Source organism: Paraburkholderia sp. BL27I4N3, assembly GCF_003386115.1.
GTDB lineage: Bacteria > Pseudomonadota > Gammaproteobacteria > Burkholderiales > Burkholderiaceae > Paraburkholderia.
The window spans coordinates 1,035,316-1,150,658 of the sequence record NZ_QREJ01000001.1 but is presented as its reverse complement, the minus strand read 5'-3'; the positions used below and the strand labels follow the sequence as shown (position 1 = coordinate 1,150,658).

The 115,343-nt window shown below is 63.5% G+C and carries 96 protein-coding genes and 1 tRNA gene (2 of these 97 only partly in view); 25 read left to right on the top strand and 72 right to left on the bottom strand.

Annotated elements, in window-relative coordinates; all coding sequences use genetic code 11:
* From B0G71_RS05225 to ndk, 16 genes are all read right to left on the bottom strand, one after another.
* Window positions 1-427: the 5' portion of a phosphoribosyltransferase gene (locus tag B0G71_RS05225; RefSeq protein ID WP_012433519.1), read on the bottom strand. Its footprint begins 164 nt before the window's first position; 427 of the gene's 591 nt are visible here — the first part of the coding sequence; it begins with the start codon at window positions 425-427; the stop codon falls past the left edge of the window.
* Between the two features lie 3 nt (window positions 428-430).
* Window positions 431-1,777, bottom strand: a complete 1,347-nt coding sequence (locus tag B0G71_RS05220; protein WP_116140163.1) for an adenylosuccinate synthase — start codon at window positions 1,775-1,777, stop codon at window positions 431-433.
* Between the two features lie 202 nt (window positions 1,778-1,979).
* On the bottom strand, window positions 1,980-3,131 hold the full coding sequence (locus B0G71_RS05215) for an ATP phosphoribosyltransferase regulatory subunit (protein WP_116140161.1): 1,152 nt from the start codon (window positions 3,129-3,131) through the stop codon (window positions 1,980-1,982).
* 272 nt (window positions 3,132-3,403) lie between these two features.
* A complete protein-coding gene (locus B0G71_RS05210; RefSeq protein ID WP_106313426.1) occupies window positions 3,404-3,595 on the bottom strand; it encodes a DUF2065 domain-containing protein in 192 nt (63 codons plus the stop codon).
* A gap of 44 nt (window positions 3,596-3,639) precedes the next feature.
* Window positions 3,640-4,542, bottom strand: coding sequence for a protease modulator HflC (gene hflC, locus B0G71_RS05205; RefSeq protein ID WP_116140159.1), 903 nt, complete (start codon window positions 4,540-4,542; stop codon window positions 3,640-3,642).
* 12 nt (window positions 4,543-4,554) lie between these two features.
* Complete coding sequence (hflK, locus tag B0G71_RS05200) at window positions 4,555-5,955, bottom strand: FtsH protease activity modulator HflK (RefSeq protein ID WP_116140157.1); 1,401 nt, start codon at window positions 5,953-5,955, stop codon at window positions 4,555-4,557.
* 49 nt (window positions 5,956-6,004) lie between these two features.
* Window positions 6,005-7,219, bottom strand: coding sequence for a GTPase HflX (gene hflX / locus B0G71_RS05195; RefSeq protein ID WP_181916715.1), 1,215 nt, complete (start codon window positions 7,217-7,219; stop codon window positions 6,005-6,007).
* A 30-nt stretch (window positions 7,220-7,249) separates the two neighbouring features.
* Complete coding sequence (gene hfq, locus B0G71_RS05190; RefSeq protein ID WP_006051315.1) at window positions 7,250-7,486, bottom strand: RNA chaperone Hfq; 237 nt, start codon at window positions 7,484-7,486, stop codon at window positions 7,250-7,252.
* A 153-nt stretch (window positions 7,487-7,639) separates the two neighbouring features.
* Window positions 7,640-8,977, bottom strand: a complete 1,338-nt coding sequence (der, locus tag B0G71_RS05185; RefSeq protein WP_116117689.1) for a ribosome biogenesis GTPase Der — start codon at window positions 8,975-8,977, stop codon at window positions 7,640-7,642.
* Window positions 8,978-9,434: 457 nt separating this feature from the next.
* Window positions 9,435-10,580 carry an outer membrane protein assembly factor BamB gene (gene bamB / locus B0G71_RS05180; protein WP_116117690.1) on the bottom strand — a complete coding sequence of 382 codons (1,146 nt, stop codon included), beginning with the start codon at window positions 10,578-10,580 and terminating at the stop codon, window positions 9,435-9,437.
* Window positions 10,581-10,666: 86 nt separating this feature from the next.
* Window positions 10,667-11,296 (bottom strand): tetratricopeptide repeat protein, encoded by a 630-nt coding sequence (locus B0G71_RS05175; protein ID WP_116140153.1) that lies wholly within the window; start codon window positions 11,294-11,296, stop codon window positions 10,667-10,669.
* A 79-nt stretch (window positions 11,297-11,375) separates the two neighbouring features.
* Window positions 11,376-12,716 carry a histidine--tRNA ligase gene (gene hisS, locus B0G71_RS05170; RefSeq protein WP_116140151.1) on the bottom strand — a complete coding sequence of 447 codons (1,341 nt, stop codon included), beginning with the start codon at window positions 12,714-12,716 and terminating at the stop codon, window positions 11,376-11,378.
* Window positions 12,717-12,737: 21 nt separating this feature from the next.
* Window positions 12,738-14,054, bottom strand: a complete 1,317-nt coding sequence (gene ispG / locus B0G71_RS05165; RefSeq protein ID WP_116140149.1) for a flavodoxin-dependent (E)-4-hydroxy-3-methylbut-2-enyl-diphosphate synthase — start codon at window positions 14,052-14,054, stop codon at window positions 12,738-12,740.
* Window positions 14,055-14,140: 86 nt separating this feature from the next.
* Window positions 14,141-15,232 (bottom strand): helix-turn-helix domain-containing protein, encoded by a 1,092-nt coding sequence (locus tag B0G71_RS05160; protein WP_116140147.1) that lies wholly within the window; start codon window positions 15,230-15,232, stop codon window positions 14,141-14,143.
* 173 nt (window positions 15,233-15,405) lie between these two features.
* Window positions 15,406-16,557 carry a 23S rRNA (adenine(2503)-C(2))-methyltransferase RlmN gene (rlmN, locus tag B0G71_RS05155; protein WP_116117694.1) on the bottom strand — a complete coding sequence of 384 codons (1,152 nt, stop codon included), beginning with the start codon at window positions 16,555-16,557 and terminating at the stop codon, window positions 15,406-15,408.
* A 160-nt stretch (window positions 16,558-16,717) separates the two neighbouring features.
* Entirely contained in the window at window positions 16,718-17,143 is a 426-nt protein-coding gene (gene ndk / locus B0G71_RS05150; RefSeq protein ID WP_012433533.1) for a nucleoside-diphosphate kinase, read from the bottom strand.
* Window positions 17,144-17,435: 292 nt separating this feature from the next.
* On the opposite strand from ndk, the gene B0G71_RS05145 reads away from it, so the two are divergent.
* Window positions 17,436-18,134 carry a Bax inhibitor-1/YccA family protein gene (locus B0G71_RS05145; protein WP_106279488.1) on the top strand — a complete coding sequence of 233 codons (699 nt, stop codon included), beginning with the start codon at window positions 17,436-17,438 and terminating at the stop codon, window positions 18,132-18,134.
* Between the two features lie 130 nt (window positions 18,135-18,264).
* Here B0G71_RS05145 and B0G71_RS05140 read toward each other — a convergent pair whose 3' ends face one another.
* The 9 genes from B0G71_RS05140 to B0G71_RS05100 form a co-directional block, all read right to left on the bottom strand.
* Window positions 18,265-19,038, bottom strand: coding sequence for an MBL fold metallo-hydrolase (locus B0G71_RS05140; protein WP_116140145.1), 774 nt, complete (start codon window positions 19,036-19,038; stop codon window positions 18,265-18,267).
* Window positions 19,039-19,045: 7 nt separating this feature from the next.
* Complete coding sequence (gene bamC, locus B0G71_RS05135; protein WP_116117696.1) at window positions 19,046-20,185, bottom strand: outer membrane protein assembly factor BamC; 1,140 nt, start codon at window positions 20,183-20,185, stop codon at window positions 19,046-19,048.
* Window positions 20,186-20,318: 133 nt separating this feature from the next.
* Window positions 20,319-21,245 (bottom strand): 4-hydroxy-tetrahydrodipicolinate synthase, encoded by a 927-nt coding sequence (gene dapA / locus B0G71_RS05130; protein ID WP_116117697.1) that lies wholly within the window; start codon window positions 21,243-21,245, stop codon window positions 20,319-20,321.
* A 43-nt stretch (window positions 21,246-21,288) separates the two neighbouring features.
* Window positions 21,289-21,891 carry a bifunctional 2-polyprenyl-6-hydroxyphenol methylase/3-demethylubiquinol 3-O-methyltransferase UbiG gene (locus B0G71_RS05125; protein WP_116140143.1) on the bottom strand — a complete coding sequence of 201 codons (603 nt, stop codon included), beginning with the start codon at window positions 21,889-21,891 and terminating at the stop codon, window positions 21,289-21,291.
* A gap of 17 nt (window positions 21,892-21,908) precedes the next feature.
* On the bottom strand, window positions 21,909-23,111 hold the full coding sequence (locus B0G71_RS05120; RefSeq protein ID WP_106279479.1) for a tryptophan--tRNA ligase: 1,203 nt from the start codon (window positions 23,109-23,111) through the stop codon (window positions 21,909-21,911).
* A 6-nt stretch (window positions 23,112-23,117) separates the two neighbouring features.
* Window positions 23,118-23,780: a site-2 protease family protein gene (locus B0G71_RS05115; protein ID WP_106279477.1), complete on the bottom strand. Its 663-nt coding sequence runs from the start codon at window positions 23,778-23,780 to the stop codon at window positions 23,118-23,120.
* A 47-nt stretch (window positions 23,781-23,827) separates the two neighbouring features.
* Window positions 23,828-24,463: an L-threonylcarbamoyladenylate synthase gene (locus B0G71_RS05110; protein ID WP_106279782.1), complete on the bottom strand. Its 636-nt coding sequence runs from the start codon at window positions 24,461-24,463 to the stop codon at window positions 23,828-23,830.
* 130 nt (window positions 24,464-24,593) lie between these two features.
* Window positions 24,594-25,424 carry a 3',5'-nucleoside bisphosphate phosphatase gene (locus B0G71_RS05105; RefSeq protein WP_116117699.1) on the bottom strand — a complete coding sequence of 277 codons (831 nt, stop codon included), beginning with the start codon at window positions 25,422-25,424 and terminating at the stop codon, window positions 24,594-24,596.
* Window positions 25,425-25,542: 118 nt separating this feature from the next.
* A complete protein-coding gene (locus B0G71_RS05100; RefSeq protein WP_116148340.1) occupies window positions 25,543-26,427 on the bottom strand; it encodes an alpha/beta fold hydrolase in 885 nt (294 codons plus the stop codon).
* A 333-nt stretch (window positions 26,428-26,760) separates the two neighbouring features.
* Here B0G71_RS05100 and B0G71_RS05095 point away from each other — a divergent pair, with 333 nt between their 5' ends.
* The 3 genes from B0G71_RS05095 (at window position 26,761) to B0G71_RS05085 (ending at window position 28,876) form a co-directional block, all read left to right on the top strand.
* Window positions 26,761-27,285 (top strand): gamma carbonic anhydrase family protein, encoded by a 525-nt coding sequence (locus B0G71_RS05095; RefSeq protein ID WP_106279473.1) that lies wholly within the window; start codon window positions 26,761-26,763, stop codon window positions 27,283-27,285.
* A gap of 55 nt (window positions 27,286-27,340) precedes the next feature.
* Entirely contained in the window at window positions 27,341-28,291 is a 951-nt protein-coding gene (gene hslO, locus B0G71_RS05090; protein WP_012433546.1) for an Hsp33 family molecular chaperone HslO, read from the top strand.
* 195 nt (window positions 28,292-28,486) lie between these two features.
* On the top strand, window positions 28,487-28,876 hold the full coding sequence (locus B0G71_RS05085; RefSeq protein WP_116140142.1) for a hypothetical protein: 390 nt from the start codon (window positions 28,487-28,489) through the stop codon (window positions 28,874-28,876).
* A 136-nt stretch (window positions 28,877-29,012) separates the two neighbouring features.
* On the opposite strand, the gene ftsB is transcribed toward B0G71_RS05085, so the two are convergent.
* The 10 genes from ftsB to B0G71_RS05035 all read right to left on the bottom strand — a co-directional run bounded on the left by ftsB (window position 29,013) and on the right by B0G71_RS05035 (window position 40,907).
* A complete protein-coding gene (ftsB, locus tag B0G71_RS05080; RefSeq protein ID WP_106279469.1) occupies window positions 29,013-29,450 on the bottom strand; it encodes a cell division protein FtsB in 438 nt (145 codons plus the stop codon).
* 107 nt (window positions 29,451-29,557) lie between these two features.
* A complete protein-coding gene (gene eno / locus B0G71_RS05075; protein WP_012433549.1) occupies window positions 29,558-30,841 on the bottom strand; it encodes a phosphopyruvate hydratase in 1,284 nt (427 codons plus the stop codon).
* 216 nt (window positions 30,842-31,057) lie between these two features.
* Window positions 31,058-31,912 carry a 3-deoxy-8-phosphooctulonate synthase gene (kdsA, locus tag B0G71_RS05070; RefSeq protein WP_116140140.1) on the bottom strand — a complete coding sequence of 285 codons (855 nt, stop codon included), beginning with the start codon at window positions 31,910-31,912 and terminating at the stop codon, window positions 31,058-31,060.
* Complete coding sequence (locus B0G71_RS05065; RefSeq protein WP_116140138.1) at window positions 31,909-33,582, bottom strand: CTP synthase; 1,674 nt, start codon at window positions 33,580-33,582, stop codon at window positions 31,909-31,911. The genes kdsA and B0G71_RS05065 overlap by 4 nt, the downstream gene beginning before the upstream one ends.
* Window positions 33,583-33,814: 232 nt before the next feature.
* Window positions 33,815-34,618 (bottom strand): alpha/beta fold hydrolase, encoded by an 804-nt coding sequence (locus B0G71_RS05060; RefSeq protein WP_116140136.1) that lies wholly within the window; start codon window positions 34,616-34,618, stop codon window positions 33,815-33,817.
* A gap of 117 nt (window positions 34,619-34,735) precedes the next feature.
* Complete coding sequence (locus tag B0G71_RS05055) at window positions 34,736-37,348, bottom strand: DNA internalization-related competence protein ComEC/Rec2 (protein ID WP_116140134.1); 2,613 nt, start codon at window positions 37,346-37,348, stop codon at window positions 34,736-34,738.
* 111 nt (window positions 37,349-37,459) lie between these two features.
* On the bottom strand, window positions 37,460-38,248 hold the full coding sequence (locus B0G71_RS05050; RefSeq protein ID WP_116140132.1) for a TatD family hydrolase: 789 nt from the start codon (window positions 38,246-38,248) through the stop codon (window positions 37,460-37,462).
* Between the two features lie 47 nt (window positions 38,249-38,295).
* The gene (gene lolD / locus B0G71_RS05045) at window positions 38,296-39,039 is read right to left on the bottom strand and encodes a lipoprotein-releasing ABC transporter ATP-binding protein LolD (RefSeq protein ID WP_106279458.1); all 744 of its coding nucleotides are present in this window, start codon (window positions 39,037-39,039) and stop codon (window positions 38,296-38,298) included.
* On the bottom strand, window positions 39,032-40,285 hold the full coding sequence (locus tag B0G71_RS05040) for a lipoprotein-releasing ABC transporter permease subunit (RefSeq protein WP_106279456.1): 1,254 nt from the start codon (window positions 40,283-40,285) through the stop codon (window positions 39,032-39,034). Before B0G71_RS05040 ends, lolD begins: the two co-directional genes overlap by 8 nt.
* Window positions 40,286-40,661: 376 nt before the next feature.
* Window positions 40,662-40,907, bottom strand: coding sequence for a hypothetical protein (locus B0G71_RS05035; RefSeq protein ID WP_106279454.1), 246 nt, complete (start codon window positions 40,905-40,907; stop codon window positions 40,662-40,664).
* 145 nt (window positions 40,908-41,052) lie between these two features.
* Here B0G71_RS05035 and B0G71_RS05030 point away from each other — a divergent pair, with 145 nt between their 5' ends.
* The 5 genes from B0G71_RS05030 (at window position 41,053) to B0G71_RS05010 (ending at window position 48,087) form a co-directional block, all read left to right on the top strand.
* Window positions 41,053-42,171 (top strand): regulator, encoded by a 1,119-nt coding sequence (locus B0G71_RS05030; RefSeq protein ID WP_116140131.1) that lies wholly within the window; start codon window positions 41,053-41,055, stop codon window positions 42,169-42,171.
* Between the two features lie 64 nt (window positions 42,172-42,235).
* Window positions 42,236-43,942, top strand: a complete 1,707-nt coding sequence (gene recJ, locus B0G71_RS05025) for a single-stranded-DNA-specific exonuclease RecJ (protein WP_116140129.1) — start codon at window positions 42,236-42,238, stop codon at window positions 43,940-43,942.
* A gap of 260 nt (window positions 43,943-44,202) precedes the next feature.
* Window positions 44,203-45,307 (top strand): peptide chain release factor 2 gene (gene prfB, locus B0G71_RS05020; RefSeq protein WP_116140127.1). Its coding sequence is split into 2 segments (ribosomal slippage): window positions 44,203-44,283 and window positions 44,285-45,307, totalling 1,104 coding nucleotides; the frame shifts between segments, so codons are not numbered across the junction.
* A gap of 159 nt (window positions 45,308-45,466) precedes the next feature.
* Window positions 45,467-47,023: a lysine--tRNA ligase gene (gene lysS, locus B0G71_RS05015; RefSeq protein WP_116148338.1), complete on the top strand. Its 1,557-nt coding sequence runs from the start codon at window positions 45,467-45,469 to the stop codon at window positions 47,021-47,023.
* A 311-nt stretch (window positions 47,024-47,334) separates the two neighbouring features.
* Entirely contained in the window at window positions 47,335-48,087 is a 753-nt protein-coding gene (locus B0G71_RS05010; protein ID WP_116140125.1) for a glycine zipper 2TM domain-containing protein, read from the top strand.
* 125 nt (window positions 48,088-48,212) lie between these two features.
* On the opposite strand, the gene iscX is transcribed toward B0G71_RS05010, so the two are convergent.
* The 10 genes from iscX to B0G71_RS04960 all read right to left on the bottom strand — a co-directional run bounded on the left by iscX (window position 48,213) and on the right by B0G71_RS04960 (window position 55,427).
* The gene (gene iscX, locus B0G71_RS05005) at window positions 48,213-48,410 is read right to left on the bottom strand and encodes a Fe-S cluster assembly protein IscX (RefSeq protein ID WP_007181290.1); all 198 of its coding nucleotides are present in this window, start codon (window positions 48,408-48,410) and stop codon (window positions 48,213-48,215) included.
* Between the two features lie 15 nt (window positions 48,411-48,425).
* Window positions 48,426-48,767, bottom strand: coding sequence for an ISC system 2Fe-2S type ferredoxin (gene fdx, locus B0G71_RS05000; RefSeq protein ID WP_116117710.1), 342 nt, complete (start codon window positions 48,765-48,767; stop codon window positions 48,426-48,428).
* Window positions 48,768-48,918: 151 nt separating this feature from the next.
* Window positions 48,919-50,790 (bottom strand): Fe-S protein assembly chaperone HscA, encoded by a 1,872-nt coding sequence (gene hscA, locus B0G71_RS04995; protein WP_116140123.1) that lies wholly within the window; start codon window positions 50,788-50,790, stop codon window positions 48,919-48,921.
* 103 nt (window positions 50,791-50,893) lie between these two features.
* Complete coding sequence (gene hscB / locus B0G71_RS04990) at window positions 50,894-51,421, bottom strand: Fe-S protein assembly co-chaperone HscB (protein ID WP_116140122.1); 528 nt, start codon at window positions 51,419-51,421, stop codon at window positions 50,894-50,896.
* A 168-nt stretch (window positions 51,422-51,589) separates the two neighbouring features.
* Window positions 51,590-51,913 (bottom strand): iron-sulfur cluster assembly protein IscA, encoded by a 324-nt coding sequence (iscA, locus tag B0G71_RS04985; protein WP_035546490.1) that lies wholly within the window; start codon window positions 51,911-51,913, stop codon window positions 51,590-51,592.
* Window positions 51,914-52,071: 158 nt separating this feature from the next.
* Window positions 52,072-52,485: a Fe-S cluster assembly scaffold IscU gene (gene iscU / locus B0G71_RS04980; protein ID WP_007181285.1), complete on the bottom strand. Its 414-nt coding sequence runs from the start codon at window positions 52,483-52,485 to the stop codon at window positions 52,072-52,074.
* Window positions 52,486-52,565: 80 nt separating this feature from the next.
* Window positions 52,566-53,789, bottom strand: coding sequence for an IscS subfamily cysteine desulfurase (locus B0G71_RS04975; protein WP_106279439.1), 1,224 nt, complete (start codon window positions 53,787-53,789; stop codon window positions 52,566-52,568).
* A gap of 75 nt (window positions 53,790-53,864) precedes the next feature.
* A complete protein-coding gene (gene iscR / locus B0G71_RS04970; protein WP_012433568.1) occupies window positions 53,865-54,395 on the bottom strand; it encodes a Fe-S cluster assembly transcriptional regulator IscR in 531 nt (176 codons plus the stop codon).
* A 134-nt stretch (window positions 54,396-54,529) separates the two neighbouring features.
* A complete protein-coding gene (locus tag B0G71_RS04965) occupies window positions 54,530-55,027 on the bottom strand; it encodes a low molecular weight protein-tyrosine-phosphatase (RefSeq protein WP_116140120.1) in 498 nt (165 codons plus the stop codon).
* Window positions 55,028-55,187: 160 nt separating this feature from the next.
* On the bottom strand, window positions 55,188-55,427 hold the full coding sequence (locus B0G71_RS04960) for a hypothetical protein (RefSeq protein WP_116140118.1): 240 nt from the start codon (window positions 55,425-55,427) through the stop codon (window positions 55,188-55,190).
* 267 nt (window positions 55,428-55,694) lie between these two features.
* Between B0G71_RS04960 and B0G71_RS04955 the strand changes: the two genes are divergently transcribed.
* Window positions 55,695-56,264, top strand: coding sequence for a hypothetical protein (locus B0G71_RS04955; RefSeq protein WP_116117715.1), 570 nt, complete (start codon window positions 55,695-55,697; stop codon window positions 56,262-56,264).
* A 227-nt stretch (window positions 56,265-56,491) separates the two neighbouring features.
* Here B0G71_RS04955 and B0G71_RS04950 read toward each other — a convergent pair whose 3' ends face one another.
* The gene (locus tag B0G71_RS04950) at window positions 56,492-57,907 is read right to left on the bottom strand and encodes a lactate utilization protein B (RefSeq protein ID WP_116117716.1); all 1,416 of its coding nucleotides are present in this window, start codon (window positions 57,905-57,907) and stop codon (window positions 56,492-56,494) included.
* 103 nt (window positions 57,908-58,010) lie between these two features.
* Complete coding sequence (locus B0G71_RS04945) at window positions 58,011-58,733, bottom strand: (Fe-S)-binding protein (protein ID WP_106279429.1); 723 nt, start codon at window positions 58,731-58,733, stop codon at window positions 58,011-58,013.
* 178 nt (window positions 58,734-58,911) lie between these two features.
* Between B0G71_RS04945 and B0G71_RS04940 the strand changes: the two genes are divergently transcribed.
* Window positions 58,912-59,718: an IclR family transcriptional regulator gene (locus B0G71_RS04940; RefSeq protein ID WP_106279427.1), complete on the top strand. Its 807-nt coding sequence runs from the start codon at window positions 58,912-58,914 to the stop codon at window positions 59,716-59,718.
* Window positions 59,719-59,821: 103 nt separating this feature from the next.
* On the opposite strand, the gene pbpG is transcribed toward B0G71_RS04940, so the two are convergent.
* A complete protein-coding gene (pbpG, locus tag B0G71_RS04935; protein ID WP_116140116.1) occupies window positions 59,822-61,015 on the bottom strand; it encodes a D-alanyl-D-alanine endopeptidase in 1,194 nt (397 codons plus the stop codon).
* Window positions 61,016-61,786: 771 nt separating this feature from the next.
* On the opposite strand from pbpG, the gene B0G71_RS04930 reads away from it, so the two are divergent.
* Window positions 61,787-62,359: a phasin family protein gene (locus tag B0G71_RS04930; RefSeq protein WP_012433576.1), complete on the top strand. Its 573-nt coding sequence runs from the start codon at window positions 61,787-61,789 to the stop codon at window positions 62,357-62,359.
* 87 nt (window positions 62,360-62,446) lie between these two features.
* Here B0G71_RS04930 and B0G71_RS40885 read toward each other — a convergent pair whose 3' ends face one another.
* From B0G71_RS40885 to aceE, 4 genes are all read right to left on the bottom strand, one after another.
* Entirely contained in the window at window positions 62,447-62,659 is a 213-nt protein-coding gene (locus B0G71_RS40885; protein WP_147308649.1) for a hypothetical protein, read from the bottom strand.
* Window positions 62,660-62,697: 38 nt separating this feature from the next.
* The gene (gene lpdA / locus B0G71_RS04925) at window positions 62,698-64,503 is read right to left on the bottom strand and encodes a dihydrolipoyl dehydrogenase (RefSeq protein ID WP_116140114.1); all 1,806 of its coding nucleotides are present in this window, start codon (window positions 64,501-64,503) and stop codon (window positions 62,698-62,700) included.
* Window positions 64,504-64,766: 263 nt separating this feature from the next.
* Window positions 64,767-66,437 (bottom strand): dihydrolipoyllysine-residue acetyltransferase, encoded by a 1,671-nt coding sequence (aceF, locus tag B0G71_RS04920; protein ID WP_116140112.1) that lies wholly within the window; start codon window positions 66,435-66,437, stop codon window positions 64,767-64,769.
* Window positions 66,438-66,524: 87 nt separating this feature from the next.
* Complete coding sequence (aceE, locus tag B0G71_RS04915; RefSeq protein WP_116140110.1) at window positions 66,525-69,221, bottom strand: pyruvate dehydrogenase (acetyl-transferring), homodimeric type; 2,697 nt, start codon at window positions 69,219-69,221, stop codon at window positions 66,525-66,527.
* Between the two features lie 275 nt (window positions 69,222-69,496).
* On the opposite strand from aceE, the gene fixL reads away from it, so the two are divergent.
* The 5 genes from fixL (at window position 69,497) to folD (ending at window position 76,820) form a co-directional block, all read left to right on the top strand.
* Window positions 69,497-72,013, top strand: coding sequence for an oxygen sensor histidine kinase FixL (gene fixL / locus B0G71_RS04910; protein WP_116148336.1), 2,517 nt, complete (start codon window positions 69,497-69,499; stop codon window positions 72,011-72,013).
* Window positions 72,010-72,654: an oxygen response regulator transcription factor FixJ gene (fixJ, locus tag B0G71_RS04905; protein ID WP_006051254.1), complete on the top strand. Its 645-nt coding sequence runs from the start codon at window positions 72,010-72,012 to the stop codon at window positions 72,652-72,654. Before fixL ends, fixJ begins: the two co-directional genes overlap by 4 nt.
* Before the next feature lie 563 nt (window positions 72,655-73,217).
* Entirely contained in the window at window positions 73,218-74,606 is a 1,389-nt protein-coding gene (locus B0G71_RS04900) for a DUF3300 domain-containing protein (RefSeq protein WP_116140108.1), read from the top strand.
* A 19-nt stretch (window positions 74,607-74,625) separates the two neighbouring features.
* The gene (locus tag B0G71_RS04895) at window positions 74,626-75,567 is read left to right on the top strand and encodes a DUF2950 domain-containing protein (protein WP_116148334.1); all 942 of its coding nucleotides are present in this window, start codon (window positions 74,626-74,628) and stop codon (window positions 75,565-75,567) included.
* 392 nt (window positions 75,568-75,959) lie between these two features.
* Entirely contained in the window at window positions 75,960-76,820 is an 861-nt protein-coding gene (folD, locus tag B0G71_RS04890; RefSeq protein ID WP_106309215.1) for a bifunctional methylenetetrahydrofolate dehydrogenase/methenyltetrahydrofolate cyclohydrolase FolD, read from the top strand.
* 249 nt (window positions 76,821-77,069) lie between these two features.
* Here folD and B0G71_RS04885 read toward each other — a convergent pair whose 3' ends face one another.
* Window positions 77,070-78,185, bottom strand: a complete 1,116-nt coding sequence (locus tag B0G71_RS04885; protein ID WP_116148332.1) for an acyltransferase — start codon at window positions 78,183-78,185, stop codon at window positions 77,070-77,072.
* 324 nt (window positions 78,186-78,509) lie between these two features.
* On the opposite strand from B0G71_RS04885, the gene B0G71_RS04880 reads away from it, so the two are divergent.
* Entirely contained in the window at window positions 78,510-80,618 is a 2,109-nt protein-coding gene (locus tag B0G71_RS04880; protein ID WP_116140106.1) for a M3 family metallopeptidase, read from the top strand.
* 110 nt (window positions 80,619-80,728) lie between these two features.
* Here the strand turns inward: B0G71_RS04880 and B0G71_RS04875 are convergent, their stop codons facing one another.
* A complete protein-coding gene (locus B0G71_RS04875) occupies window positions 80,729-82,021 on the bottom strand; it encodes an amidohydrolase family protein (protein ID WP_116140104.1) in 1,293 nt (430 codons plus the stop codon).
* A 205-nt stretch (window positions 82,022-82,226) separates the two neighbouring features.
* On the opposite strand from B0G71_RS04875, the gene B0G71_RS04870 reads away from it, so the two are divergent.
* On the top strand, window positions 82,227-82,925 hold the full coding sequence (locus B0G71_RS04870) for an aspartate/glutamate racemase family protein (protein ID WP_116140102.1): 699 nt from the start codon (window positions 82,227-82,229) through the stop codon (window positions 82,923-82,925).
* A 91-nt stretch (window positions 82,926-83,016) separates the two neighbouring features.
* Here the strand turns inward: B0G71_RS04870 and B0G71_RS04865 are convergent.
* Both B0G71_RS04865 and B0G71_RS04860 read right to left on the bottom strand, forming a co-directional pair.
* Window positions 83,017-83,093 (bottom strand) — tRNA-Met (locus B0G71_RS04865).
* An 89-nt stretch (window positions 83,094-83,182) separates the two neighbouring features.
* Window positions 83,183-83,470, bottom strand: coding sequence for a hypothetical protein (locus B0G71_RS04860; protein ID WP_106279408.1), 288 nt, complete (start codon window positions 83,468-83,470; stop codon window positions 83,183-83,185).
* A 170-nt stretch (window positions 83,471-83,640) separates the two neighbouring features.
* Here B0G71_RS04860 and xth point away from each other — a divergent pair, with 170 nt between their 5' ends.
* Complete coding sequence (gene xth, locus B0G71_RS04855) at window positions 83,641-84,417, top strand: exodeoxyribonuclease III (RefSeq protein WP_116140100.1); 777 nt, start codon at window positions 83,641-83,643, stop codon at window positions 84,415-84,417.
* Window positions 84,418-84,432: 15 nt separating this feature from the next.
* On the opposite strand, the gene B0G71_RS04850 is transcribed toward xth, so the two are convergent.
* The 4 genes from B0G71_RS04850 to glnA form a co-directional block, all read right to left on the bottom strand.
* On the bottom strand, window positions 84,433-86,538 hold the full coding sequence (locus B0G71_RS04850; protein WP_116140098.1) for a prolyl oligopeptidase family protein: 2,106 nt from the start codon (window positions 86,536-86,538) through the stop codon (window positions 84,433-84,435).
* A 113-nt stretch (window positions 86,539-86,651) separates the two neighbouring features.
* Window positions 86,652-88,169, bottom strand: coding sequence for a nitrogen regulation protein NR(I) (gene ntrC, locus B0G71_RS04845; protein ID WP_116140096.1), 1,518 nt, complete (start codon window positions 88,167-88,169; stop codon window positions 86,652-86,654).
* Window positions 88,170-88,213: 44 nt separating this feature from the next.
* Window positions 88,214-89,356: a nitrogen regulation protein NR(II) gene (glnL, locus tag B0G71_RS04840; protein WP_106279401.1), complete on the bottom strand. Its 1,143-nt coding sequence runs from the start codon at window positions 89,354-89,356 to the stop codon at window positions 88,214-88,216.
* Window positions 89,357-89,555: 199 nt separating this feature from the next.
* Window positions 89,556-90,971: a type I glutamate--ammonia ligase gene (gene glnA, locus B0G71_RS04835; RefSeq protein ID WP_073427532.1), complete on the bottom strand. Its 1,416-nt coding sequence runs from the start codon at window positions 90,969-90,971 to the stop codon at window positions 89,556-89,558.
* Between the two features lie 439 nt (window positions 90,972-91,410).
* On the opposite strand from glnA, the gene B0G71_RS04830 reads away from it, so the two are divergent.
* Entirely contained in the window at window positions 91,411-91,875 is a 465-nt protein-coding gene (locus tag B0G71_RS04830) for a rhodanese-like domain-containing protein (RefSeq protein WP_106279399.1), read from the top strand.
* 288 nt (window positions 91,876-92,163) lie between these two features.
* On the opposite strand, the gene B0G71_RS04825 is transcribed toward B0G71_RS04830, so the two are convergent.
* From B0G71_RS04825 to B0G71_RS04810, 4 genes are all read right to left on the bottom strand, one after another.
* Window positions 92,164-93,000: a molybdopterin-binding protein gene (locus B0G71_RS04825; RefSeq protein WP_106279397.1), complete on the bottom strand. Its 837-nt coding sequence runs from the start codon at window positions 92,998-93,000 to the stop codon at window positions 92,164-92,166.
* A 32-nt stretch (window positions 93,001-93,032) separates the two neighbouring features.
* Window positions 93,033-93,866, bottom strand: a complete 834-nt coding sequence (locus tag B0G71_RS04820; RefSeq protein WP_116140094.1) for an EI24 domain-containing protein — start codon at window positions 93,864-93,866, stop codon at window positions 93,033-93,035.
* A 147-nt stretch (window positions 93,867-94,013) separates the two neighbouring features.
* On the bottom strand, window positions 94,014-95,012 hold the full coding sequence (locus B0G71_RS04815) for a sterol desaturase family protein (protein WP_116140092.1): 999 nt from the start codon (window positions 95,010-95,012) through the stop codon (window positions 94,014-94,016).
* 60 nt (window positions 95,013-95,072) lie between these two features.
* Window positions 95,073-96,092 carry a beta-propeller fold lactonase family protein gene (locus tag B0G71_RS04810; RefSeq protein WP_106279391.1) on the bottom strand — a complete coding sequence of 340 codons (1,020 nt, stop codon included), beginning with the start codon at window positions 96,090-96,092 and terminating at the stop codon, window positions 95,073-95,075.
* A 696-nt stretch (window positions 96,093-96,788) separates the two neighbouring features.
* Here B0G71_RS04810 and B0G71_RS04805 point away from each other — a divergent pair.
* Window positions 96,789-100,112 (top strand): YadA-like family protein, encoded by a 3,324-nt coding sequence (locus tag B0G71_RS04805; protein WP_404935320.1) that lies wholly within the window; start codon window positions 96,789-96,791, stop codon window positions 100,110-100,112.
* A gap of 233 nt (window positions 100,113-100,345) precedes the next feature.
* Here B0G71_RS04805 and hrpA read toward each other — a convergent pair whose 3' ends face one another.
* On the bottom strand, window positions 100,346-104,641 hold the full coding sequence (gene hrpA / locus B0G71_RS04800; RefSeq protein WP_116140088.1) for an ATP-dependent RNA helicase HrpA: 4,296 nt from the start codon (window positions 104,639-104,641) through the stop codon (window positions 100,346-100,348).
* Window positions 104,642-104,664: 23 nt separating this feature from the next.
* Here hrpA and argA point away from each other — a divergent pair, with 23 nt between their 5' ends.
* The 3 genes from argA (at window position 104,665) to proP (ending at window position 108,592) form a co-directional block, all read left to right on the top strand.
* Window positions 104,665-106,053, top strand: coding sequence for an amino-acid N-acetyltransferase (gene argA, locus B0G71_RS04795; RefSeq protein ID WP_106279386.1), 1,389 nt, complete (start codon window positions 104,665-104,667; stop codon window positions 106,051-106,053).
* A gap of 54 nt (window positions 106,054-106,107) precedes the next feature.
* On the top strand, window positions 106,108-106,383 hold the full coding sequence (locus tag B0G71_RS04790; RefSeq protein WP_012433611.1) for an oxidative damage protection protein: 276 nt from the start codon (window positions 106,108-106,110) through the stop codon (window positions 106,381-106,383).
* A 706-nt stretch (window positions 106,384-107,089) separates the two neighbouring features.
* Entirely contained in the window at window positions 107,090-108,592 is a 1,503-nt protein-coding gene (proP, locus tag B0G71_RS04785; RefSeq protein WP_258875745.1) for a glycine betaine/L-proline transporter ProP, read from the top strand.
* 81 nt (window positions 108,593-108,673) lie between these two features.
* On the opposite strand, the gene B0G71_RS04780 is transcribed toward proP, so the two are convergent.
* From B0G71_RS04780 to B0G71_RS04750, 7 genes are all read right to left on the bottom strand, one after another.
* A complete protein-coding gene (locus tag B0G71_RS04780; protein WP_116140086.1) occupies window positions 108,674-109,162 on the bottom strand; it encodes a metallophosphoesterase family protein in 489 nt (162 codons plus the stop codon).
* 186 nt (window positions 109,163-109,348) lie between these two features.
* Window positions 109,349-110,155 (bottom strand): hypothetical protein, encoded by an 807-nt coding sequence (locus B0G71_RS04775; RefSeq protein WP_116148328.1) that lies wholly within the window; start codon window positions 110,153-110,155, stop codon window positions 109,349-109,351.
* Window positions 110,156-110,160: 5 nt separating this feature from the next.
* Window positions 110,161-110,736 (bottom strand): TMEM175 family protein, encoded by a 576-nt coding sequence (locus B0G71_RS04770; protein ID WP_116117734.1) that lies wholly within the window; start codon window positions 110,734-110,736, stop codon window positions 110,161-110,163.
* 136 nt (window positions 110,737-110,872) lie between these two features.
* On the bottom strand, window positions 110,873-111,226 hold the full coding sequence (locus B0G71_RS04765) for a cupin domain-containing protein (protein ID WP_116140084.1): 354 nt from the start codon (window positions 111,224-111,226) through the stop codon (window positions 110,873-110,875).
* A gap of 27 nt (window positions 111,227-111,253) precedes the next feature.
* The gene (locus B0G71_RS04760; protein ID WP_116140082.1) at window positions 111,254-112,654 is read right to left on the bottom strand and encodes an FAD-containing oxidoreductase; all 1,401 of its coding nucleotides are present in this window, start codon (window positions 112,652-112,654) and stop codon (window positions 111,254-111,256) included.
* Window positions 112,655-112,780: 126 nt separating this feature from the next.
* Window positions 112,781-112,969, bottom strand: a complete 189-nt coding sequence (locus tag B0G71_RS04755) for a hypothetical protein (protein WP_116140081.1) — start codon at window positions 112,967-112,969, stop codon at window positions 112,781-112,783.
* A 222-nt stretch (window positions 112,970-113,191) separates the two neighbouring features.
* A protein-coding gene (locus B0G71_RS04750; protein ID WP_116140079.1) for a bifunctional diguanylate cyclase/phosphodiesterase crosses the window boundary here: on the bottom strand, window positions 113,192-115,343 show its 3' portion. Its footprint extends 152 nt past the window's final position; only the last 2,152 of its 2,304 coding nucleotides appear in the window; its start codon lies beyond the right edge, outside the window; its stop codon occupies window positions 113,192-113,194.

Genomic DNA, 115,343 nt, shown 5'->3' with positions numbered 1-115,343 from the left:
ACCAGAGCACCGCCGAACGCACGGCGGTGATCGCCGGATAACGCTCTTTCAGATGCTGCTGAACGCGCGCGAGCGTCACGCCCGAATCGACCAGGTCGTCGACCAGCAGCACGTTGCCGTGCAGTTCGCCGCGCGTCATGGTGATGTATTGCGCGATGTCGAGTTCGCCCTGCTCCGTGCCGGCCGCTTCACGATACGAACTCGTGGCGAGAATCGCCAGCGGCAGATCGTAAATGCGCGAGAGCTGATCGCCGACGCGCAGACCGCCGCGCGCGAGGCACAGGATCTTGTCGAACTTCCAGCCCGACTCATGCACCTGCAATGCCAGCATTTCGATCAGCCGGTGATACTCGTCCCAGCCGACCCACAGGTTCTTGTCGTCGTTGCGCGGATCTTTCATCGCAATCATGGGTACACCTTGAACCATGGCTTAAACCTTGAACGGATGACGAAGCAGAATGGTTTCGTCGCGATCCGGACCGGTCGACACCATGTCGATCGGAATGCCCGCGACCTCCTGCACACGCGACAGATAAGCGCGCGCGTTCGCGGGCAGCTTGTCCCATTCCTTGATGCCGACGGTGCTTTCCTTCCAGCCCGCGAAGGTTTCATACACCGGCTCGCAACGCGCGACTTCCGACGAACCACGCGGCAGCAGGTCGAGATGCTTGCCGTCGACCGTGTAGCCGACGCACAGCTTCACTTCGTCGAGACCGTCGAGCACGTCGAGCTTGGTCATGCACAGACCCGATACACCGTTGATCTGGATCGAGCGGCGCAGCGCGGCGACGTCGAGCCAGCCGGTGCGGCGCGGACGGCCGGTGACCGAGCCGAATTCCTTGCCGACGGTAGCCAGTTCCAGACCAATCGCTTCCTGACGGGCGGCGTTATCCGCGTCGTACAGTTCGCTCGGGAACGGGCCCGAACCGACGCGCGTGCAATATGCCTTGGTGATGCCGAGAATGTAGTTCAGCTTTTGCGGACCGACGCCCGCGCCCGCCGTGGCCGCACCCGCCACGCAATTGCTCGACGTGACGTACGGATACGTGCCGTGGTCGATGTCGAGCAGCGTGCCTTGCGCGCCTTCGAACAGCAGGTTGCTGCCGGCCGCGTTCGCGTCGTAGAGACGACGCGACACGTCGGTGACCATGGGCTTCAGACGATCGGCATAGCTGAGCATCGTGTCGAGCGTTTGCTGGAAGTCGACAGCGTCAACGCCCAGGTATTGCGTCAACACGAAGTTGTGGTAATCGAGATTTTCACGCAGACGTTCGGCGAAGGTTTCCGGCTCGAACAGGTCCTGCACGCGCAAGCCGCGGCGCGCCACCTTGTCTTCGTAAGCCGGGCCGATGCCGCGGCCGGTGGTGCCGATCTTGGCCGCGCCACGGCGCTTTTCGCGGCCCTGGTCGATAGCGATGTGATACGGCAGGATCAGGGTGGTGGCTTCGGAAATGAAGAGGCGATTCTGAACGTCGACCCCGGCGGCTTCGAGCTCGCCGATTTCCTTGAACAGCGCTTCCGGCGACAACACGACGCCATTGCCGATGTAGCACGCGACGCCGGGATGCATGATGCCCGACGGAATCAGACGCAAGATGGTTTTCTTGCCGCCGATGATAAGCGTGTGACCGGCATTGTGACCGCCCTGGAAGCGAACGACGCCTTGAGCGTGGTCCGTCAGCCAGTCGACGATCTTGCCCTTGCCTTCATCACCCCACTGGGTTCCCACGACGACGACGTTACGTCCGGGGTTCACATTCACTGCGCTGGCAGACATGTTGTTTCGTAAGCTGGTTAAAAACGTATTCTACCTATGTTCGCGGAACCTTCCGAATTTTTCCGTTTCCGCTCAACGGTATGCACGTTATGTTGGGTATTGCGAAAGTAGCGCGGCCGATGGCCGCGCCGCGTTTTAACGGCACGTTCGAAGCCGTCTGAGATGCCCTGAGGATCACCCTCGGGCGGGTCTGCCGGAACGCTCAGGCGCGCGCTTCGACGACCCAGTTGCCGTTGCGCTCGACCAACACGCGGTCGAAAGCGAATTCGTCCAGATCGTGTTCATGGCCGGGCAGCGCCTGAATAACGACCTCGCCGGCATCGCGCAACGCGGCGACGCTCACGCGCAGTGCTTCGTCGTGCTGCCACGGCGCGAGAATTGCGCTGCTGCGCGCTTCGACCGGCGAAATCCGCGCCACTTCGCGCAGGTCGAGCGAAAAGCCGGTGGCCGCCCGCGCGCGGCCATACGCCTGGCCCACGTGGTCGTAACGGCCGCCGCGCGCTACCGCATTCGGCACGCCGTCCACATACGCCGAGAACATCACGCCGCTGTGGTAAGCATAGCCGCGCAGATCGGCGAGATCGATCATCACTTCGGCGCCGTCCACCTGGCTTGCGAGGAACGCCAGGTCGTCGAGCGCGCGGGCGATGGCCGGCGCATTCGGCAAGCGCGCGCGGGCTTCGTCGAGCACCGAGGCGTCGCCGTAGAGCGTGGGCAGCGCGCGCAAGGCGTCGCGGATCACCGGCGTGAGGCTGGCTGTCAGTTCGACGAGGCGCGGCACGTCCTTGCCCGCCAAGGCGTCGTAAAGCGACTGCCCGAGTTCGGCCGCGGCCGGCTCGGCTTCGATCAGCGCCGCGAGCACGCCCGCGTGGCACAAATCGAGGCGCACTTTCGCGAGACCGGCCAGACGCAGCGCGTCGAGCATCAGTTGCTGGATTTCCAGATCCGCTTCGAGGCCCGCGTGACCGTAGATTTCCGCGCCGATCTGGATCTGCTCACGCGTGGCATGCAGGCCGCGCGGACGCGTGTGCGCGACATTGCCCGCATAACAAAGACGCGTCACGCCCTGGCGATTTAGCAGATGCGCGTCGATGCGCGCGACTTGCGGCGTGATGTCCGCGCGCAGACCGAGCGTGCGCCCGGACAGCTGATCGACCAGTTTGAAGGTCCGCAGATTCAGATCGTGGCCGCCGCCGGTCAGCAGCGACTCGATGTATTCGAGCAACGGCGGCATGACCATCTCGTAGCCGTACGAACGGAAACGGTCCAGCAAATGGCGCCGCAATTCTTCGATCTTGCGGGCTTCCGACGGCAGCACGTCGGCAATGTTTTCGGGAAGTAACCAGGTCGACATCGATACAGTCCTACGACGTTGAACACGGCGGCTGGGTGCGCCGGTAAGTGAGAGTGAATGGCGGGCGGCGGCTCGATTTTGGCGGCCATCGCAGGCGTCTGGATTGGCTGCAGCGACCCCATCCGGCTTTTGGCCGCGGGGCGTTGCACGATGCGGCGTTCAGAGCACCGCGGGCAATGGCGGCCGGTCGCACCTGGCCGCGGGTAATTACGGTGATCGCGGATGATCGCACGCACCGTCGGGCCGCGAGGCCACCGGCAAAACAAGCGCCTTCAGGTCACGACAAACAGCAGGATCAGTCCGAGCACCATCACGATCAGGCCACCCACCCGGATCTGATGCGGCGGCCGTTCCGCTATTTTACGGAACGTGTCGCGCCAGGCGCTCGGAAAAACGAAGGGAAACATTCCCTCGATAATCAGCATCAACGCGATCGCGAGCAGTAACGAGCCGGCTATATCCATGCGAGTTAAAGCGCCGCGATGCGGGTGCCGCGGCGTTCCGGTTATCAGGGTTTGCGCGGGACCGCGGGAGCGTCCGGGGCGGCGCCACCGGTCGGGCTACGCATGAAGCGGAAGAACTCGTTGCTCGGATCGACCACGATCACGTCGCCCGGCTTGAAGGTGTTCTTGTACGCCTGCATGCTTTGATAGAACTGGTAGAACTGCGGGTCACTGCCGTAAGCGTCGGCGGCGATCTGCGCTGCCTTGGCATCGCCTTCGCCCTTGATGGTCTGCGCCTGACGATAACCGTCCGCGAGAATCGCCTGTTGCTGGCCGATCGCGTCCTGCCTGATCTTGTCGGCTTCGGCCGTGCCCTTCGCGCGTTCGTCGGCCGCGACCTGCTGGCGCGCGGCGATCATGCGCTTGTAGACCGAGTCCGCCATCGACGCGGGAAAATCGACGCGCGTCAATTGCACGTCGACCACCGACACGCCGAGCGATGCCGCCGCCTTGTCCATCGCAGCGCGCGCCTCGTCGGCGACGGCCTGTTGCCGCGCGAGCGCGTCGGACAGCGTGACCTTCGCGAACGCATCGCCGAGCGCGCCGCGCGACAGCAACGCGAGCCGGTCCGGCAGGCTCTGCGCATCGCCGCGGGTTTCGGCGAACAGCTTGAGCGGATCGGTCACGCGATATTTGAGAACCGGGTTCGCCAGCAGATCGATTTTGTCGGACGTCACGTAACGGTCTTCGTCCGGCGCGTCGAGCGACTGGATGCGGTTATCGACCAGCGTGACCACTTGCAACGGCGGCGGCAATTTCACATGCAGACCGGGGCCGAGCAGGCTCGGCGCTTCGTCGCCGTGCGAGGACAGCACGGCCATATGGCGCTGATCGACGACGAACACCATCGACGAAGCGGCGAACAGCACGATGACGACAGCCACGACGAGCGCAATGATCTTGTTCATGATGTGCGCTCCTTATTGAACGTCGTCTTCGCGCATACGGCTGCGGAAGGAGTCGCGTGAACGCAGCGGGTCGCTGCCGGATGCGGCCTGGCTGGCCGGTGCGGCGGAGGCGGCAGGCGCCGAGGCCGCGGAGCCGGTTGCGGAGGCGGACGGTGTAGCCAAAGGCGACGCGGCATTGCTCGCCGCTTGCGGCGCGGCAGCGGCGCTGGCGCCTGCTGCAGCACCTGAAGCGGCGGCAGCGTCGGCGACCCGCTGGCGAGTCTGCTCGACCAGCTTGTCGAGCGGCAGATACAGCACGTTGTTGCCGCTCTTGCTGTCGACGTACACCTTGGTCGTATTCGAATAGATCTGCTGCATGGTGTCCAGGTACATGCGCTCGCGAATCACCGCGGGCGCTTTCGAGTACTGCGCGTAGACCTGCTTGAAGCGCTCGGCGTCGCCTTGTGCCTCGGCCACGGTCTTCTCGCTATAGGTTTTCGCTGCGTCGATCTGGCGCGCCACGTCGGCTTGCGCGCGCGGCAGAAGATCCGCGGCGTAGGCCTCGGCATCGCGTTTCGCGCGGTCGTTTTCCTGACGGACTTTCGCGGCGTCGTCGAATGCGGCCTGCACGCGGTCGGGCACCTGCACGCCCTGGATCGTCACGCCGGTCACGGCGAGGCCGGACTGATATTCATCCAGGGATTGCTGGATCGCCGCCATGAGTTGCTGGCGAATTGTTTCGCGATCCTGATAGAGAATGTCATTGGTGCTGCGCGCGCCGACGATGTTGCGCACCGCCGCCTGGGCAGCCTGCATCACGCCCTGATCGGGATCGACGCTGCGAAACAGATAATCGGTCGGCTTCTTCACCTGGTATTGCACGGCGAAGCGCACGTCGACAATATCCGCGTCGTGCGTAAGCATCGACGCGTCTTTCACATTCGCGAGACGCACTACGTTGTTGCGGCCCACTTCCACCTGGCGGATCTGGCCGATATTGACGAGCTCATGTGCTTCGAACGGATACGGCAGACGCCAGTGCACGCCCTGTCCCGCCGTGTAGCGATACTTGCCGAACTGCATCACCACACCGGCCTGGCCGTCCTGCACGACGAACACGCCGCTGCCGAGATAAATGGCCAGCAGCACGCCGATCACGATGCCCACGCCGATCCGCGCGCTACGACCGTTGTCGGGACGCCCGCCACCCGCACCGCCGCCCTTGCGGCCGAACACCCGGCTCAAACGACGGTTGAAATCGCGCCACATCTCGTCGAGATCGGGCGGTCCCTCGCCGTCTTTGTTCGGCGGACGCTTCGGCTCGTTGGGACGTTGCCGGTCGCCATTGGCGTCTCCCCGGCCCCAGCGCGGATCGTTCAGTGACAGCATGGCGCGCATGCGCACCCAGATACTCCGCTCGTTGTAATCGTTCACCTGTGTTCGTTCACCAGAGTAGACAGCGGGTCAGTGCAATTGGAACGGGTCAGTGCCCGAGTTCTGGGACCTTGCGGTCGTCGCGTGGTGCTGCCGACCGGTCCTCTTCCGAGAGATCGACCAGCGTTTCGGGAAGAGGTTCGGCAGTTGCGATTTCAGCGATGGCTGCGCGCAATGTGTCCAACCCTTGCCCCGTGCGCGCGCTCAAAAAGACGCGCGAAATATTACCATACTCGTCCCTTTCAACCGCTTCCCCACGGGCCGCCAACTCCGGCACCGCGTCGATCTTGTTGAAGACCAGCACCTGCCGGATCGTGTCTGCACCGATTGCGTGCAATACCTCGTTCACCTGATCGATCTGGTCGAGCCGCACCGCGCTCGACGCATCGACCACGTGCAGCAGCAGGTCGGCGTGAATGGTCTCCTCGAGCGTGGCGCGAAACGCGGCCACCAGCTGGTGAGGCAGTTCGCGGATGAAACCGACCGTATCCGACACCACCACCTGCCCCGCTTCGTCGCCGAGATAGACGCGCCGCGAGGTGGTATCCAGGGTCGCGAACAACTGGTCGGCGGCGTACGCCTGAGCCTTGGTGAGCGCGTTGAAGAGCGTGGACTTGCCCGCGTTCGTGTAGCCGACCAGCGACACCGACATGGTCTGATTGCGGCTGCGCGCGCGGCGCTGCGTGCCGTGCTGACGACGCAGCTTTTCGAGTCGCGTCTTGAGCGCCTTGATGCGCTCGCCGATCAAACGACGGTCGGTTTCGAGCTGCGTTTCGCCAGGGCCGCGCAAACCGATACCGCCTTTTTGCCGCTCCAGGTGAGTCCATGCGCGGATTAGCCGCGTCGACAGATACTGCAGTTGCGCGAGCTCCACCTGCAGCTTGCCTTCATGGCTGCGGGCGCGTTGCGCAAAAATGTCGAGGATCAGACTGGTGCGATCGATCACGCGCCGATTAAGCGCCTGCTCCAGATTGCGTTGCTGCGCAGGCGCCAGAGCGTGATTGAAAATGACGAGTTCAATGTCGTTCGCCTCACACGCAAGACGCAGTTCTTCGGCCTTGCCGCTGCCGACAAACATCTTGGCATCGGGACTGGACCGGCGGCCGGTGAGGGTGACTAAGGGATTCGCGCCCGCGCTTTGCGCGAGCAAGCTGAGTTCTTCCAGACTGGCTTCGAAATCGATCTTACCGAAGTCGATGCCGACAAGCGCTGCATTGATCAAATTGGAGGGTATCAAAGTGAGGCGGCCGGAAGTAATCGCCAACGGGCGACGCTACGCCGGCCGCGACGGGGGTTAGGACTGTTCAGAATCCGGGTGGAAATTCACCGGACGGGCTGGCACGACTGTCGAGATTGCGTGCTTGTAGACCATCTGGGTGACCGTATTCCGGAGCAACACGACGTACTGGTCGAACGATTCGATGTTCCCTTGAAGCTTGATGCCGTTGACCAGATAGATCGACACCGGCACATGCTCTTTACGCAGTGCGTTCAAAAACGGGTCTTGTAACAATTGCCCTTTGTTGCTCATAGCAAACTCCGTATTTTTTTGCAGGTTGACTGAATTGACGCGGAAGAAAAAGAGATCCAGCGTCAACCGCTACACTATAGCCGATTTTCATTTTTGCGCGGGAGGCCTGGCCAGGCGGCCAAAGCCAGCACACACGCGGGTTTCAGCCTAGGTCTAGCCTTTATCCGCGTAAGGGTTCGTCGACGATCTGAACTCTATGCGCAATGGAGTCCCAGTCAGCTTGAAAGTTTCCCTGAAGCGGTTTTCCAGATAGCGTTTGTACGTTTCGGTGATCGCGTCGAGCGCATTACCGTGAATCACGATGATCGGCGGATTCTGTCCGCCCTGGTGCGCGTAACGCAGTTTCGGGCGCACCGGACCGCGTCGGCGCGGCTGCTGGAATTCGACGGCATCGATCAACGCGCGCGTGAGCTTCGGCGTCGGCAGCTTGGCCATGGCGGCTGCGTAGGCGTCGTCGACCGAGCGCATCAACGGGCCGATCCCGGTTTTTTCCGCGGCGGAAATGAAATGGAATTTGGCGAAGTCGAGAAATTTTAGTTTGCGCTCGAGGTCCGCTTTGGTGCGGTCGCGCACATGCGGATCGAGACCGTCCCACTTGTTCACGCCCACCACCAGCGCACGGCCCTGCTCCACCACGAAGCCGGCAATGTGCGCGTCCTGCTCCGAAATGTCCTGGCGCGCGTCGAGCAGCAGGATCACGACGTTGGCGTCGGAGATCGACTGCAGCGTCTTTACCACCGAGAATTTCTCGATCGCTTCGAACACTTTGCCGCGGCGGCGCAAACCGGCGGTGTCGATCAGCGTGTACGGCTTGCCGCCGCGTTCAAAATCGACATAGATCGAATCACGCGTGGTGCCCGGCATGTCGAACGCGATCACGCGCTCTTCGCCCACCAGTGCATTGATCAACGTCGACTTGCCGACATTCGGACGGCCGACGATCGCGATCTTCACGCCGCGCGTCTGCTTCTCTTCGTCGCTTTCTTCCGGCTGGCCGGCGTAGGCGACTTCGAGCGCCTCGTTGATCATTTCGGTGACGCCGTCGCCATGCGCCGCGGAAATCGCGCGCGGGTCGCCGAGGCCGAGTTCGTAGAAGTCTGCGGCGACGTTGCTGTACTTCATGCCCTCCGCCTTGTTGACGACCAGGAAAATCGGCCGGCCGACCTTGCGCAGATAGTCTGCGATCGACTTGTCCTGCGGCGCGAGGCCATTGCGACCGTCGACGATGAACACGACGATGTCCGATTCCTCGACCGCCTGGCGGGTTTGACGCGCCATTTCATGCAGGATGCCTTCTTTCGCGACCGGCTCGAAGCCGCCGGTGTCGACGACCAGATACGGCCGGTCGCCGGCGCGCCCCTCGCCGTAATGGCGATCGCGGGTGAGACCGGGCAGGTCGGCAACCAGCGCGTCACGCGTGCGCGTGAGCCGGTTGAACAGCGTGGATTTCCCCACATTGGGGCGCCCGACGAGGGCAATAACGGGTTTCATCAGATGTTGTTCACGGTGAAACGCGGGATCGAAATCGACCGGCCGCGTAGCGACGCCATGCGGCCGCTACACGGCAGCGTTTGACGAAAATTATCACGAATTCGGCCAGCCCCGGATGTGCTGTCAATATGCACGTCCGGGCGGACGGGGGTTTGGCTGTATGGGCGACGCCAGCGGGCCGCCAGATTCAGTCTTGATTGCTCGACGGCTCGCACGCCGGTTCGAAACCGATTCTGTGCGGTATTGGCGAACCTGCCGTCGAAGGTGATGCCGCAAGCACTCACCGATGGCCACGTGGGCCCGTGCGCCATATCTGATCCGACTTGCCGGACCAGCCAGTCCGGCGGAATTCTTTTACTTACTCTGCCCTGCCACTACAACTCGAACTGCACCTCGGTAAAAACGCGCGCGGCCGGCGAAGCCGGCCTGCGCGCCAGACAGCGATTGCTGCGCGCGATCAGCGCGGGCGGTAGCCGTACAAATCGCCGTCGTGCGTCAGCACCACCAGCGTTTCGCCGGCGAGCACCGGCGCTGCGGTGATCGGGCTGCCGTCGGTCTTCACGCGCGCGACCAGCGTGCCGTCGTCGCGGGACAGGAAATGCACGTAGCCCTGATAGTCGCCGAGCACCGCGGCGTGACCCAGAATGAACGGCACGCTCAAGTCGCGGTTCTTCAGCTTGTCGTTCTTCCACAGCGGCGCGCCGCTGTTGGTATCGAACGCCGACACCACCGACCAGTCATCCGCCGCGACCACGGCGCGCTCATCCTGCGCCAGCCCGCTCGTGCTCGAAAACGCCTTTTCCCACACGGCGCGGCCCGAGTTCGCGTCGAAGCAGCCAATCTGGCCCTGGAACGTCACGGCGCAGGTTTCCGAACCGACCAGCGTGGGCGGACCGGTCACGTCGTTGATGCGCTCCACTTCCGTCACGCCCTTCGGATAGGACACCGGCGTTTGCCAGTAGTTGTCGCCCGTTTGCAGGTTGATCGCCGCGAACGCGCCGCCGGGGAAACCGGCCAGCACGGCCGCGTCGCCCGCGAATGTCATGCCCGACGATACGCGCAGATTGAGCGGCACCGCGCGATTGCGGTAGTTCCACTTCTGCTCGCCGGTTTGCGCGTTGAACGCGGTGATCTGACCGTCGACCGTACGCACCACCACGAGGCCGTTGCCGACGAGCGGCGGCGAGATGATTTCGCCCGGCGCCTTGGCGGTCCAGAGTTGCTTGCCGTCCGCGCCGAGCACGTAGACGTCGCCCTTCAGGCCGCCGACCGCGGTGAGTGTGCCGTCGCTGCCAACACCTGCCGACAGGTCGTCGTGCAGTTTGACGCGCCAGACGTCCTGACCGGTCTGCGCGTCGATCTTCGCCACCGAACCGTTCGCGCCGGCCGCGTACACCGCGTTGCCCACCGCAACTGGCGAGAACAGGTAACGGCCTGCCTTACCGACGCTCGCCTTCCATGCCTGCTGCACGTCGAGCACGGGTTTGAACTCGGTGAGCGGCGTGGGCACGCGGCGCTCGTCTTTCGTGGATGAGCAAGCCGCCATGGTGAGCACGGTCATCGCACAGGCAACGGGCACAGCGTAACGTTTCAGCAGATTCATCGGTGGACGAAGCATTCAGGAAATTAGTTAAAAGAGACCGGTTGGTCGTTGCACGCGGCGCTGATTGGCGCGCTCATCTGCGGCGATCAGCCGCCCAGCGCGTCCAGCTTGAACTGAATCAACTGGCGTGCCGAGCTATCGTTTTTCGACAGCGAGTCGAGCGCGAGCTTATAGGCCGCGCGTGCATCGTCACGCTTGCCTTGGGCGGCGAGCAGATCGCCGCGGCCGTTCGCCACGATGCCTTTGAACGCGTCGGACTGCGGTTCGGCGAGCAAGGCGAGGCCCTGATCGTAAGCCTTGTCGTCGAGCAGCAATGAAGCGAGACGCAACTTGGCGATCTGCTTGAACTCGTCATCTTTCGCGTGATCGATGGTCCATTGCAGTTGCGCCTTCGCGGCGGATTCGTCGCCCGCGGCGTACAGCGCCTTGGCGGCGCCCAGCGCGGTCATTTGCGCATACGCGGTGCGGCTGAACTTGTCTTCCATGTCGGTGGCGACGCGCGTGATCTTCGCCTTGTCGCCCGATACCACGGCTTGCTGCACCTGGTCATACAGCACGGCGGCTTCAGCCGCCTGGCGCCGTTGCCAGAAATTCCAGCCGTTCCAGCCGGCGGCGGCCACCAGTGCCACCAGTACAATCCATGTGGTTGCATTGCCCCACTGCGTCCACCATGCCTTCAGACTTTCAATCGATTCTTGTTCGTCGTGGTAACTCATTGCCCGGCGATTTCCTCTTTCTTGCTACGTGTGCGTGTCGAATCCGATTGAAAAACCAACCGGCTCGACGACATCGCGATCAGTCGTCGCCGTCTTCGGCGGTTGCAACCATCGCATTGATTAGAAATTCGGTCAAGTCTTCGGCCGGCACGTTTTGTTGCTCGTTTTTACCGCCGTTAGCATTTGTATCGCGCAGCGGTTTGACACCGACCGTGCCGTTGGTGATCTCGTCTTCGCCGAGCACCACGGCGAAGGCCGCGCCGCTTGCGTCGGCACGCTTCATCTGCGATTTGAAGCTGGCCGGTTGACCGTCGGCGCTGCAATGCAGGATCACGTCGAGACCGGTGTCGCGCAAACGCTCGGCGATGATAAAGGCTTGCTCGCGTGCCGCGTCGCCCTGATGGACCACGTACACGTCGCAACCTTCGTCTTCCGGCACGAGTTGCTCTTCCTTCAGCAGTTCGAGGATGCGCTCAATGCCCATTGCCCAACCGCATGCCGCCGTCGGCTTGCCGCCAAGCTGCTCGATCAGCGGATCGTAACGGCCGCCCGCCGCGACGGTACCTTGCGCGCCGAGCTTGTCGGTCACCCATTCGAACACGGTCAGATTGTAGTAATCGAGACCGCGCACGAGACGCGGATTGATCTTGAACGGGATATTGTTCGCCTTCAGAATGCGCTGCAAACCTTCGAAGTGCGCGCGCGATTCTTCGCCGAGAAAATCGATCAGCTTGGGCGCGTTCTGCGCAACGTCCTGCATGGCCGGATTCTTCGTGTCCAGCACGCGCAGCGGGTTCGTGTAGAGACGGCGCTTCGCTTCTTCGTCGAGCACGTCCATGTGCTTTTCGAGGTACGCGATCAATTCCACACGATGCGCCGCGCGTTCATCCGCGAGGCCCAGCGAGTTGATTTCGAGCTTGATGCCCATTAGCCCGAGGTCGTCCCACAAACGCTGGCACATCATGATGATTTCAGCGTCGGCATCCGGACCGGCAAAGCCGAGCGCTTCCACGCCGACCTGATGGAACTGGCGATAACGGCCGCGCTGCGGACGCTCGTGACGGAACATCGGACCGATGTACCACAGACGCTTCGGGCCGTCGTACAGCAAGTTGTGTTCGATCGCCGCGCGCACCACCGCTGCCGTGTTTTCCGGGCGCATGGTCAGATTTTCACCGTTCAGTGCGTCGGTAAAGCTGTACATCTCTTTCTCGACGATGTCGGTCACTTCACCGATACCGCGCTTGAACAGTTGCGTATGCTCGATGATCGGCGTACGAATATTCTGGTATCCGTACGAACGCAGCATGGACTTGACGGTCGTTTCGAAAAATTCCCACAGCCCGGCTTCCTGCGGAAGGATGTCGTTCATGCCCTTCACGCCGGAGAGCTTTTCGAGCTTTTTCTTCTGTTCAGTCATCTGTATTCGAGAGCCGATATTTTAGTTGGCTACCGTGGCGCGGCCATAGCTGCGCTCGACGTAGTCACTCACGATTTGCTGGAATTCTTGCGCAATGTTATCCCCGCGCAGCGTCTTCACCTTTTCGCCGTCGATGAACACCGGCGCGGCCGGGTTCTCGCCCGAGCCCGGCAGGCTGATGCCGATATTCGCCTGCTTCGACTCGCCGGGACCGTTGACGATGCAGCCCATCACCGCGACGTGCATCTTTTCGACGCCAGGATACTGATCGCGCCAAACCGGCATCTGCGTACGCAAATAGGTCTGGATTTGCGACGCCAGTTCCTGGAACAGCGTGCTGGTGGTACGGCCGCAACCCGGACACGCGATCACCATCGGCGTGAACGAGCGCAGACCCATGGTCTGCAAAATTTCCTGGCCGACGATCACTTCGCCGGTGCGCGAGGCGCCCGGTTCCGGCGTGAGCGAGATGCGGATCGTGTCGCCGATACCTTGCTGCAGCAACACGGACAACGCCGCGGTCGAGGCAACGATGCCCTTCGAACCCATGCCCGCCTCGGTCAAGCCGAGATGCAGCGCGAAGTCGCAACGGCGCGCGAGTTCGCGGTACACGGCGATCAGATCCTGCACGCCGCTGACCTTGCACGACAGAATGATCTGGTTGCGCGACAGACCGAGTTCGACCGCCCGCTCCGCCGAGCCGATCGCCGACTGGATGAGCGCTTCGTACATCACGCTTTGCGCTTCCCACGGCGTGGAACGCGCGGCGTTCTCGTCCATCATCTTCGCGAGCAGATCCTGATCGAGGCTGCCCCAGTTGACGCCGATACGCACCGGCTTATCGTACCTGGCCGCGGCTTCGATCATCTGCGCGAACTGCGTGTCGCGTTTCGCGCCGTGACCCACGTTGCCCGGATTGATCCGGTACTTGGACAACGACTCCGCGCACGCGGGGTAATCGCGCAACAGCAAATGGCCGTTGTAATGGAAGTCGCCCACCAGCGGCACCGACACGCCCATGCGGTCGAGCTGCTCGCGCACGGCTGGCACGGCCGCGGCCGCTTCCGGCGTGTTCACCGTGATACGCACCAGTTCCGAGCCGGCTTGCGCCAGTTCCTTGATCTGGATGGCGGTGCCGATCGCGTCCGCGGTGTCCGTATTGGTCATCGACTGGATGCGCACTGGCGCGTCGCCGCCGATGGTAACGAGCTGGCCGCCCCAACGGACGTCCACCGCGTGCGACTTGCGCCGCGGTGCCTGGCCGCCGAACACCGGCTCGTTGGAAACGATCTTGCTACTGGATTGGGATTGAGCTTCGGATTGCATCGAAAAACCCATTTACGCCGCATGCGCCACACAAAAGACGTCGCGCCTGAATTGAAAAAGCGCCGCGGACCGGTTGGCCGCGGCGCATACCGTATCTGTCAAGGCAGCGCGAAACGCGCCACGTTGCCCTTGGCCGCCGCATATTTCGCGGGATCGACCGGCTGGCCGTCGAGCGTCAGCGAGTCGAGGCCGGCCCTGTTGCCGAGCGTGACCTTGAAAGGCGCTTCGCCCGTTACTGCCTTGGTATCGCCTGCGTGCACGAGGCCGGAGAACACTTCCTTGCCATCTTTGCCACGCACGCTGAACCAGCTATCCTGCTTCACGCTCAACGCGACGGTCGACTGACCCGCAGCCGGCGTCACCGTAGCCGCCGGTGCGCTCGCGCCCGGCGCCGTTGTTACAACCGGCGCTTGCGAGCCCGTCTTGGGCGCAGCCGTCATCGCGGTTACTGCTGGCGCCGACGACGGTGCCGCACCCGTGGCGAGCGGCGCGGGCATCGGCGTAGCCGACGCTGCATTCTCCGCTGCCGCCTGCGTATCCGGCGCTGAAGCAGCCTCTTCCGCAGCCGCTTCCGAACCTGCCGATTGGCCCTGCGCCACCGCGCCCGATGCGCCGGTTGCGCCGCCAGCGGCACCGTTCGCGCTCGCTTTCAAGCGCGCCAGCCAGGCCGACGAATCGCCGCCATTGGTGTGCCACATGCCGAGCGCGATCACCGCGACGATCACCGCCGCCACGCCCCACAGCCACGAGCGGCTCTTTTGCCCACTGCCGCCCAGCGACAGCGACACCTTGCCCCGCGGCAAATCCCGACCCGACGACGCCGGCATCGACAGATCCGGCGCGGGCACTCCCTTTTCGCGGCGCAGTGCCGCCGTGAACGGCGTGGGATCCGCACCGAGCATTTTCGCGTAGCTGCGCACCACGCCCAGCGCGAAGGTCGTATCCGGCAAGTGGCTGATGTCGCCCGATTCGAGCGCGCGCAACTTGGTGACGGACACTTTCAACCGCGCCGACACGTCGTCGATCGTCCAGCCTTTCGATTCACGCAATTGGGTCAAGCGCGCGCCAACCGCCGCCAACGAATCCATGCCCGGCTGCACAACAGGCTGCACCGCCGCCCGTGCGATCGCCGCCGGATGGCTTTCGTTCGTGTCTGTGTCCTGCGGCTGCGGGTGCTGCGGCTCACTCATCCCAAATCCTTTCGCGTCGATTCTTTTTCAGACCGTTTATAACAAAATGTGCGGCCTTGTGCGCCGCTTCCGATCGCTTCTGCAAACTTTCTTTTCAATCGACGCCGGCACGGCAGGTTGTCGCGCGTTCGCGGAGCTTCTCCGAACGCGGGCGCCCTGCCTTCTCCGCGCGATTACACGGCGCGAACCTCGATCACCCTGGCTGCCTTCCCGGTGCGCTCAGCGAGGCGGGTGCGGTCTTTCACCGCGCCGGCCAACTGACCGCAGGCAGCATCGATATCATCGCCGCGTGTCTTGCGCACCGTAGTGACGACGCCCGCGTCCATCAATACTTGTGCAAACCGCTTGATCTGTTCCGGTTTCGAGCGGATGAGGCCCGATTCGGGGAACGGATTGAACGGAATCAGGTTGAATTTGCACGGCACGTCGCGCGTGACCGCGAGCAATTCGCGCGCTTGCGCTTCGCTGTCGTTCACGCCGTCGAGCATGCAATATTCAAATGTAATGAAATCGCGCGGCGCGACCTTCAGATAGCGCTGGCAAGCCGCCATCAGTTCGCGCAGCGGGTACTTCTTGTTCAGCGGCACGAGCATGTCGCGCAGCGGATCGCTAGGCGCATGCAAGGAGACCGCGAGCGCGACCGGCAGATCGGCGCCGAGCCGGTCCATCATGGGCACGACGCCCGAGGTGGACAGCGTGACACGGCGGCGCGACAGGCCGTAGGCGTTGTCGTCGAGCATCAGGCGCATGGCCGGCACGACCGCGTCGTAATTGAGCAGCGGCTCGCCCATGCCCATCATCACGACGTTCGTGACGACCCGCTCGCCCTTGCCGTCGCCACCCGTGGCGCGCCCGCCGTCCACGCCGCGCGACGCGCGCAGTGCGAACTCGGCCATGCGCAACTGGCCGATGATTTCAGCGGTGGTGAGATTGCGGGAAAAACCCTGCTTGCCGGTCGAACAGAAACGGCAGTTGACCGCGCACCCGGCCTGCGACGACACACACAGCGTGCCGCGCGTTTCTTCGGGAATGTAGACGGTTTCAACCGCGTTGCTGTTGCCGACGTCGATCAGCCACTTGCGTGTGCCGTCGGTCGAAATATTGTCGCTGACGATGCCCGGCATCGAGATCGTGGCGCGCCCCTTGAGCTTTTCGCGCAAGGACTTCGCGAGATCGGTCATGCCGTCGAAGTCGGCAGCGTTGTACTGGTGAATCCAGCGCTGCAATTGCTTGGCGCGAAACGGCTTCTCGCCCAGGCTGTCGCAATAGGCGACGAGCCCTTGGGCGTCGAGGTCGAGAAGGTTGACGGTGGGACTGCTCGTCATATCGAATCCTGCCATTTCAGTGCGAGACTGCGTTCATGCAACAAGCTGCATGAACGCAATGCCGTTCGCGCCCATTCCTGCTGCTTTTACCTTACTACTTTGCCGGGCGATTCGTGCGATAAATCCGGTCGGCTGCACGAATCGCGCACGGGAGTTCTGCTTAGCGCGAGTACACGTTCACTTGCGGGAAGAAGAACGCGATTTCAACGGCAGCCGTTTCAGCGGCGTCCGAACCGTGCACTGCGTTCGCGTCGATGCTGTCGGCGAAGTCGGCGCGGATCGTGCCCTTTTCCGCCTTCTTCGGGTCCGTTGCACCCATCAGGTCACGGTGCTTCAGGATGGCGTTCTCGCCTTCCAGCGCTTGCACGACGACCGGGCCCGAGATCATGAAATCGACGAGGTCCTTGAAGAACGGACGTGCAGCGTGCACAGCGTAGAACTTCTCCGCGTCGGCGCGCGACAGGTGAACCATGCGCGAAGCCACGATCTTCAGACCAGCGTTTTCGAAACGGCTGTAGATCTGGCCGATCACATTCTTGGCCACTGCGTCCGGCTTGATAATCGACAGGGTGCGTTCGATCGCCATAAAAACTCCAAAAAATTAAGAGGTTACAGATTCAAATGAATCCGCTATTGTAGCATGTTCCCGTGTATGATTGCGATTGAACCCTTACAGCATTGAAAGACTCCAAGCAGGAGTTTCCGAATACTGGTAGCGTAGGCAGTGCGGTATTTTCAGGGTATTGAAACTCCCCGCTCGCGCGCCAATCTTAGGGATGAGAGCGCTGCTGGCGGCGGGGAGTCCTACCGGCGCCGCACCACTTGCTACAACCCGCTTCACAACCATACGCATCACGCTTCTGAGGTAAGGAGAGACCATGAACGAACATCCGTATAGCTTTGGCCGCAATGGCGCGGTCAGCACGGTCGAAACGCGTAACCGCGTGCTACGGAACACCTACTGGCTGCTCGCGCTGTCCATGATTCCGACAGTGCTGGGCGCGTGGGTGGGCCTCACCACCGGTTTCTCGCTGTTCGCCGCCACGAGTCCCGCCATGAGCATGCTGGCGTTCTTCGCGATCGCCTTCGGCTTCATGTTCGCCATTCAGAAGACCAAAGACAGCGCGGCCGGCGTGTTCGTGCTGCTCGGCTTCACGTTCTTCATGGGCCTGATGCTCTCGCGCATCCTGAGCTTCGTGCTCGGTTTTTCGAACGGCCCGTCGCTGATCATGCTCGCCTTCGGTGGCACTGGTGTGATCTTCGCGTCCATGGCGACCATCGCCACGGTCAGCAAGCGCGACTTCTCGGGTCTCGGCAAGTGGCTGTTCATGGGCGTGATCGTGTTGCTACTCGCGTCGGTCGCGAACGTGTTCCTGCATCTGCCGGCGCTGATGCTCACGGTGTCGGTCATGGCCATCGTGATCTTCTCGGCCTACATGCTGTTCGACGTGCAGCGCGTCGTGAATGGCGGTGAAACGAATTACATCACCGCCACGCTCGCGATCTACCTGGATCTGTACAACGTATTCGTCAACCTGTTGGCGCTGCTCGGCATCTTCGGCGGCAATCGCAACTAAGCCTGATTCGGGGCGCGGCGTTCGAAACGCCACCGCCCTGAAAGACAAAAGCCCATAACGAGCAATCGTTATGGGCTTTTTTCATGGCGCCGCGGCGTCTGCCGCGCGCAAATCCAGCGTCAGACGCGCGTCACACGCTCAGCCACGCAAACCCCTCATCTTGGGACGCCACCACCACTTCCGTCGGCGCCGCGCCCAGCACACTGGCCATCGCCGCCTGCGCCAGTTCCGGCAGATTGTTCTGCTGGCTCAAATGCGCGGCAACCAGATGGCGCAATCGGGAACGATCGAGCGAGACGAGAATTTCAGCCGCCGCGTCGTTGTTCAAATGCCCATGATTCCCGCCGATGCGCGCCTTCAGCGACTGCGGATAGCGGCTGCCCGCCAGCATCCTCACGTCGTGATTGCATTCGAGCACCAGCGCGTCGCAGCCACTCAGCACCGAGCTGATATGCGGCGTGGAGGTGCCGACATCCGTTAGCACGCCAAGCCGGCTCGCGCCGTTCGACAGCACGTATTGCAGCGGCTCGCGCGCGTCATGCGGAACGGTGTAGGGAAGAATGCTGAGGTCGCCGATCGCCACCGTTTCGTCGCCCCACAGCACCTGCAGGTCGATATCGGCCTCGTCGGCGCCCACCGCGCGGGCGGTGCCCCAGCTCATGTACAACGGAATCGACCACTTGCGCGCCAGCGTCAGCGCGCTGCCAATGTGGTCGCTATGTTCATGCGTGACCAGTATCGCGTCGAGACCCTCGACGCTCGCGCCGAGCCGCGTTAGACGCCGCTCGACTTCCTTGGCCGAAAACCCGCAGTCGAGCAACACACGGGTGGTGGTCGCCCCGCTTTGCGCTTCCACCAGCAACGCATTGCCTTCACTGCCGCTACCGAGACTCGCGAACCTCACAGTCCGCTTAGTTCAGTTGCGCGTGGAGAAGCGTCACGATGCGCTGCGCGTCGGACGAATTGTCGACCTGCCCGTTCGCCGTCAGCACCGCCACCTGCGTCACCGTGTCGCCCTTCGAACGCACGTTGACGAGGAATTCCTGACTCGGCTTCTTCGACGAATTGCCGCTGTAGAACAGCTTGCCGAGCAGCCCTTCCTTCTTCAGCTCCTGCATCGAGTCCGCATAGCGCACGTAGTAGATGCCCTTCGCGCGATCGCGGTTGTCGACGGTAAAGTTGGTGCGGTCGAGCGCGAGGCCCACGCGCAGCCACGCGCGGTCGAACGACTCCGGCAGGTCGAGCGTGGATGCGCCCGCGCTCTGGTCGATCGTGGCCGGCGCAACCGCTGTGCGCGCGTCGGTCAGTAGTTGTTTCGATTGCGCTTCGGTCAGGCCGAACTTCTGCATCAGCTTGGTGAGGAACAGGGCCTCGAGCGCCGGATCGCGCGGCCGCTCTTCCCAACGCGACGACGTCTTGTCCTGCCCCGTCAACACTTCCTCCATGGCGCTGTGCGTAATGGAGATGTCGGTCGTGTCGCCCGGCGCACGCGACACGAGTGTGCGGAAGCTGTCACGCGTGCCCGACGAATACGCGAAATCGATGACCTTGCCCACCGTGCGGCGGAACCAGTCGTCCGGAATGTTGGCGCGGTTTTCCGCCCAGTCGGTCGTCATGATGCCGGTGGCCGGCGCGTCGGTCTTCAGTGCGAAGCCGTTTTCCTGCCAGAACTCCTGCAACTGCGGCCAGAGCTGATCCGGCGAGCGGCCGTCGACGACCAGCCAGCGGCGATCGCCATCACGTTCGATATGCATGCCGAGCGGATCCTGCGCGTTCGGCTGGCCTTCGGTCGTATTGCCGGCAGCCGTCACCGCGCGCTTCTGCGCGCCGCCCAATGCAAGATTGGCCGGCGGTGCGACATACCGCTCGTCGGTCTTGGTGGTGCTCAAATCGTTTGGAACGGCGAGCGGCGGCGCGCTGCCCGCACCCTTGTAATTGACGCGGTCGGAAGCAAACCAGTCGTTCAGCGTGTCACAGCCGGCGAGCGTCGTGAGGGCAAGCGCCAGCGCCGCCATGCGGGTTGCGTGGAGGGAAAGTGCGGAACGTTTCATGAGGTCCTTCGTGATGCTGGAACGCGGTGCCTTGGTTCTGTGTGCCGGGAACGTGGGCTGGATCGACGTCGGTTAAGGGAGTGCCGGTGGCAGGCTTTCGTTAGCGCTACTGGGTACCGCGGACGCTATCCGCCTAGCCCAGCAGGCCCGCTTCGCGCAGCGCGGCGCGCACCACTTCGTGGTATTGCGCGTCGAGCGGCGTGAGCGGCAGGCGGATTCCGCCCTGCACACGACCCAGTTGCTGCAGTGCCCATTTGGCCGGAATCGGATTCGATTCGATGAACAGGTTCTTATGCAGCGACAGGAGTTTCAGATGAATTTCACGCGCGGTCTTCGCATCCGCAGCCAGGGCGGCCTTGCAGAGCTCGCTCATCGCGCGCGGCGCGACGTTGGCGGTGACCGAAATATTGCCGTGGCCGCCGAGCAGCATCAGCGCGATTGCAGTGGGATCGTCGCCGCTGTAGATGCCGAAGTGCGACGGCGCGGACTTGATCAGATGCGCGGCGCGATCGATATTGCCGGTCGCCTCCTTCACACCGATGATGCCCGGCACCTGCGCGCAACGCAGAATGGTTTCGTTGCTCATGTCCGCAACGGTGCGGCCCGGCACGTTGTACAGAATCACCGGCAGATCGACGGTTTCGGCGATCTTCGCGAAGTGGCGATAGATGCCTTCCTGCGTCGGCTTGTTGTAGTACGGCACGACCTGAAGCGTGGCGTCGGCGCCGACTTCCTTGGCCTGCCGGGTAAGTTCGATGGCTTCCGTCGTGGAGTTGCCGCCCGAGCCCGCGATCACCGGAATCCGGCCCGCTGTATGCTCGACTGCGGTCTTGACCATCAGCACGTGTTCTTCGACCGACAGCGTGGCCGACTCGCCGCTCGTGCCGACCACCACGAGAGCGTTCGTGCCCTCCGCGACGTGCCAGTCGATCAGTTTGCGAAACGCCGGCAGATCGAGGCCGCCGTCTTCGAGCATCGGGGTGATGATGGCAGGAATGCTGCCGCGAATCTGAACGCCGGTGTTACTGCCTTGGTTGCCGCTGTGGTTGCCGTTAGTCATGAAACGCCATGAATTTGATCAGGTAAACCGCGATTGTAGCGGATTAGCCAGCCAACTCGTAACAAGGCGGGGGTGCCGCCTGCGCGGGGTCGACTGAGCGCTCCGCCTCCAGAATTGCGCAGATCCGCTGGACGTAGGCCGGGCGCGGCTGCGCGAGAAAACCGTCCTGAAAAGCGACGACCCGGAGCCGGCCGCGCACGCGGTCGAGGAGCTCGCCCGGCGCCAGCAGAAACGCCGGATTAGAGGGTTTGCCGACGCTTTCGTTTCCTTGCGCGAAGGTCTCGTAAACCAGTACGCCGCCGGGCGCGAGCGCGTCCAGAAGCTGCGGAAAGAGCGGCCGGTGCAGGTAATTCGTCACCACGACGGCGGCGAATTTTGCGCCGGCCGGCAGAGGCCACGCGGCGCCTTCGAGATCGGCCTGGAGCGGAGTGATGAGCGGCTCGTCGCGCAGCGCGTCGAGCGCCGCCGCGTCGCGGTCGATGGCGGTTACCGTATGCCCAAGCGACGCGAAGAAACGCGCATGCCGCCCCGCTCCGGACGCGACGTCGAGCACAGCGCCGCCCTTCGCGACCAGATGCGCCCAATCGCGCACCCACGGCGACGGCTCGCCCAATCCATGCACGGCGGCAGCAGCGGAAATACTCATGAGATCAGCGCCGCTCGTCAGTTGTACGAGAGCCCCATGGCTTCGCGTACGTCGCGCATCGTTTCCGTGGCGAACCGGCGGGCCTTGTCGCAACCGTCGGCAACGATCGCGCGCAACAGCGACGGATCGTCCATGTACTTCTGCGCGCGCTCGAGCATGGGCTGCTGCTCGCGCAGGATGCCTTCGATCACCGGCTGCTTGCACTCGAGGCAACCAATGCCGGCCGTGCGGCAACCCTTCTGCACCCATTCGTGGGTGGCTTCGTCCGTGTAGACCTGGTGAAGCTGCCACACCGGGCATTTGTCGGGGTCGCCCGGATCGGTGCGGCGCACGCGAGCCGGATCGGTCGGCATGGTGCGGACTTTTTTCGTGATGGTCTCCGCATCTTCACGCAGGCCGATCGTATTGCCGTACGACTTCGACATTTTCTGGCCATCGAGACCCGGCATGCGCGACGCTTCCGTCAACATCGCTTGCGGCTCGACCAGAATGATCTTGCGCGAACCTTCGAGGTAGCCGAACAGGCGCTCGCGGTCGTTCATCGACAGGCTCTGCGACTCCTGCAACATGGCGCGCGCCTGTTCGAGCGCTTCGTCGTCGCCTTCCTGCTGGTAAGCGTTGCGCAGCTCGTGGTACAGCTTGGCGCGCTTGCCGCCGAGCTTTTTCGCGGCGTCGTTGGCCTTCTCTTCGAAACCCGGTTCGCGGCCGTACAGATAGTTGAAACGGCGCGCGATTTCGCGCGTCATTTCAACGTGCGGCACCTGGTCTTCGCCAACTGGCACGAGCGAGCCGCGATACAGCAGAATGTCCGCCGCCATCAGCACCGGATAGCCGAGGAAGCCGTAAGTGGACAGATCCTTGTCCTTCAGCTTCTCCTGCTGTTCCTTGTAGGTCGGCACGCGTTCGAGCCAGCCGAGCGGCGTGCTCATGCCGAGCAGCAGCGCCAGTTCGGCATGCTCGGGCACTTTGCTCTGAATGAACAGCGTGGCCTGCGCCGGATCGATGCCGGAGGCCAGCCAGTCGATCAGCACGTCCCAGACATTCTTTTCGATCACTTCGGGCGTTTCGTAGTGCGTGGTCAGCGCATGCCAGTCGACCACACAAAAAAAGCACGGGTACTCGGACTGCAGCCGCACCCAGTTTTTCAGCACGCCGTGATAGTGGCCGAGGTGCAACGACCCGGTGGGCCGCATGCCGGAGAAGATACGGTCTGGGAACATGGTTATCTAGAAAAGCGAAACAAGGGGAGTCAGAATGGCGGTGATCGCGCTATAGCCGATCGTGACCAGCGGGTTCAGCCAGTATCGCGTGAGCGTGCCCGTCATGACCAGCGCCATCACGATGAAAAACCCGTACGGTTCGAGGCGCGACAGCGTGATGGACTGCCGCGGCGGCAACAGCGCCATCAGCACACGGCCGCCGTCGAGCGGCGGCAGCGGAAACAGGTTGAGCACGCCGAGCACGAGGTTCACGCCGACGCCCGCGCCTGCCATGCGCGTGAAGAACGGCTCGTCCACGTTCATGACCGCGAGCGCGACGCCGAACAGCCCCCAGATCACCGCCTGCACGAAGTTGCAGGCCGGGCCCGCGGCTGCGACCCACAGGCTGCCCCAACGCGGATTGCGCAGGTTGCCGAAGGCGACCGGCACCGGTTTGGCGTAGCCGAACATGAACGCGCCGCTCGTGGCGAAGTACAGCAGCAAGGGAATCGCGATCGTGCCGAGCGGATCGATGTGCCGCATCGGATTGACGGAGACGCGGCCGAGCACATACGCGGTATTGTCGCCGAGCCAGCGCGCGACGTAACCATGGGCGGCTTCGTGCAGCGTGATGGCGAAAATCACCGGCAGCGCGTACACCGCAATGGTCTGTATCAGGGAAGAATCCATAACTCGTTATTGTAACAACGCGATTGCGTGCGTCTGTCCGCTTTCACTCATGCCGTTTCTTCGAGGCCGAACGGCGCCAGCGAGCCACGCCCCGGCCGCACCAGCACCGGTTCCGCGCCGGTCAGATCGATCACCGTGGACGGCTCGCACGCGCACGGACCGCCGTCGATCACCAGATCCAGTTGCTTCTCGAGGCGCTCGCGGATTTCTTCGGGGTCATTCAACGGCTGGGTTTCGCCCGGCATGATCAGTGTCGAGCCGAGCAGCGGCTGGCCGAGTTCTTCGAGAATTGCCAGCGTGATCGCGTGATCCGGCACGCGCAGCCCGATGGTCTTGCGCGACGGATGCGACAGGCGCCGCGGCACTTCCTTGGTGGCTTGCAGGACGAACACGTACGGACCCGGCGTCACCGATTTGATCAGCCGGTATTGGCGGTTGTCCACCATCGCGAAATTGGCGAGTTCCGACAGGTCGCGCACCAGCAGCGACAGCAACTGCTTCTCGTCGAGTCCGCGAATGCGCCGCAGACGCTCGACCGCGTCCTTGTCGTCCAGATGGCAGGCGAGCGCGTAGCTCGAATCCGTCGGCAACGCGACCACGCCGCCATCGTTGATGATCTGCACGGCCTGCTTGACGAGGCGCGGCTGCGGGTTATCGGGATGAAGCCGGAAGTATTGGGACATGGCGGCTAACGTTGGCTCACGGATGGAAAGCGGACGGTCGGCAAAGCGGGCTGCCGCTGAGCGTCGGCCGAAAATATGCGCCTTGCCCGGCCGCTTTTCGTCGACGACGTGCCGCGACGGCACGGCGCGCTCACAGCCAGCGTTCCCAGACGGGCTTCAGATCGGCGGGCAGCGGCGGCAGCGTGCCGAGATCGACGCGGCCTTCGCCCGGGGCATGGAAGTCGGACCCGCGCGACGCCTCGAAACCGAAACGGCGCGCGACATCGGCGTATTCACGGTACTGGTCCGGCGTGTGGCTGCCCGTCACCACCTCGATCGCCTTGCCGCCGAGATCGATGAACTCGGCAAAAAATGCGTCGAATTCGACCGGCGAATAAGCGTAGCGACCCGGATGCGCAATGATCGCTTCGCCGCCGGCGGCCTGAATCCAGCCCACCGCGTCGGCCAGCTTGGCCCAGCGGTGCGCCACGTAGCCCGGTTTGCCGTCGCCGAGAAAGCGGCTGAACACGTCCTGCGTGGAACTGGCGTAGCCGCTTTCCACCATGAAACGCGCGAAATGCGTGCGCGAAATCATGTCCGGATTGGACACGTATTTGAGCGCGCCCTGATAGGCGTCCGGAATACCGAGCGTGGCGAGTTGCTCGCCGATCGCCTCCGCCCGCGCGGCGCGGCCGTTGCGCGTACGCGCGAGGCCGTCGATCAGGATCGAACTGGTCGGATCGATCCCCAGCCCGACGATGTGAACCGTGCGCGACGCCCACGTGACCGAAATCTCGACGCCGCTCAGATAGTCCATGCCAAGCGCCTCGGCGGTGCTTCGCGCTTCGTGCTGGCCGCCCAGCTCATCGTGATCGGTCAGCGCCCACAACGTCACGCCGCCCGCATGCGCGCGGCGCGCGACGTCGGCCGGCGCGAACTGGCCGTCGGAAACGGTGGAGTGACAGTGGAGGTCGGCGTTCATCGTCGTCTTGAAAAGGTTCTGCGCTCATTTTACTGCAACGCAGTAAGCGGACGCAGAGCTATCTCACAACGGACGCCCCGAAGCGGCCGCCTCGGAACCCGAGGACTTCTCGAAAGCGCTACGCGCAGAATCCCTCGATCAACGCGGCCACCTGCTCCGGCTGGTCGTGATGCACCATGTGCCCCGCTCCGTCGATGATTTTCTCGCGCCAGTCGGGGAACGCCTGAAAACGCGCCTTGAATTCGTCGAGTGGAATCTCGCCGGCAATCTGCGCGAGGGTCGGCGAATTGGCGGCTTCCACGTGCAGCACCTTCGCGCTTACCTTACGCCAGGTCGCCATCACTTCGTCGAGACGGTACAGCGCCGGGCCGCGCAGCTTGTGCGCGGGATCCGCGAGCAGCATGAAGCGCCCTTCGCCGTCCGGCTTCGACCAATGCTGCGCGAGAAACTGCGCGCGCTGCGGATCGAGGCGCGGATTGGTCTTGATCAGGCGCGCGGCGACGTCGTCGAGCGACGCGTAGCGCTTCAGTTGCGGCGGATCGCGCAACTCGTCGAGCCAGTTGCGCAGGCGCCTGGGCGCTTGCGCCGAATGCGACGGCGCAAGACCGAAGCCTTCCAGATCGACCACCCGCCGCACCCGCTCCGGCCGCACGCCCGCATACACGCAGGCGATGTTCGCCCCCATGCTGTGGCCGACCAGATTCACTTCGCCGGCCGGCGCGTAGTGATCGAGCAACGCGTCGAGATCGGCCAGATAGTCCTGAATCCAGTAGTTGCCGCCGCCGTGCTCCGCCACCGGCCAGTCCGACAGGCCAAAACCGCGCATATCCGGCGCCAGCACCTGCCAGTCGCCGCCCAGCGCATCCACGACGAACTGGAACGACGCGGCCACGTCCATCCAGCCGTGCAGCATGAAGAGCATCGGCGCATCCGGATTGCCCCAACGCCGCACATGCAGGCGGATACCGCGCACGGCGACGAATTCAGACTGGGAAGTGTTCATGAACGGCACGTCCAAAAAACGAATGGTCGTTCGATTATAACGAGATAGCCCGCCTATGCGCGGGCCGGATGGTGAAGTAAATCTCAATCGCCGGACAAGAGCGGCGCCAGGACGCTGTCCGCATCGCATCCGCGCGGACCTTGCCGCGAGCCGCGAAGCGAGCACCTCGTGGCCGGGCCAAGCGGCTCAACCACACAACCGTTTACAATACCCGATTCGACCATCCAACGCGCCCGATGCGCCAGCGAGGCCGGACAGCCCGCTGAGACCAACCGTTCCGGGCAATCCGGCGCCCTGTCCAGCGCGCGCAGCGACCGATCAAGAGGAGACACCGTGACCATTTACAAGCTTGGCGAAGCCGCCCCAACCATCCATGAAAGCGTCTTTGTCGCGGATTCGGCGAGCATTATCGGCAACGTGACACTCGGGGAGAACGCCAGCGTCTGGTTCGGCGCGACGATTCGCGGCGACAACGAGCCGATCACCATCGGCGCCGCCAGCAACGTGCAGGAAAACGCCGTGCTGCACACGGACCCCGGTTTTCCGCTCACGATCGAGCCGAACGTGACCGTCGGCCATCAGGTCATGCTGCATGGCTGCACGATCAAGGAAGGTTCGCTGATCGGAATTCAGGCCGTGGTCTTGAATGGAGCGGTAATCGGCCGCAACTGTCTGGTCGGAGCGGGCGCCATTGTCACCGAGGGCAAGGTGTTTCCCGACAATTCGCTGATTCTCGGCGCGCCCGCCAAGGTGGTGCGCGAACTGACCGAGGCGGATATCGCCAACATGCAGCGCGGCGCGGCAGTTTATGCCGAGCGCCGCGAATACTACAAGGCGCAGCTCGTGCGCATCGGCTAACCAGCCGGCGCGCGCGGCGCGGCATCACGCTGCGTCATTTGACCGAGGAAAAGTTGTGAGCGACCAGTTGCAAAAATTCATGTTCAGCGCGGCGCCAGTGCGCGGCGAGATCGTTTCCCTGCGCAATACGTGGCAGGAAGTGCTGACGCGCCGCGACTATCCGGCGCCGGTGCGGACGGTTCTGGGCGAAATGATGGCGGCGTGCGCGCTGCTGTCGGCGAATCTCAAGTTCGACGGCACGCTCATCATGCAGATTTTCGGCGACGGCCCGGTCAAGATGCTAGTGGTGCAATGCGGCTCCGACCTGTCGATGCGCGCCACCGCCAAGCTGTCCGGCGAGGCGGCCAACGTGATCGGCGAGACGGCCAGCATGGTCGACCTGCTCAACGCAAGCGGCCACGGCCGCTGCGTGATCACGCTCGACCCGGCCAGCAAGCAACCCGGTCAGCAGCCGTATCAAAGTATCGTGCCGTTGTCGGGCGTGGATGGCCCGCTCAACTCGATGGCCGAAGTGCTCGAGCATTACATGCATCACTCTGAGCAGCTCGACACGCGCCTGTGGCTCGCGGCGAACACCGAGCGCGCGGTCGGCATGCTGCTGCAAAAGCTGCCGGGCGACGGCGGCATCGTGCCCCATCCGGGCGATCTCGACGCGGACACGTGGGAGCGCGTCTGCACGTTGGGCGGCACGATGTCGCAAGACGAGCTGCTGAAGGAAGAACCGGAAACGATCTTCCGGCGGCTCTTCTGGCAGGAAAACGTCCAGCATTTCGAACCGGCCACGGCGCGCTTCGAGTGCACGTGTTCGCGCGAAAAAGTCGGCGGCATGCTGAAGATGCTGGGCCGCGAGGAAGTCGACGGCGTGCTCGAAGAGCGCGGCCATGTCGAGATTCATTGCGAGTTCTGCAACCAGCGTTACGAGTTCGATCCGGTCGACGTGGCGCAACTTTTCGTCGCCGAGGCGCTCTCACAAGGTGTGACGCCCGCGGCTGAACAGCGGCACTAAACGGCTCGTCAGCGCGCGGATTGCATACGCGCCGAACGGCGTTTCGTCACACCTGTATCACGGCAGTAAAAATACCGCGCCGCCCGCTGCCTATTCAGGGCCCGGGCGGCGCAGTATCTTTGATCATTGCGTTGAATCATTGGCGGTGCGCGCGGCGCATGATTTGCTTAGGCATCCGACCGATGGAGATCGAACATGAACCATCCTACTTCGTTAATCCGGCTGCTGTGCCGTGCGCGCACTGTCGTTGCGCTGGCTGTCGTCGTCGGCAGTGGCGCGCTGGCGGGCTGCATGATGGACCCGCCGGGCCCGTCGCCGATTTATAGCCGGCTGCCCGCCGACCAGTCAGGCATGGCCGCCACCGCCCAACCGCTGACGCCTGAAGAACGCCAACGCTATGACGCGATCGACCGCCAGGTGATGGCCGAGCAGAATCAGGCGATTGCGGCCGACAACGCAGCGCAAGCCTGGTCGCGTTACTACGCGCCACCTGTCAGCGTGTACGGCAGCTATTACGGCGGTGGTTGGGGACACGGCTGGGGTACGGGTATCGGCGTCGGTTACGGGCCGTATTGGGGCTGGTGAGCGCCCACAGGCTCTGATGCGCACTGCGGAAATCGCGGCTCGGCGCGCGGCGGCGAGGGTCAAAGAAAAAGGCACGGTTCTCACCGTGCCTTTATTGCATCCGTCGTACTGAACCGTTGCCGTGCTACGGCGACGCTCAGTGCGCAGGCTTCTTGTCTTTCGCCGCAGCCGCCTTGCCGCCATGCTTGCGATCCGGCTTCGCGCGCGACTCCGGATTCGGCACCACATGCAGCGGCGCCGCCGACATCTCGCCTCGTGTGGAGGTCGTGACCGAAGGCGTGTTCCCCGACGGCAACGGCGCGTTCGGCGAGACGAACTGCACGAACACCTCGCCGTCCTTCACCATGCCCATCTCATAACGCGCCCGCTCTTCGACGGCGGACGTGCCGTTCTGCAAGTCCTGCACTTCGCCTTGAATGCGTTCGTTGCGCAGTTTCGAATCGGCATTCTTTTGCACCTGCTGCGCCAGTTGCTGCTGCAACTCGTGCACGCGCAACCAACCGCCGTGCCCCCACCAGAGCGGGTACTGGATCAGCGCCAGTAGAACGATCAGGACAGCAGTGACAAGCCGCATGAAGTAAGCACAATAAATACACGCCGCCCTGCGCTATACGCAGGGCGGCGGGGTCAATCAGAAACGAAGGATAACCGGCTCATCGGTCAGCGCCAGCACACCAGCCATTAGCGCAGATTGTAGAACGCCGACTTGCCCGGGTAGCTGGCGATATCACCGAGGTCTTCTTCGATACGCAGCAACTGGTTGTACTTCGAGATGCGGTCCGAGCGCGACAGCGAACCCGTCTTGATCTGACCGGCGTTCAGGCCGACCGCGATATCCGCGATCGTCGAATCTTCGGTTTCGCCCGAGCGGTGCGAGATCACTGCGGTGTAACCGGCGCGCTTGGCCATTTCGATCGCCGCGAAGGTTTCCGTGAGCGTACCGATCTGGTTGATCTTGATCAGGATCGAGTTGGCGATGCCCTTCTCGATGCCTTCTTTCAGGATGCGCGTGTTGGTGACGAACAGGTCGTCGCCGACCAGTTGCACCTTCTTGCCGAGCTTGTCGGTCAGCGTTTTCCAGCCGGCCCAGTCGCTTTCGTGCATGCCGTCTTCGATCGACACGATCGGGAACTTGTCGGCCAGGTTCGCGAGGTAGTCCGCGAATTCCGTGGACGACAGTTGCAGGCCTTCGCCGGCCAGTTGGTACTTGCCGTCGTGGTAGAACTCGCTCGCCGCGCAGTCGAGTGCCAGCAGCACGTCTTCACCGGCGCGGTAGCCGGCTTTTTCGATGGCTTGCAGAATGGTCGACAGGCATTCGTCGTTGCTGCCGAAGTTCGGCGCGAAGCCGCCTTCGTCGCCCACTGCCGTGCTCATGCCGCGATCCGACAGGATCTTCTTCAGCGCGTGGAACACTTCGGCGCCGCAGCGCAGTGCCTCGCGGAAGGTCGGCTGGCTGACCGGCACGATCATGAATTCCTGGATGTCCAGGCTGTTATTGGCGTGCGCGCCGCCGTTGACGATATTCATCATCGGCACCGGCAGTTGCATTGCGCCCGAGCCGCCGAAGTAGCGGTACAGCGGCAGGCCGGCTTCTTCAGCGGCAGCCTTCGCGACGGCCATCGAAACAGCCAGCATCGCGTTCGCGCCGAGGCGCGACTTGTTGTCCGTGCCGTCGAGTTCCAGCAGGGTCTTGTCGAGGAAGGCCTGCTCGGAAGCGTCGAGGCCCATGATCGCTTCGGAGATTTCGGTGTTGATGTGCTCGACAGCCTTCAGCACGCCCTTGCCGCCGTAACGGCCGGTTTCGCCGTCGCGCAGTTCGATTGCTTCACGCGAACCCGTCGACGCGCCAGACGGCACCGCGGCGCGGCCCATCGTGCCCGATTCGAGCAGCACGTCGCATTCGACGGTGGGGTTGCCTCGCGAATCGAGAATCTCTCGACCGATGATATCTACGATAGCACTCATGGTTTCCTCAAGAAATGACGTTGAATTCTTTACTGTGACACTGTATCTGGCGCCTGACGATCCGGAGTCAGCGCTTCATCGCTCACTCCGGTTCCGTGCAGAGCACCGGTCTCCCCGGCAAACTACCTGCGCGCAGATACGTTCGACGACCATTGCGTGCATTCGCCGCGTGCCACGATTGTGCGTACCGATCGTGACACGCGGTGAACGCCTGAATCAGTTGAAATCGCTTTCGAGGAACGGCGCGCGCTTGACGGCCTGATCGAGCGTAACCAGCGTCTCGAGCAGATCGGCCATGCGATGCAGCGGCACGGCGTTCGGACCATCCGACTTGGCTTCAGCCGGATTCGGGTGCGTCTCCATGAAGAGCCCCGCCACGCCCACCGCCACCGCAGCACGCGCCAGCACCGGCACGAACTCGCGCTGACCACCCGAACTCGTGCCCTGCCCGCCCGGCAACTGCACCGAGTGGGTGGCGTCGAACACGACCGGCGCATTGGTTTCGCGCATGATCGCGAGCGAACGCATGTCCGACACGAGGTTGTTATAACCGAACGACACGCCGCGCTCGCACGCCATGAAGCGGTCTTCCGACAGACCTGCTTCACGCGCGGCGTCGCGCGCCTTGTCGATCACGTTCTTCATATCGCCCGGTGCGAGAAACTGGCCTTTCTTGATGTTGACCGGTTTGCCCGAACGCGCGCAAGCGTGAATGAAGTCCGTTTGGCGGCACAGGAAAGCCGGCGTTTGCAACACGTCGACCACCGAGGCGACCTGCTCGATCTCGTGCTCGGCGTGAACGTCGGTCAGCACCGGCAGACCGAGCTGACGCTTCACTTCCGACAGAATCCGCAAGCCTTCGTCCATGCCCAGACCGCGGAACGACTTGCCGCTGCTGCGATTGGCCTTGTCGTACGACGATTTGTAGATGAACGGAATATTCAGCTTCGCGCAGATTTCCTTCAGCCGGCCAGCTGTGTCGATCGTCATCTGTTCGGATTCGACGACACAGGTGCCTGCGATCAGGAAAAACGGCTTGTCGAGCCCGATTTCGAAATCGCCCAGTTTCATGCTTTCTCCCCGACTGCGACCGGCGCTTGCGCCTCGTGATGCGCAAGCGCTGCTTCGACGAACGACTTGAACAGCGGATGCCCGTCACGCGGCGTGGACGTGAATTCCGGGTGGAACTGCACGCCGACGAACCACGGGTGCATGCTGCGCGGCAATTCCATCATTTCCGGCAGATCTTCGCTCGGAGTACGGGCGCTGATGATAAGGCCGCCGGCTTCGAGTTGGGGCACGAAGCGGTTATTGACTTCATAACGGTGGCGATGGCGTTCGTTCACGTCCTTGCCATAAATCTCTTCGGCCATGGTGCCGGGCTTGATCGGGCAACGTTGCGAACCGAGGCGCATGGTGCCGCCCAGATCCGACTCTTCCGTACGCTTCTCGACGCGGCCTTCGCGGTCGTACCACTCGGTGATCAACGCAACCACGCGGTTGGGCGTTTCCTGATCGAACTCGGTGCTGTTCGCGTCTTTCAGACCGACCACGTCGCGGGCGAATTCGATCACGGCGAGTTGCATGCCGAGGCAGATGCCGAGATACGGCACCTTCGCTTCGCGGGCGTAGCGGATCGCGGCGATCTTGCCTTCGGTACCGCGACGGCCGAAGCCGCCCGGCACGAGCACGGCGTCCAGATGCTTGAGGCTTTCGACGCCTTGCGTCTCGACCTCTTCCGAATCGATGTATTCGATGTTGACCTTGGTCGACGTATGCATCGACGCGTGGCGCAACGCTTCGATCAGCGACTTGTACGACTCGGTCAGATCGACATACTTGCCGACCATGCCGATCGTGACTTCGTGCTTCGGGTGCTCCAGCTTCTCGACGAGGTCGGACCACATGGACAGGTCCGCGGGCTTCGGCGCGAGCTTGAGCTCTTCGCAGATGATCGCGTCCAGACCCTGATCGTGCAGCATCTGTGGAATCTTGTAGATGCTGTCCGCGTCCCACACGGAGATCACGGCGTCTTCCGGCACGTTCGAGAACATGGAGATCTTGGCGCGCTCGTCGTCCGGAATGCGGCGGTCGGCACGGCACAGCAGCACGTGCGGCGAGATGCCGATTTCGCGCAGCTTCTGCACGCTGTGCTGCGTGGGCTTGGTCTTCAGTTCGCCAGCCGTGGCGACCCAGGGCACCAGCGTGAGGTGCACGAAGCACGCGCTGTTGCGGCCCATGCGCAGGCTCATCTGACGCGCGGCCTCAAGGAACGGCAGCGATTCAATATCGCCTACCGTGCCGCCCACTTCGACAATGGCGACGTCCGGCTCACCGCACGTCGCGGAAGCCGCGCCGCGTTCGATGAACGCCTGGATTTCATTCGTGATGTGCGGGATGACCTGCACCGTCTTGCCGAGATAATCGCCGCGACGTTCCTTGCGGATCACCGATTCGTAAATCTGGCCCGTGGTGAAGTTATTGGCCTTGCGCATCTTCGTGCTGATGAAGCGCTCATAGTGGCCGAGGTCGAGGTCGGTCTCCGCTCCGTCTTCCGTCACGAACACTTCGCCGTGCTGAAACGGGCTCATCGTGCCGGGGTCGACATTGATGTAGGGATCGAGCTTGAGGAGGGTGACTTTAAGACCGCGCGATTCGAGGATCGCGGCGAGGGAAGCGGCGGCAATACCCTTGCCGAGGGAAGATACTACGCCGCCGGTGACGAAAACATATTTGGTCATCGCTGGATGCTCGCGGGAAAAACGGATTATACCGTAAAGCAGGGCCCCAACCCCAGCAAAATCCTGGCGGCATCCACACGTGCGCGCGCAGTGGCGGCGGCCGTTGCCGCGATGGGATCACGCACCGTTTCCTGCGGCGCGTGCCGGCGCGGCGCGCCATGGCCGGCGTCGCGATGCATGGCTGATGCGGCCGCCGTCGCCGTCCGCGCCAACGTCGGCGCGTGCGTTCGTGTCAGCCCCGCTGCTCCAGTTCATGCAACATGCTCTGCACCGCGCGCGCGGTTTCGACGGGTTTCTCCATCGGGTAAAGATGACTGCCCTCGATCCATTCCACATGGCCGCCGGTCGCGCGGCGGGTGGCGTCGAGACCGGCCTGGCGGATTTCCTTCGAACGCGTGCCGGCGATGAAGCCCACCGGCACGGGCGCGCCCCGGGCGAGCCGCGAGCCGAGCGTGTGCGGCAAGGTCTTGTAGATCTGATATTCGGTACGACGGTCGAAGGCCAGCGAGCGCGAGCCGTCCGGCGAAGTCTGCGGAATGCCGAAGTCGATGTAGTCGGACAGCATGCGCTCGTCCCAGCGCGCGAACGCGGGCTTCGAATGGAAATGGCGCCACGCTTCGTCGCGGCTCGCCCACTGGGTGCGTCGCGTGCGGGTCGCGGCCGCGGGCGAGAGCCGCTCGTCAAGCCCGGTCCATTGCGACACGCGCAGCATGCTGCTGCGCCAGCCGGCGATCACCGGCGAATCGAGCATCACCACGCCTCGCACCCATTGCGGCTTCTTGAGCGCGGCCATCAACGAAAGATAGCCGCCGAGCGAATGCCCCACCAGCCACACCGGCTGCTCATACGTTTTGCGGATGTCGTCGAGCAACTGTTCGACCAGATGCGGCCAGTCCTGCGTCACCGGAAAGCGCGCGTCGTGGCCAATCCGTTCGATGAAGCGCAGTTCGTAGTCGTCGGCAAGCTCGGCGAAGATCGTGCGGTAGGTCGATGCCGGAAAGCCGTTCGCGTGCGAGAAGTGAATGATGTTTTTCAACTGCGGCTGTCTCCGTTCTGTTCTTGCGTGCGGGGCGCGGCACGCACCTGCGTGCAGTCAACACGCCCCGCGCGCGTTTCTTCTATCTGCGCGGCCGGCGCCTCACCCAATAACCGGTCAGCGATCCATCCAGTAGCGGCGCTGCGTGTCGCGATAGCGCTCGAGCGTGACCGTGGCGGTGCTGCCGGCGGCCTGATTCGTCCCGCCGGCCGGGCTCACCTCGACCCGCACCGCACCGTCCGTATCGCTGCGCCCGAGTTCGATCCGCCGCGCCTTGTAGCGCTCGAACACACCCGCATTCGGATGATGAAAACGGTTGCGATAGCCTACCTGAAATAGCGCGATGAGCGGGTCGATAGAGTCGAGGAACGGCTCGGTCGACGAAGTCTTGCTGCCGTGATGCGGCACGACCAGCACCTGCGCGCGCAGCGCCTCGCGATCGCGCGCGAGCAGAACGCGTTCGACTGGCGCCTCGATGTCCGCCGTCAGCAAGGCCGTCATGCGCGGCGGCTCTGTGTGGTTACGTCCGGGCGGCGGGCTCGCCGCAACCGGCAACGTGCTGACCCGCAGCACGCAGCAATGCGCATTCGGCTTGCCTTGCAGCGGACCGGCGTCCGGCCAGAGCATCGCGAACTCCACGCCGTCCCATTGCCAGTGCTGGCCAGCCGCGCAAGGCAGTGTCTGGGCGCCGCGCTGCCGTGCGTTCGACCACAGCGCATTCGACGGCGCCAATGCCGCCACCATTTGATGCACCTCGATCGCCTCCTGCACTGCGGGGGCGCCGCCCGAATGATCGGAGTCGGCGTGGCTCACTATCAACGTATCGAGCGCCGTCACGCCATGCGCCTGTAAAAACGGCACGACCACCCGCTCGCCCGCGTGAGTCGATTCCGGACCCGGTCCGGTATCGAACAGCAAAGTGTGATGCGCCGTTTCGACCAGCACCGAAGTGCCCTGGCCGACGTCCAGCGCGGTCAAACGGAAACTGCCGTGCGGCGGTCCGGACGGCGCGGGTATCAGCAGCGGCAGCCACGTCAGCGGCGCGGCCCAGCGCAGCGGCCAGCCGCGCGGCGCCAGACACCAGAGCACGCCCACTGCCGCCGCGGCCAGCGTCCACGGATCCGGTTGCGGCAGACGCCAGAGCGTCCAGGCGGGGCCGGAAAGCGCTTGCAAGCCCACGGTCAGCAGCGCCAGCAAAGCGTGTGCGGCATGCCAGGCGTGGGCATCGAGCGGCGCCGGCAACGCGACGCCCGCCAGCACCGCGGGCGTGACCAGCAGGCTCACCCACGGAATCGCAAAGGCATTCGCAAGCGGCCCGATCAACGGAATCTGCGCGAACCAGTAGACGGTCAACGGCGCGAGCGCGACCGTCACGGCGAACTGCACCTGCGCGGCACTGCGTAGCCGCGCGCCGGCATCGCGCAAACGGCGGCGCAAGATAGAACCCAGTCTCGACGAGCGGCTCGCCGCAGCGCCATCCTCGGCTGGTTCATCGCGATGCTGTTCGTGAGCCTGCACATGCGGCCGTCCCGACATGGCGAACAGAATCGCCGCCACCGCGCAGAACGACAACCAGAATCCCGCCGACACGACCGCCCACGGATCGATCATCAGCACGAGCCCCAGGGCCCACGCGAGCACCGCCGAGCGTGCCACATTGCGCCCGCTGATAAAAGCGAGCGCGACGACCCCCGCCATCCACAGCGCGCGCTGCGCCGGCACATTGAAGCCGGCCAACGCGGCATGCAGCGCGGCGAACAGCGCGCCGCCCGTCACCGCGACGACTTGTGCCGGCAGCCGCAACGGCCAGTTGCGGCCGATCCATCCGGAGCGTCGCCACAGCGCGCCCGCCAGCCAACCCGCAAGGCCCGCGACGAAGCCGATATGCAGCCCCGAAATCGCCACCAGATGGCTCGTGCCCGTGCCGCGCATCAGCAGCCAGTCCGCGGCGCTGACTTCGTCCTGCGCGCCGATAGCAAGCGCCACGACGATCCCCCGATGCGGCGCGTCGGCGAGCACCGTGTCGATCCGCTCGCGTAACGCGGCGCGCCAGCCGTCCACCGTGACGCCGACGCCGCGTGCCCTGCCAGGCAATCGCACGGCATGAGCCGGGGCGCTCACATAGCCGGTGGCGCGCACGTTGCGCGCAAGCAGAGTCGCCTCAGCATCGCGCACGCCGAAATTGGCATTGCCGTGCGGGCGTTTGAGCCGCACGGTCAGCCGCCAGCGCGAACCGGGTTCGAGCAAAGGCGGCGGCGCATCTTCGGTGATCCACGAGAGCTGGATCACGCGCGGAAAAGCGTCGATTGGCGCTTCAGCCGACTCGACGTCGAATAGAAAACGCGCGCCGTTTTCGTCGCGTGACGGCAAGCCTTTGATACTGCCGACGACCTCGATATCGCGACCTTCCCATTCGTTCGGCAAGCTCACCGCGAGGCGCAGGTCCGCGCGTATGGCTGCGTAGCCGATGCCCACGCACATTGCCGCGCACCACACGGCGCTCCAGCCGACGAAGGAACGCACGCGCCGGCTGAAGCGGATGCGGTGTGAGGGCGAAGCGAGGGTCGCCACACACGGGCGCCTGCTAGCCTCGCCCAAACCCCACATCGCCACCACGACCGCGGCGCAAGCAAACAACACCAAACCGCACAACACCGTCCAATCCGGCAACGCTGCCTGCCGTTGCAGCGCGATCACGCCCAACGCAAATCCACACCACCATGCCCGCATCCGCCCTCCGCCAGCAATCGCCGGACGATGGAACACCCGGCGCGCAGGCGTGAGCGAGCCCGCCAGGCGTGGGTATCGCCCGGCGCGAACCACTCAGACCATCGGGCTTAATTATGCAGAGGAAAGTGCCAGCCGCGGCAGCGCGGCGAGCGCGTTAGCCGTTGTGCCTAGGGCGGCTTCGTCGGCGGCCATGCCGCGTAGCTGCGCGAGGCCCGCGCCGATTGCGGGAATCTGCTCCGGCGTGTTGCGCTGCTTGTAAATCCACGACGGCGCGATGTCCGGCGCGTCGGTTTCGACGACCAGCGCGTCGAACGGCAACTGTTCGGCGAGACGGCGGATTTGCCGGGCGCGCTCGAAAGTCAGATTGCCGCCGAAGCCGAGATGCATGCCCTGATCGATATACGCCTGAGCCTGCTGAAAACTGCCATTGAACGCATGCGCGATGCCGCGATGAATCTGATGCCGCCGCAGTCCCTTGATCACCTGATCCTGCGATTTGCGCACATGGCAGATCACCGGCAGATCGAATTCACGGGCGAGCTGCAGCTGGCCGTTGTAGAAGAATTGCTGGCGCGCGTCGTCGAGACCGTCGACGAAATAATCGAGTCCGATCTCGCCGATGCCGACAAACAGCGGATCATCGAGACTCGCCTCGATTTCCATGCGCAGCAGATCGAGATCGCTGTCTTGCGCGCCCGGCGTGAACAACGGATGGATACCGAGCGCATACGCGCCGCCGTCGACCCGCCGCGCCAGTTCACGCACCGCCACGAAATTCTGCCGCCCGATCGCCGGAATCACGATGCGCACGACACCCGCGCGGTGCGCCGCCGCCGCGACTTCCGCGCGGTCGGCGTCGAATTCCGATGCGTCGAGATGACAGTGCGTATCGATCCACATGACATGCCTCGCTAACGGCGCAACATCGGCAAACGAAGGCCCGCCATTTAAACCGGCACCGGCGGCTCTTCGTGCAGCACACCGTCGCGCAGCCGCATGATGCGGTCGCAACGTCCCGCGAGTTCGGGATCATGCGTGACGATCACGAAGCTCGTGTCGAGCGTTTGCGACAGTTCGAGCATCAGGTTGAAGACGGTGTCGGCGGTGCCGCCGTCGAGATTGCCAGTGGGTTCATCGGCCAGCACGCAGGCGGGCTTCGTCACCAGAGCGCGCGCAATCGCAACGCGCTGACGCTCGCCGCCCGACAACTCGCCCGGCCGATGTTTCGCGCGATGCCCCATGCCGACGCGCTCCAGTACCGCGAGCGCCTCGCGGCGCGACGCTTCGGTCGTCATGCGGCGAATCCGCAGCGGCATCGCCACGTTATCGAGCGCGGTGAATTCCGGCAGCAGATGGTGGAACTGATACACGAAACCCAGCGCGCGATTGCGCAAGTCGTTGCGTTCGCGCTCGGAGAGCTTCGTGAACGGCTTGCCCATCACCGACACATGGCCGGCGCTCGGATCGTCGAGGCCGCCGAGCACGTGCAGCAGCGTGCTCTTGCCCGACCCCGACGCGCCGACGATCGCCAGCTTCTCGCCGCGCCGCACGCTCAGCTCGGTGTTGTTGAGCACCGTCACGTTCAGACCGCCCTGCACGAACGACTTGGAAATGCCGGTTGCTTCCAGCACGTAGGGATGCGGCACGGTGTCGGAAGAAGCCATGGATAAGTTAGCGGAACGGTCATTCATAGCGCAGTGCCTCCGCGGGACGGACTTTGGCACCACGCCAGCTCGGGTACAACGTGGCCAGCGCGGACATCACGAAGGCGATCACGCCGATTCGCGCGACGTCGGCCGGAACCAGTTCGGACGGCAGTTCGCTGATGAAATACACCGACGGCGGCAGAAACTGCACGCCGAGCAGATGCTCGATCATGGGCACGAGCCACGGAATGCTCCACGCGATCAGGCAGCCGAGCGCGACGCCGGTCGCCGTGCCGATAAAGCCGATCGTCACGCCCTGCACCACAAAAATCTTCATGATCGAGCCGGGCTGCGCGCCGAGCGTGCGCAGAATTGCGATGTCGGCCTGCTTGTTGGTCACCGTCATCACAAGCGACGACACCAGATTGAACGCCGCCACCGCGATGATCAGCGTGAGGATGATGAACATCATGCGTTTTTCGATCTGCACCGCGGAGAACCACGTCTTGTTCTGCTGCGTCCAGTCGCGAATGTATAAATCGCCGGACAGCGTGCGCGCAAGCTGATGCGCGACTTCCGGCGCGCGCTGCATGTCGGTCAGGCGCAGCCGCACGCCGGTCGGCGCGGGCAGCCGGAACAGCGCCTGCGCGTCCTTGATGTTGATCAGCGCGAGTGTGCTGTCGTATTCGTAGTGCCCCGACTCGAAGATGCCCACCACCGTGAACTGTTTCAGCCGAGGCAGCATGCCGGCGGGTGTGATGGTGCCTTCCGGCGCGACCAGCGTGATCTTGTCGTTGACCGTCACACCGAGATTGGTGGCGAGGTCGGCGCCCAGCACGATGCCGAAATCTCCCGGCACCAGCGCGTTCAGACTGCCGCCTTTCATCTCCTTACCAATGTCGGATACCTGCGGCTCCAGCGACGGCTCCACGCCGCGCAGCGCCACCCCGCTCACCACGTCCTGGCGCGTGAGTAAGGCCTGCGCTTCGACATATGGCGCCGCGCCGATCACTTCCTTGTTCTGGCGGGCTTCCTTCGCGGTCAGCTCCCAGTTGGGCATCGAGCCGGTCGGCGAAAAGATTTCGACGTGCGCGAGCACCGACAGCATGCGGTCGCGCACTTCTTTCTGAAAACCGTTCATCACGGACAACACGACGATCAGCGCCGCGACGCCGAGCGCGATGCCCGACATCGACACGAGTGCGATGAAGGAGATGAAGCCGTTACCGGTCGTGCGTTTGCCGGCGCGGGTGTAGCGCCAGCCAATCTGCCATTCGTAGGGAAATTTCAAGCGAATCCTTTTCTGCGTTTTTCGGCTTTGTGCCGCGCACGAAGGCGTGATGCGCCTTTCGTGCGGCCCGAGCGTCGTGATCATTGGTGTCGTTGCGACGCGGATGGTTCCGGGACGGCGCGCCGTTGCGTAGCAATGCGCGCGCCACCGCGGTGCGCGACGCCTGGGAGGCGTGGTTCTGCCGTTGCCGACATCGCTGCCACCACTAATCACGCGCGAAGTTTGCCATACAATGCGGCCCGCTCGCGCAATGGCAGTGTGGACCGGGCTCTGGACAGAAACGCCGCCGCGCGGGCGCTCACGCAGACCCGGCGGCTGCCGTCGTGAAACGGACCGGCTTCGCCGTGCCGGGTCTCAGGCGCAGCGGCGCTTGCATCTAGCGCAGGTTGTAACGCCCGCGCAGCTCGTTGATGATGCCCGCGGCGGCACTGTTGGCGGCGTCACGCACGTCGGCGTCCTTGCGGTCGCGGTGCAGATGACTGATGTCCCAGTTGCAGCCTGTCTCGTCGTCCACCGTTTCGTGAAAGCCGGTCGGGATCCAGCCGGCGGTGGCCGGGTTTGCATCGAGCGCCTTGACGACCAGTGCTAGCAATTCCTGCTCGGTCTTGAGTTCACGCGACATGCCGGTCTCCTCGTCATGTGCGCGGTGCCGCCGCGCGCGGCTGCTGCTCCGGCGAGCCGGCCGGCGGTGAACCCGGAGGTCCGCTGCCGCCGAGCTTCGTCGAGCGGATGCTGATGGTCGGAATACTCGCACTCTTTGCCCTACAATGCGCAGCATCATGCTCGCCAACCGTCTCCATCTTCTCCTGCCCTTCGCGCTGCCCGCCGCAGCGGACGCCTCCACCGCCCTTCACGACATCCGCAGCCCGGCCCTCGACCGGCTGATCGCGCGCGCGACGCTGGTGGAGCGCTTGGTGGGTGAAGACTTTCAGCGCACGCTGCCGCACGAGCGCTGGGTGGCGCGCCAGTTCGGCGCGCTGCCGAGCGGCGCGGCAGCCGCCGACGAAGCGCCCCTCGCGCCCTACATGCTGCGCGCCGACGGCGGCGAACCCGGCAGCGCGACATGGGCCTGCGTGCAGCCGGTACACGTGCGCATCGCGCACGATCATCTGGTGCTGATCGACCCGGCCTCGCTCGACCTGTCCGACGAAGAAGCCGGCGCGCTGCTCGCCGTCGCGCGGCCGTTGATCGAGGAACTCGGCGTGCGTATCGAAGCGCCGCGGCCCGCGCGCTGGTATGTGTCGGGCGACGGCTTCGGCACGCTCGCCGGCGCGTCGCCGTTGCGCGCGAGCGGGCGCAACATCGAAATCTGGCTGCCACACGAGGCGCATTCCGGCGAACGTTCGCGCGCGTGGATGAAGCTGCAGAACGAAGTGCAGATGGCATGGTTCGAGCATCCGGTCAACGAAGCGCGCGAGGCGCGCGGCCTGCCGGCCGTCAACTCGATCTGGTTTCATGCGCAGGGCGCGGTCCAGCCGGTACGCAGTCCGTTCGCACGCGTGTTCTCCGATGCAGCCGCCACGCGCGGTCTTGCGATGACTGCCGGGGTCGCGGCCGGCACGCCGCCGGCCTCGTTCGGCGCGCTGGCGTCGCTCGCGAGCAGTGCGAACGGCGCCACCCACGCGGGCGCGAGCATCACACTGGTCGAACTCGATCCATTCTCCGCGCCCTACATCGAGCAGGACTGGGCGCGCTGGAACGACGCGTTCGCCGCCATGCAGACCGACTGGTTCGAACCAGCGCTCGCCGCGCTGCAATCGGGCGATCTCGCCGAACTCGGCCTGACCTTGTGCGGCGACACCGGCTCGGTCACGCTCTCGGTCACACGCGGCGACCTGCGTAAATTCTGGCGGCGGCGTGTGCTCGCCTCGCTCTTCATCGAATAATTGATCGAATAATTGATCGAATGATTCAACGAATGACTCAACGAATGACCCACGGCCTCTCCGAATGACTCGAATCGTTACGCGCGCCTGTTCTCCCGTCGACGCCGAAATCCTCACGCGCCACGGCCTGCATCCGGTGCTCGCGCGCCTGTACGCATCGCGCGGCGTGTGCATGCCTGACGAAATCGAAACCGGCCTCGCGCGGCTCGTGCCGCCGGTCGCGCTCAAGGGTTGCGAAGACGCCGCCGCCTTGCTCGCCGACGCGATCCAGCAGAACCGCCGCATGCTGGTGGTCGCCGACTACGACTGCGACGGCGCCACCGCCTGCGCGGTCGCCGTGCGGGGCCTGCGCATGTTCGGCGGCCGGATCGAGTATCTGGTGCCGAACCGTTTCGAGTACGGCTACGGCCTGACGCCGGAGATCGTCGCGCTGGCGGCCCGCAATGCGTCGGGCAAACCGGATCTGCTGATCACGGTGGACAACGGCATCGCCAGCGTCGACGGGGTGGAGGCGGCCAACGCGCTCGGCATCGACGTGCTGGTTACCGATCACCATCTGCCCGGCGACGAACTGCCGCCCGCACGCGCGATCGTCAATCCGAACCAGCCGGGCTGTACGTTCCCGAGCAAGTGCATCGCCGGCGTCGGCGTGATGTTTTATGTGCTGCTGGCATTGCGCGCGGAATTGCGCCGCCGTGGCGCCTTCAACGACGCGTTTCCCGAACCGCGCCTCGACGGCCTGCTCGATCTGGTCGCGCTCGGCACGGTCGCGGACGTGGTCAAGCTCGACGGCAATAACCGCGTGCTGGTCGCGCAAGGTTTGCAGCGCATCCGCAAGGGCAAGATGCAGCCGGGCATCGCGGCATTGTTTCGCGCCGCCGCGCGCGACGCCCGCAATGCATCGGGCTTCGACCTCGGCTTCGCGCTCGGGCCGCGCCTGAACGCGGCGGGACGGCTGTCGGACATGTCGCTCGGAATCGAATGCCTGACTACCGACGACATCGGCCGCGCATGGGATCTCGCGCAGCAACTGGATACGATGAACCGCGAACGCCGCGAGATCGAAGCCGGCATGCAGCAGCAGGCGCTCGAAGATCTCTCGGCGATCAATCCCGATGGCGCGACCACCATCACGCTGTTCAATCCGAGCTGGCATCAGGGCGTGATCGGCATCGTTGCCGGACGGTTGAAGGAAAAATTCCACCGGCCTTCATTCACCTTCGCGCTCGCCGACGACAGCGGCCAGACCGTCAAAGGTTCGGGCCGCTCCATCTCGGGCTTCCATCTGCGCGACGCGCTCGACCTGATTTCGAAGCGCGAACCGGGCCTGATCGTCAAATTCGGCGGCCACGCAATGGCTGCGGGCCTCACGCTCGCCGCCGCCGACGTGCCGCGCTTCACCGCGGCGTTCGAAACGGTCGGCCGGGAATGGCTCTCCGAAGACGCGCTCTCGCGCACCGTGGAAACCGATGGCGAACTGGAAGACGCGTACTTCACGCCGCAATTCGTCGAAATGCTCGACGCCGCCGTGTGGGGCCAGGGCTTTCCGGCGCCGGTGTTTTCGGGCGAGTTCGACATCGCCTCGCAGGCGCTCGTGAAGGACAAGCATCTGAAGCTGCAACTGGTGCGCGGGCGCCAGCGTTTCAACGCGATCTGGTTCAATCACACCGACACCCTGCCCGCGCGCACCACGGTCGCCTATCGCCTTGCGAGCGATACGTGGAACGGTGTCTCGCGCGTGCAACTGATCGTCGAGCACGCGGCGAGCTAAGGTGGCCGATTGAAAAGCCCGGTTGAACCGGGCGCGTTGCAATCGCGAACTGAAGCGCAGATTTCACGCGACGAATGCAGCCGATGAGTCGACCCCGGCGCGCCAAGCGACCTGCGGACCGTGCCGGCGCCGCCGCACCGAAAATCTCGAAAATCTCCGCAAAATCAACCGCCAACACGCGCCGGATCGCTCAACAGCCTCCGGCGCGGCGTGCCGATCGGCTATAATTTCCCCTTTTTACGAAGCTATAAAAGATCGACATGGAAGCGGAACGTCTCAACGCGATCGAAGCCTCACTGGCGGACCTGCGCAATCGCGCGGACTCGCTACGGGGGTATCTTTGACTACGACGACAAAGCACTGCGTCTAATCGAAGTCAACCGGGAACTTGAAGACCCGGACGTCTGGAACGACTCGAAGCACGCCCAGGCTCTCGGCCGGGAAAAAAAGCTGCTCGACGACACCGTCGGCAAACTCACGTCGCTCGATAACGACCTGCGCGACGCGCAGGACCTGTTCGACATGGCCCGTGAGGAAGACGACGAGGAAACCCTCCTCGCCTGCGAAGCCGACGCGCAAGGCATCGAACAGCGGGTCGCCGACATGGAATTCCGCCGCATGTTCGCGAACCCGGCGGATCCGAACAATGCCTTCCTGGACATCCAGGCCGGCGCCGGCGGCACCGAGGCGTGCGACTGGGCGTCCATGCTGCTGCGCCAGTATCTGCGCTACTGCGAGCGCAAAGGCTTCAAGACCGAAGTGCTGGAACAGACCGACGGCGACGTCGCGGGCATCAAGAACGCCACCATCAAGATCGAAGGCGAATACGCGTACGGCTTCCTGCGCACCGAAACCGGTGTGCACCGCCTCGTGCGCAAGTCGCCGTTCGACTCGTCGGGCGGCCGTCATACGTCGTTCTCGTCGGTGTTCGTGTACCCGGAAATCGACGACTCGATCGAAGTCGACATCAACCCGGCCGATCTGCGTATCGACACCTACCGCGCGTCCGGCGCAGGCGGTCAGCACATCAACAAGACCGACTCCGCGGTGCGTATCACGCACTTGCCGTCGGGCATCGTCGTGCAGTGCCAGAACGACCGTTCGCAGCACCGCAACCGCGCCGAAGCCATGGCCATGCTGAAATCGCGCCTGTACGAAGCGGAAATCCGCAAGCGTCAGGAAGAGCAGGACAAGCTCGAAGCCGGCAAGACCGATGTGGGCTGGGGTCATCAGATCCGCTCGTACGTGCTGGACAACAGCCGTATCAAGGATTTGCGCACCAACGTCGAAATCAGCAACACCAAGAGCGTGCTCGACGGCGACCTCGATCCGTTCATCAGCGCCAGCCTGAAACAGGGCGTCTAAGCGCAACGGGCGCGGCGTGCAAGGCCGCGCCGCGGCTTCGCCTCTGGTTCATCGCTGCTTCGCTGTTCTCGCTGTTTCCTTACACCGCCTGAGGTTTTTTACTGACTGGCCACCCGCATGCGCGCCACGCCCCTGCGGGCCACCGAATATCAGATCACCATGACCGAACCGACCCAGCCCAATGCGGCCCAGCCTAGTGCGGCCCAGCCCAATGTCGTGCCCGAGGTGGACGACAACAAGATCATGACCGAGCGCCGCGAAAAGCTGCGCGAACTGCGTGAGCAAGGCGTCGCCTATCCGAACGATTTCCGTCCCTCGCATCACGCCGAAGATCTGCAATCGCAGTTCGAACACTCCGACAAGGAAGCGCTCGAAGCGAATCCGCTCGAAGTCGCGATCGCCGGCCGCATGATGCTTAAGCGCGTGATGGGCAAGGCAAGCTTTGCGACCGTGCGCGACGGTTCGGGTCAGATCCAGTTCTTCATCACGCCCGCCGACGTCGGCCAGGAAACGTACGACGCCTTCAAGAAGTGGGACATGGGCGATATCGTCGCGGCGCGCGGCGTGCTGTTCCGCACCAACAAGGGCGAACTCTCGGTGCGCTGCACGGAACTGCGTCTGCTGTCGAAGTCGCTGCGTCCGCTGCCGGACAAGTTCCACGGTCTCGCCGACCAGGAAATGAAGTATCGCCAGCGCTATGTCGATCTGATCGTCACGCCGGAAACGCGCAAGACTTTCGTCGCGCGCACCAAGGCCATTTCGTCGATCCGCAACTTCATGGCGAAGGCCGATTTCATGGAAGTCGAAACGCCGATGCTGCACCCGATTCCGGGCGGCGCGGCGGCCAAGCCGTTCACCACGCACCACAACGCGCTCGACATGCAGATGTTCCTGCGTATCGCGCCGGAGCTGTATCTGAAGCGTCTGGTGGTCGGCGGCTTCGAGCGCGTGTTCGAGATCAACCGTAACTTCCGCAATGAGGGCGTGTCCGTGCGCCACAATCCGGAATTCACGATGATCGAGTTCTACGCGGCGTACACGGATTACAAGTGGTTGATGGATTTCGTCGAGCAGTTGATCCGTCAGGCGGCCATCGACTCGCTCGGCACCGCCACGATCACGTATCAGGGCCGCGAGCTCGATCTGGCCAAGCCGTTCCATCGACTCACGATCACGCAGGCGATCCAGAAGTACGCGCCGCAATACACGAACGAGCAACTGGCGGACAGCGCGTTCCTGCGCACCGAGCTAAAGAAGTTCGGCGTGGATGCGTCGCAGCCGCAGTTCCTGAACGCGGGCGTCGGTTCGCTGCAACTCGCGCTGTTCGAGGAAACCGCCGAGTCGCAATTGTGGGAGCCGACATACATCATCGACTATCCGGTCGAAGTGTCGCCGCTCGCGCGCGCGTCGGACGCGCAGCCGGGCATCACCGAGCGTTTCGAGCTGTTCATCACGGGCCGCGAAATCGCCAACGGCTTCTCGGAGCTGAACGATCCGGAAGACCAGGCCGCGCGCTTCAAGAAGCAGGTCGACCAGAAAGAGGCCGGCGACGAAGAAGCCATGTTCTATGACGCGGATTACATTCGCGCGCTGGAATACGGCATGCCGCCGGCCGGCGGTTGCGGCATCGGCATCGACCGTCTGGTCATGATGCTGACCGACAGCCCGAGCATCCGCGACGTCATTCTGTTTCCGCATCTGCGCCGCGAAGACTGAGACTTGCGTTGTTCAAGGCATGTGCAAACGCCCGGCTCCATGCCGGGCGTTTTTCTTGCTGCGTGCTGTGTTCGCGGCCGCCCGACGGTTGTAACCAGCGGTAAAAGCTGCCGGCCGTGCGATGATACGACTGCCGACATTCATCGCGCTCGCGCTGGCCGGAAGCGGCGCCCCGCCGCGTCACGCGGCTTAGATGCGGCGCCGGCGCGATGATTGCCTGGAAATCGTTACAAATTGAAACCCTCGCGGAATCGATTTATCCGACACTTTGTCTTACTAAAAGTCGACTCTGTTGAAGACGGAGGCCAAAAATGGACAATCCCAACACGCAACCCACCACGCAATCCGCGCAACCCGCGCCACAACGCCGGATTCATCCGCTCGTCGCGACCGCTGCCGGCGCGGTGATCATCGCAAGCCTCGCCGCCACGGCGGCTGTCACTGGCTTGTTTTCCAAGGCGTCCGGCAACGGCGCGCAAAACGATCAGACGCAAACGGCGCAGGTCGCCACCCAGACCACGCCACCGGGCGTAGTGGATTCGGCGGCGCCCGCGAATCCGGCGGCGCAGCAGGCGGCGCAGCAACAAGCTGCCCAGCAGCAGGCCGCGCAACAGCCGCAACCCGCGCCCGCCCGGGCGCCGGCCCCCGCACAGCAGCCGCAATACGCGCAGCAGCAACAGGCGCAGGCGGCGCCTAACTATGCGCAGCAACCGCCGCCGCAACCCGCATACTGCTCGACTTGCGGCACGGTCGAGGCCATCTCGGCGGTACGTCAGGAAGGTCATGGCACCGGCATCGGCGCGGTCGGCGGCGCAGTGGCTGGCGGCGTGGTCGGCAATCAGTTCGGCAGCGGCAACGGCCGCACCGCGATGACCGTTCTCGGTGCGCTGGGCGGCGGCCTTGCCGGGAACTCGGTCGAAAAACATATCCGCAGCACTACGTCGTATTCGGTGCGGGTGCGCATGGAAAACGGCAAGACGCGTTACTTCACCTACCATGAAGCGCCGCCGTTCCAGCAAGGTCAGCGGGTCCGGGTTCAGAACGGCACGCTCGTGGCGAGCTAACCGCGCACAGGTCGAGTTTGCGCCAGACGCAAAAAAGGCGATTCCATTTGGAATCGCCTTTTTCTTTTGCCGCAACCGGGAAGCGCGACCAGATGGCTGACCGGTGCCGCAAAATTCAGTGACGCTCAGTAATCGGCGTCTTCAATCCATGCAGCCTGAATCGCCTCGAGGATCTTTTCGTTCGACCGGTTAGGATCGTCGTCGAATCCTTCCAGCTCGGTGACCCAACGGTGCAAGTCGGTGAAGCGCACCTGTTGCGGATCGATGTCCTGGTGCTTGTCAGTCAGGGCCATCGCGATGTCTTGCGTATCGGTCCACTTCATGGCTGCATCCTCCTGTTAGTGATTTTCCTTCGCGTGATTGATCGAGTAGCGAGGGATTTCGACAACCAGATCCTGCTCAGCCGGCACCAAGGCCTGGCACGACAGGCGCGAGGCCGGTTCGAGCCCCCACGCCTTGTCCAACAGATCGTCCTCGTCTTCCTCCGACGGCGTCAAGGCGGCGAAACCCTCACGCACGATCACGTGACAGGTCGTGCAGGCGCACGACTTCTCGCACGCGTGCTCGATTTCAATGCCGTGTTCGAGCAGGCTGTCGCAGATGCTCTTGCCGGGCACGGCATCGATCACCGCGCCTTCCGGGCACAGTTCGACGTGAGGCAGCACAACGATTTGAGGCATACATTTTCCGTTTGGGTCTGCGGCACGGCGGCCGCAAACAGGCTCCGTACCATTTTACTGGCGCCGCGCGGACTTTTTAAGTCCACGCGGCGCGATTCGGTTTTTTGCGGCGGCCTCTTGCAAGTCAAGGCCGCCTGCCGCTAGCGCAGGCTCAGATCTCGTCGAGCTTGCGGCCGGCGAGCGCGCGGCGAATGCCTTTGTTCATCCGGCGGGCGGCGAATTCGTCGGTGCCTTCGGCTAGCGTTTTGGTGGCGGCTTCGATCGTGTCGACGTCGTCGCTTTGCGCGACGTCGCGCAATGCATCGAGGAGCTTGTCGAGTTCGGTGCGTTCGCTGTCGTCGAGCAGTTCGGCGTCGGCGGCGAGGGCGGCGTCGGTGGCTTCCAGGAGACGGCGCGCTTCGACCTGCGCTTCGCGCAGCGCGCGCGCGCGCATGTCGACTTCAGCGGTCGAGAAACTGTCTTCGAGCATGCGGGCGATGTCGTCATCGGCGAGACCGTAAGATGGCTTGACCACCACCGACGCTTCCACGCCCGAGCCCTGTTCGCGCGCGAACACGGACAGCAGGCCGTCCGCGTCCACCTGATAGGTCACGCGAATGCGTGCCGCGCCGGCGGCCATCGGCGGAATGCCGCGCAGCTCGAAGCGCGCGAGCGAGCGGCAGTCGCTGACGAGCTCGCGCTCGCCCTGCACGACGTGGATCGCCATGGCCGTCTGGCCGTCCTTGAAGGTCGTGAAATCCTGCGCTCGCGCGACCGGAATCGTCGAATTGCGCGGGATGATCTTTTCGGTCAAACCGCCCATCGTCTCGACGCCGAGCGAAAGCGGAATCACGTCGAGCAGCAGCCACTCGTCGCCGTCCGCGCCGCGGTTGCCCGCGAGCAGATCGGCCTGGATCGCGGCGCCCAGCGCGACCACTTGATCGGGGTCGAGATTGATCAGCGGCGGCTGGCCGAAAAACGCCTCGACCGCGCGGCGAATCACGGGCATGCGCGTCGCGCCGCCGACCAGCACCACGCCCTTGATTTCCTTGGTCGTGACTTTGGCGTCGCGCAGCGCTTTTTTCGTCGGGCCGAGCGTGCGCTGCACGAGTTCCTGCGTGAGGGCTTCGAAAGTGGCTTCGTCGATCGTCAGATCGAGCTGAGCGCCGTTCGAAAGCGTAGTCTGTAGCTTCGCACTCGGCGCGTCGGACAAGGCCTCCTTGGCCTCGCGGACGCTGTCCAACAGCAGGCGTACATCTTCCGGCGCGAGCGTTTGCGGCGCGATGCCCGCCTGCTCCAGCACATGGCGATACAGCGCGTGATCGAAATCGTCGCCGCCAAGCGCGGAATCGCCGCCGGCCGCGAGTACTTCGAATACGCCCTTGGTGAGCTTGAGAATCGACAGATCGAAGGTGCCGCCGCCGAGGTCGTACACGGCGTACAGACCCTCGGAACCGTTGTCGAGGCCGTAGGCAATCGCGGCCGCGGTCGGTTCGTTCAGGAGACGCAGCACGTTCAGGCCGGCCAGACGCGCCGCGTCTTTGGTCGCCTGACGCTGGGCTTCGTCGAAGTAAGCCGGCACCGTGATCACCGCGCCGACCAGTTCGTCGCCGAGCGTGTCTTCGGCGCGCTGGCGCAGCGTCGCGAGAATTTCGGCCGACACTTCGACCGGGCTCTTCACGCCGTCGACGGTGCGAATCTGCACCATGCCGGGTGCGTCGATGAAATCGTACGGCGCGTTTTCGGCGCCCTCCACTTCCGCCTTGCCGCGTCCCATGAAGCGCTTGACCGAGACGATCGTGTTGCGCGGATCGCTCGCCGCGTCAGCCTTGGCCGTGCGGCCGATACGTCGGCCGCCTTTTTCGAGGTAGCGCACCACCGACGGCAGCAGCGCATGGCCGTCGGCGTCGGGCAGCACGTCGGGCACGCCGCTGCGCACGGCGGCGACGAGAGAATTGGTGGTGCCGAGATCGATACCGACCGCCAGACGCCGCTGGTGGGGCGCCGGCGCCATGCCGGGTTCGGAGATTTGCAGTAGGGCCATCTGGATCTTCTCGGGGCCGCTCGGCCCCGTCCTGAATTTTCGCGTTGCTGGATGAAATGCTACGGCTCTTCTGGCGGCCATCGCCGCGTTCGTGGCGCGCTCGCTAGTTCTCGAGCCGTTCGATCTGCGTGCCGATTTCCGACGCCACCCGTTCGATGAACATCAACTGCCGCACTGCCTCGCCGGCCGCCTGATTCGCGCCGCTATCGAGCAACGCGCCGAGCTTGTCGAAACGCATGCGTTCTTCGTCGCGCAGTTCGGTGAGCAAGGCGTCGAGCGCGTCGACGTTCTTCGCCGCGGCCGCGTCTTCGATGCCTTCGCGCCATTCCATCTGCTGCATGAGGAACGCCGGCTCCATCGCCGTATTATTCTCCGCGCCGACGTCGATGCCGCGCAGATGCAACAGATACGTGGCGCGCTTCAGCGGATCGCGCAGCGTCTGATACGCCTCGTTGGTCCGCGTCGCCCATTGCATCGCAATGCGCTTCTGCGCGTCGCCCGCCGCTGCGAAGCGGTCCGGATGCACTTGCGCCTGGACCGTGCGGTAGGCGTGATCGAGCACGGACGCGTCGAGCGCGAATTGCGCGGGCAGATCGAACAGGTCGAAGTGGCTGTCGTTCAGCGAGGCCATCGGATAAAAGAAGTCCGTTCAGGAAAGCGCACCGGAGTGCAGTCTAAAAGCGCGGTCTTGCGACGAATTGGCGGCGGTACATGCAGCACCGGCACAGGCGAATTCGCGGATCAAATTAAAAAGGCGGCCCGCGCCGCCTTTGATCCGCTGCACGCGGAATGTCCCGATTTACACGCGGAACGATTCGCCGCAACCGCATTCGTCCTTCACGTTCGGGTTGTTGAACTTGAAGCCTTCGTTCAGCCCTTCACGTGCGAAGTCGAGTTCGGTGCCGTCGATATAAGCGAGGCTCTTCGGGTCGACAATGATCTTCACGCCGTTGCAATCGAACACTTCGTCTTCGGGCGCGAGTTCATCCACGTACTCGAGCTTGTAAGCCAAGCCGGAGCAACCTGTTGTACGCACGCCGACCCGCAAGCCGACGCCTTTACCGCGCCGGATCAGATACTTCTGGACGTGCTGTGCTGCCTTTTCGGTCAACGTAATTGCCATAGCGTTTCTCATTGCGCAGTGCGCGCCGGTCATACCTCTACCTGCTCACGCGCTGCTACCCTGCCTGCGTCAAATATCGTTCGTGCCGGACGGCTGGCGTTAGTTCGCGCCGTCGTCCGTTTCGATTTACCTGAAACCGCGCCGCAACCGCCGCTTGATCAAGCGTGCTGCTTTTCGTCCGCGACGACCGCTTCACCGTGGCGTTGCTTGTAGTCGGCGACCGCTGCCTTGATCGCGTCTTCCGCGAGGATCGAGCAGTGGATCTTCACCGGCGGCAGCGCCAGTTCTTCGGCGATCTGCGTGTTCTTGATCGACATGGCTTGATCGAGTGTCTTGCCCTTCACCCATTCGGTGACGAGCGAGCTCGATGCAATCGCCGAACCGCAGCCATACGTCTTGAACTTCGCGTCTTCGATGATGCCGTCCGCGCCCACGCGGATCTGCAGCTTCATCACGTCGCCGCACGCCGGCGCGCCGACCATGCCGGTGCCGACCGCATCGTCGTCTTTCGCGAAGGAACCGACGTTGCGCGGGTTTTCGTAGTGGTCCAGAACCTTGTCGCTATAAGCCATGATGACACTCCTTGATTCGTTTCAACCTGCAATTCGTGCAGTTAGCAATTCGATAAATTCGACGTTGTCCAAACGGCGCGTCAGTGCGCTGCCCACTGGATAGTCGAAATATCGATCCCGTCCTTGTGCATTTCCCACAGCGGCGACAAATCGCGCAACTTCGAAATCTTGGTCTTCAGCAGGTTGATCACGTAGTCGACGTCCTGCTCGGTCGTGAAGCGGCCCACCGTGAAGCGGATCGAGCTATGCGCCAGCTCGTCGTTACGGCCCAGCGCGCGCAACACATACGACGGTTCGAGCGAAGCCGACGTACAGGCCGAGCCCGACGACACCGCTACATCCTTGACCGCCATGATCAGCGATTCGCCTTCGACGAAATTGAAGCTGATATTCAGGTTGTGCGGCACACGCTTTTCCATGTCGCCGTTCACATACACTTCTTCCATTTGCGACAGGCCGCGCAGCAGACGATCGCGCAGCATGCGGATACGTTCGTTTTCCGTCGCCATTTCTTCGCGCGCGAGACGGAACGCTTCGCCCATGCCGACGATCTGGTGCGTGGCCAGTGTGCCCGAACGCATGCCGCGCTCATGACCGCCGCCGTGCATCTGCGCTTCGATGCGGATACGCGGCTTGCGACGCACGTACAGCGCGCCGATGCCCTTCGGACCGTAGGTCTTGTGCGCCGAGAACGACATCAGGTCGACCTTCAGCTTTTGCAGGTCGATTTCGATCTTGCCGGTGGCTTGCGCGGCGTCGACGTGGAAAATGATGCCCTTTTCACGAGTGATCTCGCCGATCGCCTCGATGTCCTGGATCACGCCGATCTCGTTGTTCACCGACATGACCGACACCAGAATCGTATCCGGGCGCAGTGCCGCCTTGAATTTTTCAAGGTCGATCAGGCCGTCGTCCTTGACGTCCAGATACGTGACTTCGAAGCCTTCGCGCTCGAGTTCGCGGCAGGTATCGAGCACGGCCTTGTGCTCGGTCTTCACCGTGACGATGTGCTTGCCCTTGCTCTTGTAGAAGTGCGCGGCGCCCTTGATGGCCAGGTTGTCCGACTCCGTGGCACCCGAGGTCCAGATGATTTCGCGCGGATCGGCGTTCACCAGCGCGGCGACATTCTCACGCGCTTCTTCGACTGCGCGCTCCGCTGCCCAGCCATACGAGTGGCTGCGCGATGCGGGATTGCCGAACTGCTCGCGCAGATACGGAATCATCTTGTCCACCACGCGCGGATCGATCGGCGTCGTCGCGCTGTAGTCCATGTAGATGGGCAGATGGAGAGTGTCGTTATTCATCAATTGCTCCGGGGACGTCATGTGCTCTGGCTTCTGGGTTTCTTATCAGGCTGCGGTGACTGCTCGATACCACGCCTAGGAACCGGCCATGTTGAAAACTGAATTCGGCCCTTTCGGCGCCACGCGGACGGGTTCGACCGCCGGCGCTTCGTTGCGCCTGTCGCGTATCACGGCCGGCGCGCCTTCCCGCGAGCGCTGCTGATCGACCAGATCCTTCAGGGACACCGAATCGAGGTACTCGACCATTTTCTGGTTCAGCGTGGACCACAACTCGTGCGTCATGCAGTGGCCGTCGTGCTGTTTGGTGCCCTCGCACGAGCCCTTGCCGCCGCATTGGGTGGCGTCGAGCGGCTCGTCGACCGCGATGATGATGTCGGCCACCGTCACGTCTTCAGCGCGGCGGGCCAGATTGTAGCCGCCGCCCGGTCCGCGCACGGACTCGACGATTTCATGACGACGCAGCTTGCCAAACAGCTGCTCGAGGTACGACAGGGAGATGTGTTGGCGCTGGCTGATACCCGCAAGCGTCACCGGGCCCTGCTCCTGGCGCAGTGCCAGGTCAATCATCGCCGTGACGGCGAAACGGCCTTTCGTGGTGAGTCTCATATGGTGTGGGAACCGCAATTCTCGACAAGTTTTGTCAAGTATAAATACATGAGCGATTTAGTCAAGTATCCCTACCGCGATTTGGGTCATTTGCTTAATTGCTGAATAAGCCCGGCGCGCGCTCTCGCCGAACTCTATGCAAGCAATTGGGGACGCAGCGCCGCGATGAGGCCGCGGCAGGCAACTTCACATTGATCCAGCACTTGCTCGAAACCTTCCACGCCGCCGAAATACGGATCGACGACTTCGCGGGCGCCGCTCCAGCGGGCGTCCCCTTCGGGCACAAATTCCATCAGCAGACGAATCTTGTCGCGTTGCTGCGGCGGGCAGATCTGACGCAACGCGACGATGTTTTTGTCGTCCATGGCGATCAGCAGATCGAAGCGGTCGAAATCCGCCGCGGCGATCTGACGGCCGCGCAAGCCGGCCAACTCATAGCCGCGGCGGCCGGCCGCCTGCTGCGCGCGCTCGTCCGGTGGTTCGCCGATGTGCCAGTCACCCGTTCCAGCGGAGTCGATCACAATGCGTTCCGCGAGCTTCGCCTCGCCGACCAGATGACGCATCACACCTTCCGCGGTCGGCGAACGACAGATGTTCCCGAGGCAGACAAAGCAGATGGATACGGTTTTCATCAAGGGCTTTCTCAGGCGCGTGAGGCCCGCAGGCTGACTGTTAATAAATGTTGCCGCGATTATACAAAGCTGGCCGGAATCTCGCCGGGAGCCGGGGCGCGGCTGTCGCCAGCGTGGCAGTGGGTACAACGGCCGATTGTGGTCACGCTCGACCCCGTGCTTACGACGCTTCCGCCACCGGCATCGCCGTGGCGGCGCGCATCGGTTTGGCCGGCAACGTCGAGGCGTCGTCGATCATGCCGTACGAAACGGCACGCGCGAGTTCGGCCGTCAGCTGGTCGGCCGCGAGCGGAGCTTGCGGGACGCGCGACGCGGCGTTGCGACAAATATGCAGATAAGCAGCCGCAGCGAGCGGCAAAACGATGGCGAGGGGCCAGTACACCGATATTGTCTTTTTCATGATGTCGATTCTTCCGATTGGGGCAGTTGAGTTCGTTAACCGCTATGCCCAGTCGAAATCTTATAGAAATTCACAATCGGGAAAAACCCACTGGCGCGACATAGAGCGTTGCTCTGGATGGAACAGTGAATTCACGTTTCGGTGCGCACGACGTTCCACACGGGTCATGGCACAGAAAATAAATCCTTACAAACACATACAAAGCTCCTGCGACGGATGGCGATAATAGCGGTCTTACAGAAACAAAATCCCGCATCGGTCGATCACATGAAACGCTTTGGTTTTGCACCACTCGCCTGCCTCGCTGTCGCCACCCTGCTCGGCGGCTGCGCGGTCTATCCGGACGGCACGCCGATGTACAGCAACGGCTACGGCGGCGGTTATAGCGGCTATGACAATTACGATGGCTACGCCCCCGGTGTGCCGGTCGTGCCGCAAACCAACGTATACATGGGCTATAGCGACTACTACGGCCCCGGCTACTATAACAACGGGCCGGGCCGCTATTACGGCCCCGGCCCCGGCTACGGCGGCTATCCCGACCGGGGCCGGCCGAACAACGGCAATTATGGAAACAACGGCAATCACGGCGACAACGGCGGCTGGCACGGCCAGCCGAACGGCGGATCGCACGGCGGACCGCCGCCGCAGGGTGCTGTCGGTGGCCCGCGCGGACCGAGCGGATCGAATGCGCCTCGACCGGGGGCTGGCAGCCCGCCGCCACCGCCACCGCCGCAGCAACAGGCCGGCGGCGGAGGCGGTCACGGCAACGGCAATAACGGCGCACCCGTGCGAGGCGTGCCGGGTCGCCAGTCGGGCCAGATGACGGACCACTAATCTGGACGAACCGCATGGTTCTCGCGCGCGCGGTACGCATGCGCGGATGCGCAGGCGCACCGCGCTCTGATTTTTGCGACCGCAACGTGACGGTCGCTTCGGCGATATCACGCAGAGGGCATTGCAGTTCGGCGCGAGACGAGACAGCGCGATATCGGAACCACCGGCTCGCCTAGTGCCGACCGAACAGAAAAAGACGATAGCGATGTCGGCCCACCAACGCTTGCTCAGCCAATATGGCTGCGCTGGGCCGCGTACAACTCCCTAAACGTTCGGCCGACCGGAGCGGGCATATCCCGCGTATTGGTCCAGCCCGCGCCGCCCAGCGGCAGTTTGGCGATAGACCGGTTTCTCCCTCCCATGCGTTCCAGCACACGCACAGCCAGCTTGGTGAAGAGCGCGTAAGCGTCCGGATGCAGCGCCAGAAAACCCCACACGGCGAGTCCCATGCGCTCTTTCCACGGCCGCAGACGCCGCTCCACCTGCTTCTCGCGCAGCTTTCGCAACAGGTCGGATAGCGGAATGCCCACCGGGCACACGCTATTGCACTCGCCGCACAACGTCGCGGCCTGCGGCAAATCCAGCGCTTTGTCGATGCCGACATAGCTCGGCGTCAACACTGAACCCATCGGGCCGGGATACACCCAGCCGTACGCATGCCCGCCCACCTTCTGATACACCGGGCAATGGTTCATGCACGCGCCGCAGCGGATGCACCTCAGCATGTCCTGGAAGTCGCCGCCGATCAGCCCCGTGCGGCCGCCGTCGACAAGCACTACGTACATATGCTCAGGACCGTCCTGGTCGCCCTCGCCGCGCGGCCCCGTCAACAGGGAAAAATAGTTCGAGGTGGTCTGTCCGGTCGCCGAGCGCGGCAGAAGACGCATCGCCGTAGCCAGATCTTCGAGTGTGGGCAGCACTTTCTCGATGCCCGTCACCGCCACATGCACGCGTGGCATCACGGTGCACATGCCCTCGTTGCCCTCGTTCGTGACCAGCACGACCGAGCCCGTTTCCGCCACCACGAAATTGCCGCCGGTCACGCCCATGTCCGCAGTCATGAAATGCGGACGCAGCATCTCGCGGGCTTCGCGCGTCATGTCAGTGATCTCGGTCAGGCGTGGGCGGTTGTGAGTCTTCGCAAACAGGTCGGCGATCTCGTCCTTATCTTTATGGACGACCGGCGCGATGATGTGGCTCGGTGGCTCGTTATCGTTGATCTGCAGAATGTACTCACCCAGATCGGTTTCGATGGATTGCACGCCCATCTGCCCGAGCACTTCATTCAGGCGCATTTCTTCGGTGACCATCGACTTGGTCTTGATCACCTTCTTCACCTCGTGCCGGCGCGCAATGTCGCCGACCAGCCGCGCGGCCTCCTGGGTCGTCTCCGCGAACAGCACCGTCACGCCGCGCCGGGCCGCTTCGCGCTCGAAGGTTTCCAGCCACACGTCGAGATTTTCCAGCGCGCGATTGCGACGCTCCTTCAGCGCGGCGCGGGTGGCGGGAAAATCGATCGCGGTCATGGCCGTGGCGCGGGCCGACACGAACTTGGTCGACAGCTTGGTGAGGTTCTGCTGCAGACGCTGGTCGGCGAGTTTCTGACCGGCGCGTGCCTTGAATTGCATCGATTGGACTTGCATGGCGGCCTTGGGCGTAATCAGGCAATACGAACGAAGCGCGAGCGGATACGGGCCAAGCGCGCATATCTGGACGAAGAAGACGGCGGCAGTACGGCAGCCCGCGTTATACGTCGCCGGCCAGCACCTGCGCGATGTGCAGCACGCGCGTGGTGGCGTCGCCGGTGCGCCGCAGACGGCCCTCAATATTCAGCATGCAGCCAAGGTCGCCTAGCACCACCGTGCCAGTACCGGCCGCCCGAATATTCGCGCACTTTTCGTCGACGATCGCCGTGGAGATGTCGCCGTACTTGACCGCGAAGGTGCCGCCGAAGCCGCAGCAATGCTCGCAATCCTTCATCTCGTTCACCGTCACGCCGACTTGCGCCAGCAAGGCGCGCGGCTGCGCCTTCACGCCGAGCTCGCGCAGCCCGGAGCAGGAATCGTGATACGTGACCTGCCCCGCGAATTCGCCCGGCTGCAATTGCACCTTGGCCACGTTGACAAGGAAATCGGTCAGCTCGAATACCTTGGCGCGCAGCCGGCCGAAGCGGTTCATCAGTTCCGGGTCGTCGGCGAAGAGGTCGCCGTAATGCGCGCGGATCATGCCGCCGCACGAACCGGACGGGACCACGACGTAATCGAACTGCTCGAACTCGCGCAGGGTCTTCTCGGCCAGATCGCGCGCGATGCGCCGCTCCCCCGAGTTGTACGCCGGTTGCCCGCAACAGGTTTGCGCGGGCGGCACCATCACCTCGAATCCGGCGCCTTCGATCAACTTGATGACCGAAAAACCGATCTCAGGACGCATCAGGTCGATCAGGCAGGTAACGAACAATCCGACTCGCATGAGCCCTCCTTCGGGAAAACGTGCCTGATTATCCGCTGTTTGCCGCACAATACCAACGGCCGGAAGGCATAGGACGAAAGCGGCCTGATTTGGAATAGGCGTTCCAACCGCTTTCCATCTTTTCACAATACGGGATACAATCAATTTCCGCTGTTTGACGCGTCAACCGATTCCTCCCATGAGCGATACGAACCCGGATCCCAAAACTTCGATCCAGGTGATCGAACGCATGATGCGCTTGCTCGACGCACTCGCTGCGCATAGCGACCCGGTCAGCCTGAAAGAACTCGCCATCCGCACGGAGCTGCATCCGTCCACCGCGCACCGCATCCTCAACGATATGGTGATGTGCCGGCTGGTCGACCGGTCGGATCCCGGCACTTACCGTCTCGGCATGCGCCTGCTCGAACTGGGCAATCTGGTGAAGGCGCGCCTGTCGGTGCGCGACGCGGCGCTCACGCCGATGCGCGAATTGCATCGTCAGACGGGCCAGACGGTGAATCTGTCGGTGCGTCAGGGCGACGAGATCGTCTATATCGAGCGCGCGTATTCCGAGCGATCCGGCATGCAGGTGGTGCGGGCGATTGGCGGACGGGCGCCGTTGCATCTGACCTCGGTGGGCAAGCTGTTCCTCGCCGCCGACGAATCCACTCGCGTGCGAGCCTACGCCACCCGCACCGGTTTGTCGGGCCACACGCAGAACAGCATCACCGACCTGACCAAACTGGAGCGCGAGTTGTCGCACGTGCGCCAGCAGGCGTGCGCGCGAGACAACGAAGAACTGGAGCTAGGCGTGCGCTGCATCGCCGCCGGCATTTACGACGACACCGGCAAGCTGGTCGCCGGTCTATCGCTGTCGGCGCCCGCGGATCGCCTGCAAGATTCCTGGATTGGCCAGCTTAGCCAGACCGCGTTGATGATCTCGGAGTCGCTCGGCTACCGGCCGCAACCCTCGCAAGACCATTCGCATAGCCATCACGCGTAAGCCGGCACTTCGCTTCTTCCGCTCAAAACAAAAAGCCTCGCATTTTTTGCGAGGCTTTTTGTTTTCATGCGGCCGGTCGGAAACCGGCCACGGAACAAACGCTTCAGGTACCCGGGCCGCCGGCGTCCGCGCTGGTAATGCGCGGCTCGCCGCCACCGTTATCCAGCCATGTGCGCAGACGTGTGGCGTCGGCGAATCGCGAGTACTTACCCGACGAGTCGAGCAGCACCATGATCATCGGGCGGCCGTGAATGGTCGCCTGCATCACGAGGCACTCACCCGCTTCGTTGATGAAGCCGGTCTTTTGCAGGCCAATGTCCCACGTCGGATTGCGCACCAACGCATTCGTGCTGTTGTACGCGAGCGAGCGCTTGCCGGTGTACACCTCGTAGCTGTGATCGGTCGAGAACTTGCGGATCAACGGATACTGGTACGCCGCGTTGACCATCTTCACGAGATCGCGCGCACTCGACACGTTCTGGCTCGTCAAACCCGTGGGGTTTTCAAAGTGCGTGTCGGTCATGCCAAGTTGCCTGGCCTTCGCGTTCATGGCCGCGAGAAATGCCGGACGGCCGCCCGGGAAATAGCGCGACAGCGCCGCGGCCGCGCGATTTTCCGACGCCATCAGCGCAATGTGCAGCATATCTTCACGCGACAGCACCGAACCCACCGACAAACGCGAGCCGGTGTTCTTTTCGTAATCCCGGTCTTCGTCCGTGACTTCGATCTGGTCGGTCATGGCCTCTTTCGAGTCCAGCACCACCATCGCGGTCATCAGCTTGGTGATCGACGCGATCGGCACCACGGCGCGCGAGTTCTTGTCGAACAGCGATTCGCCCGAGTTCTGATCGATCACGTAGGCGACGCTCGAGCGCAGCATGAGAGCGTCCGGCGTTTCGTGCAGACCGAAAGCCTGGCCGACGCTCGGTTGACGCGGTTCATACGCGACGCGGCGCACCACCGAGTGATGACGGCCGTTCGACGTGTACGTGACGCGCTTGCGCTTGACGCCCGCGCGCGGTGCGTCGTCGTCAGCGGCTACGGTCTTTGCAGCCGCGCCTTTGCTCGCTTTCGAGGCCTTGCTCGACACCTTGGTCTTGGTATCAGACTCGGCAGCCGGCTTTTTGGCCGCTTTGGCGTGTTTGGAAGTTTTTGCAGTTGCAGCGGGCGTGGCGGCAAAAGTGCTCACGGGCGTGGCAAACGCCGCTGCGATGACCATGGAGACGGCCACCGACAGCGCGGTGCTGCGGGCCGCGCCGTGGATCACTTTTAGCGACGAAAACATGTCGGTTTTCATGGGTGTTCGGTAGGGAGCGGCGAGAGGTTTCCGCAAGTGTAGTAAAACAACGAAAAATTAGCAATTTGAAGCACTTATACGCGCTCCTTAAACCGGCTTGTAAGCTCCGATCGCAAAAACACGAATAAGTGCCGCGCATCGATCGAAAAAAACGATCGCGGGCGCATTACGCCTCGCCGCTGCCGCCCTATGCCGGAATCGAGGTGATTCTTCCAGCATAACGGCAATTTCGAGGCAACCTTGATCAGGGGAAATACGGTAGAGCACGTGCGGTCAAAAACCGCCGGACCAACCGGGCCGGAGTCGAACAGCGAGGTTGTTAAACGCCTGCTGCAGACCGCCAACGCGCATTCGACCAGCATCTAGCATTAACGTTCCGTGACACTTTTCGGTTTACACCGAACGGCCATCGAGAGCTTTTTTAATAAGTGCCGGCTGTTAGCCGCCCCGCGTCAAGCATGCACCCGCCGGTCAGATAGACCTTACCATTTCGTAATAAATACAGCATGATTGAGCACCAGTGCGGTGCGGCGATTAAGTTGACCTGCGTCATGAAGATGTCATGCCGATCGCATAACGCCATGTTTTATCAGTAGTTTCTTAATATTGTGCGACGCACAAAAAGCGCTTGACATTCCTTGCAGCCATCCTAAAATAGCAGTCATTGCTGCGATGCACAATTCATCGCGGTCCGGCGGGATGCACCAATGTGTCCCACCATTCACCCAATGCGGTCCGCACAGACAGACCGCGATTCCAGGAGCGTAAACCATGACTCTGCTGACCCCTGAGCAATTCGCCGCAGCCCAGAAAGCCAACTTTGAAACGTTGTTCGGCCTGACGACCAAAGCATTTGAAGGCGTCGAAAAGCTGGTTGAGCTGAACCTGCAAGTCGTGAAGTCGACGCTCGCGGAAAGCCAGGAAAATGCCCAACGCGCCCTGTCGGTCAAGGACGCGCAAGAATTGCTGGCACTGCAAGCAAGCCTTGCACAGCCGGTGGCTGAAAAGGCGCTGTCGTACGGCCGTCATGTGTACGAAATCGTTTCGGCAACGCAAGGTGAATTCACCCGCGTCGCGGAAGCGCAATTCGAAGAGCAAAACCGCAAGGTCCAATCGCTCGTCGAGAACGTCGCAAAGAATGCACCGGCTGGTTCGGAAACCGCTGTCGCCGTCCTGAAGTCGGCTATCACGGCTGCCAACACCACGTACGACACGGTCCACAAGGCCACCAAGCAAGCTGTCGAAATCGCTGAAAGCAACTTCAATGCAGCCGCAACGGCCGCATCGAAGGCAGCTTCGCAAGCCGCCGCACAAGCATCGCGCTCGGCCAAGAAGGCAGTCTAAGTTTCAGTTTCAAGCATCACCCAACGCCGGCACAGCTTGAACGCTGCGCCGGCGTTACCGCAAGCAACAGCGTAGTGCCGTTGCCGTTCACACGGCGTTACTGGCCGAACGCTCCGATACGTTGAATAGCGTATCGTTTGCCCGGCGAAAGGCCGGGATTTTTTTATGCGACGCTTTTTCGTCGTCGCGTGAATCGTTCAGCATGTATTGATGGGACCGTCGTCCCGACGGCAACCGCACTACTCCGCTGCCAAAAAAACGGCGCGCCCCGCAAAGGGCGCGCCGTTTTTTTTGCTTCATCGAGCCCGCCTGCACGAGTGCAAGCAGACCGAATCGCGTTACTTCTTTTTCTGCGGCGGCAGGTCGGTACAGACGCCTTCGTACAACTCGGCGGCCATGCCGATCGATTCGCCGAGCGTCGGATGCGGGTGAATCGTCTTGCCGATATCCGTTGCGTCCGCACCCATCTCGACCGCGAGACACACTTCGCTGATCAGGTCGCCCGCATTCAGACCGACAATCCCGCCGCCGATCACGCGATGCGTTTCCTCGTCGAACAGCAGCTTCGTGAAGCCTTCGTCGCGGCCGTTGGCGATTGCGCGGCCCGACGCAGCCCACGGGAACACCGCCTTGCCGTACTTGATGCCCTCGGCCTTCAACTGGTCTTCCGTCTTGCCGGCCCACGCCACTTCCGGATCGGTGTAAGCCACCGACGGAATCTGCAGCGCGTCGAAGTACGCCTTCTCGCCGTGTGCGACTTCGGCGGCGACGTGAGCTTCATGCACGGCCTTATGCGCGAGCATCGGCTGACCGACGATATCGCCGATCGCGAAGATGTGCGGCACGTTCGTGCGCATCTGCTTGTCCACGTCGATGAAGCCGCGATCCGTCACCGCGACGCCGGCCTTGTCGGCGCCGATCTTCTTGCCGTTCGGCGAACGGCCGACGGCAACCAGCACCAGGTCGTAACGTTGCGCTTCCGCCGGCGCCTTCTCGCCTTCGAACGACACATAAATGCCGTCGTCTTTCGCTTCGGCTGCTGTGGTCTTCGTCTTCAGCATGACGTTGGCGAAACGCTTGCTGTTGTACTTCTCCCAGACCTTGACCAGATCGCGGTCCGCGCCGGCCATCAGACCGTCGAGCATTTCGACCACGTCGATCTGCGCGCCGAGCGTGGCATACACCGTCGCCATTTCCAGGCCGATAATGCCGCCACCGATCACCAGCATGCGTTGCGGAATCTGCCGCAGTTCGAGCGCGCCGGTCGAATCGACCACGCGCGGATCTTCCGGAATGAACGGCAGCTTCACCGCTTCCGAGCCCGCGGCGATGATTGCCTGCTTGAACTTGACGACCTTCTTGCCGCCCTCGACCTGCACTTCCATATGATGCGGATCGACGAACGAGCCCGTGCCCGTGACCACTTCGACCTTGCGCATTTTCGCCATGCCGGCGAGACCGCCGGTGAGCTTCTTGACGACGCCCGACTTGAAGTCGCGCAGCTTGTCGAGATCGATTTGCGGCTTGCCGAACGTGATGCCGTGCGAACCGAGCGCTTCGGCCTCGTCGATCACGAGCGCCGTGTGCAACAACGCTTTCGACGGAATACAGCCGACGTTCAGACACACGCCGCCAAGCGTCGAGTAACGCTCGACCAGCACTGTCTTCATACCCAGGTCGGCTGACCGGAACGCCGCCGAATAGCCGCCGGGCCCCGAACCGAGCACGAGCATGTCGCACTCGATATCCGCGTTGCCGGAGAAGCTACCCGCCTGCGGAGCAGGCGCGGCAGCCTTAGCCGGAGCCGTTGCTTGCGCGGCTGGCGGTTTGGCGTCCGCCTGAGCGGGCGCCTTCTCGGGTTCCTTGGCTGGAGCTTTCGGCGCGTCTTTCGCGGGCGCTGCATCCGCCGATGTTTCGACGAGCGCGATCACCGTGCCTTGCGAGACTTTATCGCCGGCTTTGACGCGAACTTCCTTGACTGTGCCGGCGGTATCGCTCGGCACTTCAATGGAGGCCTTATCGGACTCGAGCGTCATGAGAGCCTGTTCGTTCTCGATGACATCGCCCGCTTTGATATTGACTTCGATGACATCGACGTCTTTGAAGTCACCGATATCCGGCACTTTTACTTCGACGAGACTCATTAGTGTCCCCTTCTCGTATTGATCGTGATGAAGGAAGAACCCAAAAAAGCGGCCCAAAAGCTGGCAGCGTGGCGAACAGAATCATCCTTTGCAGTCCGCCCAAGGACGCGCCTTTCTGTTGCCTACTTTTCTTTGGAAGACAAAGAAAAGTAGGTGCCGCCCCGCACAGGGGCGACGCTAATAGACCGACAAGCAATCAGGTTCCACAGAGAGACGCGGATAACAGAAACAGAAAGAAACCCACGCCCCACGCAACTACACGATCAAAGAATCACACGCCGGAAATCGGCAAGAAGCGCCCCAAGATACGCATTGAATCTGGCCGCCGCGGCACCATCAATCACACGATGGTCATACGACAAAGAAAGCGGCAGGATCAAACGCGGCACGAACTGCTTACCATCCCAGACCGGCTTCATCGCACCGCGCGACAGACCAAGAATGGCCACTTCAGGCGCATTGATAATCGGCGTGAAGTTCGTGCCACCAATGCCACCCAAAGAAGAAATCGAGAAGCACCCGCCTTGCATCTGATCCGGCTTCAGCTTGCCGTCACGCGCAGCCTTCGACAGCTCGGCCATTTCCTTGGCGATATCGATCAACCCCTTCTTATCCGCATCGCGAATGACCGGAACGACCAGCCCATTCGGCGTATCAGCCGCGAAGCCAATATGGAAGTACTGCTTGAACACCAGGTTATCGCCATCGAGGCTGGCATTGAACGTCGGGAACTGCTTCAAAGCCGACACCACAGCCTTGATCACGAAAGCCAGCATGGTGATCTTCACACCCGACTTTTCGTTTTCCTTGTTCAACTGCACGCGCAATGCTTCGAGCTCGGTGATATCCGCTTCGTCGTTATTCGTGACGTGCGGAATCATGACCCAGTTGCGATGCAGATTCGCGCCCGAAATCTTCTTGATACGCGAGAGCGGCTTCGGATCGACCGGACCGAACTTCGTGAAGTCGACCTTCGGCCACGGCAGCAGGTTCAACTCGCCACCGCCGCCCGCGGCCGCCGGTGCGGCCGCACCAGCCGGCGCAGCACGCTGACCGGTCATGACGCCCTTGATGAAAGCGGTCACGTCGGCTTGCGTGATACGGTTCTTCGGACCCGTGCCCTGCACCTGCGTCACATCGACACCGAGCTCACGCGCGAATTTACGCACGGACGGCGACGCATGACTCGCGTGCCGCGCGCCGCCTTCTCCCGCCGGAATGACCGGCGCCTGAGCGAGCGCCGACGGAGCCGCCGGAGCCGGCGACGGAGTGGCCGGCGCATCCGACGGTTTCTCGACCGCTTGCTTCGGAGCCGGAGCCGGAGCAGGAGCCGCGGCCGCGCCGCCTTCGGCTTCCACGACCACGATCACCGAGCCTTCCGACACGGTATCGCCGACCTTGACCTTCACTTCCTTGACGACGCCGGCGGCCGAGCTCGGCACATCCATGGTCGCCTTATCGGATTCGAGCGTGACCAGCGACTGCTCTTTCTCGACGCGATCGCCGACCTTCACCGCGACTTCGATCACGGGAATGTCTTTGTAGTCGCCGATATCCGGCACTTTGACTTCCTGCAGACCGCCGCCGCTCGCCGCGGGCGCGGGTGCGGCCGCGGGGGCCGCAGCCGGTGCCGCCGACGGAGCCGGAGCCGGTGCGGCAGCAGGCGCCGGAGCCGGCGCAGCCGCGCCGCCTTCCGCACCTTCCAGCACGACGATCAGCGAACCTTCCGACACGTTGTCGCCGACCTTGACCTTCACTTCCTTGACGACGCCGGCGGCCGAGCTCGGCACGTCCATGGTCGCCTTGTCGGATTCCAGCGTAACGAGCGATTGCTCTTTTTCGACGGTGTCACCCGCCTTCACCAGCACCTCGATCACAGGAATGTCCTTGTAATCGCCGATGTCCGGCACCTTGACTTCGATCGCTTGACTCATTGTTAGTGTCTCCTGGGCCGCGCACGCGGCCTGCCCCTGCACATGCAAGAGCGGGCGCGCACGCCATGGCACACGGGGAATGATGCCTTAGACGGTCATCGGGTTGGGTTTGGCGGGATCAAGGTTGTACTTCTTGAGCGCCTCGGCGACTACCTTGCGTTCGATCGTGCCTTCATCTGCGAGTGCATTCAACGCGGCAACCGTGACCCAGTAGCGGTCGACTTCGAAGAAGTGGCGCAGCTTTTCGCGCGTGTCCGAACGGCCATAGCCATCCGTGCCCAGCACGACGAACTTCTGCGGCACGAACGCGCGGATCTGCTCGGTCAGCGCGCGCACGTAGTCGGTCGAAGCGATGACCGGACCTTGTGCGTCCTTCAGCAGCTTCTCGACGTGCGAGAGCTTCTTTTCTTCGGTGGGGTGCAGCAGGTTCCAGCGCTGCACTTCGTGGCCTTCGCGCGCGAGTTCGGTGAAGCTCGGCACGCTCCACAGATCGGCGGCGACGCCCCAGTCGTTCTTCAGCAGGTCGGCGGCGGCGATGACTTCGTTGAAGATCGTGCCCGCGCCCATCAGCTGCACGCGCGGCGCCTTCTTGTCCGCTTCGGCCTTGCGGAACGCATACATGCCCTTGATGATGTCGGCCGCCACGGAGTCGCCCTGCGGAATCGCCGGGTGCTCGTAGTTCTCGTTCATCACCGTGATGTAGTAGTACACGTCTTCCTGATCCGCGACCATGCGGCGCAGACCGTCCCGCATGATGACCGCGAGTTCGTAACCGAACGTCGGGTCATAGCTGACGCAGTTCGGCACCGAAGCCGCCCACAGCAGCGAGTGGCCGTCTTCGTGTTGCAAACCTTCGCCGTTCAGCGTCGTGCGGCCGGCCGTACCACCCAGCAGGAAGCCGCGCGAACGCATGTCGCCGGCTGCCCATGCGAGGTCGCCGATACGCTGGAAGCCGAACATCGAGTAGAAGATGTAGAACGGGATCATGATCTCGCCGTGCGTCGAGTACGACGTCGCGGCTGCGATCCAGTCACACATACCACCGGCTTCGTTGATGCCTTCCTGCAGGATCTGACCGGTTTCCGACTCGCGGTAGAACATCAGCTGGTCGGAATCTTCCGGCACGTACTTCTGGCCTTCCTGATTCCAGATACCGATCTGACGGAACAAACCTTCCATACCGAAGGTACGTGATTCGTCCGGCACGATCGGCACGATGCGCTTACCGAGCGCCTTGTCTTTCAGCAGGATGTTCAGGATCCGCACGAACGCCATGGTCGTGGAGATCTCGCGGCCTTCGCCCGTGCCCTTCAACAGCGGCTCGAATGCCGACAGTTCCGGCACCGGCAGCGACTCGGCCTTCTGGCGGCGCGCCGGCAGATAACCGCCGAGGTCCATGCGCTTCTGGCGCATGTACTCGAGTTCCTTCGAACCTTCTTCGAACTTGAGGTACGGCACGTTGACGAGGTCTTCGTCGGCGATCGGCAGGCGGAACTGGTCGCGGAATTTCTTCAGCTGATCCACGTGCAGCTTCTTCTGCTGGTGGGTGATGTTCATTGCCTGGCCGGCTTCGCCCATGCCGTAGCCCTTGATCGTCTTCGCGAGAATGACGGTCGGCTGGCCCTGCGAATTCGACGCTTCCTGGAACGCTGCGTAGATCTTGTGCGGATCGTGGCCGCCGCGGTTCAGGTTCCAGATTTCCTCGTCGGACCATTCGGCGACCAGCGCCTTCAGTTCCGGCGTGTTGAAGAAGTGTTCGCGCACATACGCGCCCGACTCCGACTTGTACGTCTGGTATTCGCCGTCGACCACTTCCATCATGCGGCGCATCAGCGCGCCCGATTTGTCGCGTTGGAACAGCGCATCCCAGCGGCTGCCCCAGATGACCTTGATGACGTTCCAGCCAGCGCCGCGGAATTCGCTTTCCAGTTCCTGGATGATCTTGCCGTTACCGCGCACCGGACCGTCGAGGCGCTGCAGGTTGCAGTTGATCACGAACACGAGGTTGTCGAGCCGTTCGCGGCCGGCCATGCCGATCGCGCCGAGCGATTCCGGCTCGTCTGTTTCGCCGTCGCCGAGGAAAGCCCAGACCTTGCGGCCGTCGGTCTTCGCAATGCCGCGCGCCTGCATGTACTTCATGAAGCGCGCCTGATAGATCGCCATGATCGGGCCGAGGCCCATCGAGACGGTCGGGAATTGCCAGAAGTCCGGCATCAGCCACGGGTGCGGGTACGACGAGATGCCCTCGCCGCCCACTTCCTGGCGGAAGTTGTCGAGCTGGTTCTCGGTCAGACGGCCCAGCAGGAACGCGCGCGAATAGACGCCCGGCGACGAGTGGCCCTGCACGAACACGAGATCGCCGCCATGTTCAGCGGACGGCGCATGCCAGAAGTGGTTGTAGCCGACGTCGTAAAGCGTGGCGGCGGAGGCGAACGAGGCGATGTGGCCGCCGACATTGGTGTCCTTGCCGGCGCGCAGCACCATCGCGATAGCGTTCCAGCGCGTGTACGAGCGAATGCGGTGTTCGATGTCCTGATCGCCGGGGATCTTCGCCTGACGCGAAACCGGGATCGTGTTGATGTACGGCGTGTTGGCCGAGAACGGCAGATGTTCGCCATGCACGCGCGCGAATTCAATCTGTTTCTCGATCAGGTAGTGAGCGCGATCGGGGCCCACAGCAGAAATCACGCCATCCAGCGCTTCAAGCCATTCGCCGGTTTCCTGGGGATCGTCGTCTTTTTCAGCAGCGACATATTTCATGACTTCGTCGGGTACAGCGGACATGCTCGTCTCCTGGATGTAGAGGAACGCTCTTTGAACAGACGACGCGGACGAAGCACGGCCGCGGCAGCTTCGGCCGATTGTAATAAGGGTCCCGACGTCAGCGCAACAAAATTTTCGAATTGCGAGATCGAATCTCATAATGCGGAAAATTGTTGCGGCGCAACCTGATTTGACTGCCGATCGACGGATACGCTGGCTAGTTTGCGCCGATTAATGGTCCTTTCCGCGCTTTTTTGCGCCATTTGCTAGCTTCACGCTGCGCTACAATGCCACGCATGTTGACCGAACGGCTTTTCGCACGCTCGGCGCGCACCGCCGGTTCGCCGACGGATTCGACGCCGTCCTCCCGCTGGCACCATGGACCATGGTGGTCCAATTCCTATTTGCTCACGCCGCTTCTGTCGATCCTGGTGTTTCTGGTCGTCATGAGTCTGATTTTGTGGAGCCTGAACCGGCGCGAACAGCAACAGCAGGAAGACACGCTTTACCGTAACGTCGCGTGGGCGCAGCAGCAGATCCGCCTGTCCATGACGGGCGCGCAGGAACAGATCCAGGCGCTCGCGCGTGATCTGGTTGCCGGCCGCGCCGATCCGCACTCGTTCCAGGTGTCCACCACGGACATCATGCAGGGGCATCCCGAGATCCTCTACATGAACTGGTACACCAGCGCGCAGCAACCGCGCTGGCCCAATACCGCGCTGCCCGTGTTCGGCCAGCGTCTGGCCAAGCCGAACGACGCGCAGATGGACGAAGCCGTCAAAGCCGCCTTCACCGAAGCCCGCAACACGCGCCGCCAGGTGTATTCGCCGCTCATCTACGACGACGTCGGCAACGGCTACATCACGCTGCAAACGCCGGTGTTCCGCGACCGCGAATTCCTCGGCACGATCGCCGCGGTGTTCTCGGTGGAAGGGATTCTCAAGCACGACATCCCGCCCGAGTTGTCGGCCAAGTACAAAATCTCGATCATCGACGTGAACAATCGCGAGTTGACCACCACGTCGACCCGCCCGCGCCTGCCGCGCGACATGTTCTACGACCTGCCGCTCGACCCGCCGGGCCAGGGTGTCTCGGTGCGCGTCTACGCGTTCCCGCAGATGACCAACTTCACCAACAACACACTGGTGTGGCTGGTGGCCGGTCTGTCCTGTTTCGTGCTGTGGAGCCTGTGGAGTTTGTGGAAACACACGCGGCAGCGCTTCGAAGCGCAGCAGGCGCTATATGCCGAAGCGTTCTTCCGCCGCGCGATGGAAAACTCGGTGCTGATCGGTATGCGCGTGCTCGACATGCATGGGCGCATCACCCACGTCAATCCGGCCTTTTGCCGCATGACCGGCTGGGACGAAAGCGATCTGGTCGGCAAGAACGCGCCGTTCGCCTACTGGCCGCGCGACGCTTATCCCGAAATGCAGCGCCAGCTCGACATGACCCTGCGCGGCAAGGCGCCCTCTTCCGGCTTCGAATTGCGGGTGCGCCGCAAGGACGGGTCGCTGTTCCACGCTCGCCTCTACGTGTCGCCGCTGATCGACAGCTCGGGCCGCCAGACCGGCTGGATGTCGTCGATGACTGACATCACCGAGCCGAAACGCGCGCGCGAAGAACTCGCCGCCGCGCACGAGCGCTTCACGACGGTGCTCGAAAGTCTCGACGCCGCCGTCTCCGTGCTCGCCGCCGACGAAGCCGAACTCCTGTTCGCCAACCGCTATTACCGGCATCTGTTCGGCATTCGCCCGGACGGGCATCTGGAATTGGCGGGCGGCGGGTTCGATAGCGCACAGGCGTCGTCCGATTCGATCGATATGGTGGACACATACGCTGGCCTGCCCGCCGCCGCGTTGACCGAAAGTACCGCGGATGCGCAGGAAATTTACGTGCAGAGCATTCAGAAGTGGTTCGAAGTGCGCCGCCAGTACATTCAGTGGGTGGACGGCCACCTCGCGCAGATGCAGATCGCCACCGACATCACGACACGCAAGCAGGCGCAGGAACTGTCGCGCCAGCAGGACGAGAAGCTGCAGTTCACCAGCCGCCTGATGACGATGGGCGAAATGGCGTCGTCGCTCGCGCACGAACTGAATCAACCGCTCGCCGCGATCAATAACTATTGCTCCGGAACTGTGGCGCTGGTTAAATCCGGTCGGACGACGCCTGACAATCTGCTGCCGGTGCTCGAAAAAACCGCCCAGCAGGCGGTGCGCGCCGGCATGATCATCAAGCGCATTCGCGAGTTCGTGAAACGCAGCGAGCCGAAGCGGCAGGCCACGCGCGTCGCCGATATCGTTGCCGACGCCGTGGGCCTCGCCGAAATCGAGGCGAGGAAGCGCCGCATTCGCATCGTCACGGATCTGCGCTCGCGCCTGCCGGTGATCTACGTCGACCCGGTGCTGATCGAGCAGGTGCTCGTCAACCTGCTGAAGAACGCCGCCGAAGCGATGGCTGAAGCCCGTCCGAATGCAGTCGATCCGGTGATCCGCGTCGTCGTGCGGCTGGAGAGCGGGTTTGTCTGCATCAGCGTCGTCGACCAGGGGCCGGGCGTCGACGAAGCAACAGCCGAGCGGCTGTTCGAACCGTTTTACAGCACCAAGTCCGATGGCATGGGCATGGGGCTGAACATTTGCCGTTCGATTATCGAATCGCACCGCGGTCGTCTGTGGGTGGTCAACAACGTCGAATCCGATGGCCACATCACAGGCGCCACGTTCCATTGCAGTCTGCCTATTGGAGAGCCTGATGGCCCGAGCAACGGCGGGGCACAGGCGCCGACACCACAAACCGTTACGGGAGAGCTATGAACAGCCCAGTCACCACACAGGAAACTGTCTTTGTCGTCGATGACGACGAGGCCGTGCGAGATTCGCTGCGCTGGCTGCTGGAGGCGAACGGCTACCGCGTGCAATGCTTCTCCAGCGCCGAGCAGTTTATCGACGCATGGCAGCCACATCAGCATCCGGGCCAGATCGCGTGCCTGATTCTGGATGTGCGGATGTCCGGCATGAGCGGGCTCGAGTTGCAGGAACGCCTGATCGCCGACAACGCGTCGCTGCCGATCATCTTCGTGACGGGCCACGGCGACGTGCCGATGGCCGTGTCCACAATGAAAAAAGGCGCGATGGACTTCATCGAAAAGCCGTTCGACGAAGCCGAGTTGCGCAAGCTGGTCGAGCGAATGCTCGACAAGGCGCGCAGTGAAAGCACCAGCGTGCAGCAGCAGCGCGCCGCGGCAGAACGTCTCGGCAAGCTGACCGCGCGTGAGCATCAGGTGCTCGAGCGCATCATCGCCGGCCGCCTGAACAAGCAGATTGCCGACGACCTCGGCATCAGCATCAAAACGGTCGAAGCGCACCGCGCGAACATCATGGAAAAGCTCAACGTCAACACGGTCGCCGATCTGCTGCGACTGGCGCTGTCGAACAAGCCGCAACCGGCGCAATAAGCTTCGTACGGCGGCGAATCTCCCGAAGAAGGGCCCTTTGGGGAATTCGTCGCGAGACTGGAAGTGACTGTGCACCAACGGCCGGACTATCCAAATGTCCGGCCTGTTTCGCCCTCTTTTCCCCGCCTTCCCTCCTCTCCATTGCACGGCAATCAACGCTAAACGCGTTATATCGACGCACCCGGCGTGCGCACGATACTACGCATTACTCAGCAATTACTTACACTAATCCGCAACGGGTTATTTCCTCAGACAAGATTGACCGATTCCGACGCGCCCATTAATTTAGGCAGAACTCCTTAGCAGACATCGCCATGCGATGCTCGACGCTGGAGTGGCATGCTGCGAAACGCCGCATACGGTGTTGCCTGGTATTGCGAAAGAATTGCGATGGCTTGAGCAGTTTCCAATGCATCGAGTCGTGTCGACCTCATCGTCCAACCACACACCGGACGCCGGCCCAACGCGTCATTTTCCTCGCCGTATTCCTTCGCGGCGAAGCGACGCAGCCCGCGTTACGCACCGACATCTCGTCGTATAAACCCCACGGGGAGGAATTCATCGTGAAACGATCCAGAGCACACGCCATACGTGTGTTGCTTGTTTGCGCCGTTTTTGCGGGAGCGCCGCTATTGGTCGGACTGGCCGCGCCGAACGCCGTCCATGCGCAAGGTGGCGCAAAGATATCGAGCCAGCAGCTCGATTCGCTGGCCGCCCCTATTGCTCTTTATCCGGACGCGCTGCTCGCCCAGGTGCTGATGGCGTCCACTTTTCCGCAAGCCGTGCAGGCCGCCGCCATATGGTCCAGAGCCAACTCCACGCTGCAAGGCGACAGCGCCGTCAAGGCAGTCGCGTCAGAGCCGTGGGACCCGAGTGTGCAGTCGCTGGTTGCCTTCCCTCAAGTGCTCGCCACCATGGCCTCGAAAGCGGACTGGGTCACGCAACTCGGCAGCGCGTTTCTCGCCCAGCCCGGCGACGTGATGGACTCCGTGCAGCGTCTGCGCAAGCAAGCGCAGGCGGCCGGCAATCTGAGGACGACGTCGCAGCAAACGGTCGTGGTCGAACAGAGCACGATCCAGATCGTGCCCGCCAATCCGCAAGTGGTGTACGTGCCGACCTACAACCCGACGGTGGTGTACGGCGTGTGGCCCTATCCCGCGTATCCGCCGGTGTATGTGCCGCCGCCGCCCGGTTATGTCATCGGCACCAGTTTCTTTGCGGGCCTCGCGTTCGGCGCCGGCATCGCGGTGGCGAACGCGCTGTGGGGCGGCTTCGACTGGCACTCGCATGACGTCAACATCAATGTGAACCGGTACAACAATATCAACGTGCACAACCGCCTCGACGTGAACGGCCGCACGACGAACTGGAACCGCAATGCCGACGTCAATCGCAACATCGGCGGCGCGAATGTCAATCGCGGCTTGAACAACGTCGGCAGCGCCCAGCGCGATGCGTATCGCGCACGCGACGACGCCCGCGCCCGGGCGCAGCACACGCTGCAAAGCCGCACGGGGCAGAATCTCGGTGGCAGCGCGAGTCAGCGTGTGCAAGGGATTCATCACGGCGGCACGGCGAACGTCGATTTGCAGAAGCGCGCGCAGAACGTGAATCGCGACAACGCGCTACGCAGTGCCGGCGACGGCAATGCGGCGCGCCAGGACGCCCGGCGCGGCCAGGCGAGCCGCGACGCGCTCGCCGGCCGCGGTGGCCAGCAACATGCAAGTGGAGCGAATGGCGACGGTCTGCGACGCATGGGCGGAGGTTCTGGCGCGAACGGCGGCGATCCGCAACAACGGGCGAGCGGAGGTCTTGGCGCGAATGGCGGCGGGGTCCAGCGCAGCGGCGGCATGAGCGGTGGCGGTGGCGGCGGAGGTCTTGGTGGCGGTGACGGAGGCCGCGCCCTGGGCGGTGGCGGCGCAGGCGAACATCACCTCGGCCGCGGCCGTTGAACAAAAAGGAACGAGTCCGATGATGCATCTATTCTCACGGGGCACACTGCGCACCCATGCTCTGACGCTTGCTATCGTGCTCGGCACCACCGGTACACTGCTGCTTGCGCCGGTTCTGCTGATCGGCGCGATCCCGGCCCATGCGCAGGCGGTCTATCCCAGCGCGGACGACGCCGCCAACGCCTTCGTCGAAGCCCTCGCCCGCAACGACGAAGATGCGCTCAAGCGCGTGCTCGGCAGCGACTTTCATCGTTTCATTCCAACCGAAGACGTCGGCCAGGACGACATCTACCAGTTCCTTGGCGAATGGTCGAAAAACCATCAGATCGTCGAGGATCCGATCATGGACAACGGGCTCGCCACCGCGCATCTGACGGTCGGCTACAGCGGCTGGACGTTGCCGATCCCACTCGTGCACGCGCGTAACGGCTGGCGTTTCGATCCGCCGGCGGGACGCGACGAGATGCTGACACGGCGCATTGGCCGCAATGAACACGCCGCGATCCTGACCTCGCTCGCCTATCTCGATGCGCAATACGATTATCACAACCTGACCCGGCACTACGCACAGCGCTTCGTCAGCACGCCGGGACAACACGACGGCCTGTACTGGACGACGGCGCCCGGCGAAGCGGAAAGCCCGCTTGGTCCGCTCGCCGCCACGATGCGCGACGGCACGCAGCCGGAAAACGCGTATCACGGCTATCACTTCCGCATTCTCACCGCGCAAGGGGCGCACGCGAAGGGCGGCGCGAGGAACTACGTCGATAACGCCGTGCTGAGCAAAGGCTTCGGATTGATTGCCTCGCCGGCCGACTATGGCAAGACGGGCGTGATGAGTTTCATCGTCAACCAGGACGGGCAGGTCTATCAGAAGAACCTCGGGCCGCGAACCGCCCGCGCGGCGGCGGCGATCACCTCGTTCGATCCGGAACCGGGTTGGCAGGCGGTCCAGCCGTAGCGGCTGCGGTCGACCGCTTTGCTCGTGGCTTGGCTTGCCTTGGATTGCCTTGCCCGCCGCACCAAGGCGCGGGCGCGGTCCTGAGCATGGACCTGCCAGCGGCCGCCCCCCCGAAGCCGCCGTCCGAACCGCGCGCCCGTGCGCACCAGGGCACACGCGCAAGGCACGCGGCGCCCGTCTGCGCTGCGCCTCGTTGCGCTGCCCCGTAATCCCCACGCAGCGCCCCAGGCAGGGCCGGTATAATGTCGCACTTTGCAGCGCCGCTTAACCCCGATTCGCGCCGCGCGCCTTTCACGTGCCGACCCATTCCCGTTGAAAAGCGCCATCGCGCGCGGCATGTACAAGCGTCTGCGCCCCGCCCCGCTTTCCAAACTGCCCATCTCGACCCGACCATGACTGCCAAACTGATCGACGGCCTAGCCCTTTCCAAGACCCTGCGCGCCGATGTCGCCGCGCGCGCCGCCGCCCTCACCGCCCGTGGGCATCAGCCGGGCCTCGCGGTGGTGCTGGTCGGCGACAATCCGGCCAGCGAAGTGTATGTGCGCAACAAAGTGAAGGCGTGCCACGACAACGGGCTCGGCTCGTCGTTCGACCGCTATCCGGCCGATCTGCCGGAAGCCGAACTGCTCGCGCGCATCGACGAACTGAACCGCGACCCGCGCATCCACGGCATTCTGGTGCAACTGCCGCTGCCGCCGCATATCGACAGCCACAAGGTGATCGAGGCGATCGCGCCGGAAAAGGACGTGGATGGTTTTCACGTCGCCAACGCGGGCGCGCTGATGACCGGCCAGCCGTTGTTCCGTCCGTGCACGCCGTACGGCGTGATGAAAATGCTCGCCGCTTACGAGATTCCGCTGCAAGGCGCGAACGCGGTGGTGATCGGCCGCTCGAACATCGTCGGCAAGCCGATGGCGCTGCTGCTGCTCGAAGCCGGCGCGACCGTCACGATCTGCCACAGCAAGACGCGCGATCTGGCCGCTCACACCCGCAACGCGGATGTCGTAGTCGCCGCCACCGGCTTGCGCAACATTCTCACGGCAGAGATGGTGAAACCGGGCGCAGCGGTGATCGATGTCGGCATGAATCGCGACGAAGCCGGCAAGCTGTGCGGCGACGTGGATTTCGCGGGCGTCAAGGAAGTGGCCGGCTACATCACGCCGGTGCCGGGCGGCGTCGGCCCGATGACCATCACCATGCTGCTCGTCAATACGATCGAGGCCGCCGAGCGCGAAGCGGCAGCGAACGCGTAAAGCGGTAGAAGAAAAGCCGGCGAAGCGTCTTCGCCGGCTTCGCGGACTTTTCAACCTTGGCGTCGTGCCAGGGTATCGACATCCCTCGGCGCTAACGCGAGCCACAGTTCTCAGCGTTCGCATCGATCGTCTGAACGCCGGCGAAACGCCCTCGCCGCCTTCGCGATCTTGCTGCCTCGGCGTCTTGCCAAGGTATCCGCATCCATCGGCGCCGCGCTCGCCTCATACGTCAGCGCATCTCACCAGATCTCAGCGCACGGCCTGATCGCCAGCCGGCATGCCCGCGGCCAGCGGCGTCGAGGGCCGCGCCAGACGCCCGCGACACCACTTCAGCACCGGCCGCTCCACGAAGTGCCACGACAGCGCCGCGCATAGCAGAATGACCGGCGCGGCGATCAGCACGGCCGTCACATGGCTCAACTGCGGCGCGATGTTCGCGACGCATTGCTGCACCATGAAGCCGTACAGATAGATGCCGTACGAGTAATCGTGACGCGGCACGAAGCGTCGCAGAAGCGGCGTCGTGCCGATCCACAGCACGCCATACACGAAGGCCAGATAGAACAGCGGCTGCGCGCCGGCGGTGTCGCGGAACACCAGAAACACCATCGTGAACGCCAGCGCGGTCAATCCGTTGATGTCGATCCGTTCACGCCAGCCATACAGCAGCATGCCCAGCATGAAAAACGGCTCCGGCCAGAACGAATAGCCGTCGGGCGTTTCGCTGAAATCGCGCAAGCCGATCTGCCAATGCGCGTGATCCACGTGCAGCATGAAGAAGGCGCAGCCGAGCGCGGCCGCGACCACGACACCGCGCGAGCTGGACAGCAAACCCACCATGCCGGTCAGGAGCACGAGCAGATAGCAGCGCACTTCGACCGGCAGCGTCCAGAGCGGCCCGCAAATGTCGACCGGATAACGGTTGTGCTCGAACACGCCGGGCAGCGCCCAGCCGGCCGAGCGCACGATGGTCGAGAAGTTGTCGAGATTGGTCCACGTCATACCGGAGGCGAAATACTCACGCAGCGGCAGCGTCGTGAAAAGCGGACCGACGATGAACACCGTCACCAGCGACCCGGCCGCCACCGCCGGCCAGATCCGCGCGATGCGCAACACGGCGAAGCGCGGCACGGACCGCTGCCGGTCGAAGCTGGCGGTCACCAGCATGCCGCTCAGCAGAAAGAAAGCGTAGACGCCCAGCGCGCCGAAACCGTCGAAACCCAGCGCGTTCTGGACCCAGTCCGTGCTGCCGTCGGGCGCCTGAAGCACATACGAATGGCCATACACGACGGCAACGGCGGCGAACAGCCGTACCAGATCGAAATTATTGCCCTTGTGCGCGAGAGCGTCCGAAAGCGGATTCATCTGTACCTCTTTGCAAAAAATGCCGCCGACCGACAGCGACGCTCCACATTGCCGCATAGCAGCAATCGAAACCGTGCGCTTTCGCACAGAGCACAGCGGCGAATTTCGGCGCGCGGGGCGCTCGGCTGCGATGTCGCGCTCGCGCACCGGGCCGTGACATTGGATAATTTGTCTGCCGACGGATTGGAATCAACGCGCCCTGCCCCAATAATGTCTGTATCGGCTGTTATGGGGCGTCATAGCGCGCGCCCCGAAGGCAGTCCCCTCGGGGGACGCCCGTCGATGCACCGATTACCCGTTCACCCGCGTCAGACAGGAAGCCTCATGTCCACTACCGCCTCGAATCACGACAATCCGCTCCTCGATTTCTCCGACCTGCCGCGCTTTGGCGAAATCCGCCCCGAACACGTCACGCCCGCCCTCGATGTACTGCTCGCCGATGCGGCCGCCGCCGTCGAGCGCGCTGCCCAGCCGATCACGCCCGCCTCGTGGGCCGACGTGGTCGAGCCGGTCGAGCGCGCCACCGAACCGTTGTCGCGCGCGTGGAGCGTGGTCGGCCATCTGAACGCGGTTGCCGACACGCCCGAGTTGCGCGCCGTGTACGGCGAGAATCTGCCGCGCGTCACCGAGTTCTGGTCGAGTGTCGGGCAGAATCTCGCGCTGTACGAGAAGTACAAGGCGTTGAATGCCAGCGTCGAGTTCGAATCGCTGACCGGCGAGCGCAAGAAGATCCTCGGCAATGCGCTGCGCGATTTCCGCCTGTCCGGCGCGGAATTGCCGGAAGACCAGAAGCCTCATTTCGCCGAATTGCAGGAACGCCAGGCGGCACTTTCGAAAGCGTTTTCCGATCACGTTCTCGATGCGACCAACGCTTACGCGTATATCGTCGAAGCCGGCAATGAAGCCGAACTGGCCGGCCTGCCCGAAGACGTGATCGAAGGCGCGAAGGAAGCGGCCGAACGCGAAGGCAAAACCGGCTACAAGTTCACGTTGCACTTCCCGTCGTATTTCCCGGTCATGCAGTACTCGGAGAATCGTCCGATGCGCGAAGCGATGTATCGCGCCTATGTCACGCGCGCCTCCGAGCTCGGCCCGCAGTATGGCAACGGCAAGCCCGAGTGGGATAACACCGCCGTGCTCGCCGACCAGCTGAAACTGCGCGCCGAAGAAGCGCATATGCTCGGCTTCAACAATTTCGCCGAAGTCTCGCTCGCGCCGAAAATGGCCGAGTCGCCCGCCCAGGTGATGAGCTTCCTGGAAGACCTCGCCACGCGTGCGCGTCCGCATGCCGAGCAGGACTGGAAGGAACTGCGCGAGTTCGCCGCCAACGAACTCGGCATGACCGAGCTGCAACCGTGGGACATGACGTTCGCCGCCGAGCGTCTGCGTCAGAAGCGCTATTCGTTCTCGGAGAACGAAGTCAAACAGTACTTCCCGGAAGACGCCGTATTCAAGGGTCTTTTCAAGGTCACGGAGACACTCTTCGGCGTGCGTATCCGTCGCGACGAAGCGGCTGTGTGGCATCCGGACGTGCGCTTTTTCCGCGTCGAGAATCAGGACGGCGGCCTCGTCGCGCAGTTCTACCTCGATCTGTATGCGCGCGAAGGCAAACGCGGCGGCGCCTGGATGGACGACGCGCGCGGCCGTCACAAGCACACGCACGGCAGCGTGCAAACGCCCGTCGCGTATCTGACGTGCAACTTCTCGGCGCCGGTCGGCGGCAAGCCCGCCTGCTTCACGCACGACGAAGTCATCACGCTGTTCCATGAGTTCGGCCACGGTTTGCATCACATGCTCACGCGCGTCGATGAGCTGGGCGTGTCGGGTATCAACGGCGTCGAGTGGGACGCGGTCGAACTGCCCTCGCAATTCATGGAGAACTTCTGCTGGGAGTGGGACGTGTTGAGCGACATGACCTCGCACGTCGAAACGGCCAAACCGTTGCCGCGCGATCTGTTCGACAAGATGCTCGCCGCGAAGAATTTCCAGAGCGGTCTCGGCACGCTGCGCCAGATCGTGTTCTCGATGTTCGACATGCAGTTGCATACCGGCTTCGACGCGGCCGGCACGAAGAACGCCACGGAACTCGCGAGCGAAATCAACGAGCGCTTCCATGTCGTGCCGCAGGCGCCGTTCTCGCGTTGGCCGAACACGTTCAGCCATATTTTCGCGGGCGGATATGCGGCCGGCTACTACAGCTACAAGTGGGCTGAAGTGCTTTCCGCCGACGCCTACGCGGCCTTCGAAGAAGCGGCGCAAACGGCGAGTGGCAGCGTGCTCGATCAGGCGACCGGCATGCGTTACCGCAAGGAGATTCTGGAAGTGGGCGGCAGCCGCCCGGCGATGGAATCGTTCAAGGCGTTCCGCGGCCGCGAGCCGAATATCGACGCTTTGCTGCGTCACAACGGCATGTCGCCGGGCGCGGCGCATTGATCGGTTGATGCAAGCGTCGGCGCTTTACATGGGCCGATAAAAAACCGGTGACCTGCGTTATGCAGGCACCGGTTTTTTTGTTTCGCGCGAAGCTCCGAGCCTCGCTGCGATCAGCCGCGATGCAGCTTGAAATCCACTTGCGCGGGACGGCCTTCGAGCGACAGCGCCGCGCGCGCAGCCGGCGCGCGGCTCACCACCTTGCCGCGGCTCACCACCGCGAGGCGCGCGGCGCGCAAGCGGATGGCTTCCACCGGATCGCGCGCGTCGAGCAGCACCAGATTGGCCACGCATCCCGGCGCGATGCCGTAGCCTTCCAGACCGAGAATGCGCGCGGCGTTCACCGTCACCGCGTCGAAACAGGCGCGCATACCGTCGACGCCCGTCATCTGCGCCACATGCAAGCCCATGTGCGCGACTTCGAGCATGTCGCCCGAACCGAGGCTATACCAGGGGTCCATCACGCAATCGTGGCCGAACGCGACGTTGATGCCGGCCGCCATCATCTCCGGTACGCGCGTCATGCCGCGCCGTTTCGGATACGTGTCGCTGCGGCCTTGCAGCGTGATGTTGATCAGCGGATTCGCGATCGCCGCGACGCCCGACTCGCGCATCAGCGGCAGCAGCTTGCTGACATAGTAGTTGTCCATGGAATGCATCGAGGTCAGATGCGAACCGGTGACGCGCCCGTGCAAACCGAGCCGGTGCGTTTCGGCCGCGAGCGTCTCGATGTGCCGCGACATCGGATCGTCCGATTCATCGCAATGCATGTCGACGCGCAAGCCCTGCTCCGCCGCGTACTCGCACAACAGGCGCACGGACTGCGCGCCGTCGGCCATGGTGCGCTCGAAATGCGGAATGCCGCCGACCACGTCCACACCCATCGCGATCGAGCGCTTGAGATTCTCGAAAGCGCCCGGGCTGCGCAGCACGCCGTCTTGCGGAAAGGCCACCAGTTGCAGGTCGAGATACGGCGCGACGCGGCGTTTCACCTCGACCAGCGCCTCGACCGCGAGCAGGCGCGGATCGCACACATCCACGTGGCTGCGGATGGCCAGCAATCCGCGCGCGACGGCCCAGTCGCAATACTGCAGCGCGCGCTCGATCAACGCCTCCTGCGTCAAATCCGGCTTCAGTTCGCCCCACAACGCGATCCCTTCGAGCAGCGTGCCCGACGCGTTCACACGCGGCAAACCGTACGAGAGCGTTGCGTCCATATGAAAATGCGGATCGACGAACGGCGGCGTGACGAGCGAGCCCGCTGCGTCGATTTCCTCGCGCGCGTTGGCGGCCAGATTCGGCTCGACCGCAACGATACGGCCCGCTTCAATGCCGATGTCGACCGGCTCTTTATGTTGCGGCGCGGCGCCCGGCGGCAGCATCGCGCGGCGGATGATCAGATCCATCTATCGCTCCCTTTGATCCCGTCCTGATTGATTACGATTCTATCGGCGTCAGAAAGCGCGTGGCGGCGATTTCGTTCGACGATTGTTCATTCGGCCGTACCGGCGAGCGGCGCACGATCCGTACCGGCAGTGCATCGCGGCACCCGCCTATACTCGCCGGACAGACGGTCGATGCCGCGCCGTCATCCACTCACGGAGCAAGCACATGAAAACGATCGGCGTGATCGGCGGGATGAGCTGGGAATCGTCCACCGAGTATTACAAGCTCCTCAACCGCCACGCCAAAGCGCGCCTGGGCGGCCACCACAACGCCCGCAGCCTGGTGCTCACCGTCGACTTCGCGCCGATCGAAGCGAACCAGCGCGCGGGCGACTGGACCGCGCTTGGCCAGCAGATGGCCGACGCCGCGCGCCAACTCGAACGCGGCGGCGCCGATCTGGTGATGCTGGCGACCAACACGATGCATCGCGTGTATGAATCGATCGAAGCGGCGATCGACGTGCCCTTCCTGCATATCGCCGATCCGACCGGCAGCGCGCTGCGCGCGGCAGGCGTCGAGCGGGTAGGCTTGCTGGGCACGCGGTATACGATGGAGCAAACTTTCTACACGGGGCGGCTGCGCGAGCGCTACGGCCTCGATACCGTGATCCCCGACGAAGCCGAACGCGCGGACGTGCATCGCATCATTTACGACGAGCTATGCCACGGCAAAGTGAACGACGCTTCGCGCGCGGTGTATCAGCGTGTGATCGAAGCGCTGGCCGCGCGTGGCGCGCAGGCGGTGATTCTCGGCTGCACGGAGATCACGTTGCTGATCAAGCCGGAAGATTCCGCGTTGCCCGTGTTCGATACGACTGCATTGCATGCGCAAGCGGCCGTTGAATGGGCGATTGAATCGGAGTGAAGGTGCATGCGCGCGTGTGCTTCAACGCATGCGCACGCCGCACAAGTTAAAAAGCCCGCGTGGCTTGCGCCAGCGGGCTTTTAACAATGCTTGGTTGCGGGGGTAGGATTTGAACCTACGACCTTCGGGTTATGAGCCCGACGAGCTGCCAGACTGCTCCACCCCGCGTCAGAGAAAACGGATTGTATAGAGATGTTCACAAGACGTCAAACAATCGCGCGAATTATTTCATGCTCGTGAAATGACGCACACGCGGCTCACAGATCCTGGACCGTCGCGCCTTCCACCTTACCGTCGATGATGTCCGCGCCGTACTGGCTTGCGCTGCGTTTCGCCACGCCGAAATCGGAGAACGTGAGCGGCAGCACGAGACGAAATACGCGGCTCGCCTTCGAGCCGCTGATCGCGCCCGGCCGGCAGACGCGCACCGCGACGTCATAGCCTTCGGAGTGGCGCTTATGTCCGTCGAACTTGTCGAATGCTCGCGAAAACACCAGCGGGTGCACTTCGAAGTCCTTATAAAGAGCTGGGTAAAGTTCGGCCATGATGCCTCCCCGATGCGCAAAAGCGCGAGTGTGAGTCGTCTCACTATACGCCGCGGCATGGGTGCCTCGCGCTTTTATTTTCGACGCCGCGACGGGGCCATTTTCACTGCCGCCTCATCCGCGCGATAAGATGCGGAACTATCGGAATTACGCAAGAAAAAGAGAATGTCATGAAAATCGCCACCTGGAACGTCAACTCCCTCAAAGTGCGCCAGCAGCATGTGATCGACTGGCTCGAAACCAGCGGCACCGATGTGCTGTGCCTTCAGGAACTGAAGCTGCCCGACGAAAAATTCCCGCGCGCCGAACTCGAAGAGAAGGGCTACCGCAGCTGGTTCGCCGGCCAGAAGACCTATAACGGCGTCGGCATTGTGGTGCGCGGCGGCCTGACGGTCGACGAAGCGAGCATCGTGCGGAATATTCCGGGCTTTGAAGATCCGCAGCAACGTGTGATCGCCGCGACCATCGAAGGCGTGCGCATTATCTCCGCGTATTTCCCCAACGGCCAGGCGCCGGGCACCGACAAGTTCGCGTACAAACTGCGTTGGCTTGCTGCGCTGCACGACTGGATCGCGAGCGAGATGGCGCTGCATCCGAAGCTCGCGCTGCTCGGCGACTACAACATCGCGCCGGAAGATCGCGACGTGCACGACCCGAAAGCGTGGGAAGGCCAGAACCTGGTATCGCCCGAAGAACGCGCCGCGTTCGTGCGGCTCATCGAGCTCGGTCTTCTCGACGCATTCCGCCAGTTCGAGCAGCCGGAGAAGATCTACTCGTGGTGGGACTACCGGATGATGGCGTTCCGCCGCAACGCGGGGCTGCGCATCGACCACATCCTGCTGTCGAAGGCGCTGGCCGACGTGTGCTCTTCGTGCGATGTGGACAAGGTGCCGCGCAAGTGGGATCAGCCGTCGGACCACGCGCCGGTCGTCGCGCAGCTCGGCTGATCTTTCCTCACAGCGTCAGGCCTGCGTCGACGGGCTCAACGTCCGCCACAGGAATTCGAACACCATCGCATCGTGCTCGGCCTGCTCCAGTTCATCGGAGCCGCCGTGCCCGCCCTCGGTATTCTCCCGATACCACACGTGCTGCGCGCCCAACGCCTGCATATGCGCGGCCATCTTGCGCGCATGGCCGGGATGCACACGGTCGTCGGCCGTCGATGTGGTGAACAGCACAGGCGGATACGCAACGTTCGCCGCCACACGGTGATACGGCGAGTAAGCGGCCAGCATGCCTGCTTCGTCGGGCTCGTCGGGGTCGCCATATTCGTCGATCCATGACGCGCCCGCATGCAGCAGATGGTAGCGGCGCATATCGAGCAAAGGCACCTCGCACACCACGGCGCCGAACAGCTCGGGGCGCTGCACCATGCACGCCGCCACCAGCAGGCCGCCGTTGCTGCCGCCCTGAATGCCGAGTTGCGTAGCGCTCGTCACGCCCGTGTCGATCAACGCCTCGGCCACCGCGATGAAATCGTCGAACGCACGCTGCCGATGCTCGCCTTGCGCGGCCGTATGCCAGCGCGTGCCGAATTCGCCGCCGCCGCGAATATGCGCGACCACATACACGCCGCCGCGCGCCAGCCAGCCGATGCCTTGCCCGGTGAGATAGCTCGGCAGCAACGGAATCGCAAAGCCGCCGTAGCCGTTGAGCAGGCACGGGCGCGCGTGCTGTTGCGCATCGCGGGGGCCGACAACGGTGTACGGCACGCGCGTGCCGTCTGCGGAAACAGCGTGACCGCGCGTGACGGCAAACTGCGTCGCGTCGAATTGCGTCGGCCAGCGGTCGAGCAATTCCCATTCGCTCAGATCCTCGCGCGCGAGGTCGGCGAGCCAGTACGCAGGCGGCTGCAGATAATCGTCGGTGTCGACGAACACCTCGTCGTCGAGCGTCGGCTCGACGGGCGACACGTCGGCTTGCGCGTCGTCGCGGGTTGGAAAGACGCGTTGCTGCCAATGCCATGCCTGGTTGTCCGCTTGCGACGGCGTCAATAGCAAGGTCTTGTTCCGCACATCTTCCAGATACGACACGATCAGGTGGTTGAGCGTATGCGTCCACTCACAGGCCGACGTTTGCGGTGTCGGCGTGAATAGCGGCAGTACGTCGCGCTCGCCGCGCAGGAACGCATCTTCGCGGATCGCCAGCAACGCGCCGCCCGGATAGTGCACGCCATTGCAATCCCAATCGAGCCGCGGCTCGAGCAACAGCCAGCCTTGCCAGCCGCTCACCGCGACGTGCGACGGCACCTCGTAGCGGCGCCATGCGTCGGCGGCCCCTTGGGCGCCATCGAGGTAGTACGTGTGCGAATCGAAGAAGTCGACGCTACTCACCACCGTATGCCGCTGCTCGACCGGATCGTAGTGCGCTTCCACGCCGATATCGCCGAACGCGCCCTTGAACACCACAGGCGCGTCGGCGAGCGCCGTGCCACGCGTCCAGCGCCGCACTTCGCGCGGATAACCGGAGCGCGTCAGGCTCTTGCGGCCGTTATCCCAGCCAACGTAAAGCGTGTACCGATCGATCCACGACGCCGTGTGCTTGCCGGCCTTCGCGATCACGAAACCGTCGTCGACGAAGCGTCGCGCGTCGATGTCGAACTCGCGCACCACGAGCGCGTCCGAGCCGCCCGGCGACAGCGTGATCAGCGCGCGGTCGCCATCGGGATAGAGGATATCCAGTTCCGCGCACACCCAGGGCGTGCCTTCATCTGCGCCGAGCGCGTCGAAGTCGAGCAGGTTCTGCCACTCCGGTTTGCCGCCACGCCATGCCGCCCACGTCGTACGCCGCCAGATGCCCTTGGGATTGCGCTCGTCCTGCCACAGGTCGTAAGCCCACTCTTTCCAGCGATCGGGAATCACCGGACGTTCGCGCGGCAGATAGGCGTCGGCAAGCCGCTGCCTGAGCGAGGCGAATTCCGCGCTGCTGCACCACGCGGCGCGCGTGCGCGCGTTCTGCTGTTCGACCCACGCGAGTGCGTCAGGGTCGTCGAGCGCTTCGAGCGACAGGAAGGGATCGGGGGAAAGCGGCCAGGAGAAAGGAGCGGTGAGAGTGCGAGGTGCGGGCATCGTCGGCTGTCGAATGAAAACAGCGTTGATTATGCCTTGCGGGAGCGCGTGACTCGTTCGACAAGCGAATGAGCGGCGCGGCTCCCGCGCCGCCCCGCTCTGCAATCAGACACTCAGGGCTCGAGATTGAGCTCCTGAATCTTGCGCGTAATCGTATTGCGGCCAATGCCGAGACGCTCCGCCGCTTCGACCTTGCGGCCACGCGTGAAGTCGAGCGCTTCGCGAATCACCGCCGCTTCGAAACGGCGCGCGAGTTCGTCCATGACGTCCGCGGCATTCTCGCGCAACATCCGCGCGACTTCGGTGCGTAAGCCGCCTTCCCAGGCGCTCACGGTAGTCGCGACCGGCATGCCGCCCGCCGCGGCCGGATGCGTTGCCGCACTTGCGCCGTTGACCGGCACGCCGCCCGCGAGAGTCGCATCACCCGCGCCGATCGCCCCGCCGCCACCGCCGGTCAGATCGCTCACGCCCGCTTGCGTGGGGCCGAGATCAGGCGGCAGGTCCTTGATCTCGATGGTCTGCGCCGGCGCCATCACCGTGAGCCAGTTGGCGAGATTTTCCAATTGACGCACGTTGCCCGGAAACGGCAACGACGCGAGATAAGCCAGCGCCTCTTCGGACACGCGCTTCGGCTCGACGCCGAGATCGCGTGCGCTCTTTTGCAGAAAGTGCCGTGTGAGCAGCGGAATGTCCTCGCTACGCTCGCGCAAAGCCGGCAAGCGCAAGCGGATCACATTGAGGCGGTGATACAAGTCCTCGCGGAACAGACCCTGACGCACGCGCGATTCGAGATTCTGGTGCGTCGCCGCGATCACGCGCACATTGGCGCGCAACGGATTGTGGCCGCCCACGCGATAAAACTGCCCGTCCGACAACACCCGCAACAGACGCGTCTGCAGATCGAACGGCATATCGCCGATTTCATCGAGAAACAGTGTGCCGTTCTCGGCCTGTTCGAAACGGCCCTGACGCATGGCCTGCGCGCCGGTAAAGGCGCCGCGCTCGTGGCCGAATAATTCGGATTCCAACAGATCTTTTGGAATCGCGGCAGTGTTCAGTGCGATGAAGGGACCGTTCGCGCGTGGGCTATGTCGGTGCAACGCACGCGCGACCAGTTCCTTCCCGGTGCCTGATTCGCCGGTAATGAGCACGGTTGCCGCAGAATGGGACAAGCGGCCGATGGCGCGGAACATATCCTGCATCGCTGGTGCCTGGCCGAGCATTTCCGGTGCTTCGGTGACGCGTTCATCCCACGTCTGTTCGCCGCGCATGCTTTCGTCGACGGCACGGCGGATCAGTTCGACCGCCTTGTCGACGTCGAACGGCTTGGCGAGGTATTCGAACGCGCCGCCCTGAAACGCGGCGACCGCGCTATCCAGATCCGAGAACGCCGTCATGATGATGACGGGCAAGCCCGGCACCTTGTCGCGCACGGTTTGCAGCAATTCGAGGCCGGAGCCGCCAGGCATCCGGATGTCGGACACCAGCACTTGCGGACTCTCATGTTCGAGCGCGGCCGACGCTTCGCGCACGTTCGCGAAGCTGCGAGTCGCGAAGTTTTCGCGGGCCAGTGCTTTTTCGAGCACCCAGCGAATCGATTGATCGTCGTCTACTATCCAGATCGGCTTCATATGGGTCGGTCAGAAGTCTTGAGTACGTTTGAGTACATATGGTGTTAGCAGTCGAGCGGCAGCAGAATCTGAAACTCGGTGTGGCCCGGGCGGCTATCCACTTCGATCAAACCGTCATGCTGTTGCACGAAGGTCTGCGCGAGCGTCAGTCCAAGACCGCTGCCGTCCTCGCGCCCCGACACGAGCGGATAGAAAATGCGGTCACGGATTTCTTCGGGAATGCCTGGGCCGTTGTCAGTGATATGCAAGTCCAGTGCCAGCTTACATAAGCGTTTCGACACCGTAATCTTGCGGGCAATGCGGGTGCGCAATTCGATTCGCGCATCGCCTTGCGAAATACGTTCGCGCAGTGCTTCAGCCGCGTTGCGCACGATGTTCAGGAGCGCCTGGATCAGTTGCTCCTTGTCGCCACGCAGGTCCGGCACGCTCACGTCGTAATCGCGCTCGATGGTGAGGCCGCGCGGAAACTCCGCGAGAATCACCTGACGCACGCGCTCGCACACCTCGTGAATATTCACGTCGCCGACGATATGCGGATGACGGTGCGGTTCGAGCAACCGGTCGACCAGCGTTTGCAGCCGGTCCGATTCCTTGATGATGACCTGCGTGTACTCGCGCAACTCATCGCGTTGACGCTCGCCGAGTTCGAACTCCAGCAGTTGCGCGGCGCCGCGAATGCCGCCGAGCGGATTCTTGATCTCATGCGCGAGGTTGCGGATCAGTTGCTTGTTGACCGCCGTGAGGTCGTTGATGCGCTCCTCGCGGTCGGTGCGCAGATGCCGCTCGTTTTCGAACAGTTCGAGCAGCACGTAGTCTTGCGCGCTTTCCAGGAAGCCGACGATCGCATGCACATGCAGCGGCTCGTGGGCCGGCCGTTCGAGCACGGCGTCGAGATGCGTCGCGTGAAAGCGGTGGGCGGCGATCGCGGAGATGGTCGCGACCAGTTCGTCGGCATTCGAGAAGATGTCCGGCCACGCCATTTGCGTCAGTTGCCGGCGCGAGAGCTCCAGCATCGACTCCGCCGACGGATTCGCAAACGCGACACGCAGCGTGCGCTTTTCGAGCACCAGCACCACTGTCGGCAACGCCTCGAAGCCCGGCAGCAAACCGGAACTGACGAGTTGAGCGTCGTCCGAGAGCGCCTGCTCGTGTCCTTTCCTTGCCTTGATCAGATTCTTAAGAACCATCTTGCAGTCTGGCCGATAGGAGATGGTGATAAATCAGGTAGTCCGCCTGCTGTTTTGCTCAATACCTCAACAACGCCCATACGCGGCAAACGTTGTGCGCGGCCTAACGAAAAAGGGACGGCGCCGCCGTCCCTTCGTGACCGATCGCGAGCGTCGGGCAAAGCGCTTCGCCGTGTGAAGGGCGAAGCGCCATGGCCGCTTACAGCGAGTAGTACATTTCGAACTCGATCGGGTGCACCGACTGACGATAGCGTTGCAGCTCGCCCGTCTTCAGTTCGATGTACGCGTCGAGCATCGAATCCGTGAACACGCCACCGCGCGTCAGGAATTCGCGGTCCGCGTCCAGCGCGTCCAGAGCCTGGTCGAGGCCGGCGCACACGGTCGGGATCTTTGCATCCTCTTCCGGCGGCAGGTCGTACAGGTTCTTGTCGGCAGCTTCGCCCGGGTGAATCTTGTTCTGCACGCCGTCCAGACCCGCCATCATCAGCGCGGAGAAGCACAGGTACGGATTCGCCATCGGATCCGGGAAACGCGTTTCGATACGGCGGCCCTTCGGGTTCGACACGTGCGGAATGCGGATCGATGCCGAACGGTTGCGAGCCGAGTAAGCCAGCTTGACCGGTGCTTCGAAGTGCGGCACGAGGCGCTTGTACGAGTTCGTCGACGGGTTCGTGATCGCGTTCAGCGCGCGAGCATGCTTGATGATGCCGCCGATGTAGAACAGCGCGAATTCCGACAGACCTGCGTAACCGTTGCCCGCGAACAGGTTCGTGCCGTCTTTCCAGATCGACTGGTGAACGTGCATGCCCGAACCGTTATCGCCGACCACCGGCTTCGGCATGAACGTTGCCGTCTTGCCGTACGTGTGCGCGACGTTGTGGATGATGTACTTCATTTGCTGCAGCCAGTCGGCGCGTTGCACCAGCGTCGAGAACTTGGTGCCGATTTCGTTCTGGCCTTGGCCCGCGACTTCGTGGTGATGCACTTCGACCGGAATGCCGATCTGTTCGAGCAGCAGACACATTTCCGAACGGATGTCCTGGAACGTGTCGACCGGAGCGACCGGGAAGTAGCCGCCCTTCGTGCCCGGACGGTGGCCGGTGTTGCCGCCTTCGAATTCCTTCGCCGACGACCACGGTGCTTCTTCCGAGCCGATCTTGATGAAGCAGCCCGACTGGTCCGTGTTCCACTGGACCGAATCGAAAATGAAGAATTCCGGTTCCGGGCCGAAGAAGGCCGTGTCGCCGAGGCCCGTGCTCTTCAGATAGGCTTCAGCGCGCTTTGCCAGCGAGCGCGGGTCGCGCTCGTAGCCCTTGCCGTCCGCCGGTTCGACGACGTCGCAGGTCAGCACGAGGGTGGATTCTTCGTAGAACGGGTCGATGAAAGCCGTGTTCGCATCGGGGACCAGCAACATGTCCGAGGCTTCGATGCCCTTCCAGCCGGCAATCGAAGAACCGTCAAACGCATGGCCGCTTTCGAACTTGTCTTCATCGAATGCCGACACCGGCACCGAAACGTGTTGCTCTTTGCCGCGCGTGTCGGTGAAACGAAAGTCGACAAACTTGACGTCTTCGTCTTTGACGAGTTGTACGACGTCGGCCACGGATTTACTCATAACCTATCTCCTGATTAACGAATTCGGCGGATTCAGCCGCCGCCCAATCTAGCTGACCCGTCCCGGCGCGTCCACCCTCAATCGTTGAGGAGGAACATAAAAGTCTGCCTGGACAAATCGATCGGCACCAATAAAGCAGCTTCTGTGCCATGTGTGCGCCAACCCGGCGCAGAGCCACACTGCGCGCGCGATTGCGGGGAATGGGCGCACCGCACCGCATGCAGCCCCCAAATCCTCGAGTCCGCCTCAGCACCAAGTATGTGCATTCACCGGATTGGGAACCGACGGCATCTTTATTTTGGTGCATTTCACGAAATTTGCACCATATTTGCGCATTCGTCCGCTTGCGACGCGAGCCTATCTCCGCCGTTCGTGCAAGACGCGCGCGCCGCACGGCGCGCGCTAAAATGGTCGTTTGGTCCGAAGGAGATTTGCGCTCATGAGCACGCTCGAACAGTTGTACGCCAGCGCGGACAAGCGCCGCAGCGAGAACCAGTTGCCGTACGCGGGCGCGATATCGCCCGCCGAAGCGTTCGAACTGCTGCAACTCGACCCGCGCACCCGCCTCGTCGATGTGCGCACCCGCGCCGAACTCGATTGGGTCGGCCGGCCGGTGATCGGCGACGGACAGTACGCACACGTGGAATGGACGCGCTATCCGGGCGCCGTGCCGAACCAGGAATTTCTCGCGCAGTTGAAGCAGGTCGCCACGCCCGATACGCCCGTGCTGTTCCTGTGCCGCAGCGCCGCGCGCTCGAAGCTCGCCGCGATCGCCGCCACGCAGGCCGGCTTCACCAAGGCGTATGACCTGCTGGAAGGCTTCGAAGGCGACAAGGATGGCCAGGGGCATCGGAAGACGGTGTCGGGCTGGTGCTTTCGCGGATTGCCGTGGATCGGCGCGTGAGTGCGGCGGTTGGGTGGCTACTGCGTAGCGCCTGCGCGGCGCTTTTAGGCGCTGACGCTAGCGCTGCCCACTCGCAGCCTGCTTGCTGATTGTTCGTCGGCAGTCACGGCGGCTTCTCAGGACCGGTTCGACGCCGCTATTTGCCTGCCGCAGATAAGGACAGCCACATCGTCGACGCTGAATATGACAGGCCCATGATCCGCCTCTGCCCCGCTCGGAATCGGCGACGAGCGCGATGAAAAACGGGCGTCGCAGCGCCCGAACCAGAATAAACGTGTAACGCGCGGATCAGCCGCGGGGCTTCGCCGCCGCAGCCGCCGCCTCGGGCTCGACGATATCGCCGCCCAGCAGATGCACGCCTTCCCGCAGCTTGACGAACGCCGCCGCCACCGCTTCGGGCTCACCCTTCACGCCCAGATCAATGTGATGCCGCGCGTACACGCCACCCCGTTCCGCATCGCCGACGCTCGGCAGGCTGAAGACCCGCACGCCCGGAAAATCGCGTTCGATTTTTTCCATGAGCGGCGTGACGCGTGACTCCGGCAATTCGAACACCAGCAGCGACTTCTCCGCGTGCGGCATGGCGTGGTGCAGGTCGGCGTACTGCGTATCCAGCACCCACTCGATCATCGGCCACGCCATCACCGGAAAGCCCGGCACGAAGTGATGCCGATTGATCGAAAAGCCCGGAATTTTGTTGTAGCCGTTCGGAATGATCGACGCGCCCTGCGGATACGTGCCCATATTCAGCCGATGCCGATTCTCCGGCGACTCCAGATCGAGCGGCGCGGCCGCGTTCGCAGGATACATGTCGCGGATACGCTCCTGAATCAGCTTTGCGGCCTCCGGATGCAGTTCGAGCGGCACGCCGAGCGCGGCCGCCGCGCATTGGCGCGTGTGGTCGTCCGGGGTGGCGCCGATGCCGCCCGTGGAGAACACGATGTCGCCCGAGGCGAACGTGCGCCGCAGCGTCGCGGTGATGCGCTCCGGATCGTCGCCGATGTACTCCGCCCAGCCGAGCGACAGCCCACGCGCGCCCAGCAATTCGATGACCTTTGGCAGATGCTTGTCGATACGTCTGCCCGACAGAATTTCATCGCCGATGATGATGACGCCAAATGCCATTGCTGCCTCTTTTTCGCTTAGTCAGTAATGCATCAGTAGGGAACCGGCGCCGCGTGCCGCACGCCGCCGTGCTCTTCCGCGCGCATGCGCTGCAGCGCGCGCAAACAGTAGTAGCCGAACCATAGCGCCGAAAATATGAGGATGAACGCATAGATCCAGATCGTCACGGCCGTGACCACCGGGAACAGCACGATCAGCCAGACGGACGACACCCACAACAAGGTCGGCAGCGAACCCAGCAAGCCGCTCGCAATGCCGATCAGCAGCAGCGGCAAGCGGAAGCGCCGCACCAGCGCGCGCCGCTCGTCACGCGTGGCATGCAGCGCGAGCGCGTCGTAGCTCATTACACGATACGTCAGCCAGCCCCACAGGAGCGGCGGAATCAACGCGAAGAACGGCGGCACGAGCCAGAGCGGCAGCGTGACGATCAGCAGCACCAGACACACCAGCGTGGTCCACAGCGCCTGACCGAGGCTACCGTACCACGTTCCGCCACGGCGCATTTCGAGGCTCGGGAATTGCCGCGCCGACAGGAAGCGGATCACCGCCGGCATCGACAGTGTGGCGATCAGCAGCAGCACCGTGACGACAATCAGCGGGATCGCCATCGCGATCACGATAAACGGCGCGATCGCTGCATGCAGCGCAGAAAAACCGAGCCAGTCGAACAGTCGATAAAGCGTGATCGTGAACGACCAGCCTTCGAGCCAGGTACGCGTCGCGCCGATCAGCGTCTGCCAGGAAAACCACAGAATCACGCCCCACCCGACCGTTGCCGCCAGAAACGGCATGAAGGTCAGCCAGAGCATGCGCGGGTGGAGCGCGCTTGCGAGCGCACGTCCGAACGAGCGCAACAGATCATTCATGCGAGCCAGTGCCGGTGAACGAAACGATGGAATGGAGCGAACCGCGCGACGAATCCGCCGGGCAGCCCCGCGCTTGGTCGCAAAAGTGAACAGGATAAACCACGTGACGCGCCGCCGGGGAAACCGGCGGCGTGGGAGGAAGCGCGCTCAAACGGCGGCGGCGTCGTTGCTTTCGGTGCGGCGCTTCGGCGAGAGACGCCCGGCGATGCGCACAAAGGCGAGCCAGTGCTGCGCCCAGAAGCCGTCACCGTAACGGCGGCCTGTGAGTTGATCGCGGATGCCGGTCGGTTCCATCTCGCGGCTCCATGACACGCTGCGGAACAGCATGTCCCACCACGGAAACAGCACGCCGAAGTTGCAGCCGTATTTCAGCCCTTCGTGTCCGTAACCGATGGCATGGTGGCGCCGATGAAACGTCGGGCTGACCAGCAGCCGCTCGCCCAGCCAGCCGAAGTACATGCGGATGTTCGCGTGTTGCACGCTCTGCGCGAGATTCGTGATGGCGACCAGCACGACGAACTGCGACGGCGGCACGCCAATCACCAGCGCGATGACCGCGAAGAACGAGGCTTGCAGCAGATCGTCGAGAAGATGGTTGCGGTCGTCGGCCCACAGCGACATTTGCTGCTGGCTGTGATGCACCGCGTGCAACTCCCACCACACGCCGATCCGGTGTTCCCAGCGGTGATACCAGTAGCCGGCGAAATCGAGCACCAGCAGATACATCACGAACGTGACGAGCGGTTGCGTGGTCACGCCGGGCCAGAGATTGTCGAACTCGATATTCGAAATGTTATGCAGCCGCAACCACGCCTGCACGGCGTCGAAGAACGGCTGAAGCGCGAAGAAAAAGAACAGGTTGAGAATGCCGAGCTTCGCGATCCACGTATAGATCACGTCCACGCGCACCGCCTTGCGGCTCTGCCATTGTTCCACCGGGCGCAGCGCTTCGAGCGGACGCAGAACCGCGTACATGGCCAGCACTTCGACGACGCCCACGATCACCCAATACAGGCTGTCGTAGGTGTCTTCGTCGTAATCCATCAGATTGAAGCGGAACAGCAGCGGCTGCACCACGTCGACGTACAGCAACGTCTGCACGGCGGAGACGAAGTTGTCGAGGGAAGAAAAAATCAGATGGAACATGGTGCTAGTCTGGTTACTTCATCCGTGACGGTTCGCGTGGTGCGGCATGAGCCTTTCGCATCAGGCGCCGTTCGGCGCCGTGACCGGCGCGCGATTGAAGAAATAGATGCCGTGCGGCGAACGGCCGACGGCGATCGTCTGGATCAGCTTACGCGTGTTCAGGTCGATGATGCCGACGTGCTTCGCGAAGCGGAACGTAACCCACAGATAGCGTTTGTCGGCGGAAAGTTCCATGTCGTCCGGTCCAGGCATCAAGCCGGTGATGTCGCCGACGTTGGTGAGCGTGTCCTCGTCGATGATGCTGATGGTGCTTGCCACGCGGTTCGACACCGCGACGTGCTTGCCGTCGGCCAGGGAACGGAAGTTGTGCGCGCCGTTGCCGGTGTGGATCGTCTTGACGATCTTCTGGTTGCGCCAATCCACTACCGCGACGTAATCCGAGCCGGTCATGCCGATCAGCAGATATTTCTCGCCCGGCGTCATCCACAGGCCCGCCGGCACCTTGCCGACCTTCATTTTCCATTTGACGGTTTGCGTGGCCAGGTCGATCGCGGCCAGCTCGCCCGACACCTGCAGCGTGACGAATACCGTCTTGCTGTCGGTCGTGAACGCCATGTGGCTCGGCATGACCGCGAGCGGCAGGCGCGAGGCCAGCGTCATCTGGTTCTTCTGGCCGTCGTAGTGATAGATGTCCAGACGGTCCAGACGCAGGCCGGTGGTGACCAGCCATTTGCGATCAGGCGAAAAACCGATCTGGTACGGGTCTTCGATATTTTCGACCCAGCGCTGCACCTGGCCGGATTTCGGATCCACGAACATCAGGTTGTTCGACACCGAATTCGCGACGATCAACGACGAATTGTCCGGCGTAGCCATCAGGTGATGCGGTTCCTTACCCGTGGGCACCGTGCCGACGACCTGGCGGGTCGCCTCGTCGATCAGGCTCAGCGTGGCCTCGCCGGAATTGAGCACGATCACGTTGTTGGCGTGGGCCGCCGGAGAAAAAAAGCCTGTGGCGGCGACCAGCACCGCGCCCGCGGCGACCGTGGCAGTCAAGCCGGGAAGAAAAAATTTACGCATGAAAACTCACTTCGGAGAACAACCATCATTGTAGAACGTTTGCCGCGGCCAGCGGTTGACGCAGGTCGGTGTAAGGCCAGGAGAAATCAGGGGCGGGATGACCCAGCTGCCGAATGGCGGGCGGTTCGGACACACACGCGAATCGCGTCGTTCTGAAAGCGCCGGTGGCGAGTATCGGGACTGAAAAGTGGAATCTCATTGAAGACGTATAAACGCAGGAGAATGCTTAGATTGACCAAACAATTACCAGAATATATTTTGAACATTCCTTATTTAACGCCTCTTACATATTGATCAATCGAGACACGCCGACATAATGTGATTTTTCCGCACCTGCTGCAGATTTAACTGATCTCCCGCGCCGCCGCCGAACCTGAAAATCCCCCCGCCTCATCCCTATCCACTCATTCCTGGATGCACGGGCGTGACGCGGGCGTTTTGCACGTACGAGATAACGATCGGCCTGCTCTGGCAAAGCCAAAGCTCGCGGATTTATTTTTGCGTGATTTATCCAGGCGATGAATCCATACGCGAATACCCGCGCTTATGTGCCGCGCATTCACGCACTACCGCGGAGTTTCTAAAACAATGAATAGCAATAACCGATTGGTTTGGTGTGAAGCGACGGCAATGTCGCCGGCGGTGCCAATAACGGCAAGATCAAAGACGAAGCGCAAGAAGGCCATCGCGCGTGCAGTGCTGATTCTGGCTGCGCTGGCGGGGGGCGCGCCGGCGGCGCATGCCGCCCTCTTCGTAGACACGAGCGTCAATTCGCCCGGAAACGATCTCGCCCCCTATGCGGCAGGCCCGGGCGCGATTGCGATCGGCATCGGCGCAACTGCGGCGGGCCCCTACGCGATGGCGACGGGCTTCCAGGCCGTTGCGCAGGGCGCGATGTCGATCGCAACCGGCGTTCAGGCCAACGCGAACAGCGTCAATTCGATTGCAATGGGCGTGCAGGCGACAACCGCACCCACTGCGCTCTACGGAATCGCAATCGGCAATCAGGCTTTCGTCAGCGGAGTGGGGGCCATGGCGTTCGGCAAAGCCGCGCAGGCTGGCGGCCTCAACTCGGTCGCCATCGGTTATGCGGCGTCAGCCACGCTCGCCAACAGTGTCGCGCTCGGCGCGGGTTCACTCACGACCGTCGGGGCCCAGACCGGCTACGCCGCTTACGGCCTCACCGCATCACAATCTTCGGCCGGCGAAGTCAACGTCGGCAACCGCTCCGTTAGCGGCGTCGCCGCCGGCGCAGCCGACACCGATGCCGTCAACGTCAGCCAGCTCAAGGGCGCCATTACTGCTGCCACGGCCAACGCCGTCTCATACGGCACTAATGCGGACGGCACCGTCAACACGAACAGCGTCACGCTCGCGGGTCCCACCTCCACGGACGGCGGCGTCACGGGCGGTACGACGATCACCAACGTGCATCAGGGCGCAGTATCTGCCAGCAGCACCGATGCGGTGAATGGCGCACAGCTCTATGCCGTCGCCGGCGACACCAGCGCGGCCTACATCAGTCAGAACGGCAACGGCGTCAAATACGTTCGGACCAACGACAATTCGCTGACGCCGGACGACGCTCACGCAACCGCCACCGGCGCTTCGGCGATCGGCTACAAGGCCCAGGCAGACGGCGATAACTCGGTCGCGCTCGGCCGCAACGCTCGCTCGGAAATTGCCGCCGCCGGGGCCGTTGCAATCGGCTACAACTCCGACGCGACGGCGACCGGCGCCGTCGCCACGGGCAATCAGGCAAGCGCATCCGCAGCGAATGCAATTGCGGTTGGCTATGCCGCATCGGCGAGCAGCCTGAACGGCGTCGCCATCGGCAATGCCGCGCTGGCGAACGGCACCAATGCCGTGGCGCTCGGCGCCGGCGCCCGCGCCTGGCAAAATGGCACAGCGCTCGGCCGGCTCGCCACCGCGTATGGCGCCAACACGTCCGCGCTCGGCTACGGCTCGCTCGCCTACGCCGACGGCTCCACGGCGCTCGGCGCCAATGCGAAGGTCTCCGGGACCAACAGCGTGGCGCTTGGCTACAACGCCAGTGTGACCGCCGCGAACAGTGTCGGCGTCGGGGCGAACTCAACCACCACCGCGAATCTCAGCCAACCCGGCGCGGAATTTGGCACGAGCGGCGTTGTCGCTGCGACCACCGCTTTCGGCGAAGTGTCCGTCGGCTCGACGGGCAACGAGCGCCGCCTGACTAACGTGGCAGCCGGCGCGGCGGCAACCGATGCCGTCAACGTCAGCCAGTTGAGCGCGGTCGACGGCAAGATCGTCGCTATCGCGCAAAGCGGCACCCAGCACTACTTCAAGGCCAACGGCATCGCCGACGGCACGGACGACGCCGTCGCCGCCGGTACGCACGCGGTCGCGGCAGGGGTGCTGGCGGGCGCATCGGGCGACAACGCCACCGCGCTCGGCGCCAATTCCGCGGCCGCCGCAACCGGCGCCGCCGCGCTCGGTGCGTATGCGTCCGCCACCTCGGCCGGCAGCGTCGCGATCGGTTACAACGCCGTCGCCGGCAACGTCGATTCAATTGCGATAGGCCATGACGCGAACGCGTCGGCCGACGGTTCGGTCGCCTTGGGCCAAGGTTCGGTGGCCGATCGGGCGAACAGCGTCTCCGTCGGCTCCGCCGGCAACGAACGTCAGATCACCAACGTCGCCGACGGCACCAGCGCGACCGACGCCGTCAACCTGAGGCAATTGCAGGCCGCCAGCGCGAGCGCCTCGCGCTACTTCAAGGCAAACGGCCTGAACGACGGCACCGACGACGCCTCGGCCACCGGCAGCAACGCAGTCGCCATCGGAAGTTCCGCGCTCGCCGCCGGGCAAGCAGCCTTTGCCGCTGGCGCGAGCTCGCAGGCGAGCGGCGCGTTCAGCACCGCGGTCGGCGGCGCCGCGATCGCTCAGGGCGACGGCTCCGCCGCGCTTGGATATCAGGCCGGCGCAAGCGGCGCAAATTCGACCGCGCTCGGTTATCAGGCGAGCGCCTCGGCCGCCAACTCGGTCGCCCTCGGCCAAGGCTCGATCGCGACGCGGGCGAACACGGTTTCGGTCGGCTCCGCCGGCAACGAACGCCAGATCACGAACGTCGCAGCCGGCACGGCCGACACCGACGCCGTCAACGTCGCGCAGTTGAAAGCCGTGAGCGACCAGGGCGCCGCCAACGCCGCGAAACTCGACGGTGCGCTCACGTATGACCAGAACGCCGACGGCAGCGTCAACAAGAACAGCGCCACGCTCGGTGGCGACGCCGCGAACGGCGGCACGGCGATCCACAACGTCGCGGCGGGGGTGGACGGCACCGACGCGGTCAACGTCAATCAGTTGAACGCCGCCATCGCGGGCGCGGTCAACAACGTCGTGGTCAACTCGGGCAATCCGTTCTTCAGCGCTGAAGGCAATCGCGACACCCAAGGCGCCGTGTCGTCTGGCACACAGTCCGTCGCCGCGGGCGCCAACGCTCGGGCAACCGGCACCAACGCGGTCGCAATCGGCGCGAACTCGCTGGCGAGCGGCGCGAATGCCACCGCGCTCGGCGCAGCTGCTAACGCCAGCGCTGACAACTCCGTCGCATTGGGCCAAGGCTCGATCGCGGACCGCGCAAATACGGTCTCGGTCGGCGCGGCAGGCCAGGAACGCCAGATCACCAATGTCGCAGCCGGTGTGCAAGGCACCGACGCGGTCAATGTCAACCAGTTGCAGCAAAGCGTGAGCGGAGCGGTCAGCCAGGCGAACAGCTATACCGACGACCAGATCCGCTCGGCCCGTCGCGATGGTTATGGCGGCACGGCATCCGCCATGGCAATGGCCGGCTTGCCGCAGGCAATTCTGCCCGGTCGCGGCATGGTCGCAATGGCCGGCGGCACCTATGCGGGTCAGTCGGCGTTGGCCATCGGCGTATCGCAAATCTCGGAAACGGGAAAGTGGGTCTACAAGCTGCAAGGCACCACGGATTCGCGCGGACAGTTCGGCGCGGCGATCGGCGCCGGCATGCACTGGTAACGGAACTGGCAGGACAGACCGGGCCAACGCGAGTCGCAGCAGGAGCCCGGTCGATCGACTTTTCATATGCGACGAGCGCGGGCTAGACCCAAGCCCCGCGCCCGTTTTTGCCCGCGCCGCTATGCCCACAAGGCATGGCGGCGCGCGCCCTGTTATCTCGCCGCGAAAGACCGCGGGCCTATCACGCCGATCTGTAGCCGACCCGATCCGCGCGAGGCGCCCCTGCGCCCCGATTAGCGCTGCATCGACTCCCATACCTTATAAAGCCGCTTCACCGAAATCGGCATCGGCGTACGCAACTCCTGCGCAAACAGCGAGATCCGCAACTCTTCCAACAACCAGCGGAACTCCGACAAACGCGGATCCAGCACGCCGCCGCGTTGCGCCACCGCGCGCTGATAGTTCTGCAGCAGCGGCTGGAATTCGGCGAACTGCCGTGCGTCGCGCGCGGGGTCCGCCTTCAGCTTGTCGATGCGTAGCGCGATCCCCTTCAGATAGCGCGGGAAATGCGCCAGTTGTGCGTACGGCGTGTCGACCACGAAGCGCTTGCCGATCAGTCCGTCGAGCTGGTTCTGCAAATCGGCATGCGCCGCCGTGAACGACTTCGCCTGCACCAGCTTCTTCGCGACGCTCGCGTATTCGCCCAGAATCTGCCCGACCAGCCGCGCAATTTCCTGAGCGAGCAGGGTCAGGCGGCTGCGGCCTTCGTCGCGGCGCGTGTGGAAACTGACGTCGTCATCGGGCAGCGGGTCTTGCAGGCACGCGCGGTCGAGGGCGGTGTCGATCAGCTGATCGCGCAACTCTTCCTGCGTGCCGCGCGGCATGAACTGCATCGCCATTTCGCGCAGACCCGGCAGATTCTTTTCCAGATACTTGATCGGCTCCTTCAACTGCAACGCGAACAGCCGACGCAATCCCGCGCGATGAATCCGCGCGGCTTCGTCGGGCGAATCGAACACCTCGACGTCGCAATGCGTGCCGCGATCCACCAGCGCCGGATAACCGAACAGCGTCTGCCCGCCGCGACGGATTTCGAGCAACTCGGGAAGCTTGCCGAAATTCCATGTCGTCAGCTTTTCATACAAGGCGGTGCCCTGCGCGCCGGCTTGCGGCGCGGTCTGCGGGCATGACACGGCAGCGCCGCCCTTGCCTCGCTGCGCACCCGCTCCAGCCGCACCACCGGACGCTTGCGACGGCGTCGCGACACCGCCGCCGCCCGCGTCCGCCAACGCCGCCCCGGCCGCGCTCGATGCGATCTTCTGAAAATGCTGCTGCGCCTGGCCGCCGAGTTCGGCGCGCAGTTGCGACATGTTGCGGCCCATCGCGAGCTGGCGACCATGCTCGTCGACGACCTTGAAGTTCATGAACAGATGCGGCGGCAAGGTCTCGAGCTTGAAGTCCGACTGCTTCATCGCGACTTGCGTCTGCTCGCGAACATCGGCAATCAGCGACTCGAGCAAACCGCCCGCACCGAAGCGCGGACCGCCGTGCCGGTCGACGAAACCCGCCGCGTACTCGGGCAGCGGCACACAATGACGGCGCAGCTTCTGCGGCAAGGACTTCAGCAGCAGTTGCGTCTTCTCTTTCAGCATGCCGGGCACGAGCCATTCGCAGCGCCGCGCGTCGACCTGATTCAGTGCATACAGCGGCACGGCGAGCGTCACGCCGTCGCGCGGCGAACCCGGCTCGAAATGATAGGTGAGCGCCATCTCGACGCCCGCCATCGTCATCCGCTTCGGGAACAGGTCGGTGGTCACGCCGGCGGCTTCGTGCCGCATCAGGTCGTCACGCGACAGATACAGGAGGCGCAGCTTGTCCTCCGGCAGACCGCTCTTTTTCACCTCGTCGCGATACCAGCGCTCGAACGACGCGCCGGTGTAAATGCCCTTCGGCAGCGCCTGATCGTAGTAGGCGAAGATCAACTCGTCGTCCACCAGCACGTCCTGGCGGCGCGACTTGTGTTCGAGCTGCTCGATATCGGCGAGCAGTTTGCGGTTGTGCGCGAAGAACGCAAGCTTCGTGTCGAACTCGCCTTCCACCAGCGCGCCGCGAATGAACAGTTCGCGGGCGCGCTCCGGATCCTGTTTGCCAAAACTCACGCGCCGCCGGTGATAGATCGGCAGCCCGTACAGCACCGCGCGTTCGAACGCCGAGACCTGCGCCGCGCGCTTCTCCCAGTGCGGCTCGGAGAGCGACTTCTTCAACAGATGCGCGCCGATCTTCTCGATCCACTCCGGCTCGATCTTCGCGATGCAGCGCGCGTACAGCCGGCTCGTCTCGACCAGTTCGGCGGCCATCACCCACTTGCCGGCTTTCTTCACCAGCGCCGAGCCCGGCCACAGATAGAACTTGATGCCGCGTGCGCCGAGGTAATACGGCTCGTCGTCGGCTTTGAGGCCGATGTTGCCGAGCAGGCCCGTCAGCAACGCGAGATGGATCTGCTCGAAGGTCGCTTCCGCTTCGTTCAGCCGCCAGCCGTGCTCGCGCACCACCGTCAGCAGTTGCGAGTGCACGTCGCGCCATTCGCGCAGGCGCAGTTGCGACAGGAAGTTCTTGCGGCACTCTTCATGTAACTGCTTGTTCGACTTCTTGTGCGCGATCGCTTCTTCGAACCAGTTCCAGATTTTCAGCCACTGCAAAAATTCGGAGCGCTCATCGGCGAAACGGCGATGCGCCTGATCGGCCTGCTCCTGCGCTTCGATCGGCCGGTCGCGCGGATCCTGCACGGACAACGCGCTCGCGATGATCAGCACTTCCTTCAACGCCTGCTGGTCGCGCGCGGCCAGAATCATCCGGCCGACCCGCGGGTCGAGCGGCAGGCGCGCGAGTTCGCGGCCGAGCGGCGTGAGCTGGTTGTCGTCGTCGACGGCGCCGAGTTCGTTGAGCAGCTGATAGCCGTCGGCGATGGCGCGGCCCGGCGGCGGCTCGATGAACGGGAACGTCTCGATCGCCGTCAGATGCAGCGACTTCATGCGCAGAATCACCGACGCCAGCGACGAACGCAGAATCTCCGGATCAGTGAAGCGAACGCGGCCCTGGTAGTCGCTTTCCTCGTAGAGACGAATGCAGATGCCATCGGCCACGCGGCCGCAACGCCCGGCCCGCTGATTGGCGGCGGCCTGCGAAATCGATTCCACCTGCAACTGCTCGACCTTGTTGCGATACGAGTAGCGCTTCACACGCGCGAGGCCGGTATCGACCACATAGCGGATGCCAGGCACCGTCAGCGAGGTTTCGGCGACATTCGTGGCCAGCACGATGCGGCGCGCGTTCGAGGTTCGGAACACGCGCTCCTGTTCGGCCGCGGAAAGCCGCGCGAACAGCGGCAGAATTTCCGTATGCGGCGGATGATGCTTGCGCAGCGCCTCCGCGGCGTCGCGAATTTCGCGCTCGCCGGGCAGGAACACCAGCACGTCGCCCGGGCCTTCGCGGCACAGTTCGTCGACGGCGTCGACGATCGCGTCCATCAGATCGCGATCGGTTTCGCGCTGGGTTTTCGGCCGGTCGCCGCCGCGTTGCGCAGCAGGCGCATCACCTTGCGCGGCCTTCACAGCAGGGCTGTCTTCCGCGACCGGGCGATAGCGCACCTCGACCGGATACAGCCGCCCGCTCACCTCGATCACCGGCGCGGGCTTTTCTTCGCTGCCGAAGTGGCGCGCGAAACGATCCGCGTCGATCGTCGCCGAGGTCACGATCAGTTTCAGATCGGGACGCTTGGCGAGGATTTCCTTCAGATAGCCGAGCAGAAAATCGATGTTGAGGCTGCGCTCGTGCGCCTCGTCGATGATCAGCGTGTCGTATGCCTTGAGCAGCGGATCGGTTTGCGTTTCGGCGAGCAGAATGCCGTCGGTCATCAGCTTGACCGAGGCGCCCGGCGACAGATTGTCGGTGAAGCGCACCTTGTAGCCGACCACTTCGCCGAACGGCGTGCCGAGTTCTTCGGCGATGCGGCGGCCGGTCGCCGACGCGGCGATCCGGCGTGGTTGCGTGTGGCCGATCAGACCGGAGCCGCCCGCGCCGAGCCCGCGTCCAAGTTCGAGACAGATTTTCGGCAGCTGGGTGGTTTTACCGGAGCCGGTTTCGCCGCAGACGATCACGACCTGATTTCCGGCGATGGCTTTGGCGATTTCCTCGCGACGGCCGGAAACCGGCAGCGCTTCGGGGTAGGTAATCGGCGGAATCGGGTTGGGCTCGACGACACGCGGTGCGCGTGGCGCGCGGGGTGCATGGGGCTCACGGGGCTGCTGCGGTTCACGCCGGCTCGCGCCGCGCTCGGACGCCCGTCGCGATTCATCACTTGCAGCGTGTTTCGGCGCGGCGTCATTTCCTTGAGCGCGCACGCCGCGATTCGAATCATGCTCGTGCGCTTGCGCATTTTCCGCGGCGCGCCGAGGCTCGCGCGCCGTGTGCGGCGTGTTGCGTTCGGCGTTCTGCGCATCGCGGCGCTTCGCGTCGCCGGCCTTCGGTTGATCGACGGCCGGCGCCGGATTCTCGTTCGCCGCAGCGGGACTTTTGGGTACATTCGACATGGGGGCGCATTATAATCCCCGGCATGAATTCCCAAACCGACCTCGTCCCCGCGCCCGCGAGCGCTCCGGCCCCCGCCGGCGCAACGGAAGATCTCGCCCAGCACGCGCAATTTGTCGACTGGATGCGCTCAGTCGCCCCTTACATCCATGCGTTCCGCAACAAGACCTTCGTCGTCGGGTTCGGCGGCGAGGTGGTGCATCAGGGGCTCCTGAACGCGCTCGTGTCCGACATCGCGCTGCTGCAGGCCATGGGCATCCAGATCGTGCTGGTGCACGGCTCGCGCCCGCAGGTCGAAGAACAGATGAGCCTGCACGGCGTCGAGTCCGAGTTTTCGCACGGCATGCGCATTACGGACGCGCGCGCGCTCGAATCCGCGAAAGAAGCGGCCGGCGAAGTGCGTCTGGATATCGAGGCCGCGATCAGCCAGGGTTTGCCGAATACGCCAATGGCGCATGCGCACATCAGCGTGGTGTCGGGCAACTTCGTGACGGCGCGGCCGGTCGGCATTCTCGACGGGGTCGATTTCGCGCACACCGGCGTGGTGCGCAAGATCGACGCCGATTCGATCCGCCACTCGCTCGCGAGCCGCAAGCTGGTGTTGCTCTCGCCGCTCGGCTTCTCGCCCACCGGCGAGGCCTTCAATCTGGCCATGGAAGACGTGGCGTCCGCCGCGGCGATCGCGCTGCGGGCCGACAAGATCGTGTTCCTGACCGAAACGCCGGGGCTGATGCAAGCCGGAGAAGAAGGCCCCGAACTGGTGCGCGAACTATCGCTCGACGACGCCTACAAACTGCACGAAAGCGGTGAAGTCACCGGCGACGCGGGCTTCTATCTGAAGCACTCGATTCGCGCCTGCCGCGGCGGCGTGGCGCGGGCGCACATCATCCCTTACGCGCTCGACGGCAGCCTGCTGCTTGAACTGTTCCTGCACGACGGCGTGGGCACGATGATCTCGTACGAGAACCTCGAAAGCCTGCGCGAAGCCACGCCGGACGACGTCGGCGGCATTCTCGCGCTGATCGAGCCGCTCGAATCGGACGGCACGCTGGTGCGGCGCGGGCGTCACCAGATTGAACGCGACATCGACCATTTCTCGGTGATCGAGCACGATGGCGTGCTGTTCGGCTGCGCGGCGCTGTATCCGTACACGCAGGAGCGCATCGGCGAAATGGCGTGCCTGACGGTCGCGCCCGAAGCGCAAGGCACCGGCGACGGCGAACGGCTGTTGAAGCGCATCGAGCAGCGCGCGCGGGCGCGCGGCCTGACGCGCATTTTCGTGCTCACCACGCGTACCGAACACTGGTTTCTCAAGCGCGGCTTCGTCAAGGTCACGGTCGACGACCTGCCGGAAGACCGCCGCCGGCTCTATAACTGGCAGCGCAAGTCGCTCGTGCTGATGAAACAGCTCTGAGCGGCCCTATATAGCGACTGTCCGCCCCCACACCGATTTTAGGAGAAGCACAGCATGACTCGTATGGTTCAATGCGCGAAGCTCGGCAAAGAAGCCGAAGGCCTCGATTTCCCGCCGCTGCCCGGCGAACTCGGCAAGCGGATCTACGAAGGCATCTCGAAGGAAGCCTGGCAGGCCTGGTTGAAGCAGCAAACCATGCTGATCAACGAAAACCGCCTGAACATGGCCGATCCGCGCGCGCGCCAATATCTGATGAAGCAGACCGAAAAGTTTTTCTTCGGCGAAGGCGCGGACACGGCGCAGGGTTATGTGCCGCCGTCGGCTGAGTAAAGTAAAGGCTTTCGCGCTTTTAAACTGCATGACCGAAATCCGCGCCGCGTGCGCGGATTTTTTTCATCCGTACGCGCCGCCGGATTCGCCGAATCGAGACCGCCAGATCGCTGCTTCAACCTCGCCGTGAAATTTCCCCAAACGGTACATTTGCGCGCCGTTTTAAGCCCCTTTTTCAGACCGCCAGGATCCGCTCCATCCCCCGCCCGGCAAGGGATTGAGCGTGCCCGCCAAGGCCCTCGGCGGACACCGGGTTTGCACGATCCTCTGTTATCATGCTATCATGTGCCTCGTTCCAACAGCATTTCACCTTCATTCACGTTCTCTTCAATCTGGCGCGCAGTGCGTGTGTCATCCCGAATTGAACAGTTTTTATACAAGAAGGCTTGTCGGTCGTTTCCCCGTTCGCGTCACACGTGAGCGGCGAATAAAGCACCGGCCTTTTTCGTTTCAAGCCTTCCAGCGGCGCATGGGCCAGCTTTCAGCCACCCAGCGCCCTCATGCATCTGCCCCCCTTCCACGGCCACGCAGGTGCAACGTCAGCACAATCTAGACGAGTGTTTTTTCGCGACCTGTCTCGCGAGGCACGGGCGTTGTGTTTTCTATCACGCCCCGCTCCATCGCCCTTCAACGGCGACGGAGATGCTTTCGCCTTGCTCGCGAAACTGCACTTCCCAGCAACCGTGGCGGAACGTTCATGCGCGTCATGAGTTTCGTCGCAGTCATTGGAGTTTTTACCTTGACCGCTTCCAGCAACGGCTTCTGGCGACACCACAAAGAAGAACAACGCCTCTCTCTCGACGACATCACCGTCGTCGACAAATCTCTCCTCAAGCGGGCCGTCGGCGCCATGGCGCTCGGCAACGCCATGGAATGGTTCGATTTCGGCGTGTACAGCTACATTGCAGTCACGCTCGGCAAAGTGTTCTTCCCGTCGGCTAGTCCGGCTGCGCAGCTGATCGCCACGTTCGGCACGTTCGCCGCGGCGTTCCTCGTGCGGCCGGTGGGCGGCATGGTGTTCGGGCCGCTCGGCGACCGCATCGGCCGGCAGCGTGTGCTCGCCATGACCATGATCATGATGGCGCTCGGCACGTTCGCGATCGGTCTGATCCCCAGCTACACGACGATCGGCATTTTCGCGCCGGTGCTGCTGCTGGTTGCGCGTCTGGTGCAAGGTTTCTCGACCGGCGGCGAGTATGGCGGCGCGGCCACCTTCATCGCCGAATTCTCGACGGACAAGCGCCGGGGCTTCATGGGCAGCTTCCTCGAGTTCGGCACGCTGATCGGCTACGTGCTCGGCGCGGGCACCGTTGCCGTGCTGACCGCCACGCTCTCGAACGACGCGCTGCTCTCGTGGGGCTGGCGTGTGCCGTTCCTGATCGCCGGGCCGCTGGGTCTGGTGGGTCTGTACATCCGCATGAAGCTCGAAGAAACGCCCGCATTCAAAAAGCAGGCCGAGCAACGTGAAGCGGAAGACAAGGCGGTGCCGAAGCAGTCGCTCGGTCAGTTGCTCGCGCAGCAATGGAAGCCGCTGCTGCTGTGCGTCGGCCTCGTGCTGATTTTCAACGTCACCGACTACATGGCGCTCTCGTATCTGCCGAGCTATCTGTCGGCCACGCTGCACTTCGACGAGACGCACGGCCTGTTCCTCGTGCTGCTGGTCATGGTGCTGATGATGCCGATGACGCTCGCCGCCGGCCGTCTGTCCGACACGATCGGCCGCAAGCCGGTGATGCTGTTCGGTTGCGTGGGCCTGTTCGCGCTGTCGATTCCCGCCCTGCTGCTGATCCGCATGGGCACGGTGCTGCCGGTGTTCGGCGGCCTGATGATTCTCGGCGTGCTGCTGTCGTGCTTTACCGGTGTGATGCCGTCGGCGCTGCCGGCGCTGTTCCCGACCAAAATCCGCTACGGTGCGCTGGCGATCGGCTTCAATGTTTCGGTGTCGCTGTTCGGTGGTACGACGCCGCTCGTGACCGCATGGCTGGTCAACAGCACCGGCAATCTGATGATGCCCGCGTACTACCTGATGGGCGCGTCGCTGATCGGTATCGTCTCGGTGGTGGCGCTGCGCGAAACCGCCCGCAAGCCGCTGCTCGGCTCGGGCCCGTGCGTGGCGACGCGTGCGGAAGCGCATGCGGTGTTGCGCGGTGAGCGTGAAGCCGAGGAGATGGACGAACGCTTTGCGGCAGCCGCGACGGCGCGTGCCTGAGCATGGGTTGTTTGATAGTTGACGCGGCCAGTCCGCGAGCAGTCTGAGAACGGGCCGGCAAATTTTTTGCCGGCCCGTTTTTTAGGGCATCAGCGAATCGAAGCTCGCGCTTGCGTGCGCGCCTTGGACGATCAGTATCCCTGCTGAAATCGGCAGCTTGAAACGGCGTGGTCCGGCGCTGCCTGGATTGACGAACAGCACGCCGTCGCGTTCGCGGATCAATGGTTTGTGCGAATGGCCGGTTACCACTACGTTGATGCCGTGGCTGTGCGGATCGGGGCCTACGTCGGCGATATCGTGCACGACGAGAATCGTCACTTGCTGCACGGTCAGCGTGGTGTGCGTCGGCAACGACGCGGCCCAGTCGCCGGTGTCGTTGTTGCCGCGCACCGCTGTGACCGGCGCGATCTGGGTGAGTGCATCGAGTACGGCTTCGTTGCAGATATCGCCTGCGTGGATGATCGCGTCGCAACCGGCCAGATAGTGCAACGCCTCCGGGCGCACGAGGTTGTGCGTGTCGGAGATCAGGCCGATTCGTGTGCGTGTGGGTTGTCGAGGGCGCGAAGTCATGTTGGAAGTATCGGACAAATGAGCGGACTGCGTGCGCGGTGGTTTCGCTGAGCGGGCGTGTCCGCGCTTCGAGTCTCTAGCAACACGATGCCTCGCATTGAGCCGCTTGAGGTGCTTGAGGTGCTTGAGGTGCTTGATGCGTTTCAGCCGCAATGATCCGCAATAAGCACGTCAAACTCACCCCGCTCAATCCGCCGACTGCCGCTCCGCAAGTCCGCGCGACCCAGCCTGAACCGCCCGTTTCGCGCCGAGCATCCGTTTAGTCGCGCCCTGCACGATCATCGAAGCCACCGACGCGCACGCAAAGCTGAGCCACACGCCGTACCGCGGCAACATCGTCGCCGTCACGGCAAAGAACGCCGCGATCGAGGCGCGGCCGATCACCATGCCGCGCATCAGCAAGGCGACGAAGTCCGCGCCGTGCGCGCGCTGCGCCGAGACAGCGAGCACGATGCCGAGCAACGGAAAAACCGACAGCAGTCCGCTCCACGTCGCGCCCACCGACGCGGACAGCGTAGTCACCGCGACCGTCAGCAACGCGCCGGCGAGCATGCGCGCGACGAGATCGCCGAGTCCGAGGCGCGCCGCCGGCACGCGGCCGGTCACGCGCGGCAAGCCGCTTTGCGACACCGCCACCGCCACGCAAGCCGCCGCGACCGCCCATGCAAGTCCGGCGGGAAGCTGCGTGAGCACCATTGCCACGCCGACCCAGCCCACCATGCCCGCGATCGACGCGAGCGGCCACGCGACACGCCGGCAGGTCCACGCATACGCAAAATTGAACGCTTCCGACGCGACAATCGCCGCGATCGAAGCCGCCGACGCCTGCGCCGCGAACGAAGGCCCGCGCTCCAACGCGAGCAGCAACACGATCGGCCCGGCGACCATCGGCAGCCCCGCGAGCCACCCCGCCACCGACGGCCCCCACACGCGTCCCGCCACGGTCAGTGCGGCGAGAAACGCCGGCACCAGCACCAGCTTGAGCGCGAGCAGCACGCTTACGACTCCAGCACGTGTTCGATGCGCCGGTCCGGCACCAGCCACCACGCGGCAGCGAGGGTATAAAGCGCAGCCGAAACCCACGGCACGACAAACGCCAGCGCAATGCCCGTCAGATAGATCACGACCGAAACCTTGCCCTTGATGTCGCTGCCGACCGCCCTGGCAAGCGTCGAGTCCTTGCCGTGCTCGCGGATCAGCACGCCCATCAGAATGAAGTACGCGATCGACGACATGAACAGCACCACGCCGTACATCGCGGTCGGCCAGGAAGCCAGATGGTTTTCGCCGACCCAATGCGTGACGGCCGGCAACAGCGACAGCCAGAACAGCAGGTGGAGGTTGGCCCACAGCACCGCGCCGTTGACCTTCTGCACGGCATGGAACATGTGATGATGATTGTTCCAGTAGATGCCGACGTAGATGAAGCTCAGCACGTATGCGCAGAACACGGGGAGCACCGGACGCAGCGCGGCGAGATCGAAGCCTTCCGGCACCTTCAACTCGAGCACCATGATCGTGATGATGATGGCGATCACGCCATCGCTGAAGGCTTCGACACGTCCCTTGCCCATCGGTTGAATTCCTGATGATGAATGCGGTTGCGCGCACCGTTCGCCCGCGTTCCGCAGACGACCTACGCCGTCGCCGATTATCCGCGATGGCCCAACGCTTTGTCGATGCGTCTGATCGATCGGCAGATTGCCGCGTTCAGGTTGCAGCGTCGTCGTCCGGGTAGTAGATGGCGAGCCACACGCTGGGCTCCTGGTCGCTCGTCCATGCCACGCGATGCCGGCAATGCGCGTCGATCAGCACGTGATCGCCGGCCTTCATCTGGTGAGGCGCGGCCTCACCTTCGAATACGAGCGCCGCCGCGCCGCTCAATAGCACGACCCACTCGGCGCGCGGACTGTCGTACCAGAAGCCAGGCGGGCTGGCGTGACCCATGGAGACGATCCGCTCGATGCTCACGCCGCCCTGCTCGACCAGCGCGTCGATCTGCTCGTCCGCGTCCGCGGATGCGTCGTGATCGAACAGATTACCGCTTCGGATTGCGCGCTTCATCGTACGTGCTCCGCTCGCGTGCGCCGCTCACTTCATCGGCTTGAGTCCATCGAGCAAGGTCGGCACCAGTTCGCTGATGGTCGGGTGAATATGCATCGCGTACTGCAAGGTCGGATACGGCGCGCCCGCCGTCATGATGTCGATGAACGTGTGAATCGCCTCGTCGCCTTCGATACCGTGAATCGCCGCCCCGAGAATCCGCTTGCTCTCCTTGTCGACCATCACCTTCATGAAACCGTCGGTCTCGCCGCGTTCGCGCGCGCGGCCCACGCGCGTCATCGGCATGGTGGCGATCAGCGCGTCGCGGCCCGATTTGCGCACCTCGGCCTCCGAGGCGCCGACGCGCGCGAGCGGCGGGTCGACGAATACGGCATACGCCATGATCCGCGTATCGACGCTGCGCGCGCCACCGTCGAGCAGATTGGCCGCGACGATCTGATAGTCGTCGTAAGAGGTGTGAGTGAAGGCGCCGCGTCCGTTGACGTCGCCGATCGCCCAGACGCCCGGCACGCTGGTGCGCAACTGGCCGTCGACGGGAATCGTGCCGTGCTTGTCCAGCGTGATGCCGGCGGCGGCAAGGCCGAGGTCGTCGGTATTCGGCTCACGGCCGGTCGCGAACAGCAGGTGCGACGCTTCGAGCGCGGGAATGTTCTGCTCGAAGCCGATGCACACTTCGTTCTCGCGATGCGGATGTGGCTCGACCCGCGAAGGCTGCACATTGAAGCGAAACTCCACGCCCTCGCGGGCGAGCACCTTCTGCACGGAATCGGCGAAATCGGCGTCCTCACGCGTAAGCAATCGTTCACCGCGCACCAGCACGGTCACCTGGCTGCCGAAGCGGCGAAATATCTGCGCGAATTCGAGCGCGATATAACTCGCGCCGACGATCACCAGATGACTCGGCAATTCCGTCAGATCGAGCAGGTTGGAATTGGTGTAGTAGCGAATCCGCTCGAGCCCGGCGAGCGGCGGCACGACCGCGCGCGTGCCGGTATTGATGAAGATTTCGTCGGCGTTGATCTCATCGAGCAGATTGCCGCCCGGGCCGCTGATAGCGAGCGCATGCGGTCCGGTAAAACGCGCGTGACCGTTGAACACGCTCACGTTCTGGGTGCCGCGCAGCCATTTCTCCACGCCGTCGCGCGACTGCCCGATGATCTTGTCCTTGCGCGCCTTGACCGCGGCCAGATCGACGTTGATCGCGCCGCCCACCTGCACGCCGAATTCCGCGGCATGACGCGCGACATGCGCGGCGCGGGCGCTCGCTACATAGGATTTGGTCGGCGTGCAGCCGACGTTCACGCAGGTGCCGCCAAAGGCAGCCCGTTCGATGACCGCCGTTTTGCGGCCGCTTTGACCGAGACGCACGGCGAGCGGTGAGCCGCCCTGTCCCGTACCGATCACAACTGCGTCGAAGTGCTGTGGCATGGCAACTCTCCCGAGGCTGGGCTGCTGGTCGTAGCATCTTACCCTTCGGCCCTGGAATCACCATGCTGCGCCGCTCATTACTGCCGCGGATTGTTGCGGATGACTGCTGTTTTCCGTCTGTTGGACTCAGGCGTGGCAATGCACGGCGCAGATCAGCTCGCGCGAACGTTGCAGCGCGGCCTGCGCACCGCGGGACGCCATCACCCAGCCGACCTGGCCGAGATTGAAGTCCTGCGACACCATCACCTGCATGAGGGCGACCATCGGTAAGACCACCGCGGGCCGGTAGAGCTGGTCTCTGATTAAATCTGGCATGACAACTCCCATCGCACGACGCCGCTTCGACATCGCGCACAATTTACTTTTCGATGGGAGGATTTTAGGGAAACCGGCCTCGCGGATAAATACCGCGAACGCGAAGTCACTTGTCCAGCAAACCGAACAATCCCGTCAGCATGTGCGCGGCGCGCGCCGTTCAAGGCCGCATTCGCAAGCCCGGCAAGGCTTCCGGCCTCGCGTGCGGAACGGCCGGCACGTTCAGGCGTCGGCCACGTTGAGCTGCGCGTCCCACAAACCGCGGGCATACGCACTGGCCCCAACCGGACGGCTGTACAGATAGCCCTGCTGCTTGTCGCAGTCGATCGCGCGCAGGAACGCCGCCTGTTCGGCGGTTTCCACCCCTTCGGCGGTGACGTTCATGCCGAGCGAGTGCGCCATCGCCACCACGGCCTGGGTAATCGCAATCGAATCGCGATGATCCGGCAAACCTGCGACGAACGAGCGATCGATTTTCAGGTTATGCAGCGGGAAGCGCTTCAGATACGACAGCGACGAATAGCCGGTGCCGAAATCGTCGACGGAAATGCGCACGCCCATGGCATTCAGCGCGCTCAGCATCGGCAGGACGGTTTCGCTGTCGCTCATCAGCAGCCGTTCGGTGATCTCCAGCTCCAGCGCCGTCGGCTCGAGCCCCGACTGCGCCAAACACCGTTCGATCCGCTCCACCAGGCCGTCGTTGAACTGCCGCGGCGACAGGTTCACCGCGACGATCAGTTCCGGCGCCAGCGTGCGCCGCCATTGCGCCACCTGCTCGCAGGCCCGCGCCAGCACGAAGTCGCCAATTTCGACGATGAGCCCGGCATCTTCGGCCACGGGGATGAATTCCCCCGGCGATACGTTGCCCAGTTCGCTGTTGTACCAGCGCAGGAGCGCCTCCGCGCCGATCGTGCGGCCGTCGTGGCTGTCGACGATCGGCTGGTACACGAGGCTCAGTTCGTTGGCGGCGAGCGCGCGCCGCAGCGACTGCTCGATCGTGAAGCGGCGCTGCAGATGCTGATTCAGCTCGGCGGTAAAGAACTGGAAGTTGTTGCGGCCGCGCTGCTTGGCGTGATACATCGCCGAATCGGCATTGCGCATGAGCGTGGCGACGTCCTGGCCGTCTTCCGGAAAACGGCTGATGCCGATCGACGCGCCCAGGTAGTACTCGTTGTCCGCCACCGCGAACGGCACCGCGATCATGTCGAGAATGCGGCGCGCGAGGCCGATCAGACGCGCGGTGTTTTCATACGCGCTGACCACGATCACGAATTCGTCGCCGCCCACGCGCGCGAGCGTGTCCTCCGGCGAGATGCACGCCGAGAGGCGCTCCGCCACGCTGCAAAGCAGGGTGTCGCCCGCCTCGTGGCCCGCCGTGTCGTTGACCTTTTTGAAACCGTCCAGGTCGACGAACAGCACGGCGACACTCGCCAGTTCGCCCATGCCGGACGACATGTCCGGCGTGAACAGGTCGCGCATCCGCTCCGTGAGATAGGCGCGGTTGTAGAGGCCGGTGAGCGAATCGCGGGTAGCAAGGAACTTGAGTTGGCGCTGCGCCTCGCGCACTGGTCCGATGTCGGTAAACGAAATCAGCACCGAACCCGGTTCGCTCTCGCCCGGCTTGATGATCGGCACGACGTTCTCGGTGATCCAGACGATGTCGCCGCCGATCAGCTCCACGCCGATCGTGACGCCGAGCACGGGCTTGCCGGTGCTCAGCACCTGGGCGGTCGGGCGGGCCGTGTCGGCGACGAGCGAGCCGTCCTCGTGATAGGCGCGCACCATCACCGTATGAATACTGCGGCCGACGATCTGCGGGGTCGTGCGCAAAATGCGCTGCGCACTCGGATTGCAGGCAAGCACGATACCGGCACGCGACTGCACGACGATCCCTTCGATCAGATGATCGACCACCAGCCGGTGATGCTCCTCGCTGTGCGCGAGGCGCTGGACCATGGTGTCCTGATGCACGGCGAGACCGACGCTGTGGCCGATGTCGCGTAGCATCGCTTCTTCGCCGGCGCTCGGACGGCGCGGCGCGCGGTAGTAGACCGCGAAGGCGCCGAGCACCAAGCCGGAATCGTTTTCAAAGGGCACCGACCAGCAGGCCCGCAGACCGAGCGGCAACGCGAGGTGCCGGAAGTCGGCCCACAGCGGATCGGTTTCGATATCCTCGACGACGACGAGGCGCCGCTCGTACATCGCAGTGCCGCACGAGCCGGCCCGTGAACCGATCGCCGTGCCGTCGATCGCCGCGCTGAAATGCGCCGGCAGCGACGGCGCGCCGCCCACTCTGGCGTGCACGCCGTCTGGATCGAGTAACAGGATCGAACAGGACGCGCCTTCCCCCAGCAGCGCTTCCGCGCGGCGGCAT

Excerpts from the sequence above, each read along its gene's own strand:
- B0G71_RS05220 (WP_116140163.1), bottom strand. The coding sequence starts at position 1,777 with ATGTCTGCCAGCGCAGTGAATGTGAACCCCGGACGTAACGTCGTCGTC.
- B0G71_RS05215 (WP_116140161.1), bottom strand. The coding sequence starts at position 3,131 with ATGTCGACCTGGTTACTTCCCGAAAACATTGCCGACGTGCTGCCGTCG.
- B0G71_RS05210 (WP_106313426.1), bottom strand. The coding sequence starts at position 3,595 with ATGGATATAGCCGGCTCGTTACTGCTCGCGATCGCGTTGATGCTGATT.
- hflC (WP_116140159.1), bottom strand. The coding sequence starts at position 4,542 with ATGAACAAGATCATTGCGCTCGTCGTGGCTGTCGTCATCGTGCTGTTC.
- hfq (WP_006051315.1), bottom strand. The coding sequence starts at position 7,486 with ATGAGCAACAAAGGGCAATTGTTACAAGACCCGTTTTTGAACGCACTG.
- der (WP_116117689.1), bottom strand. The coding sequence starts at position 8,977 with ATGAAACCCGTTATTGCCCTCGTCGGGCGCCCCAATGTGGGGAAATCC.
- bamB (WP_116117690.1), bottom strand. The coding sequence starts at position 10,580 with ATGAATCTGCTGAAACGTTACGCTGTGCCCGTTGCCTGTGCGATGACC.
- B0G71_RS05175 (WP_116140153.1), bottom strand. The coding sequence starts at position 11,296 with ATGAGTTACCACGACGAACAAGAATCGATTGAAAGTCTGAAGGCATGG.
- hisS (WP_116140151.1), bottom strand. The coding sequence starts at position 12,716 with ATGACTGAACAGAAGAAAAAGCTCGAAAAGCTCTCCGGCGTGAAGGGC.
- ispG (WP_116140149.1), bottom strand. The coding sequence starts at position 14,054 with ATGGGTTTTTCGATGCAATCCGAAGCTCAATCCCAATCCAGTAGCAAG.
- B0G71_RS05160 (WP_116140147.1), bottom strand. The coding sequence starts at position 15,232 with ATGAGTGAGCCGCAGCACCCGCAGCCGCAGGACACAGACACGAACGAA.
- rlmN (WP_116117694.1), bottom strand. The coding sequence starts at position 16,557 with ATGACGAGCAGTCCCACCGTCAACCTTCTCGACCTCGACGCCCAAGGG.
- ndk (WP_012433533.1), bottom strand. The coding sequence starts at position 17,143 with ATGGCGATCGAACGCACCCTGTCGATTATCAAGCCGGACGCAGTGGCC.
- B0G71_RS05145 (WP_106279488.1), top strand. The coding sequence starts at position 17,436 with ATGAACGAACATCCGTATAGCTTTGGCCGCAATGGCGCGGTCAGCACG.
- bamC (WP_116117696.1), bottom strand. The coding sequence starts at position 20,185 with ATGAAACGTTCCGCACTTTCCCTCCACGCAACCCGCATGGCGGCGCTG.
- dapA (WP_116117697.1), bottom strand. The coding sequence starts at position 21,245 with ATGACTAACGGCAACCACAGCGGCAACCAAGGCAGTAACACCGGCGTT.
- B0G71_RS05125 (WP_116140143.1), bottom strand. The coding sequence starts at position 21,891 with ATGAGTATTTCCGCTGCTGCCGCCGTGCATGGATTGGGCGAGCCGTCG.
- B0G71_RS05120 (WP_106279479.1), bottom strand. The coding sequence starts at position 23,111 with ATGTTCCCAGACCGTATCTTCTCCGGCATGCGGCCCACCGGGTCGTTG.
- B0G71_RS05115 (WP_106279477.1), bottom strand. The coding sequence starts at position 23,780 with ATGGATTCTTCCCTGATACAGACCATTGCGGTGTACGCGCTGCCGGTG.
- B0G71_RS05110 (WP_106279782.1), bottom strand. The coding sequence starts at position 24,463 with ATGTCCCAATACTTCCGGCTTCATCCCGATAACCCGCAGCCGCGCCTC.
- B0G71_RS05105 (WP_116117699.1), bottom strand. The coding sequence starts at position 25,424 with ATGAACGCCGACCTCCACTGTCACTCCACCGTTTCCGACGGCCAGTTC.
- B0G71_RS05100 (WP_116148340.1), bottom strand. The coding sequence starts at position 26,427 with ATGAACACTTCCCAGTCTGAATTCGTCGCCGTGCGCGGTATCCGCCTG.
- B0G71_RS05085 (WP_116140142.1), top strand. The coding sequence starts at position 28,487 with ATGAACCATCCTACTTCGTTAATCCGGCTGCTGTGCCGTGCGCGCACT.
- ftsB (WP_106279469.1), bottom strand. The coding sequence starts at position 29,450 with ATGCGGCTTGTCACTGCTGTCCTGATCGTTCTACTGGCGCTGATCCAG.
- eno (WP_012433549.1), bottom strand. The coding sequence starts at position 30,841 with ATGAGTGCTATCGTAGATATCATCGGTCGAGAGATTCTCGATTCGCGA.
- kdsA (WP_116140140.1), bottom strand. The coding sequence starts at position 31,912 with ATGAAACTGGGCGATTTCGAAATCGGGCTCGACAAGCCGTTTTTCCTG.
- B0G71_RS05065 (WP_116140138.1), bottom strand. The coding sequence starts at position 33,582 with ATGACCAAATATGTTTTCGTCACCGGCGGCGTAGTATCTTCCCTCGGC.
- B0G71_RS05055 (WP_116140134.1), bottom strand. The coding sequence starts at position 37,348 with ATGCGGGCATGGTGGTGTGGATTTGCGTTGGGCGTGATCGCGCTGCAA.
- B0G71_RS05050 (WP_116140132.1), bottom strand. The coding sequence starts at position 38,248 with ATGTGGATCGATACGCACTGTCATCTCGACGCATCGGAATTCGACGCC.
- lolD (WP_106279458.1), bottom strand. The coding sequence starts at position 39,039 with ATGAATGACCGTTCCGCTAACTTATCCATGGCTTCTTCCGACACCGTG.
- B0G71_RS05035 (WP_106279454.1), bottom strand. The coding sequence starts at position 40,907 with ATGTCGCGTGAACTCAAGACCGAGCAGGAATTGCTAGCACTGGTCGTC.
- B0G71_RS05030 (WP_116140131.1), top strand. The coding sequence starts at position 41,053 with ATGCGCAGCATCATGCTCGCCAACCGTCTCCATCTTCTCCTGCCCTTC.
- recJ (WP_116140129.1), top strand. The coding sequence starts at position 42,236 with ATGACTCGAATCGTTACGCGCGCCTGTTCTCCCGTCGACGCCGAAATC.
- lysS (WP_116148338.1), top strand. The coding sequence starts at position 45,467 with ATGACCGAACCGACCCAGCCCAATGCGGCCCAGCCTAGTGCGGCCCAG.
- B0G71_RS05010 (WP_116140125.1), top strand. The coding sequence starts at position 47,335 with ATGGACAATCCCAACACGCAACCCACCACGCAATCCGCGCAACCCGCG.
- iscX (WP_007181290.1), bottom strand. The coding sequence starts at position 48,410 with ATGAAGTGGACCGATACGCAAGACATCGCGATGGCCCTGACTGACAAG.
- fdx (WP_116117710.1), bottom strand. The coding sequence starts at position 48,767 with ATGCCTCAAATCGTTGTGCTGCCTCACGTCGAACTGTGCCCGGAAGGC.
- hscA (WP_116140123.1), bottom strand. The coding sequence starts at position 50,790 with ATGGCCCTACTGCAAATCTCCGAACCCGGCATGGCGCCGGCGCCCCAC.
- hscB (WP_116140122.1), bottom strand. The coding sequence starts at position 51,421 with ATGGCCTCGCTGAACGACAGCCACTTCGACCTGTTCGATCTGCCCGCG.
- iscA (WP_035546490.1), bottom strand. The coding sequence starts at position 51,913 with ATGGCAATTACGTTGACCGAAAAGGCAGCACAGCACGTCCAGAAGTAT.
- iscU (WP_007181285.1), bottom strand. The coding sequence starts at position 52,485 with ATGGCTTATAGCGACAAGGTTCTGGACCACTACGAAAACCCGCGCAAC.
- B0G71_RS04975 (WP_106279439.1), bottom strand. The coding sequence starts at position 53,789 with ATGAATAACGACACTCTCCATCTGCCCATCTACATGGACTACAGCGCG.
- iscR (WP_012433568.1), bottom strand. The coding sequence starts at position 54,395 with ATGAGACTCACCACGAAAGGCCGTTTCGCCGTCACGGCGATGATTGAC.
- B0G71_RS04965 (WP_116140120.1), bottom strand. The coding sequence starts at position 55,027 with ATGAAAACCGTATCCATCTGCTTTGTCTGCCTCGGGAACATCTGTCGT.
- B0G71_RS04960 (WP_116140118.1), bottom strand. The coding sequence starts at position 55,427 with ATGAAAAAGACAATATCGGTGTACTGGCCCCTCGCCATCGTTTTGCCG.
- B0G71_RS04955 (WP_116117715.1), top strand. The coding sequence starts at position 55,695 with ATGAAACGCTTTGGTTTTGCACCACTCGCCTGCCTCGCTGTCGCCACC.
- B0G71_RS04950 (WP_116117716.1), bottom strand. The coding sequence starts at position 57,907 with ATGCAAGTCCAATCGATGCAATTCAAGGCACGCGCCGGTCAGAAACTC.
- B0G71_RS04945 (WP_106279429.1), bottom strand. The coding sequence starts at position 58,733 with ATGCGAGTCGGATTGTTCGTTACCTGCCTGATCGACCTGATGCGTCCT.
- B0G71_RS04940 (WP_106279427.1), top strand. The coding sequence starts at position 58,912 with ATGAGCGATACGAACCCGGATCCCAAAACTTCGATCCAGGTGATCGAA.
- pbpG (WP_116140116.1), bottom strand. The coding sequence starts at position 61,015 with ATGAAAACCGACATGTTTTCGTCGCTAAAAGTGATCCACGGCGCGGCC.
- B0G71_RS04930 (WP_012433576.1), top strand. The coding sequence starts at position 61,787 with ATGACTCTGCTGACCCCTGAGCAATTCGCCGCAGCCCAGAAAGCCAAC.
- B0G71_RS40885 (WP_147308649.1), bottom strand. The coding sequence starts at position 62,659 with ATGAAGCAAAAAAAACGGCGCGCCCTTTGCGGGGCGCGCCGTTTTTTT.
- lpdA (WP_116140114.1), bottom strand. The coding sequence starts at position 64,503 with ATGAGTCTCGTCGAAGTAAAAGTGCCGGATATCGGTGACTTCAAAGAC.
- aceF (WP_116140112.1), bottom strand. The coding sequence starts at position 66,437 with ATGAGTCAAGCGATCGAAGTCAAGGTGCCGGACATCGGCGATTACAAG.
- aceE (WP_116140110.1), bottom strand. The coding sequence starts at position 69,221 with ATGTCCGCTGTACCCGACGAAGTCATGAAATATGTCGCTGCTGAAAAA.
- fixL (WP_116148336.1), top strand. The coding sequence starts at position 69,497 with ATGTTGACCGAACGGCTTTTCGCACGCTCGGCGCGCACCGCCGGTTCG.
- fixJ (WP_006051254.1), top strand. The coding sequence starts at position 72,010 with ATGAACAGCCCAGTCACCACACAGGAAACTGTCTTTGTCGTCGATGAC.
- B0G71_RS04895 (WP_116148334.1), top strand. The coding sequence starts at position 74,626 with ATGATGCATCTATTCTCACGGGGCACACTGCGCACCCATGCTCTGACG.
- folD (WP_106309215.1), top strand. The coding sequence starts at position 75,960 with ATGACTGCCAAACTGATCGACGGCCTAGCCCTTTCCAAGACCCTGCGC.
- B0G71_RS04885 (WP_116148332.1), bottom strand. The coding sequence starts at position 78,185 with ATGAATCCGCTTTCGGACGCTCTCGCGCACAAGGGCAATAATTTCGAT.
- B0G71_RS04880 (WP_116140106.1), top strand. The coding sequence starts at position 78,510 with ATGTCCACTACCGCCTCGAATCACGACAATCCGCTCCTCGATTTCTCC.
- B0G71_RS04875 (WP_116140104.1), bottom strand. The coding sequence starts at position 82,021 with ATGGATCTGATCATCCGCCGCGCGATGCTGCCGCCGGGCGCCGCGCCG.
- B0G71_RS04870 (WP_116140102.1), top strand. The coding sequence starts at position 82,227 with ATGAAAACGATCGGCGTGATCGGCGGGATGAGCTGGGAATCGTCCACC.
- B0G71_RS04860 (WP_106279408.1), bottom strand. The coding sequence starts at position 83,470 with ATGGCCGAACTTTACCCAGCTCTTTATAAGGACTTCGAAGTGCACCCG.
- xth (WP_116140100.1), top strand. The coding sequence starts at position 83,641 with ATGAAAATCGCCACCTGGAACGTCAACTCCCTCAAAGTGCGCCAGCAG.
- B0G71_RS04850 (WP_116140098.1), bottom strand. The coding sequence starts at position 86,538 with ATGCCCGCACCTCGCACTCTCACCGCTCCTTTCTCCTGGCCGCTTTCC.
- ntrC (WP_116140096.1), bottom strand. The coding sequence starts at position 88,169 with ATGAAGCCGATCTGGATAGTAGACGACGATCAATCGATTCGCTGGGTG.
- glnL (WP_106279401.1), bottom strand. The coding sequence starts at position 89,356 with ATGGTTCTTAAGAATCTGATCAAGGCAAGGAAAGGACACGAGCAGGCG.
- glnA (WP_073427532.1), bottom strand. The coding sequence starts at position 90,971 with ATGAGTAAATCCGTGGCCGACGTCGTACAACTCGTCAAAGACGAAGAC.
- B0G71_RS04830 (WP_106279399.1), top strand. The coding sequence starts at position 91,411 with ATGAGCACGCTCGAACAGTTGTACGCCAGCGCGGACAAGCGCCGCAGC.
- B0G71_RS04825 (WP_106279397.1), bottom strand. The coding sequence starts at position 93,000 with ATGGCATTTGGCGTCATCATCATCGGCGATGAAATTCTGTCGGGCAGA.
- B0G71_RS04820 (WP_116140094.1), bottom strand. The coding sequence starts at position 93,866 with ATGAATGATCTGTTGCGCTCGTTCGGACGTGCGCTCGCAAGCGCGCTC.
- B0G71_RS04815 (WP_116140092.1), bottom strand. The coding sequence starts at position 95,012 with ATGTTCCATCTGATTTTTTCTTCCCTCGACAACTTCGTCTCCGCCGTG.
- B0G71_RS04810 (WP_106279391.1), bottom strand. The coding sequence starts at position 96,092 with ATGCGTAAATTTTTTCTTCCCGGCTTGACTGCCACGGTCGCCGCGGGC.
- hrpA (WP_116140088.1), bottom strand. The coding sequence starts at position 104,641 with ATGTCGAATGTACCCAAAAGTCCCGCTGCGGCGAACGAGAATCCGGCG.
- argA (WP_106279386.1), top strand. The coding sequence starts at position 104,665 with ATGAATTCCCAAACCGACCTCGTCCCCGCGCCCGCGAGCGCTCCGGCC.
- B0G71_RS04790 (WP_012433611.1), top strand. The coding sequence starts at position 106,108 with ATGACTCGTATGGTTCAATGCGCGAAGCTCGGCAAAGAAGCCGAAGGC.
- proP (WP_258875745.1), top strand. The coding sequence starts at position 107,090 with ATGAGTTTCGTCGCAGTCATTGGAGTTTTTACCTTGACCGCTTCCAGC.
- B0G71_RS04780 (WP_116140086.1), bottom strand. The coding sequence starts at position 109,162 with ATGACTTCGCGCCCTCGACAACCCACACGCACACGAATCGGCCTGATC.
- B0G71_RS04770 (WP_116117734.1), bottom strand. The coding sequence starts at position 110,736 with ATGGGCAAGGGACGTGTCGAAGCCTTCAGCGATGGCGTGATCGCCATC.
- B0G71_RS04765 (WP_116140084.1), bottom strand. The coding sequence starts at position 111,226 with ATGAAGCGCGCAATCCGAAGCGGTAATCTGTTCGATCACGACGCATCC.
- B0G71_RS04760 (WP_116140082.1), bottom strand. The coding sequence starts at position 112,654 with ATGCCACAGCACTTCGACGCAGTTGTGATCGGTACGGGACAGGGCGGC.
- B0G71_RS04755 (WP_116140081.1), bottom strand. The coding sequence starts at position 112,969 with ATGCCAGATTTAATCAGAGACCAGCTCTACCGGCCCGCGGTGGTCTTA.